The organism is Bordetella sputigena (genome assembly GCF_965137885.1).
GTDB classification, from domain to species: Bacteria; Pseudomonadota; Gammaproteobacteria; order Burkholderiales; family Burkholderiaceae_B; genus Bordetella_C; species Bordetella_C sputigena.
The window spans coordinates 187,416-299,390 of sequence record NZ_CBCSCA010000007.1 but is presented as its reverse complement, the minus strand read 5'-3'; the positions used below and the strand labels follow the sequence as shown (position 1 = coordinate 299,390).

Annotated in this window: 106 protein-coding genes, 1 tRNA gene and 1 riboswitch (1 of these 108 cut by a window edge); of the genes, 36 read left to right on the top strand and 71 right to left on the bottom strand. The window is 66.7% G+C overall.

Going from position 1 to position 111,975, the window contains the following annotated elements:
* The 6 genes from ACNA0R_RS16055 to ACNA0R_RS16030 all read left to right on the top strand — a co-directional run.
* Positions 1–830, top strand: the 3' portion of a protein-coding gene (locus tag ACNA0R_RS16055) for an alpha/beta hydrolase (protein WP_415827016.1). Its footprint begins 64 nt before the window's first position; the window shows 830 of its 894 coding nt (coding positions 65–894); its start codon lies off the left edge, out of view; it ends in the stop codon at positions 828–830.
* A 219-nt stretch (positions 831–1,049) separates the two neighbouring features.
* Positions 1,050–1,955 carry a phytanoyl-CoA dioxygenase family protein gene (locus tag ACNA0R_RS16050; RefSeq protein ID WP_415827015.1) on the top strand — a complete coding sequence of 302 codons (906 nt, stop codon included), beginning with the start codon at positions 1,050–1,052 and terminating at the stop codon, positions 1,953–1,955.
* Positions 1,956–2,106: 151 nt separating this feature from the next.
* A complete protein-coding gene (locus ACNA0R_RS16045) occupies positions 2,107–2,406 on the top strand; it encodes a TFIIB-type zinc ribbon-containing protein (RefSeq protein WP_415827014.1) in 300 nt (99 codons plus the stop codon).
* Positions 2,407–2,482: 76 nt separating this feature from the next.
* Positions 2,483–3,406 (top strand): 2-dehydropantoate 2-reductase, encoded by a 924-nt coding sequence (gene panE / locus ACNA0R_RS16040; protein ID WP_415827013.1) that lies wholly within the window; start codon positions 2,483–2,485, stop codon positions 3,404–3,406.
* A gap of 82 nt (positions 3,407–3,488) precedes the next feature.
* Complete coding sequence (locus ACNA0R_RS16035) at positions 3,489–3,938, top strand: nuclear transport factor 2 family protein (RefSeq protein ID WP_415827012.1); 450 nt, start codon at positions 3,489–3,491, stop codon at positions 3,936–3,938.
* Positions 3,939–3,964: 26 nt separating this feature from the next.
* Entirely contained in the window at positions 3,965–4,504 is a 540-nt protein-coding gene (locus ACNA0R_RS16030; protein ID WP_415827011.1) for a nucleoside 2-deoxyribosyltransferase, read from the top strand.
* On the opposite strand, the gene ACNA0R_RS16025 is transcribed toward ACNA0R_RS16030, so the two are convergent.
* From ACNA0R_RS16025 to ACNA0R_RS16010, 4 genes are all read right to left on the bottom strand, one after another.
* Positions 4,501–5,733 carry an RDD family protein gene (locus ACNA0R_RS16025; RefSeq protein WP_415827010.1) on the bottom strand — a complete coding sequence of 411 codons (1,233 nt, stop codon included), beginning with the start codon at positions 5,731–5,733 and terminating at the stop codon, positions 4,501–4,503. The two genes, ACNA0R_RS16030 and ACNA0R_RS16025, sit on opposite strands and share 4 nt — an antisense overlap.
* 133 nt (positions 5,734–5,866) lie before the next feature.
* A complete protein-coding gene (ribB, locus tag ACNA0R_RS16020) occupies positions 5,867–6,583 on the bottom strand; it encodes a 3,4-dihydroxy-2-butanone-4-phosphate synthase (RefSeq protein ID WP_415827009.1) in 717 nt (238 codons plus the stop codon).
* Between the two features lie 107 nt (positions 6,584–6,690).
* Positions 6,691–6,846, bottom strand: a riboswitch (FMN riboswitch).
* A gap of 1,442 nt (positions 6,847–8,288) precedes the next feature.
* On the bottom strand, positions 8,289–8,786 hold the full coding sequence (locus tag ACNA0R_RS16015; protein ID WP_415827008.1) for an SET domain-containing protein: 498 nt from the start codon (positions 8,784–8,786) through the stop codon (positions 8,289–8,291).
* Positions 8,787–8,898: 112 nt separating this feature from the next.
* Positions 8,899–9,378, bottom strand: a complete 480-nt coding sequence (locus ACNA0R_RS16010) for an Lrp/AsnC family transcriptional regulator (RefSeq protein WP_415827007.1) — start codon at positions 9,376–9,378, stop codon at positions 8,899–8,901.
* 94 nt (positions 9,379–9,472) lie between these two features.
* Here ACNA0R_RS16010 and ilvB point away from each other — a divergent pair, with 94 nt between their 5' ends.
* Positions 9,473–11,296, top strand: a complete 1,824-nt coding sequence (ilvB, locus tag ACNA0R_RS16005) for a biosynthetic-type acetolactate synthase large subunit (protein ID WP_415827006.1) — start codon at positions 9,473–9,475, stop codon at positions 11,294–11,296.
* Positions 11,297–11,301: 5 nt separating this feature from the next.
* Here ilvB and ACNA0R_RS16000 read toward each other — a convergent pair whose 3' ends face one another.
* Both ACNA0R_RS16000 and ACNA0R_RS15995 read right to left on the bottom strand, forming a co-directional pair.
* Positions 11,302–12,735: an aldehyde dehydrogenase family protein gene (locus ACNA0R_RS16000; RefSeq protein ID WP_415827005.1), complete on the bottom strand. Its 1,434-nt coding sequence runs from the start codon at positions 12,733–12,735 to the stop codon at positions 11,302–11,304.
* Positions 12,736–12,779: 44 nt separating this feature from the next.
* Positions 12,780–15,434 (bottom strand): DNA topoisomerase III, encoded by a 2,655-nt coding sequence (locus ACNA0R_RS15995; protein WP_415827004.1) that lies wholly within the window; start codon positions 15,432–15,434, stop codon positions 12,780–12,782.
* Between the two features lie 61 nt (positions 15,435–15,495).
* Between ACNA0R_RS15995 and ACNA0R_RS15990 the strand changes: the two genes are divergently transcribed.
* Positions 15,496–18,267, top strand: a complete 2,772-nt coding sequence (locus ACNA0R_RS15990; protein ID WP_415827003.1) for a GDYXXLXY domain-containing protein — start codon at positions 15,496–15,498, stop codon at positions 18,265–18,267.
* On the opposite strand, the gene gluQRS is transcribed toward ACNA0R_RS15990, so the two are convergent.
* Positions 18,255–19,148: a tRNA glutamyl-Q(34) synthetase GluQRS gene (gene gluQRS / locus ACNA0R_RS15985; protein ID WP_415827002.1), complete on the bottom strand. Its 894-nt coding sequence runs from the start codon at positions 19,146–19,148 to the stop codon at positions 18,255–18,257. The two genes, ACNA0R_RS15990 and gluQRS, sit on opposite strands and share 13 nt — an antisense overlap.
* 123 nt (positions 19,149–19,271) lie before the next feature.
* Positions 19,272–19,733 (bottom strand): Smg family protein, encoded by a 462-nt coding sequence (locus tag ACNA0R_RS15980; RefSeq protein WP_086062682.1) that lies wholly within the window; start codon positions 19,731–19,733, stop codon positions 19,272–19,274.
* A gap of 250 nt (positions 19,734–19,983) precedes the next feature.
* On the opposite strand from ACNA0R_RS15980, the gene ACNA0R_RS15975 reads away from it, so the two are divergent.
* Complete coding sequence (locus tag ACNA0R_RS15975) at positions 19,984–21,123, top strand: DSD1 family PLP-dependent enzyme (protein ID WP_415827063.1); 1,140 nt, start codon at positions 19,984–19,986, stop codon at positions 21,121–21,123.
* A gap of 28 nt (positions 21,124–21,151) precedes the next feature.
* Here the strand turns inward: ACNA0R_RS15975 and ACNA0R_RS15970 are convergent, their stop codons facing one another.
* The 6 genes from ACNA0R_RS15970 to ACNA0R_RS15945 form a co-directional block, all read right to left on the bottom strand.
* Positions 21,152–21,880, bottom strand: coding sequence for an amino acid ABC transporter ATP-binding protein (locus ACNA0R_RS15970; protein ID WP_415827001.1), 729 nt, complete (start codon positions 21,878–21,880; stop codon positions 21,152–21,154).
* Complete coding sequence (locus tag ACNA0R_RS15965; RefSeq protein WP_415827000.1) at positions 21,861–22,517, bottom strand: amino acid ABC transporter permease; 657 nt, start codon at positions 22,515–22,517, stop codon at positions 21,861–21,863. Before ACNA0R_RS15965 ends, ACNA0R_RS15970 begins: the two co-directional genes overlap by 20 nt.
* Positions 22,514–23,182 (bottom strand): amino acid ABC transporter permease, encoded by a 669-nt coding sequence (locus ACNA0R_RS15960; protein WP_415826999.1) that lies wholly within the window; start codon positions 23,180–23,182, stop codon positions 22,514–22,516. Before ACNA0R_RS15960 ends, ACNA0R_RS15965 begins: the two co-directional genes overlap by 4 nt.
* 6 nt (positions 23,183–23,188) lie before the next feature.
* A complete protein-coding gene (locus tag ACNA0R_RS15955; protein ID WP_415826998.1) occupies positions 23,189–23,971 on the bottom strand; it encodes a transporter substrate-binding domain-containing protein in 783 nt (260 codons plus the stop codon).
* Between the two features lie 281 nt (positions 23,972–24,252).
* Complete coding sequence (locus tag ACNA0R_RS15950; protein WP_415826997.1) at positions 24,253–25,302, bottom strand: methyl-accepting chemotaxis protein; 1,050 nt, start codon at positions 25,300–25,302, stop codon at positions 24,253–24,255.
* A 352-nt stretch (positions 25,303–25,654) separates the two neighbouring features.
* Positions 25,655–26,341, bottom strand: a complete 687-nt coding sequence (locus ACNA0R_RS15945) for a GntR family transcriptional regulator (protein ID WP_415826996.1) — start codon at positions 26,339–26,341, stop codon at positions 25,655–25,657.
* A gap of 170 nt (positions 26,342–26,511) precedes the next feature.
* Here ACNA0R_RS15945 and ACNA0R_RS15940 point away from each other — a divergent pair, with 170 nt between their 5' ends.
* Complete coding sequence (locus tag ACNA0R_RS15940) at positions 26,512–27,783, top strand: M20/M25/M40 family metallo-hydrolase (RefSeq protein ID WP_415826995.1); 1,272 nt, start codon at positions 26,512–26,514, stop codon at positions 27,781–27,783.
* A gap of 52 nt (positions 27,784–27,835) precedes the next feature.
* Here the strand turns inward: ACNA0R_RS15940 and ACNA0R_RS15935 are convergent, their stop codons facing one another.
* Positions 27,836–29,119 (bottom strand): allantoate amidohydrolase, encoded by a 1,284-nt coding sequence (locus tag ACNA0R_RS15935; protein WP_415826994.1) that lies wholly within the window; start codon positions 29,117–29,119, stop codon positions 27,836–27,838.
* 240 nt (positions 29,120–29,359) lie between these two features.
* On the opposite strand from ACNA0R_RS15935, the gene ACNA0R_RS15930 reads away from it, so the two are divergent.
* A complete protein-coding gene (locus ACNA0R_RS15930) occupies positions 29,360–30,550 on the top strand; it encodes an acetylornithine transaminase (RefSeq protein ID WP_415826993.1) in 1,191 nt (396 codons plus the stop codon).
* 49 nt (positions 30,551–30,599) lie between these two features.
* On the opposite strand, the gene ACNA0R_RS15925 is transcribed toward ACNA0R_RS15930, so the two are convergent.
* From ACNA0R_RS15925 to ACNA0R_RS15905, 5 genes are all read right to left on the bottom strand, one after another.
* Complete coding sequence (locus tag ACNA0R_RS15925) at positions 30,600–32,678, bottom strand: acetyl/propionyl/methylcrotonyl-CoA carboxylase subunit alpha (RefSeq protein WP_415826992.1); 2,079 nt, start codon at positions 32,676–32,678, stop codon at positions 30,600–30,602.
* Positions 32,679–32,700: 22 nt separating this feature from the next.
* Positions 32,701–34,308, bottom strand: coding sequence for a carboxyl transferase domain-containing protein (locus tag ACNA0R_RS15920; RefSeq protein WP_415826991.1), 1,608 nt, complete (start codon positions 34,306–34,308; stop codon positions 32,701–32,703).
* Between the two features lie 13 nt (positions 34,309–34,321).
* Entirely contained in the window at positions 34,322–35,503 is a 1,182-nt protein-coding gene (locus ACNA0R_RS15915; protein ID WP_415826990.1) for an acetyl-CoA C-acyltransferase, read from the bottom strand.
* Between the two features lie 156 nt (positions 35,504–35,659).
* On the bottom strand, positions 35,660–36,838 hold the full coding sequence (locus ACNA0R_RS15910) for an isovaleryl-CoA dehydrogenase (protein ID WP_415826989.1): 1,179 nt from the start codon (positions 36,836–36,838) through the stop codon (positions 35,660–35,662).
* A gap of 119 nt (positions 36,839–36,957) precedes the next feature.
* Positions 36,958–37,341 carry a MerR family transcriptional regulator gene (locus ACNA0R_RS15905; protein WP_415826988.1) on the bottom strand — a complete coding sequence of 128 codons (384 nt, stop codon included), beginning with the start codon at positions 37,339–37,341 and terminating at the stop codon, positions 36,958–36,960.
* Positions 37,342–37,411: 70 nt separating this feature from the next.
* On the opposite strand from ACNA0R_RS15905, the gene ACNA0R_RS15900 reads away from it, so the two are divergent.
* Positions 37,412–38,503 (top strand): MBL fold metallo-hydrolase, encoded by a 1,092-nt coding sequence (locus ACNA0R_RS15900; RefSeq protein ID WP_415827062.1) that lies wholly within the window; start codon positions 37,412–37,414, stop codon positions 38,501–38,503.
* Here the strand turns inward: ACNA0R_RS15900 and ACNA0R_RS15895 are convergent.
* Positions 38,486–39,565, bottom strand: coding sequence for a hypothetical protein (locus tag ACNA0R_RS15895; protein ID WP_415826987.1), 1,080 nt, complete (start codon positions 39,563–39,565; stop codon positions 38,486–38,488). The genes ACNA0R_RS15900 and ACNA0R_RS15895 overlap by 18 nt on opposite strands.
* A 183-nt stretch (positions 39,566–39,748) precedes the next feature.
* Between ACNA0R_RS15895 and metC the strand changes: the two genes are divergently transcribed.
* A complete protein-coding gene (gene metC, locus ACNA0R_RS15890) occupies positions 39,749–40,954 on the top strand; it encodes a cystathionine beta-lyase (protein ID WP_415826986.1) in 1,206 nt (401 codons plus the stop codon).
* A 15-nt stretch (positions 40,955–40,969) separates the two neighbouring features.
* On the opposite strand, the gene ACNA0R_RS15885 is transcribed toward metC, so the two are convergent.
* The 5 genes from ACNA0R_RS15885 to ACNA0R_RS15865 form a co-directional block, all read right to left on the bottom strand.
* Positions 40,970–41,596: a LysE family translocator gene (locus ACNA0R_RS15885; protein ID WP_415826985.1), complete on the bottom strand. Its 627-nt coding sequence runs from the start codon at positions 41,594–41,596 to the stop codon at positions 40,970–40,972.
* A 38-nt stretch (positions 41,597–41,634) separates the two neighbouring features.
* Positions 41,635–42,279, bottom strand: a complete 645-nt coding sequence (locus ACNA0R_RS15880; protein WP_415826984.1) for a thiol:disulfide interchange protein DsbA/DsbL — start codon at positions 42,277–42,279, stop codon at positions 41,635–41,637.
* Between the two features lie 133 nt (positions 42,280–42,412).
* Entirely contained in the window at positions 42,413–43,171 is a 759-nt protein-coding gene (locus ACNA0R_RS15875; protein ID WP_415826983.1) for an SPOR domain-containing protein, read from the bottom strand.
* A gap of 6 nt (positions 43,172–43,177) precedes the next feature.
* The gene (gene argS, locus ACNA0R_RS15870; protein ID WP_415826982.1) at positions 43,178–44,863 is read right to left on the bottom strand and encodes an arginine--tRNA ligase; all 1,686 of its coding nucleotides are present in this window, start codon (positions 44,861–44,863) and stop codon (positions 43,178–43,180) included.
* 229 nt (positions 44,864–45,092) lie between these two features.
* The gene (locus ACNA0R_RS15865; protein ID WP_415826981.1) at positions 45,093–48,974 is read right to left on the bottom strand and encodes a phospholipase effector Tle1 domain-containing protein; all 3,882 of its coding nucleotides are present in this window, start codon (positions 48,972–48,974) and stop codon (positions 45,093–45,095) included.
* A gap of 102 nt (positions 48,975–49,076) precedes the next feature.
* Here ACNA0R_RS15865 and ACNA0R_RS15860 point away from each other — a divergent pair, with 102 nt between their 5' ends.
* Together ACNA0R_RS15860 and ACNA0R_RS15855 are read left to right on the top strand one after the other, a co-directional pair.
* Positions 49,077–49,427 carry a DUF1840 domain-containing protein gene (locus tag ACNA0R_RS15860; protein WP_415826980.1) on the top strand — a complete coding sequence of 117 codons (351 nt, stop codon included), beginning with the start codon at positions 49,077–49,079 and terminating at the stop codon, positions 49,425–49,427.
* Between the two features lie 38 nt (positions 49,428–49,465).
* Positions 49,466–49,783 carry a hypothetical protein gene (locus tag ACNA0R_RS15855; protein WP_415826979.1) on the top strand — a complete coding sequence of 106 codons (318 nt, stop codon included), beginning with the start codon at positions 49,466–49,468 and terminating at the stop codon, positions 49,781–49,783.
* A gap of 79 nt (positions 49,784–49,862) precedes the next feature.
* Here the strand turns inward: ACNA0R_RS15855 and ACNA0R_RS15850 are convergent, their stop codons facing one another.
* On the bottom strand, positions 49,863–51,146 hold the full coding sequence (locus ACNA0R_RS15850) for an amidase (RefSeq protein ID WP_415827061.1): 1,284 nt from the start codon (positions 51,144–51,146) through the stop codon (positions 49,863–49,865).
* A gap of 294 nt (positions 51,147–51,440) precedes the next feature.
* Here ACNA0R_RS15850 and ACNA0R_RS15845 point away from each other — a divergent pair, with 294 nt between their 5' ends.
* From ACNA0R_RS15845 to ACNA0R_RS15800, 10 genes are all read left to right on the top strand, one after another.
* The gene (locus tag ACNA0R_RS15845) at positions 51,441–52,472 is read left to right on the top strand and encodes a LacI family DNA-binding transcriptional regulator (RefSeq protein ID WP_415826978.1); all 1,032 of its coding nucleotides are present in this window, start codon (positions 51,441–51,443) and stop codon (positions 52,470–52,472) included.
* Between the two features lie 4 nt (positions 52,473–52,476).
* A complete protein-coding gene (locus ACNA0R_RS15840) occupies positions 52,477–53,487 on the top strand; it encodes an ABC transporter substrate-binding protein (protein ID WP_415826977.1) in 1,011 nt (336 codons plus the stop codon).
* A 1-nt stretch (position 53,488) separates the two neighbouring features.
* Positions 53,489–54,304: an ABC transporter permease gene (locus ACNA0R_RS15835; RefSeq protein ID WP_415826976.1), complete on the top strand. Its 816-nt coding sequence runs from the start codon at positions 53,489–53,491 to the stop codon at positions 54,302–54,304.
* 55 nt (positions 54,305–54,359) lie between these two features.
* A complete protein-coding gene (locus ACNA0R_RS15830; protein ID WP_415826975.1) occupies positions 54,360–55,226 on the top strand; it encodes an ABC transporter permease in 867 nt (288 codons plus the stop codon).
* Positions 55,223–56,215, top strand: coding sequence for an ABC transporter ATP-binding protein (locus ACNA0R_RS15825; protein ID WP_415826974.1), 993 nt, complete (start codon positions 55,223–55,225; stop codon positions 56,213–56,215). Before ACNA0R_RS15830 ends, ACNA0R_RS15825 begins: the two co-directional genes overlap by 4 nt.
* 60 nt (positions 56,216–56,275) lie before the next feature.
* The gene (locus ACNA0R_RS15820) at positions 56,276–57,097 is read left to right on the top strand and encodes a phosphodiesterase (RefSeq protein WP_415826973.1); all 822 of its coding nucleotides are present in this window, start codon (positions 56,276–56,278) and stop codon (positions 57,095–57,097) included.
* 121 nt (positions 57,098–57,218) lie between these two features.
* Positions 57,219–58,352, top strand: coding sequence for an ABC transporter ATP-binding protein (locus tag ACNA0R_RS15815; RefSeq protein ID WP_415826972.1), 1,134 nt, complete (start codon positions 57,219–57,221; stop codon positions 58,350–58,352).
* On the top strand, positions 58,334–59,626 hold the full coding sequence (locus ACNA0R_RS15810; RefSeq protein WP_415826971.1) for an ABC transporter substrate-binding protein: 1,293 nt from the start codon (positions 58,334–58,336) through the stop codon (positions 59,624–59,626). The genes ACNA0R_RS15815 and ACNA0R_RS15810 overlap by 19 nt, the downstream gene beginning before the upstream one ends.
* A 91-nt stretch (positions 59,627–59,717) precedes the next feature.
* On the top strand, positions 59,718–60,581 hold the full coding sequence (locus ACNA0R_RS15805; RefSeq protein WP_415827060.1) for a carbohydrate ABC transporter permease: 864 nt from the start codon (positions 59,718–59,720) through the stop codon (positions 60,579–60,581).
* Complete coding sequence (locus ACNA0R_RS15800) at positions 60,578–61,375, top strand: carbohydrate ABC transporter permease (protein ID WP_415826970.1); 798 nt, start codon at positions 60,578–60,580, stop codon at positions 61,373–61,375. Before ACNA0R_RS15805 ends, ACNA0R_RS15800 begins: the two co-directional genes overlap by 4 nt.
* Before the next feature lie 106 nt (positions 61,376–61,481).
* On the opposite strand, the gene leuA is transcribed toward ACNA0R_RS15800, so the two are convergent.
* Together leuA and ACNA0R_RS15790 are read right to left on the bottom strand one after the other, a co-directional pair.
* On the bottom strand, positions 61,482–63,197 hold the full coding sequence (leuA, locus tag ACNA0R_RS15795; RefSeq protein WP_415826969.1) for a 2-isopropylmalate synthase: 1,716 nt from the start codon (positions 63,195–63,197) through the stop codon (positions 61,482–61,484).
* A gap of 405 nt (positions 63,198–63,602) precedes the next feature.
* A complete protein-coding gene (locus tag ACNA0R_RS15790) occupies positions 63,603–64,322 on the bottom strand; it encodes a hypothetical protein (RefSeq protein ID WP_415826968.1) in 720 nt (239 codons plus the stop codon).
* Positions 64,323–64,338: 16 nt separating this feature from the next.
* On the opposite strand from ACNA0R_RS15790, the gene rpoN reads away from it, so the two are divergent.
* A complete protein-coding gene (rpoN, locus tag ACNA0R_RS15785; protein WP_462935916.1) occupies positions 64,339–65,760 on the top strand; it encodes an RNA polymerase factor sigma-54 in 1,422 nt (473 codons plus the stop codon).
* A 73-nt stretch (positions 65,761–65,833) separates the two neighbouring features.
* On the top strand, positions 65,834–66,106 hold the full coding sequence (locus ACNA0R_RS15780; protein ID WP_415826966.1) for a (2Fe-2S)-binding protein: 273 nt from the start codon (positions 65,834–65,836) through the stop codon (positions 66,104–66,106).
* Here ACNA0R_RS15780 and ACNA0R_RS15775 read toward each other — a convergent pair.
* Positions 66,052–66,987 (bottom strand): LysR family transcriptional regulator, encoded by a 936-nt coding sequence (locus ACNA0R_RS15775; RefSeq protein ID WP_415826965.1) that lies wholly within the window; start codon positions 66,985–66,987, stop codon positions 66,052–66,054. The genes ACNA0R_RS15780 and ACNA0R_RS15775 overlap by 55 nt on opposite strands.
* A gap of 120 nt (positions 66,988–67,107) precedes the next feature.
* On the opposite strand from ACNA0R_RS15775, the gene ACNA0R_RS15770 reads away from it, so the two are divergent.
* Complete coding sequence (locus ACNA0R_RS15770) at positions 67,108–68,022, top strand: DMT family transporter (RefSeq protein WP_415827059.1); 915 nt, start codon at positions 67,108–67,110, stop codon at positions 68,020–68,022.
* 271 nt (positions 68,023–68,293) lie between these two features.
* On the top strand, positions 68,294–68,770 hold the full coding sequence (gene bfr, locus ACNA0R_RS15765) for a bacterioferritin (RefSeq protein ID WP_415826964.1): 477 nt from the start codon (positions 68,294–68,296) through the stop codon (positions 68,768–68,770).
* Between the two features lie 5 nt (positions 68,771–68,775).
* On the opposite strand, the gene ACNA0R_RS15760 is transcribed toward bfr, so the two are convergent.
* The 4 genes from ACNA0R_RS15760 to ACNA0R_RS15745 form a co-directional block, all read right to left on the bottom strand.
* Positions 68,776–69,465 (bottom strand): hypothetical protein, encoded by a 690-nt coding sequence (locus ACNA0R_RS15760; RefSeq protein ID WP_415826963.1) that lies wholly within the window; start codon positions 69,463–69,465, stop codon positions 68,776–68,778.
* Between the two features lie 10 nt (positions 69,466–69,475).
* A complete protein-coding gene (locus ACNA0R_RS15755) occupies positions 69,476–71,089 on the bottom strand; it encodes a peptide chain release factor 3 (protein ID WP_415826962.1) in 1,614 nt (537 codons plus the stop codon).
* Between the two features lie 89 nt (positions 71,090–71,178).
* Positions 71,179–71,808, bottom strand: coding sequence for a LysE family transporter (locus ACNA0R_RS15750; RefSeq protein WP_415826961.1), 630 nt, complete (start codon positions 71,806–71,808; stop codon positions 71,179–71,181).
* Between the two features lie 88 nt (positions 71,809–71,896).
* A complete protein-coding gene (locus ACNA0R_RS15745; protein WP_415826959.1) occupies positions 71,897–73,546 on the bottom strand; it encodes a DEAD/DEAH box helicase in 1,650 nt (549 codons plus the stop codon).
* Between the two features lie 294 nt (positions 73,547–73,840).
* Between ACNA0R_RS15745 and ACNA0R_RS15740 the strand changes: the two genes are divergently transcribed.
* Positions 73,841–75,439, top strand: a complete 1,599-nt coding sequence (locus ACNA0R_RS15740) for a YdgA family protein (protein WP_415826958.1) — start codon at positions 73,841–73,843, stop codon at positions 75,437–75,439.
* A 4-nt stretch (positions 75,440–75,443) separates the two neighbouring features.
* On the opposite strand, the gene ACNA0R_RS15735 is transcribed toward ACNA0R_RS15740, so the two are convergent.
* The 3 genes from ACNA0R_RS15735 to ACNA0R_RS15725 are packed head-to-tail and all read right to left on the bottom strand — an operon-like array spanning position 75,444 to position 78,760.
* Positions 75,444–76,805 carry a GTPase/DUF3482 domain-containing protein gene (locus tag ACNA0R_RS15735; RefSeq protein WP_415826957.1) on the bottom strand — a complete coding sequence of 454 codons (1,362 nt, stop codon included), beginning with the start codon at positions 76,803–76,805 and terminating at the stop codon, positions 75,444–75,446.
* Positions 76,798–78,390, bottom strand: coding sequence for a DUF2868 domain-containing protein (locus tag ACNA0R_RS15730; RefSeq protein WP_415826956.1), 1,593 nt, complete (start codon positions 78,388–78,390; stop codon positions 76,798–76,800). Before ACNA0R_RS15730 ends, ACNA0R_RS15735 begins: the two co-directional genes overlap by 8 nt.
* 1 nt (position 78,391) lies before the next feature.
* The gene (locus tag ACNA0R_RS15725) at positions 78,392–78,760 is read right to left on the bottom strand and encodes a YkvA family protein (protein WP_415827058.1); all 369 of its coding nucleotides are present in this window, start codon (positions 78,758–78,760) and stop codon (positions 78,392–78,394) included.
* A gap of 692 nt (positions 78,761–79,452) precedes the next feature.
* On the opposite strand from ACNA0R_RS15725, the gene ACNA0R_RS15720 reads away from it, so the two are divergent.
* Both ACNA0R_RS15720 and ACNA0R_RS15715 read left to right on the top strand, forming a co-directional pair.
* Complete coding sequence (locus ACNA0R_RS15720; RefSeq protein WP_415826955.1) at positions 79,453–79,767, top strand: hypothetical protein; 315 nt, start codon at positions 79,453–79,455, stop codon at positions 79,765–79,767.
* 238 nt (positions 79,768–80,005) lie between these two features.
* The gene (locus ACNA0R_RS15715) at positions 80,006–81,274 is read left to right on the top strand and encodes a hypothetical protein (protein WP_415826954.1); all 1,269 of its coding nucleotides are present in this window, start codon (positions 80,006–80,008) and stop codon (positions 81,272–81,274) included.
* A gap of 77 nt (positions 81,275–81,351) precedes the next feature.
* Here the strand turns inward: ACNA0R_RS15715 and ACNA0R_RS15710 are convergent.
* The 6 genes from ACNA0R_RS15710 to petA form a co-directional block, all read right to left on the bottom strand.
* A tRNA-Thr gene (locus tag ACNA0R_RS15710) sits at positions 81,352–81,427 on the bottom strand.
* 111 nt (positions 81,428–81,538) lie between these two features.
* Complete coding sequence (locus ACNA0R_RS15705; RefSeq protein ID WP_415826953.1) at positions 81,539–82,003, bottom strand: ClpXP protease specificity-enhancing factor; 465 nt, start codon at positions 82,001–82,003, stop codon at positions 81,539–81,541.
* Positions 82,004–82,013: 10 nt separating this feature from the next.
* Complete coding sequence (locus ACNA0R_RS15700; RefSeq protein ID WP_066342981.1) at positions 82,014–82,625, bottom strand: glutathione S-transferase N-terminal domain-containing protein; 612 nt, start codon at positions 82,623–82,625, stop codon at positions 82,014–82,016.
* A gap of 126 nt (positions 82,626–82,751) precedes the next feature.
* Complete coding sequence (locus ACNA0R_RS15695; protein WP_415826952.1) at positions 82,752–83,603, bottom strand: cytochrome c1; 852 nt, start codon at positions 83,601–83,603, stop codon at positions 82,752–82,754.
* 19 nt (positions 83,604–83,622) lie between these two features.
* The gene (locus ACNA0R_RS15690) at positions 83,623–85,011 is read right to left on the bottom strand and encodes a cytochrome b (protein ID WP_415826951.1); all 1,389 of its coding nucleotides are present in this window, start codon (positions 85,009–85,011) and stop codon (positions 83,623–83,625) included.
* A 61-nt stretch (positions 85,012–85,072) separates the two neighbouring features.
* Positions 85,073–85,693, bottom strand: coding sequence for a ubiquinol-cytochrome c reductase iron-sulfur subunit (gene petA / locus ACNA0R_RS15685; RefSeq protein WP_415826950.1), 621 nt, complete (start codon positions 85,691–85,693; stop codon positions 85,073–85,075).
* Positions 85,694–85,926: 233 nt separating this feature from the next.
* Here petA and mscL point away from each other — a divergent pair, with 233 nt between their 5' ends.
* Positions 85,927–86,382, top strand: coding sequence for a large conductance mechanosensitive channel protein MscL (mscL, locus tag ACNA0R_RS15680; protein ID WP_415826949.1), 456 nt, complete (start codon positions 85,927–85,929; stop codon positions 86,380–86,382).
* A 58-nt stretch (positions 86,383–86,440) separates the two neighbouring features.
* Here the strand turns inward: mscL and ACNA0R_RS15675 are convergent, their stop codons facing one another.
* Positions 86,441–87,217 carry a Nif3-like dinuclear metal center hexameric protein gene (locus tag ACNA0R_RS15675; protein WP_415826948.1) on the bottom strand — a complete coding sequence of 259 codons (777 nt, stop codon included), beginning with the start codon at positions 87,215–87,217 and terminating at the stop codon, positions 86,441–86,443.
* A 20-nt stretch (positions 87,218–87,237) separates the two neighbouring features.
* On the opposite strand from ACNA0R_RS15675, the gene ACNA0R_RS15670 reads away from it, so the two are divergent.
* Complete coding sequence (locus tag ACNA0R_RS15670) at positions 87,238–88,416, top strand: trypsin-like peptidase domain-containing protein (RefSeq protein ID WP_415826947.1); 1,179 nt, start codon at positions 87,238–87,240, stop codon at positions 88,414–88,416.
* On the opposite strand, the gene ACNA0R_RS15665 is transcribed toward ACNA0R_RS15670, so the two are convergent.
* From ACNA0R_RS15665 to ACNA0R_RS15535, 27 genes are all read right to left on the bottom strand, one after another.
* Positions 88,376–88,795: a helix-turn-helix domain-containing protein gene (locus ACNA0R_RS15665; protein ID WP_415826946.1), complete on the bottom strand. Its 420-nt coding sequence runs from the start codon at positions 88,793–88,795 to the stop codon at positions 88,376–88,378. The genes ACNA0R_RS15670 and ACNA0R_RS15665 overlap by 41 nt on opposite strands.
* 121 nt (positions 88,796–88,916) lie before the next feature.
* Entirely contained in the window at positions 88,917–89,678 is a 762-nt protein-coding gene (gene tatC, locus ACNA0R_RS15660; RefSeq protein ID WP_415827057.1) for a twin-arginine translocase subunit TatC, read from the bottom strand.
* Between the two features lie 44 nt (positions 89,679–89,722).
* A complete protein-coding gene (gene tatB / locus ACNA0R_RS15655; RefSeq protein ID WP_415826945.1) occupies positions 89,723–90,406 on the bottom strand; it encodes a Sec-independent protein translocase protein TatB in 684 nt (227 codons plus the stop codon).
* A 131-nt stretch (positions 90,407–90,537) separates the two neighbouring features.
* Positions 90,538–90,786, bottom strand: coding sequence for a Sec-independent protein translocase subunit TatA (tatA, locus tag ACNA0R_RS15650; protein WP_415826944.1), 249 nt, complete (start codon positions 90,784–90,786; stop codon positions 90,538–90,540).
* Between the two features lie 15 nt (positions 90,787–90,801).
* Positions 90,802–91,170 (bottom strand): histidine triad nucleotide-binding protein, encoded by a 369-nt coding sequence (locus tag ACNA0R_RS15645; protein ID WP_415826943.1) that lies wholly within the window; start codon positions 91,168–91,170, stop codon positions 90,802–90,804.
* A 32-nt stretch (positions 91,171–91,202) separates the two neighbouring features.
* Entirely contained in the window at positions 91,203–91,553 is a 351-nt protein-coding gene (locus ACNA0R_RS15640; RefSeq protein ID WP_415826942.1) for a phosphoribosyl-ATP diphosphatase, read from the bottom strand.
* Complete coding sequence (gene hisI / locus ACNA0R_RS15635; protein ID WP_415826941.1) at positions 91,550–91,966, bottom strand: phosphoribosyl-AMP cyclohydrolase; 417 nt, start codon at positions 91,964–91,966, stop codon at positions 91,550–91,552. The genes ACNA0R_RS15640 and hisI overlap by 4 nt, the downstream gene beginning before the upstream one ends.
* Positions 91,967–91,988: 22 nt before the next feature.
* Positions 91,989–92,798 (bottom strand): imidazole glycerol phosphate synthase subunit HisF, encoded by an 810-nt coding sequence (gene hisF / locus ACNA0R_RS15630; RefSeq protein WP_415826940.1) that lies wholly within the window; start codon positions 92,796–92,798, stop codon positions 91,989–91,991.
* A complete protein-coding gene (gene hisA / locus ACNA0R_RS15625) occupies positions 92,795–93,538 on the bottom strand; it encodes a 1-(5-phosphoribosyl)-5-[(5-phosphoribosylamino)methylideneamino]imidazole-4-carboxamide isomerase (protein WP_415826939.1) in 744 nt (247 codons plus the stop codon). Before hisA ends, hisF begins: the two co-directional genes overlap by 4 nt.
* 80 nt (positions 93,539–93,618) lie before the next feature.
* A complete protein-coding gene (gene hisH, locus ACNA0R_RS15620) occupies positions 93,619–94,293 on the bottom strand; it encodes an imidazole glycerol phosphate synthase subunit HisH (RefSeq protein ID WP_415826938.1) in 675 nt (224 codons plus the stop codon).
* Positions 94,294–94,327: 34 nt separating this feature from the next.
* Positions 94,328–94,915, bottom strand: a complete 588-nt coding sequence (gene hisB, locus ACNA0R_RS15615; RefSeq protein ID WP_415826937.1) for an imidazoleglycerol-phosphate dehydratase HisB — start codon at positions 94,913–94,915, stop codon at positions 94,328–94,330.
* 114 nt (positions 94,916–95,029) lie between these two features.
* Positions 95,030–96,115 (bottom strand): histidinol-phosphate transaminase, encoded by a 1,086-nt coding sequence (gene hisC, locus ACNA0R_RS15610; RefSeq protein WP_415826936.1) that lies wholly within the window; start codon positions 96,113–96,115, stop codon positions 95,030–95,032.
* The gene (hisD, locus tag ACNA0R_RS15605) at positions 96,112–97,416 is read right to left on the bottom strand and encodes a histidinol dehydrogenase (RefSeq protein ID WP_415826935.1); all 1,305 of its coding nucleotides are present in this window, start codon (positions 97,414–97,416) and stop codon (positions 96,112–96,114) included. Before hisD ends, hisC begins: the two co-directional genes overlap by 4 nt.
* A 91-nt stretch (positions 97,417–97,507) precedes the next feature.
* Positions 97,508–98,203 carry an ATP phosphoribosyltransferase gene (gene hisG / locus ACNA0R_RS15600; protein WP_415826934.1) on the bottom strand — a complete coding sequence of 232 codons (696 nt, stop codon included), beginning with the start codon at positions 98,201–98,203 and terminating at the stop codon, positions 97,508–97,510.
* 9 nt (positions 98,204–98,212) lie between these two features.
* Complete coding sequence (gene murA, locus ACNA0R_RS15595; protein WP_415826933.1) at positions 98,213–99,520, bottom strand: UDP-N-acetylglucosamine 1-carboxyvinyltransferase; 1,308 nt, start codon at positions 99,518–99,520, stop codon at positions 98,213–98,215.
* Positions 99,520–99,762: a BolA family protein gene (locus ACNA0R_RS15590; RefSeq protein WP_415826932.1), complete on the bottom strand. Its 243-nt coding sequence runs from the start codon at positions 99,760–99,762 to the stop codon at positions 99,520–99,522. The genes murA and ACNA0R_RS15590 overlap by 1 nt, the downstream gene beginning before the upstream one ends.
* Positions 99,763–99,878: 116 nt before the next feature.
* Positions 99,879–100,658: an ABC transporter permease gene (locus tag ACNA0R_RS15585; protein ID WP_415827056.1), complete on the bottom strand. Its 780-nt coding sequence runs from the start codon at positions 100,656–100,658 to the stop codon at positions 99,879–99,881.
* 35 nt (positions 100,659–100,693) lie between these two features.
* Positions 100,694–101,491, bottom strand: a complete 798-nt coding sequence (locus ACNA0R_RS15580) for an ABC transporter ATP-binding protein (protein WP_415826931.1) — start codon at positions 101,489–101,491, stop codon at positions 100,694–100,696.
* A 113-nt stretch (positions 101,492–101,604) separates the two neighbouring features.
* Entirely contained in the window at positions 101,605–102,240 is a 636-nt protein-coding gene (locus tag ACNA0R_RS15575; RefSeq protein WP_415826930.1) for an MlaC/ttg2D family ABC transporter substrate-binding protein, read from the bottom strand.
* Positions 102,241–102,336: 96 nt separating this feature from the next.
* Positions 102,337–103,221 (bottom strand): MlaA family lipoprotein, encoded by an 885-nt coding sequence (locus tag ACNA0R_RS15570; RefSeq protein ID WP_415826929.1) that lies wholly within the window; start codon positions 103,219–103,221, stop codon positions 102,337–102,339.
* A gap of 116 nt (positions 103,222–103,337) precedes the next feature.
* Positions 103,338–103,850: an outer membrane lipid asymmetry maintenance protein MlaD gene (mlaD, locus tag ACNA0R_RS15565; protein ID WP_415826928.1), complete on the bottom strand. Its 513-nt coding sequence runs from the start codon at positions 103,848–103,850 to the stop codon at positions 103,338–103,340.
* Between the two features lie 12 nt (positions 103,851–103,862).
* Positions 103,863–104,663: a lipid asymmetry maintenance ABC transporter permease subunit MlaE gene (gene mlaE, locus ACNA0R_RS15560; RefSeq protein ID WP_415826927.1), complete on the bottom strand. Its 801-nt coding sequence runs from the start codon at positions 104,661–104,663 to the stop codon at positions 103,863–103,865.
* Positions 104,660–105,496, bottom strand: a complete 837-nt coding sequence (locus tag ACNA0R_RS15555) for an ABC transporter ATP-binding protein (protein WP_415826926.1) — start codon at positions 105,494–105,496, stop codon at positions 104,660–104,662. The genes mlaE and ACNA0R_RS15555 overlap by 4 nt, the downstream gene beginning before the upstream one ends.
* A gap of 108 nt (positions 105,497–105,604) precedes the next feature.
* A complete protein-coding gene (locus ACNA0R_RS15550) occupies positions 105,605–106,135 on the bottom strand; it encodes a chromate transporter (protein ID WP_415826925.1) in 531 nt (176 codons plus the stop codon).
* Entirely contained in the window at positions 106,132–106,725 is a 594-nt protein-coding gene (locus ACNA0R_RS15545) for a chromate transporter (protein WP_415826924.1), read from the bottom strand. The genes ACNA0R_RS15550 and ACNA0R_RS15545 overlap by 4 nt, the downstream gene beginning before the upstream one ends.
* 172 nt (positions 106,726–106,897) lie before the next feature.
* Positions 106,898–107,536: an OmpW/AlkL family protein gene (locus ACNA0R_RS15540; protein WP_415826923.1), complete on the bottom strand. Its 639-nt coding sequence runs from the start codon at positions 107,534–107,536 to the stop codon at positions 106,898–106,900.
* A gap of 135 nt (positions 107,537–107,671) precedes the next feature.
* Positions 107,672–110,389 (bottom strand): ATP-binding protein, encoded by a 2,718-nt coding sequence (locus ACNA0R_RS15535; protein WP_415826922.1) that lies wholly within the window; start codon positions 110,387–110,389, stop codon positions 107,672–107,674.
* Positions 110,390–110,431: 42 nt separating this feature from the next.
* Between ACNA0R_RS15535 and ACNA0R_RS15530 the strand changes: the two genes are divergently transcribed.
* Both ACNA0R_RS15530 and ACNA0R_RS15525 read left to right on the top strand, forming a co-directional pair.
* Complete coding sequence (locus tag ACNA0R_RS15530; protein ID WP_415826921.1) at positions 110,432–111,736, top strand: MFS transporter; 1,305 nt, start codon at positions 110,432–110,434, stop codon at positions 111,734–111,736.
* A 2-nt stretch (positions 111,737–111,738) separates the two neighbouring features.
* Positions 111,739–111,975 (top strand): hypothetical protein (locus ACNA0R_RS15525; protein WP_415826920.1); only part of this gene is annotated, 237 nt, incomplete at its 3' end.

Sequence of the window (111,975 nt, the reverse complement as noted above, 5' to 3'; positions counted from 1 at the left end):
GCCATCCTGTAGCGCCCCTGCCACCGCACCGCGTACGCTTCTATGGGCGCCGCGCGAGCCGGGCGTCCACGCCGGTCGTCGTGCATTTCCACGGTGGCGCATTTGTTTCGGGGTCGGTGGATGAATCCTCGGCGGTGGCCCGCCTGCTGGCCGATGCCGGCGCCGTCGTCCTGTCGGTGGACTATCCGCTCGCGCCCAACCATCCTTTTCCCTCGGCGGTGGAAGCGGCTTACGCTTCGCTGCGCTGGGCCCATGAGCATCGTCAACAGCTGGGCGGCAAGGGCGCGGCCCTGTTCGTCGCCGGCGAAGAGGCCGGCGGCTGTATCGCCGCCGCCGTGGCGATGATGGCCCGCGACCGGCTCGGCCCGCCCGTGGATGGCCAGATCCTGTTTTCGCCCATGCTGGATGCCAGCATGGGGACGCCATCCGTGCGTTGCGCCCAGGGCACCGCGGAGGGCGCGGAATGGGCCGGAGGCTGGCGCGGCTACCTGTCCTGTCCCTGCGACGCCAGCCATCCGTATGCATCCCCCATGGCTGGGACGCGCCTGGCCGGCCTGCCGCCGCTGTTGCTGCTCAGCGGTCCGGATGACCCGCTGCGCGATGAGGGCCGCGCCTACGCCAGCCGTCTGCGTGCCGCCGGCGTCCCGGTGATCCGGGAAGCCCGGGACCGTGCCATCGCCTGGCAGGGTGCCGACGGCGCCCCCGGTGCCGGCAATGCCGAAGCCATCGACGCCGGGGCCGTCGCAGCCGAACTGGACGCGCTGCGTGCCCGCCTGTTCAGCTTCCTGCTTACCCATCCGGGTGGCGGCGCAAGGCCGTCTCCGCTTTAGCGCCTCGGCCGAAAGCGCCACGGCGTCGCGCGCGGTTGGCGGGCGTCGCCGCGTTTCCTCCGCACTACGCATGAGGCGTCCGTCGCTTCCGTCCTAGGAAGGACGAGCGATAGTTGCTCCGCCGCTGAAAAGATACCTTACGCCGTACATAGCCGCTAACCACTTTGGGCCCCCGGGCGGAGGCCCGCGGCGAGGTATCTGACTGTGCGGAGCGCGAATGTGAACCAGGAATACTTACTTCCGGAAGAAACGACGACAGAATACAAAGCGCGGGGATATATCTCGCTGGAGGAGATCTGCCCTCCCGACGAAGTGGTCCGGATCCGGCAGACGCTGATGCGCATGTTCGAGAACAAGGTGGGCTACGAAGAGGGCGCGCAATACGACTTCGCCAGCCGCGACGATCCCGACAAGCCCCAGACTTTCCCCAGCCTGCATGATCCGTCTCACTACGCGCCCGAATTGCTGAAGACGACCTACCACCGGCGCGCGCTCGCCATCGCCCGGCAACTGCTGGGGCCGGATGCCGCGTTGTATGGCGAACATGCCTTGCTCAAGCCGGCGCGCGTCGGTCCGGAAACGCCGTGGCATCAGGACGAGGCCTTCCGTTCCCCGGATTTCGAGTACCGCGAACTCAGCATCTGGCTGCCGCTGCAGCCGGTGGGCGAGGTGAACGGCTGCATGCAGTTCATCCCTGGATCGAACCGCTACGACGTGCTCAAGCACCGCTCTCCGGGCAACGACAAGTCGCTGCATCCGCTGGAGTGCTGCGACGACTTTCCGCGCGCCGAAGCGGTGCCCGTACCGTTGCCGGCCGGCGGCTGCACGGTCCATGACATGCGTACCCTGCATTACACCGGGCCGAATACATCGGATGCCCCCCGGCTGGCGTATATCCTGATCTTCAATGTGCCGCCGGTCTACAAGCCGGGCCTGCGCAAATTCGATTGGCTGGAGGGGCGGCGCACGGATAGCCAGATACGCAAGCGCGAATGGCATCGGCGTGGCGGCATCGCCGTGGAGGTCATGCGCCGCTTGCCGCGGGCGCGGCTGACGAACGGCAGGTGGGTGGCCTGGGCCGCGATCCGCGCCGTCAGCAAGGTGCTGCACCGGCCGCGCGGTTAGCCGGGCGCCGCCCGGGGCCGGCGCCGGCGCGGATGAGCGCCTGCGCGCCTGCGCGGCGGTGGCCCGGGGCGGTCATCGCGGCCAGGGCGCCGGGGAACCATCGCACCGCCCATCGGTCTACCTTCGTTCAGCAAAACGTAAGGAGACCGATATGAAATGCCCCAGCTGCAGAGAACCCGAGCTTGTGATGTCCGCCCGGCAGAACATCGAGATCGATTACTGCCCGCAGTGCCGCGGCGTCTGGCTGGACCGGGGCGAACTGGACAAGCTGATCGAGCGCAGCATCCAGGAGACCGGCACCGCCCAGGCCGCGCCACCGCCGCAGCCGCAGGGCCGGCCCTATCGCGATGATGACAGGGACCGGCAGTACCGCGACCATGATCGGGATCATGGCCGCGGCTATGACCGCGGCTACCGCAAGAAATCCTTCTGGCACGAAATCTTCGACTGAGCCTTCCGTCAGGTGCTTCGGCGCATAATGCGGGCCTTGGCGGCGCGCGACGGCTCCGCCGCGGACGGAGAAAACGATGCGGATGTTGTTTCTGGGCGCCGGCGGTACGGGCGGCTATTTCGGCGGCCGCGCCGCGCAGGCCGGCGTGGATGTGACTTTTCTGGTGCGCGACGCGCGCGCGGCGAAGCTGCGCGAGCAGGGATTGCGCTTGCGCAGTCCGCGCGGCGACGCCACGGTGCATCCCAAGGTGGTGACGGCCAATGACCTGGACGGGCATTACGACGTCATCGTGCTCAGCTGTAAGGCCTACGACCTGGCCAGCGCCGTAACGGCCATCACGCCGGCGGTCGGGCCGGAGTCGGCCGTGCTTCCCATCATGAACGGCATGGCGCATTACGACGCCCTGGATAACACCTTCGGCGCGCGGCGCGTCCTGGGCGGCCTGTGCCAGATCAGCGCGACCCTGGGCCCGGAAGGCGAAATCGTGCACATGGGCCAGCAAGCCAGTCTCGTCTTCGGCGAGCGGACCGGCGAAGCCCGCAGCGAGCGCTGCGTCGCCCTGGAAAGCGCCCTGGCCCCGGCCGATTTTTCCTCCCGGCTCAGCGATGCGATCTACCAGGACTGCTGGGAAAAATACGTCTTCCTGTGCACGCTGGCGGCCGGCACCTGCCTGCTACGCGGCAGCGTCGGAGAAATCGCCTCGACGAGAGACGGCCAGGCTGTCATGCTTGGCCTGCTGGAGGAAGCCCAGGCCGTGTCGGCGGCCGCCGGTTATCGCGTGCGGCCGCCCGCCGACGCGGCGGCGCGCAAGCTGTTTGCCGATGCCGGATCGCCAGTCACGGCGTCCATGTTCCGCGACCTGCGGCAGGGCTTGCGCGTCGAGGGCGACCATATCGTCGGCGATATGATTGCCCGCGGCGCCGCCGCCGGCATCGCCACGCCCTATCTGCGTGTGGCGTATTCGCATCTGCAGGTTTACCAGAACCGGCGCGACGCCTGAGCGGCCTGAAGTTTTGTTTACACTGGCACGCCGCGGGCGCGGCGTGCCGGCCAGCCCGTTTATCTATCAGTCCGGAATTCGCATGAAGCTCAAACCCCTTGCCGCCACCTTCCTGTTCTGTGCGGCCGCCAGCCTGTGCGCCGCCGTGCAAGCAGCGCCGGCCGACAACAAGGCGGTGGTGACGGCCTTCTTCCGCATGCTGTTCCAGGACAAGAACGTCGACAAGGCAATGCAGACCTACGTCGCCAAGGACCTGATCCAGCACGACCCCTATCTGCCTGACGGTTCGTCGGCGATGGCGGATTTCTATGGTCCGTACCTGGAGCAGCACCCCATGGCCAGCGCGGAAATCAAACGCATGATCGCGGAAGACGATCTGGTGGTTGTGCATACGCTGTGGAAGGAGTCCCCGGAGGACACCGGGCAGGCCGTGGTGGATATCTTCCGCCTGCGCGACGGCAAGATCGTCGAGCACTGGGACGTCAGCCAGGACATTCCCGAAAACCCGGCCAACCGCAACACGATGTTCTAGTCGCCTGCTTCCGCGCTGCTTTCGCCATGCCGTTCTCTCTTTACCTCGCGGGCTACGACGTCTTCCGCCCGGATGCCGTGGCCTATGGCGAACGCCTGAAGGCCTTGTGCGCGCAATATGGCTTCCAGGGCCTGTACCCGCTGGACAAGGCCGGCCCCGCCGATCTCGGCGGCCCGGAGCTGGCTGCCTGGATCTACCGCGCCAACATCGCGCTGATACGCCAGGCCGACGGCGTCATCGCCAATCTGAACGCTTTCCGAGGCGCCGAACCGGATTCGGGTACGGCGTTCGAAGTCGGCTATGCCGTCGCGTTGGGCAAGCCGGTCTGGGCGTATACGTCCGTCGCCGCCTCCATCGTGGAGCAGGTCGCGGTGGCGAAGTCGACGGACGGCCTGTCGCACATCGACGCGCAGGGCTTTACGGTGGAGGACTTCGGCATGAACCTCAACCTGATGCTGGCCTGCAGCGCCACCGTCGTCGTGGGCGATGCCGAGGCATGCCTGGTCCAGGCGGCGCGGGACGTCGCTCGTTATGCGGGTGCCGGTCCCGCGGCGCCGAGCGCCTAGATCCCGTTTGCATCTATCGACCGGAACAATAGGGATTGCAGTTTCAGGGCCTGTCCCGCTGCGGCATCCTTGTCGCCGTTGGTCACGATGACGCAGCGCCACACATAACGGTCGCTCTTGGTAAGCGTGACTCTGACTTGCAGCGCTTTGTCGTTGGTCATCGTGCCGGTAAGGACGATGACTTCTCTTCCATCGAGAACGACGGCCGGGCCGTCGCGCTGCAGGGCCATTACATTGGCCACCGCCGATTGCCATAGCCGGGCATACTCGCCCAGGGGCAGCCTGGGGCCCGCGTCTTCTTGGGCGAAAACCATCTGCACGCCCAGGTCCGGGGCGGTGAACACGTGGATAGGCTGGCGGTCACTGTTGTGCTGATCCGCCAACAGCCAGCCCTGCGGGATAGGGACCTGTTTGCCGGAGACCGGGTTTTTCCACAGCGTGCCGGAATAATAGGAGCGTTGTCCTTCCTTGGAGAGGATGTTCAGCATGCCGACGGCGAAGAACAGCATCACCACGACAACGAACGCGATACATCCGCGCAGCACGCCCAGCTTGCGGGCCTTGACGTTGAACGCGCCGCGATCGTACGTTGCCTGTCCGCCGGACTTCAGCTTGCCGTATTGGCGGAACATGGTGAACAGCGGGACCAGCGGAAAACCGGTGCCCAGACCGTACCAGTAAACGCCGAGTTGCCTACGCAGATATTCGCCGAAGGTGGGCCGCCTGGCGTCGGCGGTTATGACGACGACCTTGAGCAGCGCCTTGCCGAACGTATTCCCGAAAAGCCGGTGTATACATGCTTCCACCGCCAATATCGGCGGCAACATGACCCAGCCGAATGAGAAATCGCTCCCCGGGCGTTGTATCCATAGCGCGAAGCCTAGATAGTGTCGAGCAAGCAGATAGGAGACGATGTAAATCGTAGGGATTCCTACGATCCATAAATCGATCATCCTGGCGAAAAAGCGTCGCCAGGGACCCGCCGGGGATAGCGAGATCAGGCGTTCGCGTTCGCCGCCCGGTTGCGGGGCCGGCACGGGCGGCGGGATGGCGCGGGGGTGGCGCGCCAGTTCCGGGACCTCCGCGAGCCGCGCCCATCCGGTCATCCCGTTCCGCCAGACCAGCGTATCGTCGCTGATCGTGCCCGCCGACAGCAGTTGGGCCAGTGTCTCCTCCGCGACGGGGCCGTTGCGCCCTTCCGCCGTGGCGTACCACCATTCGATTTGCATCGTCTTCCCCTTCTTATCGTTTCTAATTGTAAACGACGGAAGGCGACAGGAAACAACTGCGTTCCACCGCATTCGCCGGTGGCGAGGAGCGGCGAACGCGGCTGCGGGCGATGGGGTGCCGATGAAGCGGCGGTCAGGCCGCCTGCGATTCCAGTTCGGGCGTGTCGGCGGCTTGCGTCGCCAGGCCGCGACGATGGTCGGCCAGTTCGGCGATCGTCAGCGCCACCAGCCCATGCTTGGCCGCGTAGCGGTCGATGGCGTCGCCGCGCGTCATGGTGCCGTCATCGTTCATCAATTCGCAGAGGACGGCCGCGGGGGGCAGGCCGGCCAGGACGGCCAGGTCCACCGACCCTTCCGTGTGGCCGCGGCGCGTCAGCACGCCGCCCGGCTGAGCCCGCAGGGGAAACACGTGACCGGGGCTGACGACGTCGCCGGCCTGGGCATTCGGCGCGATGGCGGCGCGGATGGTGGTGACCCGATCCTTGGCGGAAACGCCGGTGCTGACGCCTTCGCGCGCTTCGATCGAAACGGTGAAGGCCGTCCCATGGCGACTTTCGTTGCGCGCCGTCATGGGCGGCAGCGCCAGGCGGTCCAGGGTTTCGTCGCCCAGGCACAGGCAGACAATGCCGCTGCAGTCGCGGATCAATTGGGCCATGACCGGCACCGTGATCTTGTCGGCGGCAACGATCAGGTCGGCCTCGTTCTCGCGGTCGTCGTCGTCCAGCAGGATGACCGGACGGCCCAGCCGCATATGGTGCAGGGCGCGCGCCAGGCGCATGGGAAAGGGTTGCGCGAAGATTGCCGGCGTGCGGGAATCGGCGCTGAAGGTGTACGAAGTTGCTTGGGACATTGAAACGCTCTCGCGGAAAGTTGGGCGAAAAACGTTTCAGGGCTATGGGACAGCCAAACGCAAAACCGCGTGCGCGCCTTCAGGCGCGCGGGGAACGGATTGTGCCGGCACATCTTCTCTCATCCGGACTATGACCGTCGGCTCTGGAATCTGACCAGATCTGCTGACCCCGCCGACCGTTGCCGGACCGCGGGCGCTCGCGGGCTTGCCACATTGCATGGCCTACCGCCGGTGGGGAGTTTCACCCCGCCCTGAAGACGTACTGCATGCCGCAAGTTAGCGGCAATAGCAATATTGTATGCCAGCGGGCCAGCCGGTCCGGCAAAGGCCGCGCGCCTGTCAGGGACAAGGCCGCGCGACGGGCGGCGACCCGGGCATCACGCGGAGTGCATGAAGGCAGCAATCTCGGCATGACGCCGCATTATGCCGGCGGTAGCGAGATGCCGGCATGATACCGACGCACGGTTTCATGTGGCCGCGGGCCACAGCACCACAATACCGCCATCCCCATCGCCGGCGTCGCCGTCCTTGTAGCCGTCGCTGCCGTTCTTCCAGCCGTACACCACCATGTCGAGTTTGCCGTTGTTGTTCCACAGCTGGCAGATCTGCTCCCTTTGAACCGTGGTTTGTCCTTCCTGGATAGGCCCCATGAAGTTACCGGCGAGCCAGGTGATAGCGTTCGGCCCCTGCTTCATGTCGTCCCTGCCCCATTCCCGCTTTCCCTTTAAAGTGTTTCCACTGTAGAAGGTGAAGAGTGCCATGCCCAGCATGCCGTTCAGGCTGTACGCTTCGCAGAGTTCCTTGCGGCCTTTGCCCCGGAAATTGCCCAGCACGGAACCGACCGAAGGCGGGGGGCCGTCGTCGTAATATGCAAAGACGGCGCCGGAAGCACATTCGCCGTATAGATAGGCGTATAGCGAGACACCGTCAGATGTCGCCTGACTCCACCAATGGCAGATCTCTGCGTTGCCATCGTTGTTGACATCGCCGATGAACCAGCCCGTACTCCCCGTCGCGCTTTCCGCGGACTCCAACCATCCCGGGTACGTCGGTACGGTGGTATGCATGCCTTCTTCCGCCCACATATAAAACACGATACCCAGGCCGTCACCGCTATTCCACGCCTGGCAGATCTCCGCCTTGCCATCACCGTTGACATCGCCGATCAGCCAGCTAAGCGCGTTCGNCCCNTGCCCCATGTCGTCCTGCTGCCACAGCGTTTTCATCCCGGTGCCATTCCAGCCGTAGANGATCATGCCGAGGTTGCCATTGCCGTTCCGGTATTGCTGGCAGATCTCNGNCTTGCCATCGCCGTTGACATCGCCGANCAGCCAGCTGACCGCGTTCGGGCCCTGGCCCATGTCGGGTGATTGAAGGCTGACGGTGGACGTCCGCGGGGGCTTTATACCGACGTCCGAAACGGGCGAGTGTCGATCGATTGCCATGTTTCGTTTCTCCCCGATGCGTTGAGGCAGGTTGAGACATGGCGTGGGCGGAACGCCACCATGTCAGCCACTGCATGGTATCGGCGTCGCCGGTCGGGGGCTTTTGCTTTTACGGCAATCGATTTTGATTTTTGGGCGGCCTATACCGGCTATGCCGGCGGCGCCGGGCGGACGCTTGCCGCGACCGTGCGGCAAGTCGGGTGGCTATACGCCTCGCCTTGCCGATGTGTCGGGAAACCACCGCCCGGTAATCCGTGGGCCTAGTCTTTCTTCTTTTTCTTCTTCTTTTTCTTTTCCGGCAAGGCCAGCATGGTGCCCCGGCATTCCGGGGCGCCGCACAGACATTTGTAGCCTTCCTTCAATGCCTTGGTGATCTTGCCGTCCAGTACCAGGCCGTAGTCGTAGAAGAGCTCCTCGCCCCGCTTGATATCGCGCAGCGCATATATATAGACGCGCTTGCCCGCGCTGCCTTCCTGCGTCTCGCAGTTGGGTGCGCAGCTGTGGTTGATCCAGCGGGCGTCGTTGCCATGGTCGCCGCCGTCGATCACCTTGCCGGACGACAGAGAGAAAAAGAACGTATGGAAAGGATCGTCGGGATTAGTGGGATGGCGCCGGTCCGCTTCCTTGGCGCTGATGCGGGCCCCGTCGTATTCGATGATGCGCGTACCCGCCGGGATCTTGCGCGCGGCGAAGACGCCATTGCCATGCAGCTTGGAGCGCCGTACGACGTGCCAGGGTTTGGTGCTTGCTTCGGTCATGTCCAGCCAGATTCCGCGCGCATGGCGCGGTAAGGAAGTAGCCGATCGCGCGGCTGCGATCGGACGAAGTGACGGGGGATTATATCGGCGCGTCGCGCGTCCGCGTGGTCGTTTATATGGGCGTGGGCGCGGGGGGCGTCAGCGGCAGCATGGATTCCTTCAACCGGCGCAGGACGAAGCTGGATTTGCTATGCCGTATGCCAGGGATGCGGTAGAGCTGTTCGCGCAGCAGGCGCTCGTAGTCGCGCGTATCGCGCACCGCGATGCGGATGTAGTAGTCGTAGTCGCCCGAGACCAGGAAGGCTTCCAGTACCTCCGGTATCTGCGCCAGCGCCCGGCCGAACTCGTATAGCGTTTCCTCGCTATGGCTTTCCAGCGTGACGTGCACGATCACGGTGTCCATGAAGCCCAGCGCCGCCGGATCGATATTGACCGTATACCCGCGGATCACGCCCGCGGTTTCCATGCGCTTGATGCGGTTCCAGCACGGGGTGGACGATAGCCCCACCGCCGCGCCGATCTCGTTCAGGCTGGCGCGGGCGTTCTCCTGCAGCACGCGCAGAATGGCCAAGTCGAATTTGTCCAGACGCATTTTCCTGTTTCTCGGTGTTTTTCAGACGAATTTACCGCGTTTGGCCGGATAACGCAGAAAAACAGGATAAAAATTCCGCCCTGTCCGGCCTAAGATGATGTCCATGAACGACCGACTTCATTCCCAGGCATTGAATGGCGCCGACGCCGGCGGCGCGCCCCCTGCCCTCAATGGTGCCCGCATCCTGCTGGAGACCTTGATCGCGCATGGCGTGGACACCATTTTCGGTTATCCGGGCGGAGCGCTTCTGCCGTTGTACGACGCGCTCTATGCGGAACCGCGGCTGCGCCATGTCCTGGTCCGCCATGAACAGGCCGCCGTCCACGCGGCGGAAGGCTATGCGCGCACCACTGGCCGCACCGGCGTGGTGCTGGTCACTTCAGGCCCGGGGATGGCGAATACGACCTCGGGCTTGCTGGATGCCATGTGCGACTCCATCCCCGTGCTGTGCATCAGCGGCCAGGTGGCGACCGCGGCCATCGGCACCGACGCGTTCCAGGAGTGCGATGCCATCGGCATTTCGCGTCCGGTCACGAAGTGGAATACGCAGATCCTGCGCGTGGACGCCGTCGCCGATACCGTGTCCCGCGCCCTGGCGCTGACACGCGAGGGTCGCCCTGGGCCGGTGCTCGTCGATTTCCCCAAGGACATACAGCTGGCCCTGCCGGCGGACCAGGACGATGCCCTGCCGGCCGCCGAACGTCGCGGGGTGGCGGCGCTGCGCGCGCGGCGCCAGGCCGCCAAGTCGGCCTTCAAGGTGCCGCAGAGCGCGGTACGCCGCGCGGCGGACCTGATCGCCCAGGCCCGCCGGCCGGTGTTCTACGGCGGCGGCGGGCTGATCAATGCCGGCCCCGCCGCCTGCGAGGCATTTACCGATCTGGTGCGCCACGTGAATGCGCCCTGCACCCTGACGCTGATGGGCCTGGGCGCTTTCCCCGCGTCCGATCCGCGGTTCCTGGGCATGCTCGGCATGCACGGCACGCTGGAAGCAAACCTGGCCATGCACCACGCCGATCTGATCATCTGCGTGGGCGCGCGTTTCGACGACCGCATCACCGGCAGGCTGGCGGACTTCTGCCCGCATGCGCGCAAAATCCATATCGATATCGATCCCGCATCCATCAACAAGGTGGTGCGGGTGGATGTGGCGATGGTGGGCGATTGCCAGCCTTTGGTCGAAGCCCTGCGGCAGGCGGTCGCGGACCGCGCGCCGGCTGCCGCGCAGCTGGAAACGTGGTGGCATCGCATCGAGCGCTGGCGCGCCAAGGACTGCCTGGGCTTCGAGGCGCGTGACGATGCCATCCTGCCGCAGCACTTGATGCGCAGCCTGGATGGCGCGCTCGCGGGCCGCGACGCGATCGTCTCGACGGACGTGGGCCAGCATCAGATGTGGGCCGCGCAGTATCTGCGCTTCGAGGGCCCCAATCGCTGGCTGACGTCGGGCGGCGCGGGCACCATGGGCTATGGCCTGCCCGCCGCCATCGGCGCGCAAATCGCCCATCCCGGCCGCACGGTGGTGTGCGTCAGCGGCGATGCGTCGGTGCTGATGAACATCCAGGAGCTATCGACGGCGGTCCAGCATGATGTGCCGGTCAAGGTCGTGTTGTGCAACAACGGCTATATGGGCATGGTGCGGCAGTGGCAGGAGCTGATCCACGGCGGACGCTATAGCCACAGCTATAACGCCTCGCTGCCGGATTTCGTGGCGGTGGCCAAGGCGTTCGGATGGAATGCCGGGCGCGTTACCGATCCGTCCAGGCTGGACGCTGCGCTGGCGGAGTGCCTGGACAGCCCGGGACCGTACTTCCTGGATGTGTGCGTGGCGGAGCAGGAAAACTGCTATCCCATGATGCCCGCGGGCTACGGCCACCACCGCATGATGCTGGCCGGTGGCGTCTGGTACGAGGACGAGGCCTGACGCGATCAGTCGTGCTTGATCGAAATCGTCTTCAGCACGGTGAACCCGTACAGCGCCTCGAAGCCCTTCTCGCGCCCATGGCCGCTGGCCTTGACGCCGCCGAAGGGCAGTTCGATGCCGCCGCCCGCGCCATAGTTGTTGATGAAGACCTGGCCCGCGCGCACCTTGCGGGCCATGCGCAGCTGGCGGCCGCCGTCGCGCGTCCAGACACTCGCCACCAGGCCGTAATCGGTCGAGTTGGCGATACGCACCGCATCCGCTTCGTCCTCGAACGGAATCGCCGCCAGAACAGGCCCGAATACTTCGTCGCGCGCCAGCCGGTGCGTCAGCGGCACGTCGCGTAGCAGCGTGGGCGCCTGATAGAAGCCGCCCGCCGGCGCGCCTTCGCTGAGCTTGCCCTGCGCCACGGTGGCGATGCCGTCGCCGCGCGCCTGCGCCAGGAAGTCGGCCACGCGCGCCTGCTGTGTCTTGCGGATCAGCGGCCCGCAATCCAGGTCCTGCTCGGCCGGGCCGGTGCGCAGCGCGGCAAACGCGGCGCCGACTTTTTCCAGCACTTCTTCATAGGCGCTGCGCTGGACCAGCAGGCGGCTGCCGGCGGAGCAGGTCTGGCCCGCATTCTGCACGATGGCATTGATGACCACCGGCAGCATGGCGTCGAAATCGGCGTCGGCGAAGACGATCTGCGGCGATTTGCCGCCCAGCTCCGTGGTGACGGGCGTGTGGTTCGCCGCCGCCGTCTGCGTGACCAGGATGCCGATGGCCGGCGAGCCCGTGAACGAGATATGGTCGATGCCCGGGTGGCGCGCCAGCGCGTCGCCGGCTTCGTGCCCATAGCCGGTCACCACATTGATCGCACCCGGCGGAAAGCCGGCTTCGGCGGCCAGTTCGGCGATGCGCAGGACCGACAGGCAGGCGTCTTCCGCCGGCTTCACCACGCAGGCGTTGCCCGCCGCCAGTGCGCCGCCGACACTGCGGCCGAAGATCTGCAGGGGATAGTTCCAGGGCACGATGTGGCCCGTGACGCCATGCGGCTCGCGCAGGGTCAGCACCGTGTAGCCGTTCTGATAAGGCAGCGTTTCGCCATGCAGTTTGTCGGCCGCGCCGCCGTAGAACTCGAAATAGCGGGAGATGGCGGTGACGTCGGCGCGGGCCTGCTTGGTAGGCTTGCCGCAGTCGCGCGATTCGATGGCGGCCAGCTCATCGAAATGGTCCAGGACCAGCCGCGACAGCTTCAGCAGCAGGCGTCCGCGTTCCGCCGCCGTCAGGGCGCCCCAGGGTCCTTCGTAAGCCTTGCGCGCCGCCGTCACCGCGCGATCGATGTCGGCGGCATTGCCGCGCGGGATGGCGTCGAATTCCTGTCCCGTCGACGGATCGATCACCGGTATGAATTCGCCGGTGGACGATGGCACGGGACGGTTGTCGATGAAGTGCTGCTGCATGGCGGGTAGTCTCCTTGGTTCGACGCGGCCCGTTGGTCCGAGGGTCAGGCCGCCGATTTGGCGGGTGTTTTCCGGGCGGCGGCCTTTTTGGCCGGGGCCTTTTTCACCGCGGCTTTCTTGACCGCCGTTTTCTTGGCGGCGGTTTTGCCGGGGCTCGTGCCGGCGGCTTTGGCGGCGGCCTTCGTGGCGGTTTTCGTGGCCGCCTTCGCCGCCCCCGCGCCGCCCGCTGTCTTGCCGGCGGCCTTCTCGGCGCGCGGCTCGAACTCGAAACCTATCTTGCCGTCGGGCTGGCGCACCAGGTAAGCCTTGAACTTGCGGTTGGTGCGGCTGGACACGAAGCCGTCGAGCAGATCCGTGCGACCGTCGGTCAGCAGCTTTTCCATCTGCGCGCGTGAGATCTCCTGCTGCAGGATTACCTTGCCGGAACGGAAGGTGCAGGTCTTTTCGGGACCCACCGACTTTTCGCAGACATAGCTCATGCCATGCTCGAACACGCGCGAGTGGCACTTCGGGCAGGGGCCGACCGGCGTCTGGCCGGAGAAATCCACCGGTTCGCTGTCCTCGTCATTGCTCTGGCCGAAATCGAACTCCAGCTTGTACTCGTCGGTGATGCGCAGGATGGCCGCGAAGGGACGGCCCATTTTGCTGATGAACCCCTGCAGCGGACCGATCTCGCGCTTGGCCAGCAGTTCCTCGACTTCGGGCAATTCGAACGTGCGGCCGCCCGGATGCTTGCCGATCGAGAAATCGCAATTGGTGCAGGCGTAGCGGCGATAGTTTTCCTTGACCACGCCGCCGCATTTGGGACACGGCGTCTGCAGGGTCGCATAGTCGCCGGGCACCGTATCCCGTTCGTATTCCTTGGCGCGCTTGACGATGATCTGCGTCATCTGCGCGATTTCGCGCATGAAGGCGTCGCGCTGCAGCCCGCCCTGCTCGATCTGCTTGAGCTTGTGTTCCCACTCACCGGTAAGCTCGGGCGAAGTCAGTTCCGTCACGTCCAGGCCCGACAGCAGTGTCATCAACTGGCGTGCTTTCGCGGTCGGCACCAGGTCGCGGCCTTCACGGCGCAGATAGCCTTCGTTCAGCAGCCCTTCGATGATGGCCGCGCGCGTGGCCGGCGTGCCCAGCCCGCGTTCCGACATGGCTTCACGCAGTTCTTCATCTTCGACCAGCTTGCCGGCGCCTTCCATCGCCGACAGCAGCGTGGCTTCGTTGTAGCGTGGCGGCGGCTTGGTGGCCAGGCCGACCGCTTCGACGTCTTCGGTGCGGACTTTTTCACCGTCGGCGACGGGCACCAGATTGGCGTCCTCGTCCTGCGCCTCCTTGCCATAGACGGCCAGCCATCCGGGCGCGACCAGCACCTTGCCGTCGGTACGGAAACGATGCCCCTGTACGTCCGTCATGCGCGTGGTTACGCGGTATTCGGCGGCGGGGAAGAACACCGCCAGGAAACGCTTGAGCACCAGGTCGTAAAGCTTGGCTTCGGCCTCGCTCAGGTCGCGCGGCACCTGCAGCGTCGGGATGATGGCGAAGTGATCCGATACCTTCTTGTTGTCGAAGATGCGGCGATTGGGCTTGACCCAGTTCTCCGCCACGACCTTCGCCGCATGGCGCGCGCTGGCGCCGGCGGGGCCGCCTTGCGCGTCGGCCAGCGTGCGCATGGTGTCGCGCACGGTGTTGATGTAGTCCTCGGGCAGGTAGCGCGAATCCGTACGCGGATAGGTCAGCGCCTTGTGCCGTTCATAGAGCGTCTGTGCCAGCGCCAGCGTCGTCTTGGCGGAAAAACCGAAGCGGCCATTGGCTTCGCGCTGCAGCGAGGTCAGGTCGTACAGCGCGGGCGACAACTGCGTCGAGGGCTTGGATTCTTCCGTAACGGTGCCGCTCTGATCGCGGCAGGCCGCGACCACGCTTTGCGCGGCGGCCAGCGACCACAGGCGCGATTCACGCTTTTCGGGGTCGCGCTCGTCCTTCTTGAAATCGGGATCGATCCAGCGGCCTTCGTACAGGCCGGCGGCCGCGACGAAGGTCGCGCGCACTTCCCAATAATCGCGCGACACGAAGGCGCGGATACGGTTTTCGCGTTCATGCACGATGGCCAGCGTCGGCGTCTGCACGCGGCCGACCGGCGTCTTGAAGAAGCCGCCGTCCTTGCTGTTGAAGGCCGTCATGGCGCGCGTGCCGTTGATGCCCACCAGCCAGTCGGCTTCCGCGCGCGAACGGGCGGCGGCCTCCAGCGGCTTCATGATGCTGTCGTCGCGCAGATTGCTGAAGGCTTCGCGGATGGCCGCCTGCGTCATGGACTGCAGCCATAGCCGGCGGATGGGCTTGTTGACCCCCGCGTACTGGATGATGTAACGAAAGATCAGTTCACCTTCGCGGCCCGCGTCACAGGCGTTGATGATGCTGTCGACGTCCTTGCGCTTGGCCAGCCGTACCAGCAGCTTGAGGCGTTCGCTGGAACGCTTGTCGGTCGGGTCGAGCTCGAACTTCGGCGGAATGACGGGCAGGTGCGTGAAGCTCCATTTGCCCTTCACCGGGTCATTCGGGGCAACCAGGCTCAGCAGATGGCCGACACTGGACGCCAAGACGTAACGTTCGCTTTCAAAGTATTCCCCTTCACGCGCGAAGCCTCCCAGGGCGCGTGATATATCCAGGGCGACCGAGGGCTTCTCGGCAATAATCAACGTTTTGCTCATGAGTATCCAATGGCGGCGGGCCGCCGCAATAGCGCGGATGATAAGAGGGGAGAATCGCCACATGCAAGTCGATGCCCATACGGCGGCAGGATCGGAATTGCACGCTTGGCGCGCGTTTTTGGCGCGCGCGACGCTGGCGCTCGGCTTATTGCTGCTGGCCAGCGCGGCGGTTTGCTGGGTCGCCGCCAACTGGGCGGCGATGACCAAGGCGCAGCGTCTGGGTGGGGCGCAGGCACTGCTGGTAGCAAGTGCCTTGCTCGCCGCCTTCCTGTATGCGCGGCCGGCGCCCAGCGCCATTGCCGCGCACGGACGCGCCTGCGTGGTCGGGCTGGCCGGCGTGCTGCTGGGCGCGCTGCTGGCGCTCGTGGGCCAGACCTACCAGACCGGGGCGGATACCTGGGAGCTGTTCGGACTGTGGGCGGCGTTGATGCTGCCGTGGGCGCTCGCCGCGCGCAGCCAGGGCGTGTGGCTGTTCTGGATCGTGCTGGCCAATATCGCGCTGGCTTTATTGCTCGGCGAACGGGTGTTGTCCTGGTGGGTGGTATTCGGCGGGCCGGGCTTTGCCAGCCTGGTGGTCAGCGCGGTCAATATATTGATGCTGGCGATCTGGGAGTTCTGCGCCTGGCGCGGCCACGCCCGCACCGGGGTCGGGCCGCGCGTGCTGGTGCTGCTGGCGACCGGCGTCCTGGCGCTGGCGCTGATGTTCGGCGAATCCATTGTCGAAGGGCTGGGCACCTATACCGGGTTGGCCTGGGTGGGCGTCACGCTGGTCCTGGGCTATTTCTATACGCGCATCCGGCGCGACCTGGTGGTGCTGGCCCTGCTGGCGGCCGGCGTGATCTGCGTGTCGCTGCGCGTGGTCGGCGAATGGCTGCTGCGCATCGATCCCGGCGTCTGGGTGGCCTTGCCGCTGGCGGCGCTGCTGATGGGCGAAGCCGTGATCGCCGCGCGCTGGCTGCGTCGCCTGGCGGCCAGCCAACCCGCCGCGGCCACGGAGCCGGACGCCGCCTATCTGCAGCCCGCGGACCGTGGCCACGCCCCGGCCGCCGCGCCCGCTGGCCTGGGCCAGGTCCCGCCGCGCGCGGACACCGCAGCCTCCGCTGTGCCTACGGTTCAGGCGGCCTCCTTCCCGCCGGACCCGGCTGCCTCCGCCGTCCCCGGTGCGGTTTCGGCGGCGCCTGAAGCCGCGCCTTCCGCCGGCGCGGACGTTGAGCCCACCCCGGTGATCCAGCTCGGCCCGCAGACCACCCGCCGCGCCACCACGCCGTGGTACGTGCAAGGCCTGTTGGCGCTGAGCGCATGGATCGCCACCTTGCTGCTGCTGGTTTTCCTGGTGGCATCGGGCATTGTCCCCACGACATCGGCGGCCCTGGTGCTGGGCCTGGTGCTTTGCGTGGCCGGCGTAGCCATCGCCCGCAATGCCCAGCAGCTGTTCTGGCGCCAGTGCGCGACCGCCCTGGCATTCTCGGGCCAGATCCTGGTGACGGCCGGGCTGTCGGCATCCAATTCGGCCGCCGGCTCGGCGTTGCTCATCCTGGCGCTGGCGGCGGCCGTGTACGTCCTCGCGCCCGACGCCATCCTGCGCTTCCTGAGCGCCCTGATGATGGCCATGGCGCTGTTCATCCTGACGACATTTTCGGCCGGCACCGAGGATCTCTATGACCACGTGCTGACCTGGATGGGCTTCGACGTGGTGCGCGGGCTGACGCTGTGGCTCCCCGCCTGCGTTTGCGCGGCATGGCTCGCGGTGGCCGCCTTCCTGGCCCGCGAACGCATGCCCGCCGCCCGCCGCGACCTCTTGCAGCCGCTGGCCTGGGCCTTTTCCCTGGCGGCCCAAGCGGGCGCTTTGCAGGCTACCGGCGTACCGGTGTGGGAGCTGCCGGCCCTGTGGGCGCTGCATCCCCCCGCCGCGGTGTTCCTGGTCCTCGCGGCCCTGCTGCCCGTCGCCGTGGCCTGGGCCCTGATCCGCCGCCGTCGCGCGGTGCTGCCGCGCAGCCTGCGTATCGGCGTACCGGTGGGACTGCTGATCCTCGGCGTATGCTGGCTGCCCGCGCCCGGGATCGCCTTTGCGCTGGCGTGGATCCTGTCGGGCTTTGGCCTGGGCCGCTCCCGGCTGTTGCGCTGGGGCCAGATCGTATTGCTGGTCTACCTGGTTCTTTATTACTACCAATTGGCGGTGCCGCTGCTGCAGAAGTCCCTCTGGCTGGCCGGCGCGGGCGTGCTGCTGCTGGCGATGCGGGTGGTCGCCTGGCGCCTGCCGCGTCTCCTGGAAGGCCGGCCGCTTACCGCTCCCGCGGTTCCCGTATCACCGCGCCGTCCGCTGTGGGCGGCGGTCATGGTGGCTGGGTTGGTCGCGGTACTGGCGGTCGTCAATACGGGTATCTGGCAACGCGAACAATTGCTGGCCAGCGGCCACGTCGTACGCCTGGCCCTGGCGCCCGTCGATCCCCGGGCCCTGATGCAGGGCGACTATATGGCCCTGCGCTTCGCCGCCGCGCGGGACATCGTCAGTCTGGAGGACGGCCGCCAGGCCGGCGTGGCCGGCCTATGGGGCGGTCCCCGCACGGACGGGTACGTCGTGCTCCTTCCCGACGCGCAGGGCGTGGCGCAGCCGGTGCGCGTGCAGCCGGCGCCGGAGCCGCACGACAGGAATGAACTCGTGCTGCGCTACCGCCTGCGCGCCGACGGCGTGCGCCTGGTGACCAATGCCTATTTCTTTCCGGAAGGCCAGGCCGAGCGCTATCAGGGCGCCCGCTATGGCGAATTCAGGGTCGGCGATGACGGCACCGGCCTGCTGGTGCGGCTATTGAACGCCGACCTTCAGCCCTTGTAGCGGCGCGCCCATTGCCGGGTGGCCTCGGCCAGGAAAGGTTCGGGGCGATCGGCCGCGATGGGCCCGAAGCCCAGGGCGCGCCAGGCCAGCGACAGCTGCTCCATTGGCCGCGACAGGTCCAGCGCCGGCGCATGGTTCTGCTTGGACAGCTTCAGGCCCGTGTCGGGGTCCAGCACCAGCGGTACGTGCATTACGCGCGGCGGCCGCGCGCCGATCAGCCGCGCCAGCACGCGCTGGCGGGCGGTCGAGCTGAGCAGGTCGGCGCCGCGCACCACGTCGGTCACGCCCTGCGCGGCGTCGTCGACTACAACAGCCAGCTGGTAAGCCCACATACCGTCGGCCCGCCGCAGCACGAAGTCGCCGACGGCATGCGCCACGTCCTGCCGCTGCGGCCCCAGCCAGCGGTCGATGAAGGTTTCTTCGCCGGGCGGCACGCGCAGGCGCCAGGCGCGGGCCTGCCTGCCCGGCGGCAGGCCGTTGCGACAGGTGCCGGCATAGGGCCGTTCACCGTCCAGCAAGGCCACCCGGGTGCCTCGCGCCTGCTCCAGCGCCGCGTGGTTTTCGATGATCTCGCGCCGTGAGCACGCGCAGCCGTATACCAGGCCGCGCGCCATCAGGTCGTCCAGCGCCTGGCGGTACGCGGCGTCGCGCCGCGATTGCCATATAACCTCGCCATCCCATTGCAGCCCCAAGCCCTGCAGTTGCCGCATGATGACCCGATCCGCGCCCGCCACCGTGCGCGGCGCGTCGATGTCCTCGATGCGCAGCAGCCACGTGCCGCCATGGGCCCGCGCGTCCAGATAGCTGGCCAGGGCCGCGACCAGCGAACCCGCGTGCAGCGGACCGCTGGGGCTGGGAGCGAAACGGCCGATATAGGTCATGGGAAAGGGGATGGGCCGGCCGGATGCGCTGTCCGTCGCACCACGGCGGGCGCCGAGGTAAACACCCAAGCAAAACCGGCCCGAAGGCCGGCATGGTAACGGGTCAAGCTGACGCCGATGGGGTCAATGCAGGCAGCGGACGTCGCCTTCGTCGTCCAGCAGTTCCTCCAGCACGAGATTATCGATGTCCGCTTCCTGGCTCCACAGCACCATGAGCGCGGTAATCTTCAGCTTGGACAGGGGCACCGGCGATTCCGGCGCGGCCAGGGCGCGGTCGATGACGATCTCGCGCAGCGGCGCGGGCAGGACGCCGGCGGATTCCAGGAAGGTGATGAAACCGATGGCTTCGCTGCCCAGTTGGCGGTATTCGCTGTCGGTGTAGATGCGCGTGCCGGTGGCAGGCTGCTGGGCCAGATCGACGCAGCGTTCGGTGGTCTCGGCCAGGCCATACAGCCAGCCTAGCGCATCGTCGATGTCTTCGTGTTCGAAGCCCGCCGCTGCCAGGCGTTTCGCCAGTACATCCGCCGCGGGACAGGCTTGCGGCGTGTAGTAATTTTCAAAAAGATAGACCAGGATATCGAACATAGGGCGCAGCATTTAGGCCAGTTTGCCCAGTCGGCCCGCTTATCGGCAAACCAGCAAACATGAATTCACTTTACGCTTATTCAAGTTCCGGGGCAACCGGCCGGCGTCGATGTTATGTATAGGCGACCGACGTAACGCGCCGATCGCGGAAATAGACATATATTTCAGCAGGTAGTCAGGCTTTTGCATCCCGGGCCGGGGTGTATCTGGAAGGGTATAGGAGAACCGTTTGGACAATACCGAGTTGGATATGAGCGGCAGGGCGATGCCGGTGCCGGAGCTTGCGCCGCCGGCGCGCATCGGCGATACGCTAGAGCAGGTGGACACGCCCAGCCTGGTGCTGGACCTGGACGCCTTCGAGCACAATCTGCGCGCCATGCAGGATTGGGCCGACCGCTGCAAGGTCGCGCTGCGCCCGCATGCCAAGGCGCACAAATGTCCCGAGGTCGCATTGCGTCAGGCCGCGCTGGGCGCGCGTGGCGTGTGCGTGCAGAAGGTCAGCGAAGCGCTGCCTTTCGTGGCTGCCGGCATCCGCGATATCCACATCAGTAATGAGGTAGTCGGCGCTTCCAAGCTCGATCTGCTGGCGGCGTTGGCCAGGCAGGCCAGGATCAGCGTGTGCGTCGACAACGTCGACAATGTCGCGGACCTGTCGCGCGCGGCGGCGCGGCACGACGCGCGTATCGATGTGCTGGTTGAGCTGGATATCGGCCAGGGCCGCTGCGGTGTGTCCTCGCCCACGGCCGCGCTGGAGCTGGCGCGCCGCATCGAAAGCCTGCCCGGGCTGCGCTTCGCCGGGCTGCAGGCGTATCACGGTTCCTTGCAGCACCGCCGCGGCCATGCCGAACGCGCGGCGGCATGCCGGGAAGCCGCCGCCCGCGCCAAGGAGTGCGCGCGCATACTGGCTGAGCATGACTATGCCTGCCCCATCATCACCGGGTCCGGCACGGGTACGGCGGAATTCGATGCGCCGGGGCGCGTCTACACGGAGTTGCAGGCCGGCACCTATCCCTTCATGGATGTGGACTACGGCGACAACGAATGGGCGGGCGAGCTGCGCTTGCGCAATAGCCTTTTCCTGCTCAGCACCGTGATGAGCACGCCGTCGGCCGATCGCATCGTGCTCGACGCGGGCCTGAAGTCGACCACGATCGAATGCGGGCTGCCGCGGCTGCATGAACGACCCGGCCTGACGTACGTGGCCGCGAACGACGAGCATGGCGTCGTTCGCGTGGCGGCTGGGGCTGCCGCGCCGGAGCTCGGCGCCAAGCTGCTGCTGGTGCCGTCCCATTGCGATCCGACCTTCAATCTGCACGACACCCTGGTGGCGATGCGCGGCGGCGTGGTGGAAGGCCTCTGGCCGATCGCCGCGCGCGGACTCAGCCGCTGACGCCGACGTTGCCGGCGATGCCGATGCGCTAGCTTCCCAGTCCCAGGAAATGGCGCAGTTCCGGCGTGCGGGGATTGCCGAACACCGTTTCGGGATCCCCGGTTTCATGCACGCGTCCTTCGTGCATGAACACCACCCGATCGCAGACTTCGCGCGCGAAGCGCATCTCGTGCGTCACCATGATCAGCGTCATGCCTTCGGCGGCGAGTTCGCGCACGACGGACAGTACTTCGTTGACCAGTTCGGGATCGAGCGCGGATGTGATCTCATCGCACAGCAGCGCGATGGGCTGCATGGCCAGCGCGCGGGCAATGGCCACGCGCTGCTGCTGGCCGCCGGACAACTGATCGGGCCAGGCATCGAACTTGTGCCCCAGCCCGACGCGTTCCAGCATCAGCCGCGCCAGCACGGCGGCTTCCGCTTCCGGCATCTTGCGCGTGACCATGGGCGACAGCATGACGTTGCGCCCGGCGCTCAGGTGCGGGAACAGGTTGAATTGCTGGAAGATCATGCCGACCTTCAGGCGCAATGCGCGCAGGTGCAGGTCGTCGTTCACCAGCTGCGCATCGGCCACCATGATGGATCCGTGGTCTATCGTTTCCAGGCCGTTGATGCAGCGTAGCAGCGTGCTCTTGCCCGAGCCGCTCTTGCCGATGATGGCGACGACCTCGCCGGGCTCCACGCGCAGCGTGACGCCCTTCAGCACTTCATTGGACCCGAAGCTTTTGCGTATGTCTTCAAGGGCGATGAGCGGCATGCAGCTTCCTTTCCAGCGTTTTGCTGGCGCGCGATAGCGGCCAGCACAGGACGAAATAAATGAGCGCGGCCACCGCGTAGACCGTGAAGGGGTTGAAGGTGGCGTTGGTAATGATGGTGCTGGCCTTGGAGAGTTCGGTGAAGCCGATGATGGAAGTCAGCGCCGTGCTCTTGACGATCTGCACCGTGAAACCCACCGTCGGCGCCACCGCGATGCGCAAGGCTTGCGGCAGGATGACGTGGCGCATCTGCTGCGCGTAGCCCATTGCCAGGCTGGACGAGGCTTCCCATTGGCCGCGCGGAATGGCGTCGACGCAGCCGCGCCAGATCTCGGCCAGGAAGGCGGCCGACCATAAAACCAGTGCGGTGCCCGCGGCCAGCCAGGCCGGCACGTCCACGCCGGCCAGCGACAGGCCGAAGAAGGCCAGGAACAACTGCATCAGCAGCGGCGTGCCCTGGAACAGCTCGATATAGGCCCAGGCGATACGGCGCGGCCATGGCGCGCGCGCCGTGCGCATCATCAACACGCACAGGCCCAGGATGGCGCCGCCCGCGAAGGCGACCGCCGCCAGCACCACGGTCCAGCGCGCCGCCAGCAGCAGGTTGCGCACGATGTCCCACAGCGAAAACTCGATCATCGCGCGCTCCCGCCGAACATGCGCCGACCCGCCGACCGCAGGATCTGCCGCAGCGCGATCGCCAGCAGCAGATAGATCACCGTGGTGACGATATAGACCTCGAAGGGCCGGAAGTTGCGCGACTGGATGAAGTTCGCCGCGAAGGACAGGTCTTCCGCCGCGATCTGCGAGCACACGGCGGAACCCAGCATCACGATGACGATCTGCGACGACAGCGCGGGCCAGATGCGCGCCAGCGCCGGCCGCAGCACAACGTGGCGGAATACCTGCATGCGGCTCATCGCCAGGCTCATGCCCGCTTCATACTGGCCGCGCGGCGTCGCGTCGATCCCGGCGCGGATGATCTCGGTGCTATAGGCGCCGAGGTTGATCGCCATCGCCAGGCAGGCGGCTTGCATCTCGCCGAGCTGCACGCCCAGGGAAGGCAGGCCGAAGAAGATGAAGAACAGCTGGATCAGGAATGGCGTGTTGCGGATCAGCTCGACATAGGCCGCGACCGGCGGGCGCGTCCAGCGTGGACCTTGGGTGCTGGCCCACGCGCCGGCGATGCCGATGGCCACGCCCGCCACCGCGCCGACCGCGATCAATTCGACCGTCACGCCCAGGCCCTTCCACAGGACCGGGGCGTAATCGGCGACCGCCAGGAAATCGAAGCGGTAGGCCATGGACGGCTATAGCCCCGCGGGCAGATCGGCGCCCAGCCATTTGCGCGAAATGGCGTTGAGCGAGCCGTCCTTCTTGGCTTCGGCCAGGATCGCGTCCACTTTGGCCTGCAGCGCCGGTTCGTTCTTGTTCAGGCCGATGAAGCAGGGCGAGTTCTTGATCAGGAATTTCGTCTCGGGTTTCTTCGGCGGGTTCTTGGCGAGGATGGCCGCGGCGACGACGTTGCCGGTGGCGATCAGTTGCACCTGGCCGGACAGGAAGGCCGAGATGGTGCCGTTGTTGTCTTCGTAGCGCTTGATGGTGGCGCCGGCTGGCGCGATCTTGCTCAGTTCGATATCTTCGACCGCGCCGCGCGTGACGCCGACGGTCTTGCCGTCCAGGTCTTCGGGCTTGCTGGCCTTTATATTGGCAGGGCCGAACACGCCGTTGAAGAAGGGTGCGTAGGCCGCGGAGAAGTCGATGACTTTTTCGCGTTCCGCATTCTTGCCCATGCTGGAGATCACCAGGTCGACCTTGCCGGTCTGCAGGTAGGCGATGCGGTTGGCGCTGGTGACCGGCACCAGTTCCACGGTGACGTTCAGGCGGCTGGCGATCAGCTTGGCGGTATCGATGTCGTAGCCGACCGGCTTCAAGTCCGGGCCGACCGAACCGAAGGGCGGGAAGTCCTGCGGGACCGCGATGCGTATGGTTCCCGCCTTCTGGATGTTCTGCAGGGCGTCGGCGCTGGCGGTGCCGGCGCCCAGGAAGGTGGCGGCGGCGCACAGCGTCAGCAGAAGATGTCTACGGTTCATTGGCTTCTCCGGAATCCATGCCGGGCGGCACGGCTTGTTTGCACACTAAAACGGTATACAAAACGGTATGCAAAATGCGTGCCATTTAGCCGGCCCAGGCGGTCCGGGCGCGTATGGGGCGACGAAGGCGCGAAATCCGCGGCGTCGGCACCCATGCGGTGCACGGACGCACCAAATGGATGCGCGGCGCGGGCGTACGGGATGCTTCCGCGCGCCGTTCCACGACTGTTGGGAAATTACGTCAGCGGCCTGCGCCGGCGGGCGCTCCGGCCGATCCGCCGCTATGCCGGCCTGTCCACCACGACCCCGTGCCACCCCATGCCCGGATACGTCTCATACCCGGGCGTGCGCGCATAGCCGCACAAGCTATCGCCATCGGCGTAGTACCCGCTGGCTTGTCCTTCGGCCGCGCGCAGTTCGAAGCGGTCGGTCAGCAGGCCTTTGCCGTCGGAGCTGGCGATGATGCGTTGGCGCGCATCGACGATCATGCAGCGCACCGCTCGCCCCGGCTCCGGTGCCAGGCGCACATTGGCCAGCACGCCGGCCGCCTGCTTGCGCCAGTCGAAGAAGACGGCAAGCACGCCGGCCGGCCCGCCATTCGCGCCGGCTTCGTAGACGCCGGCGGCATAGATGGCCGCCTGGGCGCCGCCCAGCGCCGGCACGCACTCAATATCGCAGCTGGCGTATTCCTCCGGACCGCTGCTGGCCATGGCCTGGCGGAACCACACGGTGGAAGCCACGTTCCTGTTCGCCGCATCCGGATAGACGTCGGGCCGGCCGTTGCACAACACGCGGCCGGCCGGGTCGACGATCCAGATATCCAGGTAGACGGTGTAGGTGTCCAGGATGATGCCGAGCCGCTCGGCGGCGTGGCGCGCGGTGTCGGCGCCAGGCTCGCACAATGCCGCCGTGACGGCGGTGTCGGCGGCCCACCAGCGCACGTCGCAGGTGCGTTCGTACAGATTGCGGTCTATGGTTTCGATGGCATTCAGCGCCAGGTCCGCCAGGCGCTGGCCGCGGCTGCGGCGCAACTCGTGCGTGACGCTTTCGCCCAGCTGGCGCAGCTCGCTCTGCAGCGAGTTGGCCAGGGCTTCGACCCGCTCGGACACTTCCCGCACACGGCCGGCGACGATGGCGAAGCCGCGCCCCGCCTCGCCTACGTGCGATGCCTCGATGGCGGCGTTCAGCCCCAAGAGGCGGGTCTCCAGCGTGATTTCCTTGATATCGCGGATCTTGCCGCTGGTGATCTTGCCGATCCACTGCGACAGATCCGCGATGGTCTGGGCTTGTTCCATGGTATTTCCGAGCGTATTCGGGCCGGCGGCCGCCATGCCACGCCGGGCGCCGAGCGCCACGGCCCCTAGAAGTGGAGTACCGATGGGAAGACGCGGCCTACCGCGCCGCTCGGCGCGGTCCCTCCCCCGGGGTTTGTCTTTGGAAGACTACGTTTGGAAATACTATGAAATAACGCTGTGACAGAACAGCTTTTTTTGCAATTCGGGGATGAACGGGACTGGCCGGGTGACGCGCGGGCCACGGATCGCGCCGCCTTGGTGCCGCGGCGTACTATCCCGCGCACGGATTCGTGCACGGACCCGCTGCGGCGGCCATCGCCCGGCGGGCGCCTGCCGGCCGGGCGGGTTGCATGGCATGTCGACCGCCGATGCCGGGGCCGCGCGGCCTTCAGGTCAGCAGCGCGGCCACCAGGTCGCTGTCCCCGCCCGCCTCGGCCTGGAAGTCGAGGCCCTGTTCGACGTGGTCCAAATGCTCGACCATCAACCGGCAGGCGCGCTCGGCGTCGCCCTTGCGGGCGGCTTCCAGAAAGGCATGGTGCTCGTCGGACGAGCAGGCGGCGTCCATGGTGGATTGGTACAGCACGGTGATGATGGCGCTGCGCGCGGACAGCTCGCGCAGCATTTCGGTCAGCACGGTGTTGCCGGCGACCTCGGCCAGCAGGATGTGGAAATCGCCCAGCAGCCGATTGCGCAGTTGTACGTCTCCTCCGGCCACCGCCTTGCGCTCCTGCTTCAGGTGCTGCTCGATGCGCTTGAAATCCGCCGGCTTGGCGCGGGCGATGAATTCGCGGGCCATGGCGGTTTCCAGGATGCGGCGCACGGCGAAGATTTCGCGCGCCTCCGCCGCGCTGGGCTTGCTGACGAAGGCCCCTTTGTCGGGCACGGTGCGGATCAGCTTGTCCTTGGACAGCATCAGCAGCGCCGCGCGGATCTTGGTCCGGCTGACGCCATAGGCCCGCGCCAGCGCTTCCTCGCGCAGACGGGTGCCGGGCGGCAAGCGATGGGCGATGATGGCCGACGCAATATCGCGGGCGATGTGCTCGGTGCTGATGTCGGCGGCGGTCGATGCGGGCATGGGGGCGAGGTCGTGGAAGGAGGCGCACTGCCCGCGGCGGCGATTGCGGGCATGGTGAAGGGCGCGATCACGGCCGTTCTCCGGTCGCGGTCGCCGCGGCAAACGCCAGTCTAACCAATTTTCGGCAACATAGATTGCATACAAAATTTACATGCATTAGAGTGGGCGGCATGATGTCCGACACCGCCACGCTGATTTCCTTCATCGACGACCAGCACGAGCAGCAGGTCGCTTTTCTGCGCGAGCTGATTCGCGTGCCTTCCGATAATCCGCCGGGCGATTGCGCGGCTATCGCGCAGCGCGCCGGTGTCCTTCTGCGCGAACTGGCGCTGGACGTCGAACACTACGCGGTTCCGGATGAGCTGGTGCGCGGCAACGGCATGCAGTCGGCGGTGAACCTGATCGTGCGCCATCGCTTCGGGCCGGGCGGTCCGGTGATCGCGCTGAATGCGCATGGCGACGTGGTGCCGCCGGGCGAGGGTTGGCGGCGCGATCCCTACGGCGGGCAGATCGAACATGATCCGCGGCACGGGCCGGTGATGTACGGCCGCGGCGTCGCGGTGTCCAAATCCGATTTCGCGACCTATACGTGGGCCTTGCTCGCGCTGCGGCAGGCGCAGCGGGACGGCGCCGCGCTGCGCGGCGCGGTGGAGCTGCACTTCACCTTCGACGAGGAAGTCGGTGGCGAGATCGGTCCGCGCTGGCTGCTCGACCAGGGATACAGCCGGCCGGACTATGCGCTGTCCGCGGGTTTCGGCTATGCGATCACCTCGGCCCACAACGGCTGCCTGCATGTGGAGGTGTCCGTGCAGGGACGCCAGGCGCATGCCGCCATGCCGGAGACCGGGGCCGACGCGCTGGAGGCCGCGACCCATGTGCTGCGGGCGCTGTATGACTTTCGCGCCGAATTGGCGGGCCGTCGGTCCGCGACGCCGGGCATCGGGGCGCCGACGCTGAACGTCGGGTTGATACAAGGCGGGATCAATACCAATGTGGTGCCCGATCGCGTCACCTTTCGCATCGACCGCCGCATGATTCCGGAGGAAGCCGGCCACGATGCGGAAGGCGAATTGCGCCGCATCGTCGATGCCGCCATGGCCCGGCGGCCCGGCTGTGTCGCGACCGTGCGGCGCATTATGCTGGCGCAGCCATTGGCGCGTCTGCCGGGAGCCGAACGGCTGATCGAGCCGTTGCGCCGGCATGCCGCGGCCATCATGGGCGCGGAGATTCCGGTGCATGGCGTGCCGCTCTATACCGATGCGCGGCATTACACGCAGCGTGGCATCCCTACCGTGCTGTATGGCGCCGGGCCGCGTACCTTGATGGAGGCGGGCGGCCACAATGCCGATGAGAACCTGCGTTTGGAGGACCTGCGCAAGGCGACCAAGGTGGTGGCCTTGACGCTGGCGGAGTTGCTGGCCGACGGCGGCGCGGCGGCCTGAGCGTATAGCCGCGGCGCTTGATGCAAGCGCCACGCGTTGCGCTCCGTGCGTTCTAGTTCCCCGTCAAAGTCCGGTCCAGGCCCAGCAGGAAAGTCTCGGTCACCTGCGCCGCCAACTGGACATCCTGCTCCGTCACGGTCTCCAGCGGATTGTGGCTGATCCCGCCATTCCCGCAGCGTACGAACAGCATGCTGACCGGCGCCGCCTTGGCGACCATCATGGCGTCGTGGCCCGCGCCGGAAGGCAGCTCATGCACCGGCACGCCGTGGGCGGCGATCGCCGCCGACCATAGGGAACGTTGAGGCCCCGCGCAGGGCGTCGCCGGCACGCGCATGATCTCTTCCATCGAATGCCGGACGCCGCGCCGCGCGCAGATCGCGCCGATCTCCGTTTCCAGGTCGGCCAGCGCCGCGTCCCGCGTGGCATCGTCGGGCGCCCGCACGTCCAGCGACAGCCGGCAGCAGCCGGGGATGACATTGACCGAACCGTCAGGCACTTCCAGCTTGCCCACGGTCCCCACCAGCCCGTCGCCGCGCGCGCAGCGCCGTTCCACGGCCAATACGATTTCCGCGGCCGCGCAGGCCGCATCGTGGCGCATATCCATGGGAGTGGTGCCCGCGTGGCCGGCCTGGCCCTCCAGCGTCAGCAGCCGCCGGACGCCGCCCGCGATCGCGCTGACCACGCCTATCGCCAGGCCGCGTTGCAGCAGTACCGGGCCTTGTTCGATATGCACCTCGAAATAATGCGCGAGCCCCGCCGCGCCGCGCGCGCCGCCACGGCCGCCCGGCGGCTCGTCGAGCAAGGCCGGGTCGAAGCCGGCGGCGCGCAGCGCCTCGCGCATCGTGATGCCTTGCGCGTCCGCACGGTCCAGCGCGGACGCGTCGAAACGGCCGACATAGGCGGACGAACCCAGAAAGGTACTGCCGAAGCGCAACCCTTCTTCTTCCGCGAAGCCGACGACCTCGAAGTCGAAGGTCAGGCGGCGCCCTTGGGCGTGCAGGTCGGCGACGATGGCGATGGGCAGCAGTATGCCCAGGCGTCCGTCGTAGCGGCCGCCGTTGCGGACGGTGTCGTAATGGCTGCCCGTCGCCACGAGCCGGGCCGGCTGCTGTCCCGGCGCGGCGCGATAGCGGCCGATGACATTGCCCACCGCGTCGTGCCGCACTTCGTCGAAGCCGGCCTCGCGCATCCAGGTTTCCAGCAAACCGGCGACGGCGCGATGCGCCGGGGTCATGTAGGCGCAAGTCAGATGCTCGGGATGATCGGAATGCCGCGCCAGGGCGTCGGCCCAGCGCAGTATGCGTTCGCCGCGAGGGCGCATGGCGATGGGGGACATTGGAAGGCTCCGGGCGCTGTGAGAAAGGGAATTTAACGCCAATACACAAATTTTGTATACAGAATTGACGGAGGAACGACCGCCGCCGGCCGCGGGCCGATGATGCTTTTTTACCGCTACACCGCAAATTCATCGGCCCCCGATACCTGTCCCGCCGCATCGGGGTGATAAATTTAGCCTCTTGCCCGTTGATATTCCCCGGCGGCGCAAGATTTTTCCTTCCTTCAACCAGGAACAACCATGGAATTCAGCCAGTACAACGTCAACACCCTCATGGAGATCACTTCCCGCCCGGACCTGGTGTTCGTGCGAGGACAGGGATCCTGGCTGGAGGACAACGCGGGCAAGCGATACCTGGACTTCATCCAGGGCTGGGCGGTGAACTGCCTGGGCCATGGCTCCCCCGAGATGCTCCGCGCGCTGAATGAGCAGGGCGCCAAGCTGATCAATCCTTCGCCCGCCTACTACAACGAGCCGTCGCTGCAACTGGCCCAACGCCTGACGCAGGCGTCGGTGTTCGATCGCGTCTTCTTCGCCAACAGCGGCGCGGAAGCCAACGAAGGCGCCATCAAGCTGGCGCGCAAGTGGGGCAAGGTCAACCGCAACGGCGCCTACAAGATCATCACCATGGACCACAGCTTCCATGGCCGCACGCTGGCGACCATGTCGGCGTCGGGCAAGCCCGGCTGGGGCACCATGTTCGCGCCGCAGGTGGATGGTTTCCCCAAGGCCAACCTGAACGACCTGGATTCCGTGCACAAGCTGATCGATGCGCAAACCGTCGCCATCATGCTGGAGCCGGTGCAGGGCGAAGGCGGTGTCATTCCCGCCACGCCGGAGTTCATGCAGGGCCTGCGCAAGCTGGCGGATCAGCACGGCATCCTGCTGATCGTCGATGAGGTGCAGACGGGCATGGGCCGCTGCGGCACCATGTTCGCCTACCAGCAATTCGGCATCACGCCGGACATCATGACGCTCGGCAAGGGGATCGGCGGCGGCGTCCCGCTGGCCGCCCTGCTGGCGCGCCAGGACGTCAGCGTGTTTTCGCATGGCGAACAGGGCGGCACCTATAACGGCAACCCGCTGATGACCGCCGTGGGCGTCGCGGTGTTCGACGTGCTGAACGCGCCGGGTTTCCTGGATACGGTGCAGGCGCGCGGCCGCCAGCTGTCCGAAGGCCTGTTGAAGCTTTCCGCCAAGTGGGGCATGCGGGGCGAGCGCGGCGCGGGCCTGCTGCGCGCGCTCATCATGGACCGCGACGATGGCCCGGCCATCGTCGATGCGGCGCGCAAGCTGGAGCCGCAGGGGATGCTGCTGAACGCCCCGCGCGCCAATCTCCTGCGCTTCATGCCGGCGCTGAACGTGACCGAGCAGGAAATCGACCTGATGCTGAAAACCCTGGACGGCGTCATTGCCGCCATGCGGGGCTAAGCCACGGCGTCGCAAGCGGTGAACACGGCGCGCATCATGCGCGCCGTGTTCATTTCAGCGTGATAAGCGCGGCGCCTTCGGGAACCTGGTCGCCCACGGCGTAGAACACTTCGGCCACTTCGCCGTCCGCCGCGGCGGCGATGGTGTGTTCCATCTTCATCGCTTCCATCACCAGCAGTGGCTGGCCCTTGCTGACGGTATCGCCGGCGCTCACGCCGATGGAGATGATCTTGCCCGGCATGGGCGCCGTCATGTCGCCGCCGTGCTCGCCATGGTCCTGCCCGGCGCGCGCCAGCGGATCGTCCAGCAGCAACTGCCGGGCATCGCCATCGTGAAAGATATGCACGCTGTCCCCGGACCATACCGCCGTGCCGCGGATTTCCCGATCGCCCATGACGACCCGGAGATCCCACGCTAGTCCCGTGTCGCCGTTGGCGGTCGCCTCGGTATGCAGCGGCATCTCGCCGTCCAGGTCGATGGACCATCCGGCCGGGTCGCGCTTCAGCACCACGCTGCGCGACCCGTCAGCGGCACCGGCCGGCTGATCCAGCCACCGTATGACGCGCTCGTAGCGGCCATCCACGCGCCAGCCATCGCGCACGTCCCAGGGATCCGGCGCAGCGCCGGACGCCGCGCCGGATGCCGCCGCGGCCCTGCCCATGGTGCCGGACGCAGCCGCGGACCGCGACGTGGGGACACCCTCGCGCGCCAGTAGCGCGGCCGTCGCCAGCGCCAGTATTTCGGTCGACGCCGCGGGCGCCGCCGGCAGCAGCGTGTCGCGCCGCCGTTCGATCAGCCCGGTATCCAGATCCGCCGCGGCAAAGGCCTCGTCCCGCATCAGCCGCCCCAGGAAAGCCGTGTTGGTGTGCACCCCTACCACCCGCACGTGGGCCAGCGCCCGCGCCATGCGCACGCGCGCCGCGTCGCGGGTCTCGCCATGCACGATCAGCTTGGCGATCATCGGGTCGTAGTAAGGCGTGATGTCGTCGCCCGCCCGCACGCCGCCGTCCACCCGCACCGTCCCCCGCGCGAAAGCGCTATGCGCGGGCAGATTCAGGTACTGCAGCGTGCCGATCGAAGGCAGGAAACCGGTATCCGGATTTTCCGCATAGATCCGGGCCTCGATGGCATGGCCGCGCAGCCGCAGATCCTGCTGCCTGGCGGGCAAGGGTTCGCCCGCCGCCACGCGCAGCTGCCACTCGACCAGATCCACGCCGGTAATCATTTCCGTCACCGGATGTTCGACCTGCAGCCGCGTATTCATTTCCATGAAGTAGAAGCGGCCATCCGGCTCGGCGATGAACTCGACGGTGCCGGCGCCCACATAGCCCACCGCGCGGGCGGCCGCCACGGCGGCCTCGCCCATGGCCTGGCGACGCTCTTCCGTCATGCCGGGGGCGGGCGCTTCCTCGATCACCTTCTGGTGACGCCGTTGCACCGAGCAATCGCGCTCGAACAGATAGATGCAGTCGCCCCGTGCATCCGCGAATACCTGGATTTCGATGTGGCGCGGCTTCTGCAGATAGCGCTCGATCAGTACCCGATCGTCGCCGAAGCTGGATGCCGCTTCGCGCCTGCACGACGCCAGCGCATCGGCGAAATCCGCACCGTCGCGCACGATGCGCATGCCCTTGCCACCGCCGCCCGCACTGGCCTTGATCAGCACCGGGTAACCGATGGCGTCGGCCTGTCGGCGCAGGAAATCGCCATCCTGGTTGTCGCCGTGATAACCCGGCACCAGCGGAACGCCGGCTTTTTCCATCAACTGCTTGGCGGCCGACTTGCTGCCCATGGCGGCGATGGCGTCCGCCGGCGGACCGACGAACACCAGCCCGGCCGCGGCGACGCCGCGCGCGAAGCCGGCGTTTTCAGACAGGAAGCCATAGCCGGGATGGATGGCCTGCGCGCCGGTCGCTTGCGCGGCCGCCAGGATAAGGTCGCCGCGCAGATAACTGGCCGCCGGCTCGGCGGGCCCCAGTCGCACGGCCGTGTCGCAGGCCGCGACGTGGGCAGCGCCCGCGTCGGCGTCGGAATACACGGCCACCGTGCGTATGCCCAGGCGGCGCGCGGTCGCGGCCACCCGGCAGGCGATTTCACCGCGATTGGCGATAAGCAGAGTTGAAAACACGCGGGCTCCCGATCACAAACATCTACATGCGGAACACGCCGAAGCGCGTTTCCGGTATGGGCGCATTCAAGGCGGCCGACAAACCCAGGGCCAGCACGCGGCGCGTGTCCGCGGGCGCGATGATGCCGTCGTCCCACAGCCGCGCCGTGGCGTGGTAGGGATGGCCTTCGCGCTCGTACTGTTCGCGTATGGGCGCCTTGAAGGCTTCTTCCTGTTCGGCCGACCAGCTGCCGCCCTTGGCCTGGATGCCGTCGCGCCGCACCGTGGCCAGTACGCTGGCGGCCTGCTCTCCGCCCATGACGGAAATACGCGCGTTGGGCCACATGAACAACAGGCGCGGCGAATACGCGCGCCCGCACATGCCGTAGTTGCCGGCGCCGAACGAGCCGCCGATGATGACCGTGAACTTGGGCACCGCGGCGGTGGCGACGGCCGTGACCATCTTGGCGCCGTGGCGCGCGATGCCTTCGTTCTCGTACTTGCGGCCCACCATGAAGCCGGTGATGTTCTGCAGGAACACCAGCGGAATGCGCCGCTGCGCGCACAACTCGATGAAGTGCGCGCCCTTCTGCGCCGACTCGGAAAACAGGATGCCGTTGTTGGCGACGATCCCCACCGGCATGCCGTGCACGTGCGCGAAGCCGGTGACCAGGGTCTGCCCGAAGCGCGCCTTGAACTCATCGAAGGCCGAGTCGTCGACGATGCGGGCGATGACCTCGCGCACGTCGTAGGGCTTGCGGGTATCCGCCGGGATAATGCCGTTCAATTCTTGCGGGTCGTAGCGCGGCTCGCGTACCGGCTGCAGCGCCAGCGGCCGCGGCTTGTCCAGGTTCAGGCGCGCCACCGCGTCGCGCGCCAGGCGCAGCGCGTGGTGGTCGTCCGCCGCCAGATGATCGGCCACGCCGGACAGCCGCGTATGCACGTCGCCGCCGCCCAGGTCTTCCGCGCTGACTTCTTCGCCGGTGGCCGCCTTTACCAGCGGCGGGCCGCCGAGGAAGATGGTGCCCTGGTCGCGCACGATGATGGACTCGTCGCTCATGGCGGGCACGTAGGCGCCGCCGGCCGTGCATGATCCCATCACCACCGCGATCTGCGCGATGCCGTCGGCCGACATGACGGCCTGGTTGTAGAAGATCCGGCCGAAGTGGTCGCGGTCGGGAAAGACGTCTTCCTGGCGCGGCAGATTGGCGCCGCCCGAATCCACCAGGTAGAGGCAGGGCAGCCGGTTCTGCGCCGCGATTTCCTGTGCGCGCAGATGCTTCTTCACCGTCATCGGGTAATAGGTGCCGCCCTTCACGGTGGCGTCGTTGCACACGATGACGCATTCGGTGCCCGCCACGCGGCCGATCCCGGTGATCAGGCCGGCCGCCGGCGCTTCGCCGTCGTACATGCCATGCGCCGCCAGCGGCGACAGTTCCAGGAAGGGCGTGCCGGGATCGAGCAGCCGTTCGACGCGCTCGCGCGGCAGCAGCTTGCCGCGCGCGACGTGCTTGGCGCGGGCGGCTTCGCCGCCGCCCTGCGCGGCGGCCGCCATCTGCGCGCGCAGGTCGTCCAGCTGCGCTTGCATGGCGCGCGCATTATCCTGAAAGTCCTGCGCGCGCGTATTGATGCGCGATTCGATGATGGCCATCGTCGCGCGCGCCTTACAGCATCTCGATGGCCATGGCCACGGCCTCGCCGCCGCCGATGCACAGCGTGGCGACGCCGCGCTTGCGGTCGTTCTTGCGCAACGCGCCGATCAGAGTGGCCATCAGGCGCGCGCCGGACGCGCCGATCGGATGTCCCAGCGCCGTGGCGCCGCCATGCACATTGACCTTGCTGTGCGGAATATTGAGATCCTTCATCACGCCCATCGTGACCACCGCGAAAGCCTCGTTCACCTCGTAGAGATCCACGTCTTCCGCGCGCCAGCCGGTTTTCTGGAACAGATTCTTCAGCGCGCCGATGGGCGCGGTGGTGAACCACTGCGGTTCCTGCGAGTGCTGGGCATGGCCGACGATGCGCGCCAGCGGCTTCACGCCGAGTTTTTCCGCGGTGGACTGGCGCATCAGCACCATGGCGGCGGCGCCATCGGAAATCGACGCGGAGGCCGCCGCGGTCACCGTGCCGTCTTTCTTGAAGGCCGGCTTCAAGGTGGGGATTTTCTCCGGCATGGCCTTGGTGGGTGCCTCGTCTATATCGATGATGGTGTCGCCCTTGCGGCCCGCCACCGTCACCGGCGCGATTTCCCACTTGAAGCTGCCGTCTTCGGTGGCGGTGCGGGCACGCCGCAGCGATTCGGTGGAAAACGCATCCTGCTCTTCGCGCGTGAATTCGAAGCGCTTGGCGCAGTCTTCGGCGAACACGCCCATGGCGGTGCCGCGCTGGTAGGCGTCTTCCAGGCCGTCCAGGGCCATGTGGTCGTACACGGTGGAATGGCCGTAGCGATAGCCCTGGCGGCCCTTCATCAGCAGGTAGGGCGCGTTGCTCATGCTTTCCTGGCCGCCGGCCACCACCACCTGCGCCGACCCCGCGGCCAGCAGGTCATGGCCCAGCATGGCGGCCTTCAGGCCGGAACCGCAGACCTTGTGCACGGTGGTGCACGCCACGCCTTGCGGCAGGCCCGCGCCCAAGGCCGCCTGGCGAGCCGGCGCCTGGCCCTGGCCGGCCTGCAGCACGTTGCCCATCAACACTTCGTCGACCTGCTCGGGTTTCAGCCCGGCGCGTTCGACGGCGGCCTTGATGACGACGGAACCCAGCTCATGCGCGGCCAGGCTGGACAGGCTGCCCAGCATGCCGCCCATGGGGGTGCGGGCGACGGAAACGATGACGATGGGATCGGACATGATGGACTCCTGTTCAGCAAGGCGGCCGCGCCGCCGTAATGGATGCGCCGCCGCCAGGCGGCGGCGCGGGTTCGTTCAGCGTGGTTGCGTAGGGAATGAGGTCGGGTGAATCCGGTTGGTTTGGCCTGCGTTACGGAGCGGGCGCTCGCGCCCCGCTTACGCGGTCTCGTTGAAGAGTTCGCGTCCGATCAGCATACGGCGAATTTCGCTGGTGCCGGCGCCGATCTCGTACAGCTTGGCGTCGCGCCACAGCCGCCCGGTGGGGAATTCGTTGATGTAGCCGTTACCGCCCAGGATCTGCACGCCTTCGCCGGCCATCCAGGTGGCCTTTTCGGCGGTGTACAGGATCAGCGCCGCGCAATCCTTGCGCACCTGCCGCACGTGCGCCGCGCCCAGGCGATCGAGATTGCGGCCGACCGTGTAGCAGAAGGCGCGGCAGGCCTGCAGGCCCGCGTACATATCGGCGACCTTGCCCTGGATCAGCTGGAATTCGCCGATGGCCTGGCCGAACTGCTTGCGGTCGTGGATATACGGCACCACCACATCCATCACGGCCTGCATGATGCCCAGCGGCCCGCCGGCCAGGACGGCGCGTTCATAGTCCAGGCCGCTCATCAGCACTTTGACGCCGCCGTTGAGCTCGCCCAGGATGTTTTCCTCCGGGACTTCGCAGTCCTGGAATACGAGTTCGCCGGTGTGGCTGCCGCGCATGCCCAGCTTGTCCAGCTTTTGCGCGACGGAGAATCCGGCAAAGCCTTTTTCCACCAGAAAGGCGGTGATGCCCCGTTGTTTGGCCTGGGGGTCCGTCTTGGCGTACACCACGAGGGTATCGGCGTCGGGACCGTTGGTGATCCACATCTTGCTGCCGTTCAGCACGTAGCGGTCGCCCTTTTTGTCGGCGCGCAGCGTCATGCTGACGACGTCGGAGCCCGCGCCCGGCTCGCTCATCGCCAGGGCGCCGACGTGTTCGCCGGAGATCAGCTTGGGCAGGTAGCGCTGCTTTTGTGCTTCGCTGCCATTGCGGTGGATCTGGTTGACGCACAGGTTGGAGTGGGCGCCGTAGGACAGGCCGACCGACGCGCTGGCGCGGGAGATTTCCTCCATCACCACCATGTGCGCCAGGTAGCCCATGCCGGCGCCGCCGTAGGCTTCGCCCGCGGTCATGCCCAGGACGCCCAGGTCGCCCAGCTTTTTCCACAGGTCCATGGGGAATTGGTCGCTGCGGTCGATTTCCGCGGCCCGCGGAGCGATCTCCGCCTGGGCAAAACGGCGCACGCTGTCGCGTAGAAGGTCCAGGTCTTCGCCCAGATCGAAACTCAGGCCGGGGATGTCCATGCTTGTCTCCTAAGAATGTGCGCCTGCATTCCGCCATGCTGCGCCGCTCATATTACGTTTACGTAAACGTTAGATCAATACGGCATTTCTACGGTCTTCCGGGCCCTGGCGGCGGAGGCTCAGCCGCGGCTATCCAGCAACCGGCGGCATTCGGCTTCCTGGTCCGTGATCTCGGCCAGGGTGTCCTCGATGTCCTGTCGCTGCCGCTCCAGCGTCTCCCGATGGCGCGTCAGCACCGCCATGTATTCCCGCAGCTGCTGCGCCTCGGTGTCGCCCGGGCCGTCGTACATGTCGATCAAGGTGCGGATTTCCGACAGCTGCAGGCCGAGCCGCTTGCCGCGCAGGGCCAGCTTCAGGCGCGTGCGGTCACGGGCGTCGTAGACGCGGTTACGGCCCTCCCGCGACGGGCTGACGATGCCCTGGTCCTCGTAGAACCGGATCGTGCGCGGCGTAATGTCGAACTCGCGGGCGAGTTCGGAGATGGTCCAGGAGGCGGGCGGCATGGCGTTGGCAGCTTACGTAAACGTCAATTATGATGGCCTGAACGCCACCGTCAAGCTGGGAGTAGCCGTTATGAACCCGAATGAGCACAAACTGGAGTATCCCTGGGGCGATAGCCAGCCCGAAGCCGGCATCACCCGGAAGGTCGCTCCGGGCGTGCGGTGGGTGCGCATGCCGCTGCCCTTTGCGCTGGACCACATCAATCTTTGGCTGCTGCGCGATGAGATCGACGGGCGCGAGGGCTGGACGGTGGTCGATACCGGCATCAGCCGGGACGAGGTGAAAGCGCTCTGGGAAAACATCTACGAGCGTCAGCTGGACGGCCTGCCGGCGTTGCGCGTACTGGTCACCCACATGCACCCGGACCACGTCGGCCTGGCCGACTGGATCTGCCGGCGCTGGAACGCGCCGCTGTGGATGACGAATACGGACTACGCCGTCGCCTGTTTGTTTTCCCGTGGCGGCGCCTCCACCAGCGCCGGCGCCGGCGCGGGGGGCGATGACGCCGTCGCCCACTTTGCGCGGCATGGCCTCGTCGACCCGGATGCGCAGCAGCAGATACGCGAGCGTGCGGGCTACTACCCCAATCTGGTTCCCGGCATGCCGGCGCGCTTCACGCGCATCATGGACGGTGACCGCGTTCGCATAGGCGGCCACGAATGGCGCGTCATCGTCGGCTACGGCCATGCGCCGGAGCATGCTTCGCTCTATTGCGCCGCGCTGAATGTGCTGATTTCCGGCGATATGGTGCTGCCGCGCATTTCCACCAACGTCAGCGTCTTCAACTACGAGCCCGAATCCAACCCCCTGCCGCTGTATCTGCGGTCGCTGGATGGCTATGACGGCCTGCCGGCCGATACGCTGGTGCTGCCTTCGCATGGCCGGCCCTTCAAGGGCTTGCACGAACGTATCGCGCAGCAGCATGCCCACCATGCCGATCGCCTGGCCGAGGTCGTTGATGCCTGCGCCGAACCGCGCAGCGCATTCGACATCGTGCCGGTGCTGTTCAAGCGCAAGCTGGACCTGCATCAGATGACGTTCGCCATGGGCGAGTCCCTGGCACATCTGCACGCGCTGTATTTCGACGGCACCCTGACGCGCCGCACGGACGGCGACGGCATCGTGCGGTTCATGGTCGCGCCGGCGTCAGCGCGAGGGCTTTAGCCTGATCGTCGTGTAGCCTTCCCGGCCGCCGGTGTCGTAGGTGAAGAACAGGCGATTGTCATTATTCTGCGGTTGGCCATCGATGGCGATGACGCCCGCATTCAACATGAATTGCTTGGCGAAGGCATTGCCGGGAAGATAGATCACGTAGGCGCCGCCGGCGTCGGAAGCGAAGTCGAACAGGCCTTGCGGATAACGCTTGTTTTCGAAGTCGAAGGGCGCCACGCCGGGGGTGTAACCCTCGAAGCGGATGGCGGCGGACGAGCCGCTGCGGCCTATGTGGAAAAACGACGATGCGCCGAAGGTACCGGTGTCGAACTTGACGTCCAGTTGCGCCGCATCGGCGACCCGCACCTGCGTGCCGCCGCGTTCGTTCTTGTCCACAATCAGCCGCGGGCTGCTGAGTACTACGCTGGACGTGTCGACGAAGTACGCTTTCACGTTTATCAGCGATAGCAGATTCTGCGCATTCGCCGGGGTGGCCAGGGTAAACGCCGGCTCATCGTTTACGGGGCTCGCCGCTATGTTCATTTCGCCGTTGGCGATGGCGATCGTTCCGGCGTTGATCGCCATTCGTGCCTGGGACTTGACGGTGATGTTGACCCTGCCGGCCGTGAGTCCATCGCTGCCCATGCTGCATTGGACGCTATCGATGTCGATGAGGCCGTTGTCCAGGACCGCGATCGCGACATCTTCCCCTATCGTCGCGAATTGGCCCACCTGAGTATCGGCGAGGCTGAACACACCGCCGTTGCTGACCTCCAGCGTGGTCGCCGACGCCAGATCGAGGATGACCGCGTGCTGCGTGTCCGGTTGCACTTCGTACTTCAGCGTCCCGGCCTTGACATAGATGACGGTATGCGACGGCGTAAGGACGTCGGCGCTCCAGATTGTGTAGCTATCCTGGGTCGTGGTCACTGCCAGGGTCAGGGTGTGATTCTCGGCGTCCATCGTGAACGACTTCCCGCTCGACTTGTTGAAGTCGCCGGGCGATCCAGGTAAAGACAGATCGGCATCGTCGTTATAGGTCTGGTCTATGTCGGGATTCCACTGGAAGGGCATGGCATACGCTCCGGGATGGTCGCAATGCCGATGAGTGTATTTTTCGGCATGATCGCCCGGACGTACTTTCTAATCTCAAATAATTTCGTGGGACGGGTCGGCCGCCGGCCTTGCCCGTTGTCCGGAAGGACAGCCGCGAAAATGGCATCATAGGCGCACCGGCAACCCACGTTTTCATGTCTCATGGCCTCCGATCCCAAGCACCTCGATACGCTGCTGCAGCACACCGGCATTGCTGAATTCGACCCCGTCACCGGCGCCGCGCCGGTGGGGCTGCCGCCGGTGCGCACCAGCACCGTGCGTTTCCAGAGCCTGGCCGCGCTGGAAGAGGCGGAACGCCGCAAGGCCGCCGGCGAACGCGTGGTCGCCTATGGCCGCATGGGCCTGGACACCCACGTGGCGCTGGAAGATGTCTTCAAGCATCTGGAGCAAGGTACGCATTGCTATCTGGCGCCGTCGGGCCTGTCGGCCATCACGCTGGCTTTCATGTCGCTGCTTTCGGCCGGCGAACATGCGCTGGTCGCCGACAATGTCTATGGTCCCGTGCATTCGCTGGACCACGCGGTGCTGAGCCGGTTGGGTATCGACATCACCTATTTCGCGCCCAACCACGATGATATCGATGCGCTGGTTCGGCCGAATACGCGGTTGTTGTACGTGGAGTCGCCGGGGTCGCTGTTGTTCGAGATGCTCGATATCCCGGCGTTGGCGGAAAAAGCGCGCCGCCATGGGCTGATCCTGGCCAGCGACAATACCTGGGGTTCGGGCTACATCTACCAGCCGCTGGCGCTGGGTGCGCAGGTTTCCGTCGTGGCCGGCACCAAGTACGTCGGCGGCCATTCCGATCTGATGCTGGGTGCGGTCGTCACCAACGACCAGGCGCTGGCGCAGCGCATCAACAAGACGCAGTACGCCATGGGCTATTCGATCAGCGCCGACGATGCCTGGCTGGCGCTGCGCGGCGTGCGCACCCTACCGCTGCGCATGGCGCAGCATGCGCGCAATGCCCTGCAAGTATGCGAATTCTTGGCCGCGCGGCCGGAGGTCGCGCGGCTCTATCACCCGGCCTTGCCCTCCGATCCCGGCCATGCCTTGTGGCGGCGCGATTGCACCGGATCCAATGGCATGATGGCCGCGGCGCTGCGCCTGGCGCCCGCGCAGGCGCGCATGTTCGTCGACAGCCTGCGGCTGTTCAGCATCGGCTATTCGTGGGGCGGCTTCGAAAGCCTGGTGCAGCTGGTATCGCCGGACTATCTGGCCGGGCATCGCTATTGGCAGGGCGATGCGCCGGCCGTGGTGCGCCTGCATATCGGGCTGGAATCGCCGGCGGACCTGATCGATGACCTGGCGCGGGCGCTCGATCACGCGGGGGCCTTGCCCGCGTCGTGATGGCCACCGGGGCCGTCAGCGTACCGAAGTCGCCAGGCGCAGGGCGAGTCCGGCGAGTACGACGCCGGCGCCGATGTTCAGCATGCGGCGGGCGCGTGCCGAGCGCTGCAGCATCGCGCCGGCCGCCCCGGAAAAGACCGCAATGGCGCCGAACACCATCAAGGTGGCCAGCATGAAAACGCCGCCCAATACCACGACTTGCGGACCGACCGGCCCGGCCGCGGGGGTCGCGAATTGCGGCAGAAAGGCCATGAAGAACAGCAAGACCTTGGGGTTGGTCAGATTCATGACGATCCCGCGCGCGTATAAGGCGGCGGGACGAAGCCGGGGCGGCGCGGTCCCGGCCACCGTGCCCGCCGGTGCGCGGAAGGCTTGCCAGGCCAGGTAAGCGAGATAGGCGGCGCCGGCCCATTTCAACGCGGCGAAGGCCAGGGGAGAAGCGGCGAATACCGCCGCGAGTCCCACCGCAACGGCGGCCGTATGGCCCAGCAGTCCCGTGCACAGGCCCAGCACCACCATCAGTCCGGCGGAACGGCCCCACAGCGCGGACTGCGTCAGCACGAACAGGTTGTCGGGACCGGGCGACAGCGCCAACAGCGCCGCAACGCCGAAGAAGCTGATCAGGGTGTGGACGTCCGGCATCGCCGTATCGGCTCCGGCATGCGGCGGTTGCGCATCGGCTATTTGCCGTCGCGCGCCATCGGGATCAGCTTGTTCACTTCATCCAGGGCGCCCTGGTAGCTGTTGCCCGCCATGACCGGCGAGGTCAGGTACTTGCCGCCGACCAGGTAGGAGGGCGTGCCGTCGATGTTCGCCTGCTTGGACAACTGCGTGGCGCGTTCGGTCTGGGTGTTGACGGAGAAGGAATCGAAGACCTCTTCGAACTTCTTGCGATCCACGCCCTGCGTCGCGATCCAATCCGCCATGGCGGACTTGGTGAACAACTGCTTGCGTTCCTGATGGATGGCGTTGAAGACCTTGATGTGCAGGTCGGGCCGATTCAGCGCCTGCAGCGTGTAATACAACTGCTGCAGGGGTTTCATGGCGGCGTTGAAAGCCACCGGTACCTGGACCAGCACCACGTCGGAGGGCGCCGTCTTGGCCCAGCTTTCCACCATCGGTTCCATCGCGGCGCAGTGGGGGCAGGTATAGGCGAAGAACTCCATGACCTCGATCTTGCCCGTGTGGTCGCTGGGGATGGGCGGATTCACCACCTGGTAGGGCTGCGCGCCCGGCTGCGGAGCCTGGGCCTGGCTGGCGGGCGCGAACAAGGCCGTGGCGGCGAGGGCGGAGACCGCCAGCAGGCGGCTAAGCAGTTTGGACATGTCGGTGTGGATCCCAGGTTAAGGTCTAAGGAGTGTGCTGCCGGCATGCGGCGGCATGGCGGTGCAAGCCGTGGGCGCGGCAACGCCAGGACAGTAGAGACAGGCGCGCGGGAAACGAGTTCCGCGGCGCGCCTTACTGGCGGACCACCGCCACTTCGATTTTGTTTTCTCCCAGCCGGGTGCGGGCGCGGTTCATATCGTCCAGCCGGGCGAAAGGCCCGACCCGCACGCGGTTGATGGGCTTGCCGTTGACCTCGGCGCGCTGCACGGCGACGGGCAGGCCCAGCAGCAGGATGCGGGCCTTGAGCGCTTCGGCGTCGTCGGCGGCACGGTAGGCGCCGGCCTGCAGGAAGTATTTGCCGCCGCCATCCTTGGCCTGGTCCCGGCTGGAAGAGGCGGACGGACTGGCGCTGGCCACCGCGGGCGGCTTGGCCGCGGCCTTGTCCGGCGTTTTTTCGACGGGCCGGTCGGCGGATTTCTCGGTGGCTCGCGCAGCCGGTTCAGGCGTCGTGGGCAGCGTGGCGATCAGCGCGCCCAGGTCGTCCGCGCCTTGCGGGCCGGATCCTGATTCCGGCGCGGACGGCGTGGCCGCCACGGAGGGCGGCTGGGTAGCCGTCGGCCCGGTGGGCGCGGTGCCGGCCGCGCCGTCGCGGCCGTACAGGCCGGCATTGGGGTCCGGCGCGTTGCGCACGTCGGGCAGGGGGCTCTGGTCGGCGTTGCGCGAGGCGCGATCGACGAAGGGTACCGGGGCGCGCGTCACATAGAAGGCGACGGCGGCGGCCACGATCAGGCCGATCAGCAGCCCGGTCAGCACGCCGTACAGCGTGCTGCCGCGTTCGGACGATCGCTTGGAGGACTTGCCGGTCTTGCGGGGTTTGCGTGCGGCGGCCATGGCAACCTACATGCGCTGGGGCGCGGTAACGCCCAGCAGCGCCAGCCCGTTGGCCAACACCTGGCGGGTGGCCGACGCCAGGCGCAGGCGGGCGCGTTTCAGGGCGACGTCGTCGACCAGCACGCGCTCGGCGTTGTACCAGGCGTGGAAGTCGGCGGCGCAGTCGCGCAGCCAGAAGGCGACGTGATGCGGCGCCAGTTCCTGGGCGGCGAGCTGGATGATGTTGGGGAATTCCGCCAGCCGCTGCATCAAGGCGAACTCGGTCGGCGCGGTCAGCCGCGCGGTATCGGCGGCGGCGATGTCCTGTTCGCTTTCGCCCGACTGCCCGACCATGGAGCAGATGCGCGCGTGCGCGTACTGGATGTAGTAGACCGGGTTTTCGTCGCTTTGCGACAGCGCCAGGTCGACGTCGAATACGAATTCGGTGTCGGCGCGGCGCTGGATCAGGAAATAGCGCACGGCGTCGCGGCCCACCCAATCGATCAGGTCGCGCATGGTGACGTAGCTGCCGGCGCGCTTGGAGATCTTGACCTCTTCGCCGCCGCGCATCACCTTGACCATCTTGTGCAGCACGTAGGCGGGATAGTCCTTGGGTATGCCCAGGTCCAGCGCCTGCAGGCCGGCGCGCACGCGCGCCACGGTACCGTGGTGGTCGCTGCCCTGGATGTTCACCGCGCGGTGGTAACCGCGCTCCCATTTGTTCACGTGATAGGCCACGTCCGGCACGAAGTAGGTGTAGCCGCCTTCGCGCTTGCGCATGACGCGGTCCTTGTCGTCGCCGGTGCCCAACTCGGTGGTGCGCAGCCACAGCGCGCCGTCTTCTTCGTAGGTGTGGCCGCTGGCGATCAGCCTGGCCACGGTCTGTTCGACGCGGCCGGTGGTGTACAGCGAGCTTTCCAGGAAGAAATTGTCGAAGGTCAGGTCGAAGGCCTGCAGATCGCGGTCCTGCTCGCGCCGCAGATAGGCGACGGCGAAGCGGCGGATGGCGTCCAGGTCGTCGACGTTGCCGGTGGCGACGGTTTCTTCGCCGTCGGCCGCGCGCACGGCGGCGCCCGCCATGAAATCCTTGGCGATGTCGACGATGTATTCGCCCTTGTAGCCGTCTTCCGGCCAGCCTTCCGCGTCGGGGCCGATGCCTTTGGCGCGGGCCTGCACGCTGATGGCCAGGTTGTGGATCTGGTTGCCGGCGTCGTTGTAGTAGAACTCGCGCGTGACGTCATGGCCGGCGGCGTCGTACAGACGGCAGATGGCATCGCCCAGGGCGGCCTGGCGCGCGTGGCCGACGTGCAGCGGCCCGGTGGGGTTGGCGGAAACGAACTCCACCAGCACCTTTTCGCCGTGGCGCGCGGCGCGGCCGAAGGCGTCGCCGTGTTGCGCGATGGCGGCCAGGACGGCCTGCCGCGCGGCGGCGGTGATGCGGATATTGATGAAACCCGGGCCGGCGACTTCCGCGGCATCGACAATGTCGCGCGCCCGCGCGTCGGCGACCAATGCGTCGACGATGGCCTGCGCCAGTTCGCGCGGATTGCGCCTGGCCGCCTTGGCCACTTGCATGGCGACGTTGGTGGCCACGTCGCCATGGGCGGCGACCTTGGGGCGTTCCAGCAGGATGGTGGGGCGCGCCTCGGGCAACAGGGTGCCGACGGCGTCTTGCAGCAGGGAAACGAGAAGGTGCTGTTGCTCAGGGAGCATGGGGACTCGGAAAAGACGGGAAAACAGGCGGCGGGACGCAATGCCGCGAATTACGGGATGATACCGTGATTTAGTCCATCGCCGCCCCGCCGCGGAGCCCGCCGGTGGGGGCCGCGCACGGGTGGCGGATGCTTCTCGGCCGGCCGCGCCGCCGCTTGGCGCGCGCCTCGAGCGCGGCCGCAATCCGGCGATGCCGCGGCGGCATTCCCGCGGTCCGGGGGCGGGCCGGTTATCGGGCGATGTCCAGGTCCAGCGTCCGGCGCAGCCATTCCCGGTAGCCCGCCATGTCCACCGTGCCCACGACGGAATTGCCGCCATGCGCCCAGCCGTCCACGCGGCGGATGAAGGCTTCCACCTCGGCGCGGGTTGCATCGCCGTAGTCGGGATGCAGGCCCTGGCGCCGCGGCCGCCTGCCGCCCGCGGCAGCCCCCACCGCGCGGTCTTCGTTGTTCGCGCGGGCGCGGCGGCCGCGCTCATCGTGCACGATGGGATTGTCGACCCGTTGGAATGCTTCCGGTGGCGGCACGAAGGCGGCTCCGGCCAGTCCCGCCTGCTTGAGCATCCATGCCAGCGCGACGTCCGACAGATCGCCGCCGGGGCGCGCGGTTTCCGCATCGGCGCCGCGCGGCAGATAGCCGCCGCCGATGTCGCCGTGCGCGCCGATGAAGGACGCCGTGACGGTCGTGCCGTTGCCAGCCCCGGTCCCTTCGGCCTGGACGATCAACGGGAAAAGGGCGCGGCGCTCGTGCAAGGCGATGGCATGCGCGATCCAGCGCCATTCGGCGGACGCGGCCAGGTTGTAGTCCCCATCGCGCGACCCCAGGAAGCCAAACTGGGCAACGGTGTCGAACAAGCCGATGAAGCGCAGATCCACGCATGCGGTAACCGTGCCCAGTACCGGATCGTGCGTCCAGAACCGTCCATTGCGATGATGATCGGCGATCATGTTGCTGAAGTGCAGGGCCAGCGCCGCGCCGCGTGAATAGCCCAGCAGGTCGATCGCTACGTCGGCCCGTCCATTCCATGAGAGCTGCCGCAGCAGCGCGGCCCATTGCGTTTCGAGAATGGTGGGCGACGATCCTCCCGTGGCGGAATCCACCCAGCGCGGCGACGCGAAACCCGGCCCGCGATGGTAGAAGATGGCGCCGTCCCTGTACCAGCCTCTCATCAATCCGACATTCGTGCGTTCCGCGAGGTCGCGGCTGGTGCCGTCGAAGGCGAACAGCAGCAATCCATGCGGATCGATGTGGCGGCGCGGCTGTTGATCGGCATAGCCGTAGACCTGGGTGTCGGGGCGCGGGCCCGCGGGGTCCGGCTCCAGATAATGCCCGGCGCGTGGATCGTAGGTGCGCAGATAGTTGTCGTGCAGGCCCGTCGCGGGATCGTGGACATGGCCGGGCTGGCGTAGCGGCATGGCCAGGTCGCCTTCGGCGGCGATGGCGGCGCCGGTGGGCGACCACAGCGCGCGCCAGCGTATCCGCCTGCTGGCGTCGGTGACGGCGTGCGGCAGGCCGATGGCGTCCGCATGGATGGCATGGAAGACCGGAGCGCCGGCAACGCCTGGCCGGGCCGCCTTGCCCGCGCGAGCCGCGTTGTTCAATGGACGCGGTCGTGGATAGACGATCATGGCGATCGGCACCCAGCCCGCATAGACGAAGCGCCGCGTGACGCCGACACCGCCTTCCGGCAACGGCGCGGCGATGGCCGCGAGCCGGTTGGAGACATATAAATAGTCCTCCGTACGGCCGCCGGCGCGGCGACGGATGCGCTCTCCGTAGGCGTTGTGCGCATAGCGCGCAAGCGCTTGTGCGTCCGCGTCTTGTGCCACAGCATGAGCACCGGTCACGCGCGCCAGCCGTCTATCCGGCCCATAGTGCAGCCGCAGATCGCCATATGCCGCGGGCAGGCCGCTGGCATCGCGTCGTGGGCGCGGCGGCAGCGTCCCGCCGCCGTCCTGCATTGCAAGCGCATCGCCGGCCATGCCCCATGCATGACGCCACGTCCGCTGCATATCGGCATGGCCATCCCTGCGCACCGTGGCGTCGGCCGCCACCAACCGGCCATCCGCGTCGCGCCCGTAGGTGTAGGCGCCATGCCAATCCCCCACCCGCAATTCCTCACCGGCGATGCGCCCACCCGCGTCGTAGCGCAGGCGTTGCAGCAGGATGGGGGGCCGGCCCGGTGACGAGGGATCGTCCACCGCCAGCGCATCGAGCGCGCCATCCCGCACCATGCCCAGGGTACGGAGCCCGTTCCCATGCCTGTAGCCACCGCTCGCAAGCGCGCGCAGCAGCTCGTGGGCATGACGGCCATCCTGCCACGCAATGCGGCTTATGCGGCCGCTGGCATCATACGCATACGTCAGGCAGCCCCCTTCCGGCAGATCGTGCCGGACGATGCGGCCATGCCGATCCCGGCGATAGCCTTCGCGATAGCCATATGCGGTATCGCCGGCATGCAAGGCCGGCCGATGAACGGCGCGCGCGGTCAACCTGCCCTGATCGTCATGGCGCCGCGTTTCGCGCTCGTGCGGATGCTCGACGCTTATCGGCGCCGTACCCCGCCAGGCGATGACGGTGCGCAAGGCTCCCACCGCGGAGCGCATGACCACCTCCACCGGCCGACCTTCGCGATCGTAGGCATAGCGCCAGATATCGCCATTGGCGTAGCGGCGTTCCGTGACGCGGCCCGCGTCGTCGCGCTGGCGCGTTTCGCCGCCCGTGGCATCGGACGACCACGCGGTCAAGGGGCCGCGCGGGTGCGATGCATCGAAGGACAGCGACAGGCCCGGCCAGCCGGACCGCGTGTCGCGCAGCCGCAGCAGGCGGCTCTCATTGTCACGATCCAAATGCAGGTGATTCAGCCGCGTGGGTTTGCCGTGCGGGTCGTAGTCGGCGTGCAGGCCGGGCGCCGCGCAGCCGGGGCAGCCCGCGCCCGCCACACGCAGCAATACGGGCCGTCCGCCACGGATGGCCGTGTGGAAATCCGTCGTGCCGCCGGCCGCGCGTACGCGCGTGAGTCCCGCCGCGCCGTCGGCCGAGGGCGCGGCTACGTAAGCGATTTCCACGCGGTCGCGCGCGGACGCGGGCGGACCGTGCGTCGATAGCACGGCGCGGCCCTGCGCGTCGTAGGCCCAGCTGTGCGTGCGCAACGGCGCGGCATCCGGTCCGATGCGCCACGAGATGCCGGTCAGCCGATAGGGATCGCCGCTCTGCAGGTCAGGCTCATACGCATACTCCCTGCGCCAGCGCGCGGGATGGGTGACGGCGGCAAGGCGGTAGGCGGTGGCCCCGGACGGAACATCGTGCGTGTAGCCGTAGGCGCCGTGGCGGGTGTCTATGCGCGAAAGACGCGCGCCTTCGGGGCCGGCTTCGTAAACGAAGCGCAGCGTTTCGCCGGCCTGATCGACGACTTCCGTGATGGCCGCATCCGCGCTCGATGCGCCGACGATGCGCACATGGTTGCCGCCGGCGTCGCCGATGCGCGTCAGCCATCCACGGGCGTCGAAGTCGAGTACGCGCCCATCCGGCCAATGCCAGCGCCAATGCCAGGCCGGATGGCGGTCGTCGTCGCGCGCGGTGCCGGCGCGCTCCAGGCGGCCTAGCCCCGGCGGCAGCGTCCGGCAGGACGCGGTGCAATGGAAATCGACGCGGCTGCCATCGGCCTGCGCGATCTGCACCAACACGCGCCCGGCATGCGCATACAGGCGGGTGTCATAGGACAACGCCCACCCGCGCCCCAGCGGCCCGCCGCGCGGATCCATGGCGTTGTAGTGGCGCACGATTTCCAGACCGGCGCCGGCGGCCGGCGCGGGCAGGTCCACTTCGCGCTGGTATTTGTTGCCGGTGACCAGATGGAGCGGATTGCCCGCGCCCAGGTTCAGCGCCGGCGCCATGGCGCCCTGCGTGGCGGTGCCGCCCGATGGGCAAGGCTGTCCCAGGCGCGAGGGGCCGCAGACCTGCCCAGCCGCATCCGTGGTCGCCAACGCTGCCGCCAGCACGGTCATCGCGGCGACCGTCTGCGGGATCCTGGCCGCGGCGGTCACGATTGCGCCGATCGCCTCGTTTGCCACCGCGGCCGCCGCCACGGCCGCCGTTACCCATCCACCCATGCCGGCCTCCTGTTTCGACAGGCCCTAGCATGCGATTGGCAGTCTCGCCGTGTTGGGGTAGTGTACGAATTCGTCTCTAGTGAAAGACCCTGGAATCACACCATGCTCATCTCGTTCCGTTCGAAGGCCGGCTCGGAAGTGTTAATGCTTTCGGACCACGCCGCACCCCTGCTGAAGGCAGCGGGCAAGTCCCTGCCCGATGGCTTTCCTGAGCGCGGCGTGTTCACGCCCGACCAATTGCAGCAGGCCATCGCCGGCATCGAAAAAGCGGTGGCGCTGGCGCCCAAGCACCCCGAGGACCAGGATAAGGACAACGATCCAGACGCCCCGGCGACGCATCCGATGTCGCGGCCCGTAGGCTTGCAGCAGCGTGCCTATCCCCTGCTCGATCTGATGAAGAAAGCGTTGGACAAGGGCGTGAACGTCACCTGGGAATCGGCCTCGTCCTGGTGATCCACGGTCGCCGCGACCGCACGGCCCAAGGAGCCTACATGCGCGCAGACGTTTCCATCCTCTACGATGCCCGCAGGGCGGTCCATCTGGTAACCCAGGTGGACCCCACGCCCGAAGGCGCGGCCCGCGCGCGCGAATGGTTCGACCACAACTGGGAGGCTTTCGGCTGCGAGCCGCTGCGACCCAGCGGCAAGGTCCTGCTGCTGGACAAGATATTGGGCGTGGCCGATGCGCTGGGCTATGAACTGCTGGCGGTGGACGCCACCCGCGCCCAGGAGTTCGCCCACTATGCGGCCCTGGCGCTGGGCCGTTCTCGCATCACCGTCGATTTGCCGGGCCTGACCGTAGGGTATTGAAGTACCGTGTACAAGGCATCGCGCGTCGCATGTCACGCATCAACGATGTGACGCGTGCATGCGGCGACCGCCGCGACGGTCACGCCTGTGGCCGCAACTTGTCGTGCATCCACTTGGCGATACACAGCAGGCGGTGGTCATCACCCTTGCGCCCCACCGCTTGCAAGCCGACGGGTAGTCCGTGCGGTCCCGTCGCGAAAGGCAGATGCACGCAAGGTAAACCGAACATGGTCCAGACCCGGCCGAACAAGGGGTCGCCCGTGCCTTGGTCGGCAAACGGCGCCTCGCCCGGCGCGCTAGGCGTGAGCAGCACGTCGAAGCGTTCGAACCAGCCGCTGACGCGCCCATACAGATCCCGTGAGCGCTGCAGATTCGCCTGGTGCCGCGCCTCATCGATCGTATCGCCGCCGTGCAGCAAGGCGAGCAGGCCAGGACTGATCTGGCTGGCGTAGCGCTCGCGCTCCATGGCCAGCGAACGCGAAGCTTCATACGTCATGATGTCGGATTGCAGTTGCACCAGCGCACAGCATTCCGGCGGCAGGTCGACCTCCTGGACGACGGCGCGGGCGCGCGCCAGCGTTTCCGCGGCCTGCGTCATCGCGTCGCGTGTTTCGGGCAGCGTGTGGCGCCATTGCGGCGTACGGTAGATGCCGATGCGCGGCGGGCCGTCATAGTCCAGCCGGCGCAATTCCGGTTTTGCCATCAGCACCGAAGCGACCAATCCCGCATCGCCCACCGTGCGCGTGAAACAGCCCACCGTGTCCAGCGAAGGCGCCAGGCTCTTCACACCGTCGCGCGGGATGCTGCCGAAGGTCGGCTTGAATCCCACCACGCCGCAATAGGCCGCAGGCCGCACGATGGACGCCGCGGTCTGCGTGCCCAGCGCGAAGGGGATCATGAAGTCGGCGACGGCGGCCGCCGATCCACTGGATGAGCCGCCCGGCGTATAGGCGGTGTTGTGCGGGTTGCGGGTTACCGGCGCCTGGAAGGTGGCGAATTCGGTGCTGATCGTCTTACCCGCCACCAGCGCGCCGGCCTGGCGGCAAAGCGTGACCGCGGCGGCATCGGCTTCGGGCCGGTGGTCGCGGTAGATCGCCGACCCATAGGTGGTGGGCAGCTCCTGCGTATCGAAGACGTCCTTGACGCCAAAGGGCAGGCCATGCAACGGGCCGGTGATGGGGCCGTTATCCAGCGCCTGCGCGTGGGCCAGGGCGGCGTCCTTGTCCAGCACCGCCCATGCGTGCACGCTCTCTTCACGCTGCTCGATACGCGCGAAACAGGCGCGCAGCAACTGCACCGCGGACAACTCGCGCCGCTGCAACATACGGACGGCATCCAGCGCCGTCAAACGATTCAGAACCATAGCCATTCAATAACTTCCCCGGCGCATGCCGTCCGTGCAACGGCGCGGCAGCGCATCCTCGCCACGGCGCCGCGTGCCCGCGGCCGCCGTCCTCTCCCAGCAGTCATTGTGCCAGCCCCGGGGGGCCAGACCATTCGTGTATTCCCGCGCCGGAGCACCCGAAGGCGCCGTCGCCGACGCGCGGGCTTGCAAGAAACTGAAAAAAAACGTGCAACGCGCATGCCGCGCTGCAATATCGGTGTCATGCGCGGCGCCTAAAGTGAAAACGATTTCAACACGCGGAGACCGCCGCCCGTGGCCAGCAAACCCCTGCACCGGCCCTCGATTCTGGATATCGCGCGTGACGCCGGTGTGTCACCCGCCACCGTGTCGCGCGCCTTCAACCGGCCTGAATTGCTACGCCCCGACACTTTGCGGCGCATCGAGCAGGTGGCGCGGGAATTCGGCTTCCGGCCCAATCGCGTCGGCAGCAGCCTGCGTTCCGGCAGCACGCGCACCCTGGGCATGGCCTTGCCCACGCTGTGCAATCCGGTATTCGCGGAATGCTTCGAAGGCGCCGAGGCCTGGGCCCATGACAACGGCTACAGCATCATGGTCACGACCACCGGCTACGACGCGGCGCGCGAAGCGGCCGCGGTGCGCAGCCTGCTGGACCATCAAGTGGAAGGGCTGCTGCTGACGGTCACCAACGCCGCGCGCAGCGCGATCCTGCGCGAGCTGGCGGACGACGGCCTGCCTTATGTGCTGGCGTATAACGAATCGCCCTCCCATCCCTGCGTATCGGTGGACAACATGGCGGCCGCGCGCGATATGGTGCGTTGGCTGGCCGGTGAAGGGCACAGCCGCATCGCGTTGGTGACCGGGCCGTTGTCGGCCTCGGATCGCGCGCGGCGCCGCCTGCAGGGCGCGCGCGCCTGCGCCCGCGAACTGGGCCTGCCGGAGCCCGTGCATCTTTCCATGCCGCTGCATACGGCGGCCGATGCCCGTCTGCTGCACGGGGCATTGCAGGCACGTCCGGCGCCCACCGCGCTGTTCTGCTCCAACGATCTGCTGGCCGCATCGGTGATCGCCGAACTGCGCGGGCTTGGGCTGCGCGTGCCGGAGGACCTGTCGGTATGCGGCTTCGACGGCATGCACTTCGCCGCGCTGATGGTGCCGCCGCTGACCACCGTCGAGCAGCCCAGCCGCGACATCGGCGCGCACGCCTGCTCGCAATTGCTGGCGCGCCTGCGCGGCGAATCCGGCGTGTCGCTGCGCCTGCCCCATCGATTGATTACCGGCCGCACCGTGGCGGCCGCTTCTTCCCGTCCTCCGATCAAGGAATAAAGAAATGCCGCAACTGCTGAACAAGGCTTTGCGCGCCGCTGTCCTGGCCATGGGCCTGGTGGGCGCCGCCGCGCACGCGCAGAATGCCGTCTGCTACAACTGCCCGCCCGAGTGGGCGGACTGGGGCACGCAGCTCAAGGCCATCAAGGAAAAGACCGGCATCCAGGTGCCGGGCGACAACAAGAACTCCGGCCAGGCGCTGGCGTCCATGGCCGCCGAGCGCGCCAACCCGGTGGCGGACGTCGTCTACCTGGGCGTCACCTTCGGCATCCAGGCCGTGCAGGACAATCTGGTGCAGGGCTATAAGCCCGCGCATTGGGACGATATTCCCGCGGGCATGAAGGACCCCGATGGCAAATGGTTCGCCATCCATTCGGGCACGCTGGGCTTCATGGTCAACGTGGATGCCCTGCACGGCAAGCCCGTGCCGCGCTCCTGGCAGGACCTGCTCAAGCCGGAATACCGCGGCATGGTCGGCTACCTGGATCCGGCGTCGGCCTTCGTGGGCTATGTCGGCGCGGTGGCGGTCAACCAGGCCATGGGCGGCAGCCTGGACAACTTCGGTCCGGCGCTCGACTGGTTCAAGAAAATGCGCGCGAACGAGCCCATCGTGCCCAAGCAGACCGCCTATGCGCGCGTGCTGTCGGGCGAGATTCCCATCCTGGTCGACTACGACTTCAACGCCTATCGCGCCAGGTACAAGGATGGCGCCAATGTGCAGTTCGTCATCCCCAGCGAAGGCACCATCGCCGTGCCGTACGTCATGAGCCTGGTGGCGAATGCGCCGCACGCGGACAACGGCCGCAAGGTGCTGGACTTTACGCTGTCCGACCAAGGCCAGGCCATCTGGGCCAATGCCTATTTGCGTCCGGTGCGCGCCAGCGCCGTATCGCCCGAAGCGCAGAAGAAGTTCCTGCCCGCGTCGGAGTACGCGCGCGCCGGCACCGTGGACTACGGCAAGATGGCCGCGGTGCAGCGGGCGTTCTCCGAGCGTTATGCCAAGGAAGTGAACTGACATGGCGCGCCGCGGCTGGATGAGCTTCGCCGCGCCCGCCGCGGCGCTGTTCCTGGCGTTCTGGCTGTTGCCGATGGCGCGCCTGGCGGTCACCGGATTCAGCGAGCGCGACGGCGCCAGCGCCTACTGGACCGTCATCACCCATGCGCAGTACTGGCGCAGCCTGTTCAATACGGCCGCGCTATCGCTGGCGGCGTCGATCGCCACGCTGGCGGTGGCGCTGCCGGCGGGGCGTTTCCTGGCGGCGCATCCGCGCTTCCCGGGGCGTGGGCTGCTGATGGGCATGCTCACCTTTCCGCTGGCCTTTCCCGGCGTGGTCGTGGGCTTCCTGATCATTCTGCTGGCCGGCCGGCAAGGCATGGCCAGTACGGTGTCGCGCTGGCTTACCGGCGAGCCATTGGTGTTCGCCTACGGCATGGCGGGGTTGTTCCTGGGCTATCTGTACTTTTCCCTGCCCCGTACCATAGGCATGGTGGCGGCGGCGGCTTCGCAGGTGGATCCGGCGATGCTGGAGGCGGCAGGCACGCTGGGGGCCGGCGCGTGGCGGCGTTTCATCGACGTGGAATTGCCCGCGCTGCGACCCGCGCTGGCCGCCGCGGGCGCGATGTGCTTCGCCACCAGCATGGGCGCTTTCGGCACGGTGTTCACGCTGGGCACGCAGATCGACGTGCTGCCCGTCACCATCTACAACGAGTTCACCAACTACGCCAACATCCCTGTCGCCGCGGCGCTGTCCATCGTGCTGGGCGGCGTCACGTGGGCGATCCTGTACCTGGCCCACAGCCTGTCCGGCGAACGCGCCGGCGCGGCGGCCTGATCGATTGCGCAATGGGAGTACGCAATGACTATGCAAACCCGCCTCGAGGACGTCCATGCGGCCATCCAAGCTTGAATCCCGCCTGGGCCTGTGCGCGACGCTGGCCATCGCCGCCTTCCTGATCGGTCCCGTCGTCATGTCCGTCCTCGCGGGCCTGACCCGCAACGGTTTCGTCGGTCTGTCCAGCGGCCTGACGCTGCGCTGGGTGGAACAGGTGTGGGATCTGTATTCGGACACCGTGTGGCGGTCGCTGGCCGTGGCGCTGGCGACGCTGGCGGCCTGCCTGGTCGTCGGCGTGCCGGCCGCCTGGGCGCTGAGCGCGCATCGCGGCCGCCTGGCCGGCGCTTTCGAAGCGCTCCTGACACTGCCGGTGGCGGTGCCGGGCCTGGCGACCGCGCTGGCGCTGATCGTTTCCTGGGGCTCCTACGGCGCGCTGCGCGGCAGCGTCGCCTTCATCGTTATCGGCCACGTGCTGTTCACGCTGCCTTTCATGGTGCGCGCCGCGCGGGCCAGCATGACGCTGGCCGGCCTGGCCGTGCTGGACGAGGCCGCCGCCACGCTGGGCGCCACGCGCGCGCAGCGCTTTTTCCACATCGTCGTGCCGAACGCCATGCCGGGCATCCTGACCGGCGCGCTGACCGTGCTGACGCTTTCGGTGGGCGAGTTCAACCTGACCTGGCTGCTGCACACCCCGTTGACCAAGACCTTGCCCGTCGGCCTGGCCGACAGTTATGCGTCCATGCGTCTGGAAGTGGGCTCGGCCTATACCCTGGTATTCCTGCTGATGATCATGCCTCTGCTGCTGGGCCTGCAATGGTTCGCCGGACGCGCGACAGCCACCGACGGCGCGGCCGCGCGCCGTCGGCCATCGCGCTTCTCCACCGTGCCTTCTTCCGCGTTCACCACCAAGGAAGCGCCATGACCGCGCCTGTCGCCATCACCCTGCGGCAATGCGCCAAGACCTGGCCCGACGGCACGCGCGCCCTGCATCCCGTCGATCTCGAAGTGGAAGGCGGCACCACGCTCGCGCTACTCGGTCCGTCCGGCTGCGGCAAGACCACCCTGTTGCGCATGATGTGCGGCCTGGAGTCGCCTGACGCCGGTGGCCGCATCTGCTTCGACGACGAAGACGTGACCGCGCAGCCGCCGCAAGCGCGCGGCGTCGGCGTGGTCTTCCAGAACTACGCGCTGTTTCCCAACATGACGGTGGCGGGCAACGTGGGCTACGGCCTGCGCGTGCGCGGCATGCCGGCGGCCGAGCGCGATGACCGCGTGCGGCGGATGCTGGATCTGGTGCGCCTGGGCGAATACGCCGGACGGCGCATCGGCCAGCTGTCCGGCGGCCAGCGCCAGCGTGTCGCGCTGGCCCGCGCGCTGGCCATGCAGCCGCGCGTACTGCTGCTGGACGAGCCCCTGACCGCGCTGGACGCCAAGCTGCGCGAGCAGCTGCGCGTCGAATTGGCGCAGCTGCTGCGCGAGCTGGCGATCACCACGGTCATCGTCACGCACGATCAGGAAGAAGCCATGATGCTGGGCGACCGCATCGCGGTCATGTCGGCCGGCCGCCTGGAGCAGACCGGCAGCGCGGAATCGCTGTATCGCGCGCCGGCCACTGCCTTCGTCGGCGGTTTCCTGGGCACGCTGTGCCGCGTCAGGGCAGGCCTGCGCGACGGCATGCTGGTGCCCGGCGAAGCGGACATCGCCTTTCGGCCGCACGAAACCGAATTGCAGCCCGCGCGCGATGGCGTCCTGGCCGGCGGCGTCGTCGCGCGCTTCTTCCTGGGCTCGGCCGTGCGCCTGGAGATACGCCTGGATGACGGCCAGGTGTTTCCCGTCATGGCGCCGGCCGACAGCGCGCATGCCATCGGCGACCGCGTCGCGGTGAAGCTGCCGCGGCCGTTGCCGGCCTGATGTTCCACCGATACCACCATCCACCCATGCTGTTTACCCAGGACGCTTGCCGTACCAGACATGCTTATTGCCCAGCTCAGTGACCTGCACATCCGCCTGCCCGGCCAGAAGGCCTATCGCGTGGTGGCCACCGATGCCTATCTGCCGCCCGCCGTCGCCGCCATAAACGCGCAACGTCCGCGGCCCGATATCGTGATCATTTCCGGCGACCTGACCGATTTCGGCCGACCCGCCGAGTACGCGCACCTGAAACACATGCTGGACGCGCTCCAGACGCCCTATCTGCTGCTGCCTGGCAATCACGACGACCGCGGCGTACTGGCCGAGGTGTTCGTCGAACATCCTTCGCTGCGCGGCTGCGATGGCTACGCGCAGTATGTCGTCGACGACTATCCCATGCGCATCATCGTGCTGGATACGGTGGTCCCAGGGCAGAGCCATGGCGCGCTGTGCGCGCGCCGCCTGTCCTGGCTGGCGGGACGCCTGGCGGAACAGCCAGCGCGGCCGACGGTGGTGGCCATGCACCATCCGCCATTCGCCACCGGCATCGGGCATATGGATGCCATCGGCCTGTTGCAGGGCGCCGATGAACTGGCGCGCATCATCGGCCGGCACGGCAACGTCGAACGCATCCTGTGCGGCCATCTGCATCGCAGCATCTACCGTCGCTATGCCGGCACCATCGCGTCCACTTGCCCCAGTCCGGCCCACCAGGTGGCGCTGGACCTGCGCCCGGACGCGCCTTCGGCCTTTGTCATGGAGCCGCCGGCCTACATGCTGCACGAATGGCGCGACGGCGGACTGGTCAGCCACCTGGCCTACATCGGCGACTATGCCGGGCCCTATCCCTTCCATGAGGACGGCGGCCTGATCGACGAATGACGGCGATCGGCGCGCCCCGCTGCAACGGTCCCGTCATGTTCGCACTGCACAATGAAAAGGATTTCATGCACGCCACGTTTGCAGTCAAAATAGGCCGGTCGCAGACGAGGACCGAGGGGAAATGGCAGCCATCGTTCTGGAACAGCTGACGAAGCGGTACACCGATACCGCGGCGGTCGATACCGCGGCGGTCGACACCGCGGCGGTCGGTATCGCGGCGGTCCGCGACATCGATCTCACCGTGCCGGCGGGTAGCTTCACGGTGCTGCTGGGGCCGTCCGGCTGCGGCAAGTCCACCACGCTGCGCATGATCGCCGGCCTCGATACGCCGACCTCGGGCCGCATCCTGATCGGCGGCCGCGACGTCACGCATCTGCCGCCGGCGCAGCGACGCATCGCCATGGTGTTCCAGTCGTACGCGCTGTTTCCGCACCTGACCGTGCGCGAGAACATCCTGTTCGGACTGAAAGTGCGCAAGGAGCCGCGCGCCGACCATGCGCGCCGACTGGCTCGCGTGGCCGAACTGCTGGGGCTGGAAAAACTGCTGGACCGCAAGCCGGCGCAGTTGTCCGGCGGCCAGCAACAGCGCGTCGCCCTGGGCCGCGCGGTGATTTCCGAAGCTCCCGTATGCCTGATGGACGAGCCGCTGTCCAACCTGGATGCGCAGCTGCGCCACGATATGCGCCGCGAGATCCGCTCGCTGCAGCGCCAGCTGGGCATCACCATGGTCTACGTGACGCACGACCAGACCGAAGCCATGAGCATGGCCGACCAGATCGTTCTGCTGCGCAACGGCGCGGTCGAGCAGTGCGACACGCCCGACGCGCTGTATGCGCGGCCCGCCACGGAATTCGCCGCGCGCTTCATCGGTACGCCGCCGATGAATCTGCTGTTGCTGGATAACGTCGGCGGCACGCATGTGGTGGCCGGCACGGGCGAGCCCGCGGTCCTCGGCGCGCCGTCCAATGCGGCGCGCCTGGGTGTGCGGCCCGAGCACATCCGGCTGGCCGCGCAGGGTCGCGCCGCCATCGTGCAAGGCGTGGAATATTTCGGCGCGGATTCCATCGTCACCTGCGCCGTCGGCGCCAACGCCGGCATCGCCGTGCGCCTGACCGGACACGCTACCGTCGCCGCCGGCGACCGCGTCCACCTGGACTGGGCGCCCGAATGCCAGCATTTCTTCGACGCCCAGGGCCTTGCCGTTTCCCCATGCCCTCTCCCCACCTGGAAGCCACTATGCGACGCACCGTATTGAAAAGCCTTGCCGCCATCATGGCCGGCGCGCTGTTTGCCCTGCCCGTTCACGCCCAGCAGGCCGTGGACGTGGAGTTCTACTATCCCGTGGCGGTCGGCGGTCCCATCACCAAGATCATCGACACCATGGTGGCGGACTTCCACAAGGAAAATCCGGACATCAACATCAAACCGGTGTATGCGGGTACCTACCAGGACTCCATCGCCAAGGTGCTGACGGCGATGAAGGGCGGCCAGCCGCCGCAGCTGGCGGTGCTGCTGTCCACCGATATGTATACGCTGATCGACGAAGACGCCGTAGTGCCCATCGACGGCCTGGCCAACGATGCGGCCGGCAAGGCCTGGCTGGGCGGCTTCTATGACGCCTTCATGCAGAACAGCCGCACTGGCGGCCATGTCTGGGGCGTGCCCTTCCAGCGTTCGACCATCGTCATGTACTACAACAAGGACCTGTTCAAGGCGGCGGGTCTGGACCCCGAGCATCCGCCGGCGACCTGGCAGGAACTGGTCGACGCGTCGGTCAAGCTGACGAAGAAGGATGCCTCCGGCAACGTCACGCAATGGGGCCTGGAAATCCCCTCGGGCGGCGCCTTCGCCTACTGGCTGTTCCAGGCGCTGACCACGCCCAACGGCGCCATCCTGATGAACGAAGCCGGCAACCAGGTGATGCTGGACAAGCCCGCGGTGGTGGAAGCCGCGCAATTCTGGCGCGACCTGTCGGTCAAGCATGGCGCGATGCCCACGGGCACCATCGAGTGGGGTACCACGCCCAAGGACTTCCTGGAGAAGAAGGCCGCCATCGTGTGGACCACGACGGGCAACCTGACCAACATCCGCGCGAATGCCAGCTTCCCCTTCGGCGTTGCGATGATGCCCAGGAAGGTGCGCGGCGGCAGCCCCACCGGCGGCGGCAACTTCTATATCTTCAAGAGCGGCACGCCGGCGCAGCAGAAGGCCGCGCTGAAGTTCGCGCAATGGGCCACCTCACCCGAGCGCGCCGCCGACTGGAGCATCGCCACTGGCTACGTCGCGGTCACCCCCGCGGCGTGGGACACGCCCAAGATGAAGCAATACGCGCGGGAAGTACCGGCCGCCGCCGTGGCGCGCGACCAGCTCGCCGTCAGCGTGGCGGAGTTTTCCACGCATGAGAACCAGCGCGTGACCAAGGTGCTGAACGACGCGCTGCAAGCCATCCTGACCGGCGCCAAGCCGGCGCAGCAGGCGCTGACCGACGCGCAACGCGAGTCGGATCGCATCCTGAAGCCTTACCGGTGAGTTTGTCGTGCGCGTGGCTCGCTCCTTGAAAGTGGCGGGCGCCGGCAACGCCGGCGCGCGGCCGGTCGCGCCAGCCACGGCGGCGCAGCGGATGAAGGCGGTCCACGCCTGGCTCCTGCTGCTGCCGGCGGTGGTGCTGCTGGCCGCCTTCACGCACTTTCCCGCGGTCGCCACGCTGTGGCATAGCTTCTTTTCCACGCCCAAGGGCCGCCGGCCCGCGGTATTCGTCGGCCTGGATAACTACCGGGCCATGCGCGACGACCCGGTGTTCTGGCAGGCGCTGTGGAACAACCTGTGGTTCGCCCTGGGCACCGTCCCGGCCGCCGTCGCGCTGGCCCTGGCGATGGCGCTGTGGGTCAACCGTAAACTGGCCGGGCGCGGCTTTCTGCGCCTGTCCTATTTCACGCCCACCGTGCTGCCCATGGTGGCCGTCGCCAACATCTGGCTGTTCTTCTACACCCCCCAGTACGGCCTGATCGCGCAGGTCATGCAGGCCTTCGGCCTGCCCGGCGTGAACTGGCTGGGATCGCGCGAAACCGCCTTGCCCGCGTTGATGGTGGTCTCGGTGTGGAAAGAGGCCGGCTTTTTCATGATCTTCTATCTGGCCGCGCTGCAAGGCGTATCGCCTTCGCTGCGCGAGGCCGCCATGCTGGAAGGCGCGTCGCGCTGGCAGTACTTCTGGCGCGTGCTCTGGCCGCTGCTCATGCCCACCACCTTGTTCGTCGTCGTCAACGCCCTGATCAACGCGTTCCGCCTGATCGACCACGTTGTCGTGATGACGCGCGGCGGCCCCGACAACGCCAGCACGCTGCTGCTTTTCTACATCTACCAGGTGGGCTTCAGTTTCTGGGACACCGCCTACGCGGCCACCTTGACGGTGGTGCTGCTGGGCGTGCTTGGCTTGGCCGCGCTGCTCAAGTTCCGCTGGCTGGACAAGAGGACGCATTATCAATGAAGCGGCTCGATACCGCCGGCGCGTGGCTGCTGGGCATCCTGTGGATACTGCCGCTGTTCTATGCGGCGTGGGCTGCCTTCCACCCGCCTGCCTACGCCACGCGCTTCGACCTGTTCGCGCCACTGACGCTGGAGAACTTCGCGCGGGCCTGGGACGCCGCGCCGTTTCCACGCTACTTCCTGAACACCTTTTTGCTGGTCAGCATGGTGCTGGCGGCGCAGCTGGTGCTGTCGACCATGGCGGGCTATGCCTTCGCGCGTTTCCACTTCCGCGGCCGCGATGCATTGTTCCTGCTGGTGCTGCTGCAGTTGATGGTGATGCCGGACGTGCTGATCGTCGAGAACTACCGCACCATGAGCTGGCTGGGTATACGCGATACCGTTTTCGCCATCGGCCTGCCGTATTTCGCCTCGGCCTTCGGCATCTTCCTGCTGCGGCAGACCTTCAAGACCATCCCGCGCGAACTGGAAGAAGCCGCGCGCGTGGAAGGCGCGAACGGTTGGCAGATCCTGATGAAGGTATACGTGCCGCTGGCGCGGCCCACCTATATCGCCTATGGCCTGGTGTCGGTCAGCTACCACTGGAACAACTTCCTGTGGCCGCTGATCATTACCAACTCGGTCAATACGCGTCCGCTGACCGTGGGCCTGCAGGTGTTTTCATCCACCGACCAGGGCATAGACTGGTCGGTCATCACCGCGGCGACGCTGCTGTCCGCCGCGCCTTTGCTGATCGCCTTCCTGCTGTTCCAGCGCCAGTTCGTGCAGTCCTTCCTGCGCGCCGGAATACGTTGAGCCTACGCTTATAAGGCGACGCCCCGCATCGCCGCGGGTTAAAGCCAATGCCACGGCTTTTCCTGGCGGCTGGCGGGGGCGCTTCGTAGGATCCGGTCCGCGCGCCTCAGGCGGCGACCGTTTCCTTGGACGCCGCGTCTTGCGATTCGGCGTTGGCGCGCAGATGGCGGTTCACCGCGCACAGCACGGCCTGGAAGGAGGCCGTCACGATATCGCGATCGACGCCGACGCCGAACCCCGTGGCCGAATCGCCCACGCGTACCTCGATATAGCTGGCCGCCCGGGTGTCCGACCCGGCGCCTATCGCGTGTTCGTGGTAATCCATGACGCGCGCCGGCATGCCCAGCGCAGCCACGAAGGCTGAGATGGCGCCGTTGCCTTCACCGCTGATCGTGCGGCGCTCACCGTCCACCTCGACATCCGCTTCCACGCGGAAATGGCGCGATTCCGCCGCCGACGGATCGCCGACGATGCGATGGCCGATCAGCTTCCAGGGCGCCTTCTGGTCCAGATATTCCCGCTTGAAAATATCGTAGACGTCGGTCGCCGTGACCTCGCGGCCCGTTTCGTCCGTGACGCGCTGGATCGCGCGGCTGAATTCGATCTGCAGGCGGCGCGGCAACACCAGGCCATGTTCCTGTTCCAGCAGATAGGACACGCCGCCCTTGCCGGACTGGCTATTGACGCGGATTACCGCGTCGTAGCTGCGGCCCAGGTCCGCCGGGTCGATGGGCAGGTAGGGGACTTCCCATACGGCGTCGGGTTGCTGTTGCGCAAGACCCTTCTTGATGGCGTCCTGGTGCGAGCCGGAGAACGCCGTGAAGACCAGATCGCCCGCATAGGGATGGCGCGGATGCACGGGCAGCTGGTTGCAGTATTCGGCGCAGCGGCGTACTTCGTCGATATCGGAAAAGTCCAGGCCGGGGTGCACACCCTGCGTATACAGGTTCAGCGCCAGCGTGACCAGATCCACGTTGCCGGTGCGCTCGCCGCTGCCGAACAGGCAGCCTTCGATGCGATCCGCGCCCGCCATGACGGCGAACTCCGCGGCGGCGACGGCGGTGCCACGGTCGTTATGCGGATGCACGCTCAGCACGATGCTGTCGCGGCGAGCCATGTTGCGGTGCATCCATTCGATCTGGTCGGCGTACAGATTCGGCGAGGTCGCCTCGATCGTGGCCGGCAGGTTGACGATCATTTTGTTCGCCGGCGTCGGCTGCCAGACGGCGCTGACCGCGTCGACCACTTCCAGCGCGAACTCCGGTTCGGTCGTACTGAACACTTCGGGCGAGTATTGGTAGCCCCATTGGGTTTCAGGGCGGCGGGCCACGGCGGCTTTCACGAGCTCGGTGCCGGTGGTGGCGATCTTGCGGATCTCGTCCTTGCTCATATTGAAGACGATCTTGCGGAACGCCGGCGCCACCGCGTTGTACAGGTGGACGATCGCGCGCCGCGCGCCCGCGGCCGCTTCCACCGTGCGCTGGATCAGGTCTTCGCGCGACTGCGTCAGCACGATGATGACGACGTCGTCCGGAATGCGCTTTTCGTCGATCAGCTTGCGCACGAAGTCGAAGTCCGTCTGCGACGCCGACGGAAAGCCGACCTCGATTTCCTTGAAGCCGATCTTGACCAGCTGATCGAAGAAGCGCAGCTTGCGTTCCACGCTCATCGGCTCGATCAAGGACTGGTTGCCGTCGCGCAGGTCGGTGCTCATCCAGATCGGCGGCTGGGTGATGCGGCGGCTGGGCCAGGTGCGTTCGGCGTAGTCCTGCTTGAACGGCGCGAAGGGACGGTATTTTTGTGCGGGGTTGGCGAGCATCATCGGGGTACCTTTAGGCTGGTAGCACGAATCCCGGTGCGCGGCGCCTGTACGGCGCTATCGCTGCTGCGTCTGCCTGGCGGCATCGTCCGCGTCGCGGCGATGGGCCTGATCAGGCAGTCTGGCCTGGCCAGCGGGATTCTTGATCAAAGGGAAAGACGTTGTGGCGCAACGGCTGCCGAACTGCCACGGGACGCTAGGCCCGGCAACCGATCGGTAGCAGTAGCGATAGCGCCAGCGCGCGGCCGCCGATCCCCGGCGCGGAGCGCAAACCGCCCATCGGCGCGCGGGAGCGTCCGGTGGTCATCGCGAGAGAGATGCGGTTAGCGGCCATGGGATATGATGATGGGCAAGCCGTAAGTCAACCACATTTCGGTGGATGACGCAAACGCCTTGCCGTTGAATCCGTTATTTGATGGGACCGATGCGCGGCTCGACGGGGCCGTCGGCGGCGACGCCGGCACGTACGCCCCGGCGGTGTTCGCCCAGCAGTTCCCCGCCCAGCGGTGCGGCGCGATCCGGACGACCCAGGCCGGCGCGGCCGCCGCGGTCGGGCCGGGCCACGGCGTCGCCGCGGTCCACGCGACCGGGGATCACGGCGGGCATGCCCAGCAGCGCTTCCTGTTCACGCACCATGGCGATCTTGGCGATCCGGCCGTGGCGCAGTTCCCAGAGCGTGCGTTGCAAATCTCCAACAGTAAATGGCTCGTCGCGGCTGCCCCAGCTCCAGCGCATGACGCCGATGACTTCATCGCTCAGTTCGCCAGCGAGCTCGGCGAAGGTATCCGCCGGCACCGTCCGCAGGCGCGCGGCCTCCATGTTGGCGCGCAGCCAGCCGCGCACCGCGAAGAACACGATCAGGGTCCAGACCAGGGCCACCGCCCACCACAAATAAGGATTGATGCGGTTCAACAGCTCGATCGTCGAGGCGCCCAGAGGGTGCAGGAACTGGTAGTCCAGGGTGGCGCCGAAGGCCAGGATGCGCTGCGCCACCAGCAGCCAGATCACTACCGCCACGGCGATGACCACCGCCCGCAGCACCAGCCGTGGAGAGGACAGTTTCAGCAGCGTCTGGCGGATCAGACGGCCGTCCTGGCGTACGCGTTCGGGCGAAGTCGTATTCATCATGCAAAATATTGTACCTATGACTCGTCACGCCTTAGAACTCCGGCCGGGGCAGCACCTTGCCCTGACCCCACAGCTGCAGCAGTCCATCCGGATGCTGCAGTTGTCGACGCTCGCCCTGGAGGCGGAGATCTCCCAGGCGCTGGACGAAAACCCGCTGCTGGAGCGCGACGAGGAGCCGGCGGCCGAGGATATCGACCCCAACCGCGAAGAGTCCGCGCATGACGACGACGCGCCGCCGGAGCGCGAGACCGGGGTGGACGAAATGCCCGGCGCCAAGGGCGTGCATTCGGACGACGACGGCGATATGCCCGAGGCCGCGCGCGGGGAAACGCTGCGCGAACACCTGCTGGCGCAGCTGGCGCTGACACGCGCCAGCCACCGTGACGCGGTCCTGGTCGCCCTGCTGATCGACGAACTGGACGACAACGGCTATCTGGGATCGCCCCTGGAGGAAATCCTCAGCTGGCTGCCAGCCGAAATCGAGGCGGACGTCGACGAGCTGCGGGCCGCGCTGCGCCTGTTGCAATCCTTCGATCCGCCGGGCATCGGCGCCCGCGATATGGCGGAATGCCTGGCCCTGCAGCTACGCGAACCGGACCTGGCCGCCTTGCCGGAGGCGGCCGACCCGGCGGTGCTGGCCTGTGCCCGCACCATCTGTGCGGAACACCTGCAACTGCTGGCGGCCAGCAATCCGGCGCGGCTGCGCGAAGTCCTGCCATGCGATGACGCCACGGTGCGGGCCGCCCGCGCCCTGATCCTGAAGCTGGACCCCCGGCCCGGCCGCCGCTGGACGGTACCGGTCGCCGACTATGCCATTCCGGACGTGATCGTCCGCAAGACGCGCAAGGGCTGGCGCGTGGTGTTGAACAGCGCCGCCATGCCGCGCCTGCGCATCAACGGCGTCTATGCGCAGATGCTGGGCAACCAGCGCGAAGCCAGCCACGCCGCCCTGCACGCGCAGCTGCAGCAGGCGCGCTGGATGATCCGCAACGTGGAGCAGCGTTTCGACACCATCCTGCGCGTGGCGCAGGCCATCGTCGACCATCAGTCGGCTTTCTTCAGCCAGGGGCCGTCGGCCATGCGGCCGCTGATCCTGAAAGACATCGCCGGCGAGCTGGGGCTGCATGAATCGACGATTTCACGCGCCACCACGCAGAAGTACATGCTTACTCCGTTCGGCACGATGGAGCTCAAGGACTTCTTCGGGGCGGGCGTCGCCACCGATAGCGGAGACGCCGCTTCCGCCACGGCGGTGCAGGCCCACATCAAGCGCCTGGTGGCGGAGGAAAACCGCGCCAAACCGCTGTCGGATAACCAGCTCATGCTGAAATTGGCCGAACAGGGGATCGTCATCGCCCGCCGCACGGTGGCCAAATACCGTGAGGCCATGCGCATCGCGCCGGCCTCTGTGCGCAAGGCCCAGGCATCGCTGCGGTAGCTGGACGGCCGTTCAACGGCGTCCCTGCTTTTTCTAGTTGCCGTAATGCGAATAATTTTCGATAATTATTCTCATGTACGTTTGTGTCTGCAACGCCATTACCGAACGCCAGGTCCGCGCCGCCGTGGACGAAGGCGCCGCCACGCTCGACGATCTGCAGTTCGAGCTGGGTGTCGCCACGTGCTGCGGTACGTGCGCCGCCACTGCCGTGGAATATCTGCCCGGCGGCCGCTGCTCCAGCGTCTGCGAAGCGCGCACGATGACCCATGCGGCCGCGGTGCCCATCGCCGATCAAAGCGGTTCGGCCGCCAATGGCTTCCCCATCCCTATCGTAGCCGCCGCCTGAGCGCCACGCGGTGCCGCCGCCGGCCCGCGCTGCCGCTCGCAGAACCGGCGCAGGATGGCGGCCATGTCGTGCGCGCTGTCCGGCGCGCCGGGATGCGCCACCAATGCCAATTCCGTTGCTTCGATAGCCGGGAAGGCATCGTCCAGCAGCGGGCAGCCCGCGCCCAATCCCTTCAGACCCTGTTCGTCCAGTATCGACACGCCCAATCCGCCGTGCAGCGCTGCCTGGATACCGGGCAGGTTGGGGCTTTCGTAGACAATGCGCCAGCGGCGTCCGGCGCGCTCCAGCGCGTGGATGGCCCGTTCCCGATACAGGCAGCCGGCCGGCCGCATCACCAGCGGCACCGCCAGGTCGCCGGCCGGTATGGCATCGCGGTGGCCTACCCAATGCAGCTGTTCCGGCCAGGCCGCGATGCAGGATTCGCCATCCGGCTCCCGTTTCAGCAGCACAACGTCCAGGTCTCCTTGCGCCAGGGCGAACCGCAGCCGGAAGCTCAGGTCGCAGCAGACGGACAGGCGCACGTCGGGGCGCGACCGGGCAAAGGCGCTGACGATCTCCGTCAGCGCCGGCACCGCCAGGTCATCGGGCAGGCCCAGGCGCACCGCCTCCGCCCGCGCCCCTTTGCCGACCGTGTCCGTCAGCTCGTTGGCCAGCGCCAGGATGCGACGCGCATAGCTGAGCAGACGCTCGCCGTCCTCGGTCAGCAAGGCCTTGCGCCCTTCGCGGCGGAACAGGGCGCAGCCCAGTCTTTCCTCCAGTTTGCGGATCTGCTGGCTGACCGTGGACTGCGTCCGGTGCACCCGTTCGCTGGCGCGCGTGAAGCCCCCCGCGTCCACCACCGAAACGAAGCTGCGCAGTAGATCGATATCCGGCACGGACATTCTCCCATCGATTTTTCGAATACTTTTGATGGGAATAAAGAATTTGTCAATGGATGAAGGGCGAAACACAATCGGGTCAACCGTTCCGAAGTCGGGTGACTGATTCGCCCTGGGTTCATGATGAAAACACTACATGCGGTGTCCACCGCTCCGGCCACCTCGGCTCCCCCTGTCGCGTGGGGGCCTATTGCCCTGTTCTGCCTGTTGTGGAGCTCCGCCTTTGCCGCCGCCAAGATCGCGCTGCGCGACTGTCCGCCGCTTACGCTGCTGACGGTGCGCTTCCTTATCGCCGCCGTGCTGATGGTAGGCCTGGCGGGCGTGACCGGCGGCTTGCGGCGCCTCGGATGGCGGCAGGGGGGCATGCTATGCCTGCTGGGCGTGCTGAATAACGCGGTGTACCTGGGCTTGAGCTGGACCGGCATGATGACCGTATCGTCCGCCTTCGCCGCCGTCATCGTCAGCACCAACCCCCTGTTGATCGGCGCGCTGGCCGGCCCGCTGCTCGGTGAACGCGTGGGCTGGCGCAAGGTGGCTGGCTTGTGCCTGGGCCTGGTGGGCGTGGCCCTGGTGCTGCGGTCGCGCCTGACCGGCGGCCAGGAGGACATTCATGGCACGCTGCTGGTGGTGGCCGCGCTCGGTGCGCTGGTGGCCGGTACGCTGCTCTACAAGCGCCACACGCCCAGCAGCAATATCTGGCTGGCCACCGGCGTGCAATCCCTGGCCGGTGGCCTGGCCCTGCTGCCCTTTGCCTGGATCTACGAAGCGCATCTGCCTATCAGCTACACCGCGTCCTTGTTCTGGAGCATGGCCTACATGGTCGTCGCCATTTCCATAGGTGGATTCGGCCTTTGGTTCCTGATCCTGGCGCGCTCCAGCGCCACGGCGGCCAGCGCGCTGCATTTCCTGATGCCGCCGCTGGGCCTGTTGTTCGGCTGGGCGGTGCTGGCCGAGCCGGTCGCCGTCATGGACCTGGTCGGCATCGTCCCCATTGCGCTTGGAATCTGGATGGCCACGCGGCCCGCGCGGCCCGTGTGATGGCGTCGCGCGCCGCCGACGCGGGCCTGTTGAAGGCGGCTCGTCCGCGCCGCCCGGCGCGGGCGTGAGGGCCGATAAACGGAGGCTTGAAGACCGGTCGATGCGGCGTCGACGGCATGCCTGCTGCGGGCCTTGTACGCCGACTCATTCTCATTGCGTTGCTGTTTACGCTTTCAGATAGCGCTCGCAAAGCGATTCACCATGTGCACGCCAGGGGTATGCTGGCGCGCCGCTGGATGGTAGTCTGCCGGGATTCAGCAAGGAGTCCATCATGCAAGGCGACAAAACCGTCATCCAATTTTTGAACAAGCAATTGACCAACGAGTTGACGGCTATCAACCAGTACTTCCTTCATGCGCGCATGCTGCGCCACTGGGGGCTGAACAAACTGGGCAAACATGAATACGAAGAGTCCATCGGCGAAATGAAGCACGCCGATCGGCTCATCGAACGTATCTTCATGTTGGATGGTCTGCCGAACCTGCAGGACCTGCACAAGTTGCTGATCGGCGAAGACGTGCCGGAATTGCTGTCCTGTGACCTGAAGCTGGAACAAGCCGCGCAGGTGACCCTGAAGGACGCCATCGCGCATTGCGAATCCGTGCGCGACTACGTGTCCCGCGATCTATTCCAGGACATCCTGGACGATACCGAAGAACACATCGACTACCTGGAAACGCAGATCGGCCTGGTGGATCAGGTGGGCTTGCAGAACTATCTGCAAAGCCAGATGGAAGTGTCGGAGTAAGCCGTTTACGGGCGATGCGGGCATTCGGGGATGCTTCCCCATGCCTGATTGGGCGCGCAATACTTATTGCGCGCATTCCACGCGCAGGTGGGACGCTCGAAGAAACCCGCGTCCGCGCACTGCGCCAGTTCACGCCGCAAGGCATCCTGCCAACCCTTCTGGCCGGCGCCGGCCGAGGCCTGCTGTTGCGGGGGCGGCATATCGACCGACTGCACGATAGGTTGCTGGCTGACGTTGCGCGATGCCTGGATCTGCGCATATTGCTGCGCGGATTGCGCGGTCTGCGCCTGCTGGGTCGCCAGGTCCAGCGTCGTGACGTCGCTGCCCCCGGCCGGTAGCGCCGACTGGGTGGCGGCCGCGATCTGGCGCGCCTGGTCCATGGAAATACTGTCGCGGGAAATCATGACCGACGGGTCTTTCACGGTGTCGAACAGCGAAACCGTCGCGACCGTCCAATTGGTGCCGGTCGGCCGATCGGGCACGCCCAGGGTGCCGTCGATACGGGGCTGCGGCGGCTGCGCCGTGTAGGGCCGGCCGTCCGCGTCCAGGATGGGTTCCTGATTGGTATCCGTTTCGTTGGGCGCGCGCGTGGCGGTGGGCGCATGCGCCACCAGCCAATCACCGAACTGGATGCCGCCCCACGCGGAAGCGGCCAACGCCACCAGCAGTGTTGCGAACAATACTCGCCAAGACATTCTCAACCTCTTAAGCCTGGGCCTTGTCGCCAAACACCCGCCCGCCGTGCTCCCGCATCGCGTGGAACTTCACATCCGGATACAGTTCTTCCGCGACACGCAGCTGCGCGGGCGAGCCGATCAGAAACGCGGCCGCGTCCACCACATCATAGGCGATATGGGCTGCATTGGCATCCATGAACTTTCGCAGGGCGCGGGGGTCTTCCGACGTAATCCATCGTGCCATGGTGTAACGCGATGGCATTAGCCTGGCATCGACGCCGTACTCGGTTTTCAGCCGATGCTGCACCACTTCGAATTGCAGCTGGCCGACCGCGCCCAGCAGCATGGCGCCGCCCGCCGCGACGGGGCGGAATACCTGGATGGCGCCTTCTTCCCCCAGCTGGGCCAGCCCCGTCCGCAGCTGCTTGGTACGCAGGGGGTCCTTGACTTCAACAGCCTGGAACAATTCCGGCGCGAAGAAAGGCAAGCCCGTGAACTGCAGGATTTCGCCTTCGGTCAGCACGTCGCCCAATTGCAGCACGCCGTGGTTGGGAATGCCGATCACATCGCCGGCATAGGCCTCGTCCAGCAATTCGCGCCGTTGGGATAGAAACGACACGACGTTGTTGGGCCGCATTTCCTTGTTGGTACGGCAGACCTTCAGCCGCATGCCGCGTTCGAAACGGCCGGAGCTGACGCGCACGAAGGCGACGCGGTCGCGGTGCGCCGGATCCATATTGGCCTGCACCTTGAACACGACGCCGGTGAAGCGTGGCTCGTCGGGCTGCACCACGCGCTGCAGGGCGGGCCGTGGACCTGGCCGCGGAGCCAGCTCCACCAGCGCGTCCAGCACTTCCTGCACGCCGAAGTTGTTGATGGCCGAGCCGAAGAACACGGGCGTCTGCTTGCCGTCCAGGAAAGCCGGCGCGTCGAAGGCCGGTGCCGCCTCGGTGATCAGGCCGATTTCCTCGTGCGCCTTTTCGAAGGCGCTGCCGAAGCGGTCGGCGATCGCCGGATTGTCCAGGCCCTGGATGAACTCGTCATCGTCGCCGCGCCGTTCCTGTCCGGCGCGGAAGATGCGCATGCGGTCCTGGCGGATGTCGAAGACGCCGCCGAAGGTTTTGCCCATGCCCACCGGCCAGGAAAACGGCACCGCGTCCATGCCCAGATGCGCCTCGATCTCGGCCAGCAGGTCCAGAGGCTCGCGGACTTCGCGGTCCATCTTGTTGATGAAGGTGATGATGGGCGTGTTGCGCGCGCGGCAGACCTGCAGCAGCCGTTTGGTCTGCGGTTCCACGCCGTTGGCGGCATCGATCACCATCAAGGCGGCATCGACGGCCGTCAGCACGCGATAGGTGTCTTCGGAAAAGTCCTGGTGGCCGGGGGTGTCCAGCAGGTTGATGACACTGTCGCGATACTCCATCTGCATGACGGACGAGGCCACCGAGATGCCGCGCTGCTTTTCGATCTCCATCCAGTCGGAAGACGCGTGCCGGCTGGCCTTGCGCGCCTTGACGCTGCCGGCGATCTGGATCGCGCCCGCGAACAGCAGCAGTTTTTCCGTCAGCGTGGTCTTGCCCGCGTCGGGGTGCGAGATGATGGCGAAGGTGCGTCGCCGCGCGACTTCTTTTTGGATATTCATAGACGATTGATTTTACAGGCGCGCCTGGCGCGGTGTTCCGGCTGGGGCGAGTGTCCGAGCGTGCCCATCGTGCCGATCACGCTCCCGCGCTATTGCGCGCGCCGGAAGCAGGCGAGCAGCACCCCGGCCGCCATGAACAGGCTGCCGAAAGCGCGGTTCATCCACTTGATGTGCACGGGGCTGCGCAGCAGCCGCAGTACCTTGGCCGCCAGCAGCGTGTAAAAGCCCATGGCCACGGTGTCGGTCAACGCCATCGTGGCGGCGATCGCGGCGTATTGCGCGCCCAGGGGCCGGGCGGCGTCGATGAACTGCGGCACGACGGCCAGCAGGAACACCGTGCCCTTGGGATTGCTCGCATTGATCAGGAAACCGCGCAGGATCAGGGCGCGCAGCGATTCCTGGATGGGCGCGGCGCCATCCAGCGTGACCGGCGCCGCCTGCGCGCGGAACTGACGCCATCCCAGGTAGATCAGGTAGGCGACTCCCAGGTACTTGACCACGGCGAAAGCGGTTTCCGAGGTGGCCAGCAGCGTACCCAGGCCGATGCCTACCACCGCCAACTGGAACATGATGCCCAGTATCAGGCCGGCGGTGTTCCAGTAGCCGCGCGCGAAACCATGGCGCAGCCCGGACGTCATGGCCGAAAGCGCGCCGGCGCCGGGCGAAAAGGATATCGCCAACGCCGCCAGCAGGAAGGTCAGCCAGGTGGATAAAAGCATGGGGGTTCCTTTGCGCGGTCGCGCGGTCCTGGGCCGCGCCGGGTAGAGTGAGTCGCGGCGCACAAGGCGCCGCGGCTCGCGCTGGGCCTTATTTCGACAGCAGGGCCGAGCGGCGTGCGCCGCCCTGGCCTATCGCGGGACGCGGCGCCGCCGTGCGCGCGGGCTGTCCGCCCGCCGAACCGCCGGGACGACCGTCGTGCGCGCGGCGCTGGCCGTTGCCCGTGGCAGGGCGATCGCCATGCGCGCCATGGCCATTGGCTCCACGCGCGCCGCCGGTGGAGCGGTGTTCGCCGTTGCCGCCGTTGCCATTACCGCGGGCCGCGCCGCCGGCACCGTTGCCATTCGCGTGGCTCGCGCGGCGATCGCCGTTGCCGGCCGCGCGCTGGCCGCCCGCGGCCCTGCCGCCGTCACGGCCGACGCCCTGCGCCGAACCCGGGGTTGCCGCGCGGCGCGCGCCGCCGTTGGCATCCGCCCCGCGTCCGCCGCCGCCATTACCAGGACGCGAGCCGGCCCGGCCACGGCCGCCGCCACGCGGGCCGCGCGAGTCGCGCTCGTCGTCATCGTCCTCGGGTTCGCGCACCGCCGTGGGAGAAGGCGTCCAGCCTTGCACTTCCACGCGTTCGATGGGCTTGCGGATCAGCTTCTCGATGGCCTTGAGCAACTTGATCTCGCTGGGGTCCACCAGCGAGATCGCGGCGCCCGTGGCGCCCGCGCGGCCAGTCCGGCCGATACGGTGCACGTAGTCTTCCGGCACATTGGGCAGTTCGAAATTGACGACCTGGGGCAATTGATCGATATCCAGGCCGCGCGCGGCGATGTCGGTGGCCACCAGTACGGCGACGCTGCCCGACTTGAAGCCCGCCAGCGCGCGCGTACGCGCCGCCTGGCTCTTGTTGCCATGGATGGCCGCGGCGCTCAGCCCGTCCTTGACCAGCTTTTCGGCCAGGCGGTTGGCGCCGTGCTTGGTGCGCGTGAATACCAGCACCTGGTGCCAGCCGCTTTCGCGGATGATGTGGCTGATCAGGTCACGCTTATGGTGCTGCTCGACCAGGTGCATGGTCTGGGCGACCAGTTCGGTGGCGGTATTGCGCGGCGTTACCGAGACCTCGCCCGGGTCGTTCAACACGCCGCGCGCCAGCGTGCGGATCTCATCGGAGAAGGTGGCGGAAAACAGCAGGTTCTGACGCTGCTTCGGCAGCAGCGCCAGCACCTTGCGGATGTCGCGGATGAAGCCCATGTCGAGCATGCGGTCGGCTTCGTCCAGCACCAGGATTTCCACGCCCGACAGGTCGACGGTTTTCTGGCCCGCATGGTCGAGCAGGCGTCCCGGCGTGGCCACCAGGATGTCGAGGGGCTTCTTCAGCGCGGTGATCTGCGGATTGATGTTGACCCCGCCGAACATCACCATGGACGTCAGCGGCGTGTGCTTGCCGTAGGTCTGCACCGATTCCTCGACCTGCGCCGTCAGTTCGCGGGTGGGCGTCAGGATCAGGCAGCGCGGGCGGCCGGGCTTGCGCAGCGCCGGTTTGGTCTGCATCAAACGATGCAGGATGGGCAAGGTGAAGCCGGCGGTCTTGCCGGTACCGGTCTGGGCGGCGGCCAGCAGGTCGCCGCCTTGCAGCACCAGCGGAATGGCCTGGGCCTGGATAGGGGTGGGCGCGGTGTAGCCGGTTTCGGCGATCGCGCGCAACAGGGAATCGGCCAACCCGAGGTCGGCGAAAGAAGATTTGACAGTCAAGTACAACTCCAGCGGCAGCCTGTCGCTCAAGTTGAGTGACTCCAATCCAGGCGGACGGTAAGGAGGAAAAGGAAGCGGCCCGTGGGACGGTCCCAGGGGCGCAGCACGTCGGCGAATGCCGCATGGCGCGGTGTGCGGATTGGCACTGCACACAAGACGGATTGTACCGTACTTGCAAAATAGGGCCGGTATAGTCCTGTAACCCTTTTTCCGCGCCCGCTTCGGCGGCGTCATGGGGAAAGCCCGGGGCCGCTACCTATAATCCCGCCTTTGTCCAGCGGAAGAACCAGCATCATGAAAAAAGCAATCGGCGTGGTCGCGGGCGTTGTGGTCGTGGTCGGAGTCGCCTGGACCGCGGGGGCCTGGTATACCGGCAAGCGCCTGGAAGATATCGCCCGCCAGCAGGTCGCGGAAGGCAATACCAAGCTGCAGACCCTGTTCCCCGGAGGCAAGGTCGCGCTGGCGCTGGAAAGCCTCGATCGCCACGTCTTTTCCACCGACATGGTGGTGCGCGTGCGGGTGCACAGCGATGCGACGGGCCAGACGCCGGCTCGCGAGGACCAGATCGATATCGCCTCCCATGTCGGGCATGGCCCCTTCCCCCTGCAACGCCTCAAGCGCCTGCAACTGGCGCCGGTCATGGCGGCCGGTGAGTTCCATCTGCAGGACAACGATACGGTGCATGCCTGGTACGAGCTGACCAAGGGCGTCGCACCGGTGTCCGGCGACACGGTCGTCTCATACAACCAGGCGGTATCCGGCACCTTGCGGGTGGAACCCGTCAAGCTGGCGCGCGATGACGCGGCGCTGGACTTCTCCGGCCTGACCATGGATTACAGCCAGGACGCCGGCAAGCATGTGCGCGCCGACGGCGCCATCGATAGCATCACCTTCAAGGCCTTGAAGGGCGAGGCGCCCGGCCAGGTCGAGGTCACCGGCGTGACGTTGAATTCCGATATGCGTCCCGGCCCCGCCGATCTGCAAGTCGGCAACACGGCCCTGGGCGTCAAGCGCATTGCCTTGGCGGTGGCCGATTCCGCCCCTGTCGTGTTGACGGGATACAAGCAGCGTACCGAAATCGCGGAAGACAAGGGTCTGCTGGGCGTGCACGCGGCCTATGACGTTGCCATGATCAATGTGGGTGGCAGGGACATCGGTATGGCCCAGGTCTCCCTGGGCGCGAAAAACCTGGCGCCGGATGCCATCAAGTCCCTGGCCAATCTGTATGGCCGGCTGTGGTCGCGGGCCATGGACGAGACGCAGGCCAAGGACGACGCCACCGTCGTGCCGCCGCGGCCCGAGCTGACGCCGGAAGAGCAGGCGCTGGCGCTGTCGGCGCGCGATGCGCTGCTGGCGGCCAATCCCAATATCTATATCGATCCCATCCTGTTGAAGGGCGCGCAAGGCGAGGCCCGCTTCACGCTGAATGTGGATCTGGCCAAGCCCGAGAAAGCCGACCTGCCTATGGACGAACGGATCGCCCAGACCTTGCGCAAGCTGGACGCACGGCTTTCCATCGCGCAGCCGCTGGTGGCGGATCTGCTGGCCCAGAACATGCAGCGCGACGGCATGGACGCGGCGGCGGCCAACGCCCAGGCGCTGGCCCTGACGGCCATCATGGGCAAGGCGGCGGCCTCGTCCGGCTATGCCACGGTGCAAGGCACCGATATCGTCTCGACCCTGCATTACGCCGATCGCATGGTGGACCTGAACGGCAACAAGATGCCCCTGGACCAGTTCGCGGGCATGGTGCTGCAGGGCGTGATGGGGCTGATGGCGCAGCCGGATGCGGATGAGCCGGATGAAGGCGATCCCGATGCCGACGAGCCGGGCGACGAGGAGCCCGATGCGCAAGGCCAGCAGCAAGCGCCTGGCGCGGGCCTGCCGCGCTGAGGCGTCACGCCAGGCGTCGCGCGAGCGTCCCCAGGACAGCCGCGCGCCGCGCGCTGTCCTGGAAATCCTTTGCGATGCCGCACCATTCGGGGCGGCTGCGCGCTTCCTTGATTTCGTCGGGCAGCCCGGCATCGCGCCATGGGTCCTGCTCCGTGCCGGCCAGCCGCACGGGATCGCGCGCCGCATGGCCGCGGCGCTCCAATGCGCGCAATAGCGCGCGCTCGCGCACGGCCAGCAAACGCAGCACCGCATCGTCCACGCTGAGTTCGCGTTCGCCGCGCAATTTGCCGCCCAGCCGCTTGCCGAAGCGCTCGATGCCTTGCCACATGCCGCCCGCCGTGGCGCCTATCAGAGCCGCGGTGCCGAGGCTGAGGCCGGCCAGCATCAGGTCGACCGCGGCGCCCGCCATCGCGCCGGTCGCCATGCCGATGCCGACCTGCACCCCGGCATCCTGCAGCGCGCGTGGATGGAACAAATCCATGCCCCAGCGCTGGCCTTCCAGCGGCAAGGGCTCGCGCGCATAGTCGTCGGCGCGAAAGTTGTACAAGGCCAGCAAGGCATCGACGCATGCCTGTTCCCGCCGTCGCGCCGTGTCGCGCAGGGTTTGCGTGGCCGCGCGCACTGCCTCATCGTCGGTCGCGCAGGCCAGTCGCAGCGATGCGACGTCGATCAGCAGTTCGGCGATCAGGCGCAAGGCCACGTCATGGCGCTCGCGACGCTCGCGCGCCAGCGCGTCGGATAGGCCGCGCAGCACATCCGCATGGCGATCGAGCAGCACGGCCAGGCGATCGTAAAGCTGCTTCTCGCCATCCAGCGGCGGCGCCACGGTGTCGAATTCCAGCAGCGCGTGCAAACCCAATCGGGCCATCGCGTCGCGCCACTGCATCGCGCGATGCGATGGCGCATGCACGAAGTTGAGCACCGGCAGCAGCGGCCTGCCGCAGGCGGCCAGCAGCGCCAGTTCATCGCGATGCTTGCCGAGCACCGGATCGCGCGCATCGATGACGTACAGGGCCGCGTCGCACTCCAGCATTTTTTCCAGCACGCGCGCTTCCTGTTCGAAACGCCGATGCGCTTCCGGCGAATCCAGGAACAGCCGTATGCGGTCCGGGCCGTCCAGCCGCCGATCGCCGCAAAGGTGCTCGATGTATTCGAGCAGCGCGATGCTGTCTTCCATGCCCGGCGTATCGAACCACGCCAGCACCGGACGTCCTTCCAATCGCAGGCGAGCGCCCTGCACCTGCCGCGTGGTACCGGGACTGTCGGCGACGTCGCCGAATCCCGGGTCGCGCGTCAAGGTCCGCAGCAGCGAGGTCTTGCCGGTGTTGGTGTGGCCGACGACGGCGATCTGCAGCAGGTCAGCCATGCGCGCCTCCGAGCCAGTGCAGGGGCCGGTCGGCGTCGCGCATGATGGCATGGGCGGGCATGCCGGCTTCCAGCAGGCGCGCGCGCCACGTTGCGCTGCGGTCGGCCGGCGCGGCGGCGGCGTTCCGGGCGTTCGCAGTCTTCGCCGCATTCGCCGCGTTTGTGGCGTTTCCGGCGTTTGCGATGTCCGCCCCGTGCGGGGCGCCTGGGCCGTTCGTGGCGTTCGCCCCATTCGCCGTAGGTGTGTCCGTCATCAGCCAGATCCGCGTCTCGTCGGCCTTGCCCGCCAGCTCCGCGATCAGGGCCAGCGTGCCGCGATCGGGCGTCTGCCCCGCGTCGCAGGCCAGCAGCAGGCGTCGCGCGGGCGCCTGCGTCATGGCGTCCAGCAGCGCGTGCCGCTGTTCGCGGCTGTCCAGATTGCCCGCCGCGCGCACCTCCGCCGGGAGATCGGACGGCGGCCAGGGCATGTCGTCCGGCAATTCCAGGCCCGCGAGCACGTTCAGTCCGCCGGTCGACGGCAAAGGCGCGGCGGCGATGCGCGGCGCCGGGACGATCGGCGATGCGCCTTCCCGGTCCAGGGTATCGGCGGGCGGCTGCAGCCGCCCGCGCAAAGCGGCATAGCCCGGCAGCGTCATATCGATGCGCAGGTCACGCAGCGCGGCGCGCAGGCGCACCACGCTGACCAGCCAGGCGATCAACCGGGGCAGGATGCCGTAGACGGCCAGCAGCCCCACCAGCCACCATGCCCATTGGGCCTGCGTCGTCGCGGGCAGTATGTGGGTGCCGTCGCTCAGGCGCACGATGTCCGCGGCGGGCAGCGCGAAACCCAGGCGCGCCGGCAGCCAGCCCATTGCCTGGGTCAGGTGGACAAAGGTGTCCGGCGCCAATAGCGTGGTGGCCCATGCGAAGCGATAGCGGGCGGTCGACAGCACGGCCAGCGCCGTGGCCAAGGCCGCCGTCAGTGCGGCCAGCCATAGCAGGTGGCTGACCGCGCCGAACAGCCAGCGGGTCGCTCCGGCGCGCGCCATCAGCGCCATCAAGGCCTGCGGCGGCAAGGCGGCGTCCGGCCCGCGCGCCAGCTTGCGGGTCAGCCACAGCCAGGCGCGTCCCAGGCCGCCGCCAGGCGCGGCATCATGCACGGCGAAGGTGCACACCCACAGCAGAAAGGTCAGGGCATGCAGCCCCAGCAAGGCCGCCGCCGCCCAGATGATATTGACGACGCGCGTGCCGTCGCCCAGCGCGCCCCAGGCGGTGGCCGCGCCGGTCAGCAAGGCGAGCGCCAGCAGCACGATGGCGGCGATGCCCGCGCCGCGCCGCCATTGGGCGATGCGTTCGTCCAGCTGCTCGCGACGGGCGATCAGGCGTGCGCGCAGCAGGACGCGCCGTTCGACGGCGCCGTCGGCGCGGCGCGCCTGGCGCACGGGATCCTGGTCTTCCAGCGGACCCCAGTGCTCCTCGCGCAGGCGGACGGTTTCGGCCAGCCATAGATCGCCAAAGGTGGCCGCTGGCCGCAGCGGCCCGTTACGGCCGGCCGCGCTTTCGGCCGGCTGATTTCGATACCCAGGGCGCGGGTCGGGCGCCGCCATATCACTCCTGCGGGGCACCGCTCGCCGCATCGGCGCGGCCGAACCATTGCTGCAGCCGGTCGTCGGCCTGCCGTTTGACGTCATCGGTGATGTAGACCGCCACCGTCGCCAACGCCGCCGCCATGACCGCCAGGTCGTCCGTATAGCCGGCCAGCGGCGCCAGGTCCGGGATGGCATCCAGCGGCAGGACGAAGTAGCCGAGCGCGCCGTAGATGACCCGCTTGGCCCACTTGGGCGTGTCCGGCGCCTGCAGGGCGTAGAACAGCCACAGGGCTTTTTGCACGGCCTGACGGCCGGCGCCCTTGGCATGGCGTGCCAGTTTGCGCCAGAACCGGGGCGGGGTATAGGCGGCTTCGTAAGCGGGATGCATGTCCACCGTGATGTCCTTGGCTAGCGCCGCGACGCTTTCGGCGCCGCCTGCGGGCCTGTCATTGTAGCCGCGCCCCGTGCCCGCCCACGCCGTGCGCGCCCGGTCACTCGATTTACCGAAGATCTTGATTTTTGCCTGAAGATGTCGCATAATCCAAAAGTTGTCGCGGCATAGCCGCCAGTACGCCGGCGCCAGCCAGGATGTACAGCCAAAGGCGCATGAATAAAAGTGCACAGGCAAAGGTGCACACTGGGTAAACAGAAATAGTAGAGCCCAGGCATCAACGCCAACGCGGGACAACGCGGCAAAACCAGCCAAGTAAGCACGAAGCCGGGCATAAGCGCTGAGCATGAGCGGGGCATAACGCACCGTAGCCCAGCCGGCACCTAGTTCCTAACGTATTACCCCGATCGCTCCCGGTGGTTATCGCGCAGTCCCGTCGCGGCGTCCGCGTCGCTGTCGGGCCCGCTTCTTGCTCTCGGCCGCCACTTTGGTGACCTCCGCCATAAGGCTGACGTCACTTGAACCAAACGCAGCAATGATTCGGTCATCACATTGGGCCACGATGTCGATATCGCGATATCGCACCCATGACCGGCTCGACGCTGCGTGCAGCTTCATGCCGATCCAGGGCCTTAAGCCCGGCGCTCCGTCCTTGGAGGCATGCTTTTCAGATTTGGAAAATAATGACAATGACGATTTCTACTCAACCTACTCTTCTGCCTCGCGCCGATCACGCGCTGGACGGCACTCCCATCCATGTCGGTGACGTCGTTCACCTGCGTCCCGCCGACGGTCCCGTCGTCAAGGCACGCGTCATCTACAACGCGCCGCTCAATGGCGATACGACCTACACGACCGACGTGGTGACGCGTCGCGCGGAAAACGGCCGGACGCTGAAGCTGCGTTTCCGTTTCCGCCACGAACACGTGCATGGTGTCGAGCCCGTATGCGGCAAGGCCCGCGCGTGCGCGCCCATGGCCGCGCTGCAAGCGTCCGCGCGATAGCGCGGCAAGCCGCACCGTTGCGCGTGGCACAGTCCCACGCGCGGCATCTGTTAGCGTCTGTTAGTTCGTCCGTTAATCCCCTGCCCCAGGAACCGCTCCCACGGCGTCGAGACCGAAGGAACTTGCGCGCGTGGCCAGGCTGCCGCCGCGCCCTGAATCGTCCGATTCCCCGTGGCGCCACACGGATTCCCGCTGTAGCACCGTGACGCCGCGTCCATCAAGATCAGGAGACGCGTATATGCTTCCCGGCCAAGCCGACGGACCTTCCTCTACATACGTTGCACCTCCGGTGTCGGCCGCGGACCGCAATGTCGGTGTTACCGAAAGCGGGCACACTTTCACGGCCCACAGCGCGCCGGCGCCGGACAACTGCGGCGGCGCGCCGCATCCCCGTGCCCGCGCGACGCTGGCGCGTCGCGACAGCTGGAACTTGTTTGCGTTCGGCTGGCGCTTGCGCGGGCAGCGGGTCGCCAGAAGCGCGGTTCGCCATGCGGTCGCCGGCGATACATCGCTGGTGTCGCGGCAAGAGGATGGCTCCTCCACGGGATCCAACGACGCGGCGGGGACCCCGTCCCGGATGCTGCGCAAGGATGCCTACAAAGATGCCTACAGGGAGCCCTACAAAGAGCCCGTATCGCTGCGCTTCGTTCCGCTGACGGGCACTGCGCCGCTGCCGTCCACCGTTATTCCGCATGCCCGCGCCGCCCATGCCGCGATGTACACCGCCGTGGTCCGCCAGGATGCCAGCGGCAATCCATCGGCCGCCTCATGGCCGCGACGCCTGTTGTCGACGGTGAAGTACCGGATCCGCTACTGGACCGCGCCGGGGGAACATCGCAAGGCGCTGCGCATGACGTACACGCGCGAAAAAGTTGTCGGCGCAACCTATGTGTTCCTGAACGCCATGCTGTCCGACGAGGCGCTGGGCAGGCATTTCCGGGAACTGCAAAGACAGGTACGGCGCCTGGACGGACGCCTGGGCGTGCATCCCGACATCAGCGACGAAAGCGCCCGTGTGCTGCGCGACGCCGCGGACCGCACCGCCGCCACCCGCCAGCAGGTCCGCGACCGCATGCTGTCCCTGCATCGCGAGGAATTGCTGCACGGCGCGGTGGGAATGGTCGAATACCGCCGCGCCGATGCCATTCTGCTGGCGCTGGAATCGCGCATCGTGGTCGCCATCGCCTTGTATGGCGACGCATTGCGCTGTATCGCCGCCATAGACGTTGAGAACGACGCGGTCTGCGACGCCATCGGCGGCATCCTCGAAACCGTGTTCGCCAGGGAAGCCGAGGCCGGCTCCGTGCCACGCAAGGAGTGGCTGGAGTCCGCCGTCGACGGCCTGCCTCATCGCGCGCTGGTGCGGCTGCACACGGTGCTGTCCGGGCACGCCTGCGGGGGGGCGTATCAGGACTTCCTGGATGAACTGATGCGGATCGTCGACGCCAGGATGGGCACGGCATCCCCGGACCCGGCGGTCCATGCCCATGCCACCGCAGGTGGATAACGCTGCAACCCCTCGGCGACCGCGGGACCTTTGAATTCGACGCTGCAAACGACGATGGTGTCGCTCGACAAGAGGCCTGGTGCCGGCTAGAGGAATCGAACCCCCGACCTTCGCATTACAAGTGCGCTGCTCTACCAACTGAGCTAAGCCGGCACGGCATCATGCAGGCGCCGCGAGGGCGGGCATGACGCGAAGACGTGCATTGTATACGCGGCGTGTCGCCGCGTCAGAAGCGCTCGCGGCGCCGATCCGACCGAGCGGCGCTTATTTCACGATGGTCAGATGGGGCCGGGGCGGCGGGGTGTCGTCGTCCTTGCCGCCACCGGGCTTGTCGCCCTGCTGGCCTGCCGCCGGGCCGCCGTCGACAGCCTCCGGGCTGCCGTCGCGGTCATGGCGGGGCGTGGCCGTATCGTCGTCGTCCTGCACTTCGAAGCCCATGCCGGCGCCCGTTTCGCGCGCATAGATGGCGCTGACGGCGCCGACCGGAACGGACACCATTTCGATCACGCCGTTGAACCGGGCCTGGAATTCGATGTACTCATTGCCTAGCAGCAGCTTGTTGGTCGCCAGGTTGCCGATGTTCAGCGTGATCTGCCCGTCCCGCACGTGGGCGGGGGGCACCATGGTGCGGTCGTTGACCTGCACCACGACGTACGGGGTGTAGCCGTTATCCGTGCACCACTCGTGCAGCGCGCGGATCAGATACGGTTTGGTCGATGATTCACCCATTGATGCCATCCTAGCGACGCATCACCTTCTCGGAAGGCGTGAGCGCTTCGATATAGGCCGGCCGCGAGAAGATGCGTTCCGCGTATTTCTGCAGCGGCGCGGCATTCTTCGGCAGCTCGATGCCGTAATGGTCCAGGCGCCACAACAGCGGCGCCACGGCGACGTCCAGCATGGAGAATTCGTCGCCCAGCATGTATTTGTTCTTCAGCAGCATGGGAGCGAGCTGGGCCAGGCGGTCGCGGATGTTCTGGCGCGCGCGGTCCAGGCGCTTTTCGTCGGGCTTGGCGTTGCGGTCTTCCAGCACCGACACGTGCACGAACAGTTCCTTTTCGAAGTTGTACAGGAACAGGCGCGTGCGCGCGCGCATGACGGGATCCGCCGGCATCAGCTGCGGATGCGGGAAGCGTTCGTCGATATATTCGTTGATGATGTTCGACTCGTACAGCACCAGGTCGCGTTCGACCAGGATAGGCACCTGGCCATACGGATTCATGACCGAAATGTCTTCCGGCTTGTTGTACAGGTCGATGTCCCGGATTTCAAAGTCCATGCCCTTTTCGAACAATACAAAACGGCAGCGCTGCGAAAACGGGCACGTGGTTCCGGAATAAAGCACCATCATGGCGGTAAGTCCTTGTATGAAAAGCGAAAGGCCAGCGCCGCCAATCTAGCAGGCGCTGGCCCCAATTGCCAGGGGGGGCGTCATGCCGGGGCATGCATGGCCCCGGCCCCTGTGGGGTTGTGCCGATTACCTCACGTGTTTCCAGTAGGAAGCGTTCAGCCGCAGCGCCACGACCAGGAACAGGCCCAGGAAGAGCAGGACCCAGACGCCGAGTTCCTTGCGGAACTGGGCCACGGGTTCCGACATCCAGCCCAGGAAGGCGGTCAGGTCGGCGACGTCGTTGTCGAACTGCGCGGATTGCGCGGCGTTCGCAGCCTTGAAGGTGGCCGTAAAGCTTTCATCGCCGTGATAGCTTGCGACCTCATCCTTCTTGACCGTCGCGTAACCCTGGGGGTCGTACACGGTGGTAACGCGTTCCCAGCCTTCCTCGCCCTTGCCTTCGGCACGGTGCATGGCGACGGTGGTCAGCTCGCGCGGACCCTGGCGTTCCCAGAGGACATGAGGCATGCCCACATTGGGAAATACCAGGTTGTTCCAGCCCGTGGGCCGGCTGGTGTCGCGGTAGAACGAACGCAGGTAGGTGTAAATGTAGTCGATTCCGGGGGCGCCTGCAGTCTGGGACTTGGCGCGGGCGATCACGGACAGGTCCGGAGGCGTCACGCCGAACCACTTTTTGGCGTCCTTGGGGGACATGGCGATGGTCATCAGGTCGCCCACCTTCTGGCCGGTAAACAGCAGATTCTTCTTGATCTGCTCGTCGGTCAGGCCGATTTCGGTGAGCTTGTTGTAGCGCATCGACCCGGCGGCGTGGCAGTTCAGGCAGTAGTTGACGAACAGCTTGGCGCCATTCTGCAGCGAGGCCACGTCGTTGACGCGATTAGGCGCGGTTTCCAGGGGGTATCCGCCTTCCGAGGCCAAGGCGGCGGCGCACGTGAGCATCAACGCCACGGCACCCATCAGCTTCTTGATCATGGTCATTCCGTTATGTGTGCGGGGCTCAGTGGGCGTGAAAGACGACACGTTCGGGCACGGGCTTGAAACTGCCCAGCCGGCTCCACACAGGCATCAGGAAGAAGAATGCCAGGTAGTACAGCGTGCCGATCTGCGAGGTCAGGTTCAGCGCCGGGGTGGGCGCCTGCGTACCGACGTAGCCCAGGATCAGGAAGTCGACCATGAAGATGCCGTAGATCACCTTGTGCCAGCCCGGCCGGTAACGGATGGACTTGACGGGAGACTGGTCCAGCCACGGCAGGAAGAACAGGATCACCACCGTGCCGCCCATGGTCACCACGCCCCAGAACTTGGCGTCCAGCACGCGCAGCAGCACGGCCACGACCACCAGGATGACCGGCAGCACGATGCGCGCGATGCCCTGGCCGCGGCTTTTCAGGAACAGCGCCAGGGCGCCCAGCACCGCGGCGCCGGACAGCACCCAGGTAAAGTCGTCCGTAGTGGCCCGCAGCATCGAGTAGAACGGCGTGAAGTACCAGACCGGCGCGATATGCGGCGGCGTCTTCAGCGAATCCGCCGGGATGAAGTTGTTGTACTCCAGGAAGAACCCGCCCATCTCCGGGCCGAAGAACACGATGGCCGCGAAGACGATCAGGAAGCCGGCCACGCCGACGACGTCATGCACCGTGTAATACGGGTGGAAGGGCACGCCGTCCAGGGGACGTCCGTAGCGGTCCTTCGGGCCTTTCTTGATTTCCACGCCGTCCGGGTTGTTGGAGCCCACTTCGTGCAGGGCCACCAGATGCGCCGCCACCAGGCCGATCAAGACCAGCGGGATGGCGATCACGTGGAAGGCGAAGAAGCGGTTCAGCGTGGCGTCGGATACGACGTAGTCGCCGCGGATCCAGATCGCCAGGTCGGGCCCGATGAAGGGAATGGCCGAGAACAGGTTCACGATCACCTGCGCGCCCCAGTAAGACATCTGTCCCCACGGCAGCAGATAGCCGAAGAAGGCCTCGCCCATCAGACAGAGGAAGATGGCCACGCCGAAGATCCACACCAGTTCGCGCGGCTTGCGGTAGGACCCATAGAGCAGTCCGCGCAGCATGTGCAGGTAGACCACGACGAAGAACATCGAGGCGCCCGTCGAGTGCATGTAGCGGATCAGCCAGCCGCCGGGCACTTCGCGCATGATGTACTCGACCGACTGGAACGCGCGTTCGGCGTCGGGCTTGTAGTGCATCACCAGGAAAATGCCGGTCAGGATCTGCAGCACCAGCACCAGCAGGGCCAGCGATCCGAAGAAATACCAGAAGTTGAAATTCTTGGGCGCGTAGTACTCGGAGACATGGGCTTTCCATGTCGCCGTAGCCGGAAAGCGCCGATCCACCCAACCCATGAAACCGGTCGATTCGACCGTCTTGTCGCCATCCATGAAGCAGCTCCTTTGCTAGTCGTGGCGTATCTGTCTGATGCGTGCGCGTGGCGCCGCCCTGTCAGGCCTTGTTGTCCTCATCGACCCCGACAATGATGCGGGTGTCAGATTGGTATTGATATGGCGGCACTTCCAGGTTGTCCGGCGCGGGCACGTTCTTGAACACGCGGCCCGCCAGATCGAAGCGGGAGCCATGGCAGGGGCACAGAAAGCCGTCCACGCCCGGGGCGACGTTGTCCTGGCGATTGGGCGAGCAACCCAGATGAGTGCAGATGCCGACGCAGACGAACAGGTCTTCCTTGCGGGACCGGTAGGCGTTTTCGGCGAATTTGGGGGTATAGCCGGGCCGCTTGGAATCCGGGTCGGCCAGCAGACCGGGGTCTTTCTTGAGTTCTTCCAGCTGCTCCGGCGTGCGGCGCAGGATCCAGACGGGCTTGCCACGCCATTCCACCGTCATCATCTGGCCGGGCTGCAACTGGCTGATGTCCGCTTCGACCGGGGCGCCGGCGGCGCGGGCCTTGGCGGAGGGAGCGAAAGTACTTACAAACGGTACGGCAGTTGCTACACCGGCCACGCCTCCCAGGGCACAGGCCGTGGTTACCCAAAATCGGCGCGATGGGTCAGGAGGCAGGTTAAGAGGTGCTGCGCCTTCGTCATCGTGATACATCGTAGTCTGACTCATCTTCCATCCTTGTTATGCGGCTACTGCGGGTCATGCCTGGGCCGTGTAGCGTTCCCCTCCTGGGGATGTGGAATAAGCAGTGGCCCTGTACCTGGCCTTCTTGCTCCCCGGCTTGCCGGGGTGTCTTGCTACCTCCGGCGAGCCGGAGTGTTAATGCTGATGATACGTAACGTCTTCGCAACCGCGTATTATAGCCTTAGCCCAATTGGGGGCACATTCACAGAGGAGCGTGTATGAGTTTTCTGAAAGATTTCCGTGCCTTCGCCGTCAAGGGCAACGCTGTGGATCTGGCGGTCGGTGTGATCATCGGGGCCGCCTTCGGAAGAATCGTGGATTCCCTGGTGAAGGACGTCGTCATGCCCCTGGTCAATTTCATCCTGGGCGGAGCAGTCGATTTCTCCAATAAGTTCATCGTCCTTTCGATGCCGCCCAACTATACCGGGCCGATGACCTACGCGGACCTGACCAAGGCCGGCGCCAACGTATTCGCCTGGGGCAACTTCGTTACCATCGTCATCAACTTCATCCTGCTGGCCTTTATCATCTTCTGGATGGTGAAAGCCGTGGCCAGGGCGCGCGCCACCCTGGAAACCAAGCACGAGACGGCCGGCGCGGCGGCGCCCGCCGATGTCCAGCTGCTGCAGGAAATCCGCGACATCCTGAAGCAGCAGCGCGGTCCGGTTGCCTGATCGCGCGCGGCCGCCCGGCCGCCGCCCGGCGCGACGATGCCGCCGGGCACGCGCGACTTCAGACAGGATTGTCTATGTCGATGAAGTCCACCTGGATACCGAAGCGCTCGGCGATGGCCCGGCCCAGCGCCTGGACGCCGTAGCGCTCCGTCGCGTGGTGGCCGGCGGCCAGAAACGCCACGCCGGTTTCCCGCGCCAGGTGCACGGTCGGTTCGGATATCTCGCCCGTGATGTAGGCGTCGGCCCCGGCATCCACCGCATCGGCCAGCATGCCCTGGGCGCCCCCCGTGCACCAGGCCACGCGGCGTATGGGGCGCCGCGGATCGCCGATGGCTTGCGGCTCGCGGCCCAGCCGTTGCGCCACCTGCGCGGTAAGCTGCCCGAAGTCGGCTATGCCCGGCGCGTCGCCCAGCCACACCAGATTGTCCGGTCCGCAGGTGCGCGGCAGGCCGTTGGCATCCGTCTCCGGCGCCAGGCCCAGGACGCGCGCCAGCTGGGCGTTGTTGCCCAATTGCGGGTGGGCGTCCAGCGGCAGGTGGAAAGCGAACAGGTTCAGGTCATGCGCCAGGGCCAGCGCCAGGCGTGTGCGGCGGGGCCCGCGTACGCGCGGGTCTTCGTTCTTCCAGAACCACCCGTGGTGCACCAGGACGGTATCCGCGCCGCGTTCGATGGCGGCACGCAACAAGGCCTCGGAAGCCGTCACCCCGGCGATAATATGGCTGATCGACGCCTTGCCTTCCACTTGCAGCCCGTTGGGACTGTAGTCGCGGAACCGGCCCGGCTGCAGGGTCTGGTCCAGCCAGGCGGCCAGTTCGCGGGAATCGATACTGTTCATTGCTTTACCTAAGAAAAATCATGCGTCGACTCTGGCTGATATTCGCCCAGGCCGTCACGGTCAGTCTTGCCATTCTATTCGTGGTCAGCACCCTGCGCCCCGACTGGTTGCGCCTGTCCGGGCCGGATACGCGGCCATCTTCCGCGCAGCGCCCGCAGGCCGCGGGCGACCGCGCTGGCGCGCCGTCGGCCGAGCCGCGCGGCGGCGATCTGACCTTCGCGCCCGCGGTCCTGCGCGCGGCCCCCGCCGTCGTGAACGTCTACACGGCCAAGCATGTCGACGTGCCCTTGATCCCCCTGCCCGACGATCCGGTCATACGTGAACTGCTGGGACAATTGCCCGGCGTCAACCGCCGGCACGAATCCACCAGCCTGGGGTCCGGCGTGATCGTGCAGGATCGCTACGTACTGACCAACTATCACGTGGTCGAGGCCGCCGATGCCATCGAGGTCGCGCTGGCCGACGGCCGCGAAGCACGCGCGCAGGTGGTCGGCGCGGATCCCGAAACGGATCTGGCCGTTCTCAAGCTGCCCGACAGTATCGGCGCGGTGCCGGTGGCCACGCTGGGCAGCGACGGCTCCTTGAAGGTAGGCGATGTGGTGCTGGCCATCGGCAATCCCTTCGGCGTGGGGCAGACCACCACCCAGGGCATCGTGTCGGCGCTGGGGCGCAGCAGCCTGGGCCTGAACACCTACGAGAATTTCATTCAGACCGACGCCGCGATCAATCCGGGCAACTCGGGCGGCGCGCTGATCGACCAGCATGGCAATGTGGTCGGCATCAACACGGCCATTTATTCGCAGTCCGGCGGGTCGCTGGGTATAGGCTTCGCGGTACCCATCGATACCGCGCGTTCGGTCATGGAAGAAATCATCCGCACCGGCTACGTGCGGCGCGGCTGGCTGGGTGTCGAGCCGCAGGACCTGACGCCGGACCTGGCGCGCGCCTTCAAGCTGACCAGTCAGCGCGGCGTGATCATCGCCGGCGTCATGCGCGACGGTCCCGCGGGCAAGGGCGGCCTGCGCGTCGGCGACATCGTTTTGAGCATAGACGGCAACGATGTGCGCAATACGTCGTCGATGCTGGCCATGATCGCCCTGCTGCCGCCGGGCCAGGAAGTCAGCCTGGCGGTGCTGCGCGGCGGCCGGCAGATGGATCTCAAGGTGAAGATCGGTGTCCGTCCCCAGCGGCCCAGGTAGGACGGTCCGCCAGCATGCGGACCAGGGCGACGACGTGGCGTCGTTCGGCCTCCGATAGCCTGGCCATCAGCATGTGGAGTTCGGCGGCGTCGCCCCCGCATTCGGGGTGATAGTGGTGCATGCCGCCGCCGTCGCGGGGCTGCGGGGATTCGGCCGCCTGCGGTTTGGCCTGCAGCCCCTGTTCGCCTTCGCTGAGCCAGACCACCGTGGTGTCCAGCGCACGCGACAGGCGTGCGAGCGTGCTGAGCGCGGGCATGTATCCGAGGTCGCGCGTCAGGATGCGGTGGATGGAAGTTTGCGGTACGCCGGACAATCGCGCCAGTTGCCGCTGGCTGCGAATACCGCGCCAACGCATGAGGGTTCGCAAGCGGTCAGCCATGGTCATCCGTGCAATGTACGATTGCAGTTCTGATGGCTCAAGGTAAATCGGTCCCGTTTATGGCGGCAACGGGTCGTTGCCGCCACGCTGCTTAGCAGCACGGGCGCCAGCGTTGCCGCGTTTACTGCCGGGGCGTCGGCTGTCCCGGGTTGCGTTCCGCGATCGCGTTTTCGGACTCGCTGGGGGTGTTCTTGGTAACCAGGCGAGCGCAGATCAGTCCTAGCTCAAACAACAGGCACAAGGGCACGGCCAGCATGAACTGGCTGACCACGTCTGGCGGCGTGACCACGGCGGCGATGATGAAGGCGCCGACAACGACATAACCGCGCGCGCCACTGAGCTTCTTGACGTCCACGATCCCCATCTTGACCAGCAGGACCACGGCGACCGGTACCTCGAACGTGATGCCGAAGGCCAGGAACATGGTCATCACGAAGCTGAGATAGGCCTCGATGTCCGGGGCCGGCGTAATCGATTGCGGCGCGAAGGTGGCGATGAAGTGGAAGACCGTCCGGAATACGACGAAATAGCAGAACGCCATCCCGGCCAGGAACAGGAAGGTGCTGGAGATAATCAGCGGCAGCGCCAGGCGTTTTTCGTGGCGGTACAGGCCGGGCGCGACGAAGGCCCAGGCCTGCCATAGCACCACGGGCAGGGCCAGCACGAAGGCGGCCATCAAGGTGACCTTGACGGGCACCATGAAGGGCGTGATCACGCCGGTCGCGATCATGCGGGTGCCTTCGGGCAGGGCGCTCAACATGGGGCGCGCGAGCAGATCGTAGATCTTGGCGGCGCCGGGGAAAAAGAAGAGGACGACGAAAATCACCCCGATGACGGCCACGGCACGCAGCAGCCGCGTGCGCAGCTCGACCAGGTGCGACATAAAGCTGTCTTCCTGCAGCTCTTCTTCTTGCGGTAGTTCCTGGCTCACGTTGTGCTACCGGTGGGCGATGTTTGGGATTTCGGCGCGCTGCCGCCGGCGGCGGGCGCGGGGGCGGGAGCCGCCGGGGCGCCTGGTTCCTGCGGATGCGGCGCGGCTGGCGCCGGCTGCGATGGCGCGGCGGCCGGCACGGCGCTGGTGGCGTGCGCGGGCGTGACGCCGGGCGCCGCCGTGGTTGTGGCTGGTGGGAGTACATCGGCCACGGTCGCCGCGGCTGTGCCTGACGGCGGCACAGCAGCTACGGGCGCGGCGGGGGCCGTGGTTGCCGTCGATGGGTCGGCAGCCGGTGTCGTGGCCGCGTTGTCCGTCAACGCGGAAGGCGACTCCGCCGTGGTCGCCGCGGGCTGCATGGAAACGGCGCTGGTGGCGGCCTTGGCGGCTTCGTCCAATTCCTGGCGCAGGGCCTGCGCCGGTTCGCGCAGCGACGATTCGGCGTCGCGCAGCGAGGTATGCACCGACTGCGCGGCGGTTTCCATGTCGGTCTTGAACTTGCGCAGTTCATCCAGCTCGATTTCGCGCCGGATGTCGCTTTTCACGTCGTTGACGTAGCGCTGCGCGCGGCCCAGCAGATGTCCCACCGTGCGTGCGACCTTGGGAAGGCGTTCCGGCCCGATGACGATCAGCGCAATCACGCCGATCACCATCAGTTCAGAGAAACTGACATCAAACATACGACGGCCATGAAAAAGAGAGGAGGCCCCCTGCGCCTGCCATCGCTATGCTGGCGCAAGGCGGACGTCGGACGAGGCGGCGGATGTTCAGGCATCCGGGCGGCACTGCGCCGCCGTGCCGCGGGCCGGGATCAGGAATGGGTTTTTTCCTTGGCCTGTACGTCGATGGTTTCGCCCGAAACGCGCTGCTGGTGAACGGGGTCGGCGGGGCTGCGGTCAGCCGGGTCGACCGGATCGCCGTTGGCGTCCCGCATGCCTTCCTTGAAGCCCTTGACGGCGCCACCCAGATCGCTGCCGAAATTGCGCAGCTTCTTGGTACCGAAAATCAAGGCCACGATGACCAGAACGATCAGCCAATGCCAAATGCTAAAACTGCCCATGACGGTTCTCCGTGTTCATGCGTTCGGGGCTACGCGGCCTTTCCAGGGACGCGAACCGCCAATGATATGGAAATGCAGGTGCGGGACTTCCTGGCCGCCTTCCGCGCCGGAATTGGCCAGCAGGCGGAACCCGCCTTCCGTGCCCGGGTTGCAGCCGTTTTCTAGCGCCAGCCGCGGGGCCAATGCCATCATTCTACCCAACCAGCCGGCATCGTCCGGCGTCACGTCCTGCATGGACCCGATATGGTGTCGAGTGATGAGCAGCAGGTGCACCGGCGCGGCGGGATTGATGTCGTGGAAGGCGACGAATTCATCGTCTTCGTAGACCTTTTTCGCCGGGATTTCGCCACGGCTGATTTTGCAGAAGATGCAGTTGTCGCTCATGAGTCTCGCTCCGTATGCCGGTGGCGCCGCTGTCAGTCGGCGGGCCGTGCGGCTTTTTCGGCCAGCCCCGACAGGCCTTCGCGGCGCGCGAGTTCCTGCAGGACGTCCTCCGGCCGCAGATTGTAATGAGTCAGCGCGACAAGACAATGAAACCAGAGGTCCGCCGTTTCGCTGACGATGCGGTCGGGGATCCCGTCCTTGGCGGCCATGACCAGTTCGGTGGCTTCTTCGCCGATTTTCTTCAGGAAGGCATCGGGCGCCTTGGCCAGCAGCTTGGCGGCGTAGGACGTGGAAGGGTCGCCGCCGCGGTCCGGCCGGCGGGTTTCCAGGGTATCGGCGATGCGCGCCAAGACGGCGGCGCCGCGCGGGTCGATGTCGCTCATTTGTAGATCAGCTCCGGGTCCTTCAGGACCGGGTCGGTGGTTTCCCACCGGCGTTCGCCGCCGCCCTGATCGTCGAGGCGGCGGAAGAAGCAGCTGGCGCGACCGGTATGGCAGGCAATGCCGCCTTGCTGGTCGACCTTGAGCAGCACCACATCGCCGTCGCAGTCCAGGCGCAATTCCTTGACCTGCTGGGCGTGGCCGGATTCCTCGCCCTTGCGCCACAGGCGCTTGCGCGAGCGCGACCAGTACACCGCGCGGCCGGTGGCCGCGGTTTCGGCGAGGGCTTCGCGGTTCATCCAGGCCACCATCAGGATCTGGCCGGTTTCGGCGTCCTGCGCAATGGCGGGAATCAGGCCATGCGCGTCGAAAGCGACGTCGCCCAGCCAGGCAGGATCGTTGTTCGTATCAGTCATGCACGGCATCGCCTTAGGGAAACTACAACCTTACTTCAATTCCTAGGTCCGACATGAAATGTTTGCATTCGGCGACGGTGTGCTGGCCGTAGTGGAAGATGCTGGCGGCCAGGACGGCGCTGGCGCGCCCCACGGTGACGCCGTCGGCCAGGTGCTGCAGCGTGCCCACGCCGCCCGACGCAATGACCGGCACCGGCACCGCATCCGAGACCGCGCGCGTGAGCGCGAGGTCGAAGCCCGATTTGGTGCCGTCCTTGTCCATGCTGGTCAGCAGGATCTCGCCGGCGCCATAGGCCGCCATGCGGCGGGCCCACTCGATGACGTCCAGGCCTGTGGCCTTGCGGCCGCCGTGCGTGAAGACTTCCCAGCGTGGGCTGCCATCGTCCGTCGCCACCCGGCGAGCGTCGATGGCCACCACGATGCACTGCGAACCGTGATAGTCGGCGGCCGCGCGGACCAGCTCGGGGTTCGCGACCGCCGCGCTGTTGATGCTGATCTTGTCCGCGCCCGCGTTAAGCAGGCGCTGGATGTCCGACACCTGCCGCACGCCGCCCCCGACCGTAAGCGGGATGAACACCTGCGAAGCCACCTGCTCGATGATGGGCAGGATCAGCTCGCGGCCGTCGCTGGTGGCGGTGATGTCCAGGAAGGTCAATTCGTCGGCGCCCTGCTCGTTGTAGCGGCGGGCGATCTCCACGGGGTCGCCCGCATCGATCAGGTTGACGAAATTGACGCCCTTGACCACGCGGCCGGCGGTGACGTCCAGGCAGGGAATGATGCGCCGTGTCAGCGCATTGGGCCCGGCGACGCCGGACGGGGGAATACCGTTCATGACTTGGCCAATTCGTCCGCGCGGGTTTGCGCAGCCTGGAAATTCAGGGCGCCTTCGTAGATGCTGCGGCCCAGGATGGCGCCTTCGATGCCTTCTTCCTCGACCGCGCACAGGGCTTCGATGTCCTGGATGCCCGCGATGCCGCCGGACGCGAAAATCGGGATGCGGACATGCTGGGCCAGACGGACGGTGGCATCGACGTTCACCCCCGATAGCATGCCGTCGCGGCCGATGTCGGTGTAGATGATGGCCTCGCAGCCGTAGTCCTCGAACTTGCTGGCCAGGTCCAGCACGTCATGCCGGGTCAGCTTGCTCCAGCCGTCCGTCGCCACCTTGCCGTCGCGGGCGTCCAGGCCCACGATGATGCTGCCCGGAAAGGCTCCGCAGGCGTCGTGCAGGAAGCCCGGGTTCTTGACCGCGGCAGTGCCGATGATGACGTAGGAAATGCCGTTGTCCAGATATCGCTCGATGGTGTCCAGGTCGCGGATGCCGCCGCCGATCTGCACCGGGATTTCATCGCCGACCGCATCGACGATGGCGCGGATACTGGCTTCGTTGCGCGGCTTGCCAGCCACGGCGCCGTTCAGGTCGACCAGATGCAGGCGCCGCGCGCCTTGCTCCAGCCAGTGCGCGGCCATGGCCGCCGGGTCTTCGGAGAACACCGTTGCATCGTCCAGGTCACCCTGGCGCAGGCGGACGCAGCGTCCGTCTTTGAGGTCGATGGCGGGGATCAGCAGCATAGTGAGAACGCGCGTAGAAAAAGTCGGTTATTGGAACGAAGGGCAAACCGGCGCGAATCGCGTCGCGCCGGCCGGCGTTATCAGGGGCGCCAGTCGACGAAATTCCGGTACAGGCGCAGGCCATGCTCGGCGCTTTTTTCTGGGTGGAACTGCACCGCGAAAATGTTAGCCGCCGCCACCGCGCAGGTAAAGGAACCGCCGTAATCGGTTTCCCCAACGGTGAGAGAAGGGTCCGCCGGTACGGCGTAATAACTATGAACGAAATAAAAATGGGTGCCGTTCGGAATCCCTGCCCAGATAGGATGAGAGCGCGTCTGGCGCACTTTGTTCCAGCCCATGTGCGGCACTTTCAGCCGTTCGTCGACGGTGGCATCGACGACGGGGTCTTCGTAGGCGCCGATCGGCGACGCGTACTGCGGGCCGCTGAACCGATGCACGACGCCGGGAAAGATGCCCAGGCAGATGGTCGGGCCTTCTTCGCTGGTATCGAACAGCATCTGTTCACCCACGCATACGCCCAGCAGCGGCTTGTTGCGCGCCGCGCGCACGACGGCTTCGCGCAGGCCCGATTCGTTCAGGGTGCGCATGCAGTCGGGCATGGCGCCCTGGCCGGGAAAAACGACGCGGTCCGCCGCGTCTATGTCCGCCACGGTATTGGAAATACGGATGTCGGCATCCGGGGCGGCGGCGGCCAGTGCCCGCGCCACGGAGTGGAAATTGCCCATGCCGTAGTCGACGATAGCGATGGAAGTCACGAGATTCTGCCTGCGGATTCGTAGAGTCGCGGGATTACAGCACGCCCTTGGTGGACGGGACCACGCCCTGGCTGCGCGGGTCGCGCTCCATCGCCATGCGCAGGGCCCGGCCACAGGCCTTGAACACTGTTTCGCATTGATGGTGGGCATTCTTGCCGCGCAGGTTGTCGATATGCAGCGTGATCAGGGCGTGATTGACCAGGCCCTGGAAGAATTCGCGCGTCAGGTCGACGTCGAATTCGCCGATGCGGGCGCGGGTGAACGGCACATTGAATTCCAGGCCCGGCCGGCCGGAGAAATCCACGACCACGCGCGACAGCGCTTCGTCCAGCGGCACGTAGGCATGGCCGTAGCGCAGGATGCCTTTTTTGTCGCCGATCGCGGCGGCGATGGCTTGTCCCAGCGTAATGCCAACGTCTTCCACCGTATGGTGCGCATCGATGTGCAGGTCGCCTTCGGCCTTGATGTCCAGGTCGATCAGGCCGTGGCGGGCGATCTGGTCCAGCATGTGGTCCAGGAAGGGGACGCCGGTATCGATGGTCTGGCGGCCGGTGCCGTCCAGGTTGACCGCCACACGGATACGGGTTTCGTTGGTGTTGCGGGTGATGTCTGCGGTACGCATGGTGGTCGGTTTTCGCGTCGTGCCTGGCGGGTAGGGCGTGGGTGCGCCGCGGTAGCTGTGTGGATCGTGGAAAAGGCGGGATGTCAGGGCAGATGTCGGGGCAAATCGGGCAAGTCAGGCAAGTATGTCGCGCAGCGCCGCCATCAGGGCGGCGTGCTCTTCGGGCGTGCCCAGCGAAATCCGCAGGCAATCGGCCAATGCCGGGTCGCCGCCGCTGAAGTCGCGAACCCGTATTCTGCGCGTTTTCAAGGCTTGATGCACGGCGTTGGCGCCCATCTTGCCGGAAAAGCGCGCCAGAAGAAAGTTGGCGGAGGACGGATATACGGTCACGCCGGGCAGGCTGGAAAGATCCCGGGCCAGTCCGTCGCGCGAGGCCCGCAGCCGGGCCGCCTGCTCATCCAGCACCGCTTTGTGGCGCAGCACCGCCAGCATGACCGCTTCGGTCAGTATGTCGATGTTGTACGGCGGCCGTAGCTTGTCGATTTCCGCGATCCACGGCGCCGGGCCGGCCAGGTAGCCGAAGCGCAGGCCGGCCAGGCCGATCTTGGAGACGGTGCGCAGGACCACGGCATTGGCCAGCGTGGCGGCGCGCGGCATCCAGGTGCCGTCGGCGAAAGGCTGGTAGGCCTCGTCGATGACCACCAGCCCCGGCGCGGCGGCCAGGATGGCGTCGATGGCTTCGTCGGACCAGCGGCCCCCCGTGGGATTGTTGGGGACGGCCAGGAAGACGACCTTGGGCTGATGCGTCCGGATGGCCGCCAGCATGGCCGGCAGGTCCAGCTCGAAAGCCGGCGTCAGCGGTACGCCGACGAAGCGGGCGTGGTGAAAGCGCGCCGACAGTTCGAACATGACGAAGGACGGTACCGGCGACAGCACGGCATCGCCGGGGACGCAGCACGCCTGCACGATCAGGCTGATCAGTTCGTCGGACCCGTTGCCGAATAGCAGCGCGGCGTCTTCCGGCACACCGAAGGCGGCGCGCACGGCGGCCTCCAGCGCAGCGTGGCGCGCGGCCGGGTAGCGGTTCAGCGCGGTGGCGCGGGCGGCGGCGGCAATGGCGTCGCGGACCTCGTCGGGCAGCCCGTAGGGATTTTCCATCGCGTCCAGCTTGATGCCGTTGTCGGCAGGGCCGACGGCATAGGCGGACAGGGCCTGGATATCGGGCCGGACCGTCGCCGCTGCCCGCTGGGCGGCGTTCATGCCTGGTCGAGCCGGTATTCGGCGCTGGCGGCGTGGGCCTGCAGGCCTTCGCCGTAGGCCAGGTCCGCGGCGATCCGGCCCAGGGTCTGGGCGCCCTGCCGCGATACCTGGATCAGGCTGGAGCGCTTCTGGAAGTCGTAGACGCCCAGCGGCGAGGAAAAGCGCGCCGTGCGCGAGGTGGGCAGCACGTGGTTGGGGCCGGCGCAATAGTCGCCCAGCGATTCGGACGCGTAGCGGCCCATGAAGATGGCGCCGGCATGGCGGATCCGCTCCACCCACTTTTCCGGGTTTTCCGTGGAGATTTCCAGGTGCTCGGGAGCGATGTCATTGGCGATGTCGCAGGCTTCCTCCAGGCTGCGCACCTGGATCAGCGCGCCGCGCTTGCCCAGGCTTTCGCGCAGGATGGCGGCGCGCGGCATGGCGGGCAGCTGGCGGTCGATGGACGCGGCGACTTCGTCCAGGTAGGCCGCATCCGGGCACAGCAGGATGGCCTGGGCAAGCTCGTCGTGCTCGGCCTGGGAAAACAGGTCCATGGCGATCCAGTCGGCCGGGGTGCGGCCGTCGCAGATGACCAGGATTTCGCTGGGGCCGGCGATCATGTCGATGCCGACCGTGCCGAATACGCGGCGCTTGGCCGCGGCGACATAGGCGTTGCCCGGGCCGACGATCTTGTCCACGGCGGGAATGGTGGCGGTGCCGTAGGCCAGGGCGCCTACCGCCTGCGCGCCGCCGATGGCGAAGGCGCGATCGACGCCCGCGATGGCGGCGGCGGCCAGTACCATGGGGTTGCGCAAGCCGTCCGGCGTGGGCGTGACCATGATCAGTTCCGGCACGCCGGCGACCTTGGCCGGGATGGCGTTCATCAGCACCGACGACGGGTAGGCGGCCTTGCCGCCCGGGACGTAAAGCCCGACGCGGTCCAGCGGCGTGATCTTCTGGCCCAGCATCGTGCCGTCGGCTTCGGTGTAGGTCCAGGTCTGGCCGCGTTGCCGTTCGTGGTACGCGCGCACCCGCTGGGCGGCGGCTTCCAGCGCCTGACGTTGCGCGGCCGGCAGCGATTGCAGGGCGGCTTCCCAGCTGTCGCGGGGAATTTCCAGGGCGGCGACCCCGCCGGCCTCGACCCGATCGAAGCGGCGCGTGTATTCCAGCAGCGCGGCATCGCCCCGGTGTCGCACGTCCGCCAGGATGTCGGCCGCGGCGCGGTCGATGGATTCGTCCTGCGAGGCTTCGAAAGCCAGCAGCGTAGACAGGGCGGACGCGAAATCGGGATCGCGGGAGTCGAGGCGATTGATGGTGGTCATGGAATACCCCCTTCGGGGTGGATGGGCCCGGTGAAGCGCGTGGGCCGTGGAATCAAGGGCGCGGGCGACGCGGGCGCGTATCAGGCGCCTATCATGCCATACGCGGCGCGCTGGCCCGCTCGAAAGCATCCAGCAACGGTTGCAGGCGCGCACCGCGCGTTTTCAACGCCGCCTGGTTGACGACCAGGCGCGAGGAAATCGGCATGATGTCCTCCACGGCCACCAGGTTGTTGGCGCGCAGCGTGCCGCCGGACGAGACCAGGTCGACGATGGCGTCGGCCAGGCCGACCAGCGGCGCCAGCTCCATCGAGCCGTACAGCTTGATCAGGTCCACGTACACGCCCTTGGCGGCAAAGTGTTCGCGCGCGGCTTGCACGTACTTGGTCGCCACGCGCAGGCGCGCACCCTGCCGCACCGCGCTCTGGTAGTCGAAGCCGGCGGGCACCGCGACGCACAGCCGGCATTTGGCGATGTTCAGGTCGATGGGCTGGTAGATGCCGCCGGGATGGGCCGCGGCGTGCTCGATCAGCACGTCCTTGCCGGCGATCCCCAGATCCGCCGCGCCGTATTGCACATAGGTGGGCACGTCGGAGGCGCGCACGATGATCAGGCGCAAGCCGGGATCGCTGGTCGGGATGATCAGCTTGCGGGAATGCTCGGGATTTTCCGCCACTTCGATGCCGGCTTCGGCCAGCAGGGGCAGGGTTTCTTCGAAGATGCGGCCCTTGGACAGCGCCAGCGTGAGCGGCGCGGAATCGGCGGGCAGGCGGGTATCTGGCTGGTTCATTGCGGGTCCTCAGGCTGACGCGGTCCGGCCTGGCGAGGCTTCTTTCGATTCGGGTTGTGCGCGGCCCGGCACGCGTTCTATCCGGGCGCCCAGTACGCGCAGCTTGCGTTCCATCTGCTGGTAGCCGCGATCCAGATGATAGATGCGGTCGACCAGGGTTTCGCCGTCGGCGACCAGGCCGCCGATGACCAGGCTCGCCGACGCGCGCAGATCGGTGGCCATGACGGCGGCGCCGGACAGGCGCCGCACGCCCCGCACCACCGCGGTGTGGCCGTCGATATCGATGTCCGCGCCCATGCGGATCAGTTCCTGCACGTGCATGTAGCGGTTCTCGAAGATGTTTTCGACGATGACGCCGGTGCCTTCGGCCACCGTGTCCAGCACCATGAACTGCGCTTGCATATCGGTGGGGAAGCCGGGATATTCATGCGTGCGCACGCTGACGGCCTTGGCGCGGCCTTGCATCGACGCGCGTATCCAGTCCGGGCCGCTTTCCAGCGACAGGCCGGCTTCGGCCAGCTTGTCCAGGATGGCGCCCATGTGCGATGCGTCGGTGTGGCGCAGGGTGATGTCGCCGCCGGTGGCCGCGACGGCGCACAGGAAGGTGCCGGCTTCGATGCGGTCCGGGATGACGCTGTGCGAGGCGCCGTGCAGGCGCTCGACGCCGTCGATGACGATGCGGTCCGTGCCGTGCCCCTGGATGCGCGCGCCCATCTTGATCAGCAGCTCGGCCAGGTCGACGACTTCCGGTTCGCGGGCGGCGTTTTCCAGCACCGTGCGGCCTTCCGCCAGAGTGGCGGCCATCAGCAGGTTTTCCGTGCCGGTGACGGTGACCATGTCGGTGCGGACGGATGCGCCTTTCAGCCGCTTGGCGCGCGCGACCACGAAGCCGTGTTCCAGCTTGATGTCGGCGCCCAGCGCCGCCAGTCCCTTGATGTGCTGGTCCACCGGCCGCTGGCCGATGGAGCAGCCGCCCGGCAGGCTGACGCGCGCTTCGCCGAAACGGGCCAGCAGCGGTCCCAGCACCAGGATCGAGGCGCGCATGGTCTTGACCAGTTCGTATGGCGCTTCCAGCTTGTCGACCTGGTCGGCCTGCACGGTGACGATGCCATCGGACTGGCGTTCGGCGCGCGCGCCGACCTGGCCCAGCAGGCGCAGCATGGTGGAGATGTCGTTCAGTTCCGGGACGTTGCGCAGCGTGAGCGCGTCGGCCGTCAGCAGGCCGGCGCACAGGATGGGCAGGGCCGCGTTCTTGGCGCCGGACACGGCGACCTCGCCACGCAGGGGCGCGCCGCCGGTGATGCGTAGCTTGTCCATTACTGCGCCGCCTTGTATTCCGCGGGCGTCAGCGTGCGCATGGACAGTGCATGGATTTCGGCCTTCATGCGGTCGCCCAGCGCGGCATAGACCAGCTGATGGCGGGCGATGGGCCGCTTGCCTTCGAAGGCGTCGCTGACGATGACCGCGTCGAAATGCGATCCATCGCCCTGCACTTCGATGTGTTCACAGGGCAGTCCGTCGGCGATGTATTGGCGAACCTGTTCAGGCGTCGGTAGCATAATCGTCAGCATTCCATTAAATTTTATCCGGGATGCCGCGGATCCGGCTCTGCCGGTCCGCTGGCATCGCCCCCTTGAGGGGGAAGCGCGTAGCGCTTCGGGGGTGGGTCTGGTCTTCAATTCCGTAGTTTGTAGCCGCTGGCCAGCAGGCGGATCGCGTAGCTCGCAAGGGCCAGGAATACGCAGCTGACCACCGCCAGGCTGCGCCAGGGCGACACGTCGGACACCGAGAAGAAGCCGTAGCGGAAGCCGTCGATGGTATAGAAGATGGGATTCCAGTGCGATACGCCCTGCCAGAACGGCGGTAGGGTGTGGATCGAATAGAACACGCCCGACAGGAAGGTCGCCGGCATGATCAGGAAGTTCTGGAACGCCGCCAGCTGGTCGAATTTCTCCGAAAACAGGCCGGCGATCACGCCCAGGCTGCCCATGATCCCGCAGGCCAGTACCGCGAAGACCAGCACCCACAGCGGGTGCGTCGGCGTCAGCGGGATGAAGCACAGCGCCACCAGCCATACGCACAGGCCGACGGCGATACCGCGCGCAATCGCCGCGATCACGTAGGCGAAGTAGATGTCCCGGTGCGAGAGCGGCGGCAACAGGATAAAGACCAGATTGCCGGTAATGCGGCTCTGGATCAGCGACGATGACGGGTTGGCGAAGGCATTCTGCAGCATGCTCATCATCATCAGGCCGGGGATCAGGAAGGATGTGTACGGCACGGTGCCGTACACATGCACGCGGTCCTGCAGCACTTGGGCGAACACCAGCAGATAAAGCAGCGCCGTGATGACCGGTGCCGCGATGGTCTGGAAGCTGACTTTCCAGAAGCGCAGGAGCTCCTTGCGCAGCAGCGTGGGAAAGCCGGAACCGGCCGCCACGTCGGCGTCCAGCATGGGCGAGCCGATGGAACCCAGCGGGGCGGGCGCGTTCACGATACGACCTCCGTCAGCTGCGCATCGTCTTCGCTGTGCATGATGCGTACGAAGGCGTCTTCCAGGTCCACGCCGCCCACCCGCGCCAGCAGCGCCGGCGTCGTATCCAGCGCGACGATGCGGCCCGCCTTCAGCATGGCGATGCGGCCGCACAGGGCCTCGGCTTCTTCCAGGTAATGGGTGGTCAGCATGATGGTGTGCCCGGCCTTGTTCAGGCGCGAGATGAATTCCCACAGCGTGCGGCGCAGATCCACGTCAACGCCGGCGGTCGGTTCGTCCAGCACGATGACCGGCGGCCGGTGCACCAGCGCCTGCGCGACCAGCACGCGCCGCTTCATCCCGCCGGACAGGGCGCGCATATTGGCGTCGGCCTTGTCGGTCAGCCCCAGATTGAAGAGGATCTCGTCTATCCAGTCATCGTTGCGGCGCAGGCCGAAATAGCCGGACTGGTTGCGCAGCGTTTCGCGGACGGTAAAGAAAGGGTCGTAGACGAGTTCCTGCGGCACCACGCCCAGCGCGCGCCGCGCCTGCCGGTAGTCGGTCTGCACGTCGTGGCCGCACACGCTGGCGCTGCCCGAGTTGGGCTTGACCAGACCGGCCAATACGGAGATCAGCGTCGTCTTGCCCGCGCCGTTGGGGCCCAGCAGGCCGAAGAACTCGCCCGGCTGGATGTCCAGGCTGACGTTCTTCAGTGCCTGGAAGCCCGGCGCCGCGGGGCGGCCCAGCCATTTCTTCCAGGCCGGCTGGCGCGGGGCGTAGGTTTTGGAGACATTCTGGAGACGGACGGCGGACATGATGCGGGGAACAGCCCGGAAAGAGCCAATCCGCCATTATAAGACCGCGCCCGGGTTTTCCCTGGGCATGGCCCCGGACCGCGCAGGGTCGTCCAGGATCCGGCGCTGCCGCCTTATTGCGCGTTGCGCTGGTTCAGCGCCTTGATCAGCCCCTCGATACCGTTCTGGTTGATTTCCTGCGCGAACTGGTTGCGATAGTTCTGGATCAGCCAGATGCCTTCGACGTTCAGGTCGTAGATCTTCCAGCCGTTCGGCGTCTGCTCCAAACGGTAATCCACGCCCACCGATTGGCCGTTCGACTGGTTGATCGTGCTGCGAACCACGGCGTCGGTGCCGTCGATATTGGAGCCGGTCACCTTGATGTTGGTTCCGTTGTCCACGCGCGACAGCGCGCCGCTGTAGGTGCGGACCAGCGTGCCCTTGAAGGCGTCCGCCAGCGCGGTGCGCTGCTGCGGCGTGGCCTGGCGCCAGTAGCGGCCGGCCGCCAGGCGCGTGGTCTTTTCGAAATCCACGTAGGGCAGGATGTACTGATTGACGACCTCATTGACCCGGCGCAGGTCACCGTTCTTGACGCCGCCGTCGGTTTTCAGCACCTGCAGCGTCTGGTTGGCGGTTTCCTGTACGAGTTTTTCGGGCGGGTCCTGTGGATTGGGCGCCGCGTGGACCTGCCAGGCCAGGGCCAGGCCAACCAGACCCGTCAGGCCGGTCAGGCAAAGGCGTTGCAACAGGGAAAGGGGATAAAACCGCATGCTTGCTCCTTCAGAGTTCGGGTAAGGAAGGCAGGGAACGCGCCGCGGGCGCGGGCCTGTCGGCCCTGCCTGTCCGGCGCACGTCCGCGCCCTTCTTTATTGGCGCTTGGGCGCCGTGGCTGGGGCCTTGGCCGGGACGGCCGTGCCGGTCGGCGCCACGGTGCCGCCGCCCGCACCGCCTATGCCCGGCGCGGCGGGGGCCGGCGCGGCGCCCGTGCCAGCGCCGCTGCCCGACGTGGTGTCGTCATCGCCCTCGTCGTCATAGTTGGGCAGACTGCTGTCCGCCTTGCGGCCGAGCACCATGGCGGCGCGCCGCTGCAGGTAGGCATCGCGCACGAAGCTGTAGGGATCCAGCGCCACGCGGTCCACCGTATCGGTCGCGTCCAGCAGGCTGGCGCGGCGGTCGACCGCCCACAGGCCATATAGCGAATTCCGCACGGGTACGTTGTCGATGGCGCCGACGCTGGTCCACTGATTGCCGACGAAATCGCCGGCCAGGCCCGCCGTATCGCGTATCGTGCTGGAGCCCCAGAACGGCAGCACCACATAGGGACCCTGGCCCACACCCCACACGCCCAGCGTGGTGCCGAAGTCGTTCGGAATGCGCTTGGCGCCGTTGGCGGTCGCGACGTCGAAGCAGCCGCCCACGCCCATGGTGGTGTTGAACAGGAAGCGGCCGAAGGTGTTGATGGCGTCGGTGCCGCGGCCCTGCAGCATGCTGTTGGCGGCCGCCCAGATGTCGGCGAAGTTATTGAAGACGTTGTGGATGCAGCTTTGCACCGGCTGCGGCGTCACCGTCGTATAGCCCACGGCGATGGGGCGCAGCACGGCGCGGTCGACCTTGTCGTTGAAGGTATAGACGCCCCGGTTGAAGCCTTCCCACGGATCGCGCGGATCCGGGTTCTGCACGGTGGCGCAGCCGGCCAGGCCGACGCCCGCGGCGGCCATGGCGAAAATGCGGGTCAGGGTGTTCTTTTTCATTTGATTCGTCTTTTTTGCGGTGACAGCCAGTCGGCCGATCGCGTCCATTTCTGTCGCGCCTTCCCCTCTTCCCCTGGGCGCGGCTTTCACGTTCGCATCGGTGCAAGGATGCTGGATCAATGGGATTGCGGCTGCGCCGGCGGCGCGGACGCCCCGCCAGCGGGGGCGGATCCTTGCTTTTCCGCCGTGCCGTAAAGGAATTGGCTGATCAGATTTTCCAGAACGACCGCGCTCTGGGTATAACGGATTTTGTCGCCGTTCGCAAAGTCGGCGTCGTCGCCGCCCGCCGTCAGCCCGATGTATTGCTCGCCCAGCAGGCCCGCGGTCAGGATGGCCGCCGATGAGTCCTTGGGGAATTTGAAATCCGAGTCCATGCTCAGGGTGACGACCGCCTGGAAGCTCTTGTCGTCGAAGCGGATGCGGCTGACGCGGCCAACCACCACGCCGGCGCTCTTGACCGCGGCGCGCTCCTTCAAGCCGCCGATATTGTCGAACTGCGCCGTCAGGTCATAGGTGGGCGCGAAGGAAAAGGCGCTGAGATTGCCGGCGCGCAGCGCCAGGAACACCAGGGCGGCGGCGCCGAGCAGCACGAACAGGCCTACCCAGAAATCGGTTTTTTGACGTGACATGAGAAATCCGTATCAGTTGCCAAACATCAAGGCGGTAAGCAGGAAGTCCAGCGCCAGCACCGCCAGCGAACCCACCACCACCGTGCGGGTGGTGGCGCGGGCCACGCCTTCCGGCGTCGGCCTTGCCTGCCATCCTTCGTAGAGTGCCACCAGCGTGACGGCCACGCCGAATACGATGCTTTTCAGCACCCCGTTCGCGACATCGTCCCATACGTCGACGCCGCCCTGCATCTGCGACCAGAAAGCGCCCGCATCGACGCCTATCATCACTACCCCGACCAGCCAGCCGCCCATGATGCCTACCATCGAGAACACGGCGGCCAGGATGGGCATGGCGATGATGCCGCCCCACAGGCGCGGCGCCAGTACCCGGCGCATGGGGTCGACGGCCATGACCTCCATCGCGGCCAACTGCTCGCCGGCCTTCATCAGGCCGATTTCCGCCGTCAGGGAGGTGCCGGCGCGGCCGGCGAACAGCAGCGCGGTCACGACCGGGCCCAGTTCACGGACCAGCGACAAGGCGACCAGCAGGCCCAGCGATTCTTCCGAGCCGTAGCGGCGCAGGGTGTAGTAGCCCTGCAGGCCCAGCACGAAGCCGACGAACATGCCGGACACCGCGATGATGACCAGCGAATAATTGCCGATGAAATGGACCTGCTGCGACACCAGGCGCGGGCGGCGCAGGACGATGCCGCTCTTGGCGAGCAGCGTGCCGAAAAACCGGGTGAAATAGCCAATGCCGCCGATCAGGTCGATGACCCAGCCGCCCAGGCGGCCGACCGGACCGGCGGAACCGGCGCTGGATTCGCTCATGGCTTGCGTCCTTCTTGTCGGGCGAGCCAGCGGTCGAAGGCCGGCGTATCGGGATAATGAAAGGCCACGGGGCCGTCCGGCTCGCCGTGCAGGAATTGCCGTACGTAGGGATCGGTGGAGGCCGACAGCGCATCGGGCTTGCCGGCCGCCACCAGGCGGCCTTGTCCGACCAGGTAGACCTGGTCGGCGATAGAGAAGGATTCCTGCACGTCGTGCGTGATCAGCACGGATGCGCATTTCAGGCGGTCGGACAGGTCGCGGATCAGGCGCGCCGTGATGCCCATGGAAATCGGGTCGAGCCCGGCGAAGGGCTCGTCGTACAGGATCAGTTCAGGTTCGAGCACTATCGCTCGCGCCAGCGCGACGCGGCGCGCCATGCCGCCGGAGATTTCCGATACCTTCAGGTGTGCGGCGGCGCGCAGGCCGACGGCGTGGAGTTTGTCCAGTACGCGTTCGAGGATCTGCGCTTCGCTGCAATCCGTATGCTCGCGCAGCGGGAAGGCGACGTTTTCGAAGACGTCCAGGTCGGTGAACAGCGCACCCTGCTGGAACAGCACGCCCATGCGCTTGCGCAGGCCTTCCAGTTCCGCGGGCGATACCTGGCTCATGTCGCGGCCGAAGACCTGCACGGTGCCGGCGCGGGCCAGCAGCTGGCCGGTGGCGGCGCGCAGCATGGTGGTCTTGCCGGAGCCGGATCCGCCCATGACCGCGACCACCTGCCCGGCCGCCACGGTCATGGAAATGCCCTGCAATACCGTGAAGTCCCCATATCCAAGGGAAACGTCGGCGAACTGCAGGGCGGAGCCGCGGCGGGTATCTGGGTCGGTCGGCATACGGTGGCAGGTTGGGAGAGGACGGTCCGTCCCCGCAAGCCGTGCATTGTAGCGTGCCGCTACTGGTGCTTTCCCTGGTGCGCCGTGTGGTTTTGCTGATCCTTGGCTTTAGCGCAGGGCGACCAGGAAAACCAGGGCGCCGCCGCCCAGCAGCAGGAAGGGGCTGACCCGCGTGCGCAGCAGTAGCAGGGTCGAAGCGATGGCGACAGCCCAGGCCCAGGCGCCGCCTTCCGCCGCGCGCAGGATAGTGCAGGAGGCCGCCAGGATCATGCCGGCCGCCACCGGCGCCAGGCCGGCTTCGATGGCGCGGATCCAGATGCGGCCGTTGTAGCGCTGCCACACCCGGGCCAGCGCATAGATCAGCACGGTGCTGGGCACGAAGATGGCGAAGGACGCCACCAGCGCGCCCAGGATGCCCTGGACCTGCCACCCTACCAGGGTGACCAGCAGCGAGCCCGGTCCGGGCGTGATGCGCGACAGCGCGAACAGGTCCAGGAACTGGGCGTCGTTCATCCAGCTGTAGGCCTGCACCGCCTGGCGGTGGATGTCGGCCACCACGCTTTGTCCGCCGCCCACGGTCAGGAAAGACAGCGGGGCGAACACCGTGAACAGGTCCCACAGCGCGGCGCCGCCCGTCATGATCCTTCCCCGGCCCGGCGCAGCCTCAGGTAGGCCAGCAGGATGGACAGCGGCGCCATTACGCCGACCACCCACAGCAGCGGCAATCCGGCCAGGAATACCGCGCCGAAGACCGCGACCATGATCAGGATGGGAATTGCGCCCGTGGCGGCGCGATAGGCCGCGCGCAAGCCCATCTGCAGGGACAGGCCGACCGCCGCGGCGGCGATGCCGGCCAGCACTACATGCACGGTAGGAGAATGGGACAGCTCGGCGAACAACGCGGCCAGGATGATGGCCAATGTCATCGGCGGGACGATCATGCCCAGCGCCGCCAGGCAGGCGCCGCGGCCGCCGCGCAGGCGAAAGCCTATCCATATCGACAGGTTCACCACGTTGACGCCCGGAAACGCCTGGGCCAGTGCCAGGCCGCTCAGGAATTCGGTTTCCGTAAGCCAGCGCCGCGCCTGGACGAATTCGCGCAGCATCCAGCCGCTCAGCCCGCCGCCGAAGCTGGTCAGGCCGATTTTGGCGAAAGCCGTGAAAATTTCGCCCAGGGTCGGCGCCTGGACTGGCGCGGCGACGTCGGAAGTTGCGGCGGACGGACGCACGATGATGCGGTCGATGAAGAATGAGCCGCAATCTTACCCGCGGCCAGTTGTCTTCCGACTTAACGGCATGCCCGCGCGAAAATAAATCGCGGCCTTTCCATGCGGGACATATGCGTCGCCACAATCGGCCGCGCCTGGCCAGGCGCGGCCGGGGAGGCGCGGCCGGCGAGGTCTAGAACCGGTAGCCGAAGCCGATCGTCGCGACCCAGGGATTGATGCGCGCGGTGCCGATCCGCTCGCCATCCAGCTTCACCTTGGACGAAATATCGATGTAGCGGATGTCGGCGTTCATGAACCAGCGCTCGCTGATCTTCACATCCATGCCCAGCTGCGCCGCCACGCCCCAGGAATCCTGCAGCTTCAGATCCGACCCGCTGATCGCGCCTTCGCTCTTCGTATCGAAGAAGTGGGTGTAATTGACGCCGACGCCGACATAAGGCTGCACCGTGCTGTCGGGCAGGAAGTGCCATTGCAGGCTCAAGGTGGGCGGCAATTGCTTGGTCGAGCCGATCTTGCCCAGCCCGCCGCTGCCGCGGATGTCGTGCTCGAAGGGCCAGGCGCCGAGCAGTTCGACGCCGATGTTGCGCGTGGCCATGTAGGTCAGGGTGAAGCTGGGGCGCACGCTATTGCTGACGTCCAGATCGACACCGCCGTTCAGGACACTGCCGTTATCGGACTTGGGGCGTACCTGCGTCGCACCGACCTTGAACAGCACATCGCCGGCTTCGTGCGCGTACGTGGGCAGGGCGTAGGCGGCGGCAAGCAGGGCGGCAAGGACAGCGGCGCGCGAGTGCGCGATGAGGGGGGACATGATGGCTCTCCATGTGTGTCATTTGGTGAGCCGTCAGGTTCGCCGAGTGCTACCTCCCCTGGTTTGATCTGCGTCAACGGGCGGATGGGCAAGGCGGCGCCGTCGTTACGGCGCCACATATTCCGCGCGGCTTGCTCAATCGGAGGCCAGCCTGGACTCCCACGCCTTTGCATTTTGGGCGCGGGCCAGCGCCAACGCTCGTCGCAGGATTGCCGACTTTTGCGCCCGTGGCCTGGGCTTATCCGCAAATGTCAGGGACTTGATCCTTAGGAGTTCGGCGGCGTTCCAGAGTTGTCCCGCGGCGGCATCAGCCGCCAGCCTGGTATCGATAAGCCTGGCGGCCTCCTGGGTATCCCCCTGTTCGATCATCGCGTTGGCGTAGTCGCACAAGAACACCGAATAAGCCGGGTCGAACCCACACGCCTGCAGCGTCTCCAGCGCTGATCGAAGCTCCAGGGCGGAGACGGCATGGGGATCCTGGAAGACTTGCGCCCAAAGCGCGAAAGCCGAACCATAGAGTCCCCAGAACGCCAGGCCATGGTTTCCCGCCAGCTGATTGAGCTGCTTCGATACGCGGGCGACTTCTTCGACGTCTCCAGAAAGTGCCGCCAAGGTGCAGCTGCCTTCCGCCAGCGCACAGCACAGGGTGCAGGCGTGGTCCAGTGCCATGGCCTCATCGATCGCTATCTGCCCAGCCCGGCGAGCCTTGGTCGTATTCCCCGTCAGCCACAGGATACGGGCAAGAAACGCCCAGCCTGCCACACGCTGGTCCAATCCGAACCTGAAATGGGAACCATGGCGTTCGTCGCGCGCATAGCCGTCGAGCATGGATTCGATTTCAGCCAAGGCTTCGGTGTGATTGCCAAGGAAATGCCGGGCGGTCCCGGTCAGGCGGCGTGCTGTCAGAAGGGCGGCATGGTCGCGATGTTCCAGGGCCACGGCCGCCATGTTTTCACCGTGTTCGAGGGCCCGGGCGTAGCGGCCGCTGCGAAGATGAAACAGCCATAAGCCGTAGTGGGCTTGCAGTTGCGTTTCGATGTCGTCCAATTGCAGCGCGAGATCGGCGGCTCGGGTCCAGGCCTGCCCGTTGGCCGGAACCGGGCCGCGCGACCAGGTCAACGAGGTGGCCAGCGCTGCCTGGAGCATCATCTCCCGGTTCGCCCCGATGGAAGGCACCGGCGCTTCTTCCAGCACGTTCGTAATCCTCTGGCGGCACTCGTCGTGCAGCGACAGCTGTATCCAGAATGGCGCGGAGTCGGCGAGGATACGCAGCCCCCGGTCGCGACGCCGGTCATCCGCGAACGACCAGGCAAGGGCCGACCTGATGTCGTCGATGTGGTGCTCGTATTGCCGACGCCATTGCGTCGTCGGCAAGGACATCCAATCCCGGCGGGCTTGCGCAACCAATTGCTCGACATGGCGCGCATGCTTTTCCGCCATGGCGGCCGCGCGGTCGGCAAGCTGCTCCAAGGCGTATGCCCTAAGCATGGCCAAATAGCGATAGCGAACCGGCTGGGTGCCGGTCTGCAAGGTGATCAGTGACTTTTCAACGAGACTGCTGAGCACATCGACCAGCCTGGGTGAACCTTCCGGCTTCGCGCAGACGATGTCTTCGGCCGCCGTAAGGGTGAAATCGCCGGGGAAAATAGCCAGTTCCTGGAATACCGTTTGTTCCACCGGATCAAGTAGCCGGTAGCTCCATGTCAGGGCATCTCCCAGCGTGCGGTGGCGGCCCGCGCTCCGATGTTTTTGCGCTGTCAGCAATCCGGCTGAACGGGCCAGATCCTCGGTGACCGCCGCAAGGCCCAGCGATGGCACGCGAGCCGCGGCGATTTCCAACGCCAATGGCACCCCGTCCAGGGCCCGGCATAACGCCGTCACCTGCCCGACATTGTTTTCGGTGAGCGCGAAGTGATAGTCCGCGGAAATGATGCGGCGGACAAACAGTTCAACCGCGCTGTAGTCTCTTGCATCCTGTGCGCTGATGGAATGCGGCGGCAGGGCGAGAGGGCGAAGCCGGTAGGCCTGCTCGCCATCCAGCCCCAAACGGGCCTGGCTGGTGAGCAGCACGGTCAGCCGGGAATCACATTGCAAAAGCCGCTCGATGACTGCCGCGCAGGCTGACGCGAGGTGTTCGCAGTTGTCGACCACCAGCAACGCTCTTTCCGGGTGAGACGCCGACCGTGTGTCCGTCCCGACCAGCCCCGCCAGCGCGCTGGAAATAGCGGGAGATACCGAAGCAGCGCTGCCTACCTGGGACAAGTCGACGAAGTAGACGCCATCGGGAAAGCCGGCGCTCGATTCGGACGCGGCTTCTATCGCCAAGCGGGTCTTGCCTATTCCGGCAGGACCTATGAGCGTGCACAGCGTCTGCGTAGCCAACAGCCGGTTCAATTCCAGCAGCTCGTCGATGCGGCCGATCAAGGGAGACCGGGGCCGCGGCAGGTCGACCCGTGCCTGATGCTCGCCTATCGACGCCGTCGCGGCACGGTGAGACCGCACCGAGCCGGTAAACCGATAACCGCGCCCGAACTCCGTTGCAATAAGGTCGCGGTCCTCGCCCAGTACCCGGCGCAGTGACGATACCTGCGCCTGCAAGCTGTTTTCCTCGATGACGCCCCGCGGCCATATGCGGGAAAGCAGGGCATCCTTGGATACCAGCTGGCCGGGTGTTCCTAGGAGTTGGGCCAGCACGTCCAGCGCGCGTTCTCCCACGTCCAGCCGTACGCCGTCTTTTAGCAGCAGCCGCAGATGCGGGAACAGTTGGTAGCGGCCGAAAGCCACCATATCGTCGTCGCGCGCGCCAGGACTGTGCGTCGGCGTTTCATGGCGTGTGTTCGTGCTGGCAGGCATGTCGTCACATCGCAGGGTTACCCGAGTCCATATGAATTTCAGATGTCTGAAATTCTAGACCAAGGACTTGCCGCCGGCGGTGCGTCACCATGGCGGCTCCTTTACTTTCTTTCGAACCTGGCCATGTCGCAAAAAACGGCGGGCAGCGCGGCGCGAACGCGGTCTGCTGCCTTGGAGGAACCCGCATCGGCACATCGGCTCGACGCCGCACTGCTGGCGGTGATGGCGGTGACCTGCGGTATCTTCGCGGCGAATATCTATTTCTGCCAGCCTATCCTGCAGCTGTTGCAGCAGGCATTCCCGCATGCCCTCGATCTTGTGAACCTGGTCCCGACGGCGACGCAGCTGGGTTTTGCGTGCGGCTTGTTTTTTCTGGTCCCTTTGGGAGACAGGATCGATCGGCGAACATTGATCCTCTGGCAGGGGGCGGTGCTGATCGTGGCCTTGGTATTCCTGGCCACCGCCCCGAACGCCTGGTCGCTCGTGATCGCGTCGGCGGTAGTGGGCGTTTCGGGATCGGTTTCCCAGCAGATCGTACCGTTCGCGGCAGCGCTGGCCGCCCCCGGCCGCCGTGGCCAGGTGGTCGGCATCGTGATGAGCGGTGTGCTTTGCGGGATGCTGCTGGGCAGGGCTTTCGGCGGTTTCGCCGGCGATCATTGGGGCTGGCGTGCGACATTCTGGCTGGGTGCGTCGGCGACCGCCATCGCCTGGGTGTTGCTGCTGGCCAGGCTGCCGCACAGCGAACCCCTGACCAACCATGGCTACTTCCGTCTCATGAAGTCGCTCGTCGGATTGTGGCGGGAAGAGCCTTTATTGCGCCGCGCGACGTTCATCCAGGCCGCGTTGTTCGGGGCCTTTAGCGGGCTATGGACGATCCTCGCATTGCGGCTGCACCAGGCCTTTGGCCTGGGCGCCGATGTGGCGGGCCTCATGGGCGTCGTTGGCGCGGCCGGTATCCTGATTGCCCCGCTCGCCGGCCGCGTGGCCGACCGTCGCGGACCCCATGCCGTTATCGGGCTTGGGTGCCTGCTTATGCTTCTGTCCTATCTGGTGCTCGGATTCTGGGGCGGTCTCGTTGGCGTGATCGCCGGCATCATCCTGTTGGATTTCGGCGAGCAGTCCGCGCTCATTTCCAACCAGCATGTGATGTACGCGCTTCGTCCGGAGGCCAGAAGCCGGCTGAATACCTTGTTCATGACCGGCATGTTCGTCGGTGGCGCGGCCGGTTCCTGGGGCGCAAGCATCAGTTGGCGATTGGGCGGCTGGTCTGCCGCGTGCCTGTTCGGCGGCGCATTGGCGATGCTAGGCCTTGTCGTGCACTGCTTGGGGAAGCGTGCGGAGTGGTAACGATGCTCGTGGATATTCTGCAAGGAGACCGTATGTATAAGCGGATCGCGATATTCTCGCTGGTGTTTTTCGCGACGGCTGCGCAAGCTCTAAGCCCGAGTGGTGGGGTGGTCACCCCCCAGGCGTGGAGTAATTGGATGCAGGAATCCGGGAAGAGAATCGGTGGAGAGTCGGGGTTCCGATGCCCCGACGCGCAAGTCATGGTTGCTCGTGAACATCAGGGCGATGAGAACGGCNAC

Bases quoted from the DNA above. Each gene is read 5' to 3' on its own strand.
- ACNA0R_RS16045 (WP_415827014.1), top strand. From the start codon at position 2,107: ATGAAATGCCCCAGCTGCAGAGAACCCGAGCTTGTGATGTCCGCCCGG.
- panE (WP_415827013.1), top strand. From the start codon at position 2,483: ATGCGGATGTTGTTTCTGGGCGCCGGCGGTACGGGCGGCTATTTCGGC.
- ACNA0R_RS16035 (WP_415827012.1), top strand. From the start codon at position 3,489: ATGAAGCTCAAACCCCTTGCCGCCACCTTCCTGTTCTGTGCGGCCGCC.
- ACNA0R_RS16030 (WP_415827011.1), top strand. From the start codon at position 3,965: ATGCCGTTCTCTCTTTACCTCGCGGGCTACGACGTCTTCCGCCCGGAT.
- ACNA0R_RS16025 (WP_415827010.1), bottom strand. From the start codon at position 5,733: ATGCAAATCGAATGGTGGTACGCCACGGCGGAAGGGCGCAACGGCCCC.
- ribB (WP_415827009.1), bottom strand. From the start codon at position 6,583: ATGTCCCAAGCAACTTCGTACACCTTCAGCGCCGATTCCCGCACGCCG.
- ACNA0R_RS16015 (WP_415827008.1), bottom strand. From the start codon at position 8,786: ATGACCGAAGCAAGCACCAAACCCTGGCACGTCGTACGGCGCTCCAAG.
- ACNA0R_RS16010 (WP_415827007.1), bottom strand. From the start codon at position 9,378: ATGCGTCTGGACAAATTCGACTTGGCCATTCTGCGCGTGCTGCAGGAG.
- ilvB (WP_415827006.1), top strand. From the start codon at position 9,473: ATGATGTCCATGAACGACCGACTTCATTCCCAGGCATTGAATGGCGCC.
- ACNA0R_RS16000 (WP_415827005.1), bottom strand. From the start codon at position 12,735: ATGCAGCAGCACTTCATCGACAACCGTCCCGTGCCATCGTCCACCGGC.
- ACNA0R_RS15995 (WP_415827004.1), bottom strand. From the start codon at position 15,434: ATGAGCAAAACGTTGATTATTGCCGAGAAGCCCTCGGTCGCCCTGGAT.
- ACNA0R_RS15990 (WP_415827003.1), top strand. From the start codon at position 15,496: ATGCAAGTCGATGCCCATACGGCGGCAGGATCGGAATTGCACGCTTGG.
- gluQRS (WP_415827002.1), bottom strand. From the start codon at position 19,148: ATGACCTATATCGGCCGTTTCGCTCCCAGCCCCAGCGGTCCGCTGCAC.
- ACNA0R_RS15980 (WP_086062682.1), bottom strand. From the start codon at position 19,733: ATGTTCGATATCCTGGTCTATCTTTTTGAAAATTACTACACGCCGCAA.
- ACNA0R_RS15975 (WP_415827063.1), top strand. From the start codon at position 19,984: ATGAGCGGCAGGGCGATGCCGGTGCCGGAGCTTGCGCCGCCGGCGCGC.
- ACNA0R_RS15970 (WP_415827001.1), bottom strand. From the start codon at position 21,880: ATGCCGCTCATCGCCCTTGAAGACATACGCAAAAGCTTCGGGTCCAAT.
- ACNA0R_RS15965 (WP_415827000.1), bottom strand. From the start codon at position 22,517: ATGATCGAGTTTTCGCTGTGGGACATCGTGCGCAACCTGCTGCTGGCG.
- ACNA0R_RS15960 (WP_415826999.1), bottom strand. From the start codon at position 23,182: ATGGCCTACCGCTTCGATTTCCTGGCGGTCGCCGATTACGCCCCGGTC.
- ACNA0R_RS15955 (WP_415826998.1), bottom strand. From the start codon at position 23,971: ATGAACCGTAGACATCTTCTGCTGACGCTGTGCGCCGCCGCCACCTTC.
- ACNA0R_RS15950 (WP_415826997.1), bottom strand. From the start codon at position 25,302: ATGGCGGCCGCCGGCCCGAATACGCTCGGAAATACCATGGAACAAGCC.
- ACNA0R_RS15945 (WP_415826996.1), bottom strand. From the start codon at position 26,341: ATGCCCGCATCGACCGCCGCCGACATCAGCACCGAGCACATCGCCCGC.
- ACNA0R_RS15940 (WP_415826995.1), top strand. From the start codon at position 26,512: ATGATGTCCGACACCGCCACGCTGATTTCCTTCATCGACGACCAGCAC.
- ACNA0R_RS15935 (WP_415826994.1), bottom strand. From the start codon at position 29,119: ATGTCCCCCATCGCCATGCGCCCTCGCGGCGAACGCATACTGCGCTGG.
- ACNA0R_RS15930 (WP_415826993.1), top strand. From the start codon at position 29,360: ATGGAATTCAGCCAGTACAACGTCAACACCCTCATGGAGATCACTTCC.
- ACNA0R_RS15920 (WP_415826991.1), bottom strand. From the start codon at position 34,308: ATGGCCATCATCGAATCGCGCATCAATACGCGCGCGCAGGACTTTCAG.
- ACNA0R_RS15915 (WP_415826990.1), bottom strand. From the start codon at position 35,503: ATGTCCGATCCCATCGTCATCGTTTCCGTCGCCCGCACCCCCATGGGC.
- ACNA0R_RS15910 (WP_415826989.1), bottom strand. From the start codon at position 36,838: ATGGACATCCCCGGCCTGAGTTTCGATCTGGGCGAAGACCTGGACCTT.
- ACNA0R_RS15905 (WP_415826988.1), bottom strand. From the start codon at position 37,341: ATGCCGCCCGCCTCCTGGACCATCTCCGAACTCGCCCGCGAGTTCGAC.
- ACNA0R_RS15900 (WP_415827062.1), top strand. From the start codon at position 37,412: ATGAACCCGAATGAGCACAAACTGGAGTATCCCTGGGGCGATAGCCAG.
- ACNA0R_RS15895 (WP_415826987.1), bottom strand. From the start codon at position 39,565: ATGCCCTTCCAGTGGAATCCCGACATAGACCAGACCTATAACGACGAT.
- metC (WP_415826986.1), top strand. From the start codon at position 39,749: ATGGCCTCCGATCCCAAGCACCTCGATACGCTGCTGCAGCACACCGGC.
- ACNA0R_RS15885 (WP_415826985.1), bottom strand. From the start codon at position 41,596: ATGCCGGACGTCCACACCCTGATCAGCTTCTTCGGCGTTGCGGCGCTG.
- ACNA0R_RS15880 (WP_415826984.1), bottom strand. From the start codon at position 42,279: ATGTCCAAACTGCTTAGCCGCCTGCTGGCGGTCTCCGCCCTCGCCGCC.
- ACNA0R_RS15875 (WP_415826983.1), bottom strand. From the start codon at position 43,171: ATGGCCGCCGCACGCAAACCCCGCAAGACCGGCAAGTCCTCCAAGCGA.
- argS (WP_415826982.1), bottom strand. From the start codon at position 44,863: ATGCTCCCTGAGCAACAGCACCTTCTCGTTTCCCTGCTGCAAGACGCC.
- ACNA0R_RS15865 (WP_415826981.1), bottom strand. From the start codon at position 48,974: ATGGGTGGATGGGTAACGGCGGCCGTGGCGGCGGCCGCGGTGGCAAAC.
- ACNA0R_RS15860 (WP_415826980.1), top strand. From the start codon at position 49,077: ATGCTCATCTCGTTCCGTTCGAAGGCCGGCTCGGAAGTGTTAATGCTT.
- ACNA0R_RS15855 (WP_415826979.1), top strand. From the start codon at position 49,466: ATGCGCGCAGACGTTTCCATCCTCTACGATGCCCGCAGGGCGGTCCAT.
- ACNA0R_RS15850 (WP_415827061.1), bottom strand. From the start codon at position 51,146: ATGGTTCTGAATCGTTTGACGGCGCTGGATGCCGTCCGTATGTTGCAG.
- ACNA0R_RS15840 (WP_415826977.1), top strand. From the start codon at position 52,477: ATGCCGCAACTGCTGAACAAGGCTTTGCGCGCCGCTGTCCTGGCCATG.
- ACNA0R_RS15835 (WP_415826976.1), top strand. From the start codon at position 53,489: ATGGCGCGCCGCGGCTGGATGAGCTTCGCCGCGCCCGCCGCGGCGCTG.
- ACNA0R_RS15830 (WP_415826975.1), top strand. From the start codon at position 54,360: ATGCGGCCATCCAAGCTTGAATCCCGCCTGGGCCTGTGCGCGACGCTG.
- ACNA0R_RS15825 (WP_415826974.1), top strand. From the start codon at position 55,223: ATGACCGCGCCTGTCGCCATCACCCTGCGGCAATGCGCCAAGACCTGG.
- ACNA0R_RS15820 (WP_415826973.1), top strand. From the start codon at position 56,276: ATGCTTATTGCCCAGCTCAGTGACCTGCACATCCGCCTGCCCGGCCAG.
- ACNA0R_RS15815 (WP_415826972.1), top strand. From the start codon at position 57,219: ATGGCAGCCATCGTTCTGGAACAGCTGACGAAGCGGTACACCGATACC.
- ACNA0R_RS15810 (WP_415826971.1), top strand. From the start codon at position 58,334: ATGCGACGCACCGTATTGAAAAGCCTTGCCGCCATCATGGCCGGCGCG.
- ACNA0R_RS15805 (WP_415827060.1), top strand. From the start codon at position 59,718: ATGAAGGCGGTCCACGCCTGGCTCCTGCTGCTGCCGGCGGTGGTGCTG.
- ACNA0R_RS15800 (WP_415826970.1), top strand. From the start codon at position 60,578: ATGAAGCGGCTCGATACCGCCGGCGCGTGGCTGCTGGGCATCCTGTGG.
- leuA (WP_415826969.1), bottom strand. From the start codon at position 63,197: ATGATGCTCGCCAACCCCGCACAAAAATACCGTCCCTTCGCGCCGTTC.
- ACNA0R_RS15790 (WP_415826968.1), bottom strand. From the start codon at position 64,322: ATGATGAATACGACTTCGCCCGAACGCGTACGCCAGGACGGCCGTCTG.
- rpoN (WP_462935916.1), top strand. From the start codon at position 64,339: ATGACTCGTCACGCCTTAGAACTCCGGCCGGGGCAGCACCTTGCCCTG.
- ACNA0R_RS15780 (WP_415826966.1), top strand. From the start codon at position 65,834: ATGTACGTTTGTGTCTGCAACGCCATTACCGAACGCCAGGTCCGCGCC.
- ACNA0R_RS15775 (WP_415826965.1), bottom strand. From the start codon at position 66,987: ATGTCCGTGCCGGATATCGATCTACTGCGCAGCTTCGTTTCGGTGGTG.
- ACNA0R_RS15770 (WP_415827059.1), top strand. From the start codon at position 67,108: ATGAAAACACTACATGCGGTGTCCACCGCTCCGGCCACCTCGGCTCCC.
- bfr (WP_415826964.1), top strand. From the start codon at position 68,294: ATGCAAGGCGACAAAACCGTCATCCAATTTTTGAACAAGCAATTGACC.
- ACNA0R_RS15760 (WP_415826963.1), bottom strand. From the start codon at position 69,465: ATGTCTTGGCGAGTATTGTTCGCAACACTGCTGGTGGCGTTGGCCGCT.
- ACNA0R_RS15755 (WP_415826962.1), bottom strand. From the start codon at position 71,089: ATGAATATCCAAAAAGAAGTCGCGCGGCGACGCACCTTCGCCATCATC.
- ACNA0R_RS15750 (WP_415826961.1), bottom strand. From the start codon at position 71,808: ATGCTTTTATCCACCTGGCTGACCTTCCTGCTGGCGGCGTTGGCGATA.
- ACNA0R_RS15740 (WP_415826958.1), top strand. From the start codon at position 73,841: ATGAAAAAAGCAATCGGCGTGGTCGCGGGCGTTGTGGTCGTGGTCGGA.
- ACNA0R_RS15735 (WP_415826957.1), bottom strand. From the start codon at position 76,805: ATGGCTGACCTGCTGCAGATCGCCGTCGTCGGCCACACCAACACCGGC.
- ACNA0R_RS15730 (WP_415826956.1), bottom strand. From the start codon at position 78,390: ATGGCGGCGCCCGACCCGCGCCCTGGGTATCGAAATCAGCCGGCCGAA.
- ACNA0R_RS15725 (WP_415827058.1), bottom strand. From the start codon at position 78,760: ATGCATCCCGCTTACGAAGCCGCCTATACCCCGCCCCGGTTCTGGCGC.
- ACNA0R_RS15720 (WP_415826955.1), top strand. From the start codon at position 79,453: ATGACGATTTCTACTCAACCTACTCTTCTGCCTCGCGCCGATCACGCG.
- ACNA0R_RS15715 (WP_415826954.1), top strand. From the start codon at position 80,006: ATGCTTCCCGGCCAAGCCGACGGACCTTCCTCTACATACGTTGCACCT.
- ACNA0R_RS15705 (WP_415826953.1), bottom strand. From the start codon at position 82,003: ATGGGTGAATCATCGACCAAACCGTATCTGATCCGCGCGCTGCACGAG.
- ACNA0R_RS15700 (WP_066342981.1), bottom strand. From the start codon at position 82,625: ATGATGGTGCTTTATTCCGGAACCACGTGCCCGTTTTCGCAGCGCTGC.
- ACNA0R_RS15695 (WP_415826952.1), bottom strand. From the start codon at position 83,603: ATGACCATGATCAAGAAGCTGATGGGTGCCGTGGCGTTGATGCTCACG.
- ACNA0R_RS15690 (WP_415826951.1), bottom strand. From the start codon at position 85,011: ATGGATGGCGACAAGACGGTCGAATCGACCGGTTTCATGGGTTGGGTG.
- petA (WP_415826950.1), bottom strand. From the start codon at position 85,693: ATGAGTCAGACTACGATGTATCACGATGACGAAGGCGCAGCACCTCTT.
- mscL (WP_415826949.1), top strand. From the start codon at position 85,927: ATGAGTTTTCTGAAAGATTTCCGTGCCTTCGCCGTCAAGGGCAACGCT.
- ACNA0R_RS15675 (WP_415826948.1), bottom strand. From the start codon at position 87,217: ATGAACAGTATCGATTCCCGCGAACTGGCCGCCTGGCTGGACCAGACC.
- ACNA0R_RS15670 (WP_415826947.1), top strand. From the start codon at position 87,238: ATGCGTCGACTCTGGCTGATATTCGCCCAGGCCGTCACGGTCAGTCTT.
- ACNA0R_RS15665 (WP_415826946.1), bottom strand. From the start codon at position 88,795: ATGGCTGACCGCTTGCGAACCCTCATGCGTTGGCGCGGTATTCGCAGC.
- tatC (WP_415827057.1), bottom strand. From the start codon at position 89,678: ATGTCGCACCTGGTCGAGCTGCGCACGCGGCTGCTGCGTGCCGTGGCC.
- tatB (WP_415826945.1), bottom strand. From the start codon at position 90,406: ATGTTTGATGTCAGTTTCTCTGAACTGATGGTGATCGGCGTGATTGCG.
- tatA (WP_415826944.1), bottom strand. From the start codon at position 90,786: ATGGGCAGTTTTAGCATTTGGCATTGGCTGATCGTTCTGGTCATCGTG.
- ACNA0R_RS15645 (WP_415826943.1), bottom strand. From the start codon at position 91,170: ATGAGCGACAACTGCATCTTCTGCAAAATCAGCCGTGGCGAAATCCCG.
- ACNA0R_RS15640 (WP_415826942.1), bottom strand. From the start codon at position 91,553: ATGAGCGACATCGACCCGCGCGGCGCCGCCGTCTTGGCGCGCATCGCC.
- hisI (WP_415826941.1), bottom strand. From the start codon at position 91,966: ATGACTGATACGAACAACGATCCTGCCTGGCTGGGCGACGTCGCTTTC.
- hisF (WP_415826940.1), bottom strand. From the start codon at position 92,798: ATGAACGGTATTCCCCCGTCCGGCGTCGCCGGGCCCAATGCGCTGACA.
- hisA (WP_415826939.1), bottom strand. From the start codon at position 93,538: ATGCTGCTGATCCCCGCCATCGACCTCAAAGACGGACGCTGCGTCCGC.
- hisB (WP_415826937.1), bottom strand. From the start codon at position 94,915: ATGCGTACCGCAGACATCACCCGCAACACCAACGAAACCCGTATCCGT.
- hisC (WP_415826936.1), bottom strand. From the start codon at position 96,115: ATGAACGCCGCCCAGCGGGCAGCGGCGACGGTCCGGCCCGATATCCAG.
- hisD (WP_415826935.1), bottom strand. From the start codon at position 97,416: ATGACCACCATCAATCGCCTCGACTCCCGCGATCCCGATTTCGCGTCC.
- hisG (WP_415826934.1), bottom strand. From the start codon at position 98,203: ATGAACCAGCCAGATACCCGCCTGCCCGCCGATTCCGCGCCGCTCACG.
- murA (WP_415826933.1), bottom strand. From the start codon at position 99,520: ATGGACAAGCTACGCATCACCGGCGGCGCGCCCCTGCGTGGCGAGGTC.
- ACNA0R_RS15590 (WP_415826932.1), bottom strand. From the start codon at position 99,762: ATGCTACCGACGCCTGAACAGGTTCGCCAATACATCGCCGACGGACTG.
- ACNA0R_RS15585 (WP_415827056.1), bottom strand. From the start codon at position 100,658: ATGCTGGACGCCGACGTGGCGGCCGGTTCCGGCTTTCCCACGCTGCTG.
- ACNA0R_RS15580 (WP_415826931.1), bottom strand. From the start codon at position 101,491: ATGTCCGCCGTCCGTCTCCAGAATGTCTCCAAAACCTACGCCCCGCGC.
- ACNA0R_RS15575 (WP_415826930.1), bottom strand. From the start codon at position 102,240: ATGCGGTTTTATCCCCTTTCCCTGTTGCAACGCCTTTGCCTGACCGGC.
- ACNA0R_RS15570 (WP_415826929.1), bottom strand. From the start codon at position 103,221: ATGAAAAAGAACACCCTGACCCGCATTTTCGCCATGGCCGCCGCGGGC.
- mlaD (WP_415826928.1), bottom strand. From the start codon at position 103,850: ATGTCACGTCAAAAAACCGATTTCTGGGTAGGCCTGTTCGTGCTGCTC.
- mlaE (WP_415826927.1), bottom strand. From the start codon at position 104,663: ATGAGCGAATCCAGCGCCGGTTCCGCCGGTCCGGTCGGCCGCCTGGGC.
- ACNA0R_RS15555 (WP_415826926.1), bottom strand. From the start codon at position 105,496: ATGCCGACCGACCCAGATACCCGCCGCGGCTCCGCCCTGCAGTTCGCC.
- ACNA0R_RS15550 (WP_415826925.1), bottom strand. From the start codon at position 106,135: ATGACGGGCGGCGCCGCGCTGTGGGACCTGTTCACGGTGTTCGCCCCG.
- ACNA0R_RS15540 (WP_415826923.1), bottom strand. From the start codon at position 107,536: ATGTCCCCCCTCATCGCGCACTCGCGCGCCGCTGTCCTTGCCGCCCTG.
- ACNA0R_RS15535 (WP_415826922.1), bottom strand. From the start codon at position 110,389: ATGCCTGCCAGCACGAACACACGCCATGAAACGCCGACGCACAGTCCT.
- ACNA0R_RS15530 (WP_415826921.1), top strand. From the start codon at position 110,432: ATGTCTGAAATTCTAGACCAAGGACTTGCCGCCGGCGGTGCGTCACCA.